85 protein-coding genes are annotated in these 97,926 nt (G+C 68.6%); 27 read left to right on the forward strand and 58 right to left on the reverse strand.

Features of this window, described 5'->3' with window-relative positions; genetic code table 11:
- The 19 genes from NM961_RS19665 to NM961_RS19755 all read right to left on the reverse strand — a co-directional run.
- On the reverse strand, positions 1-607 hold a 607-nt coding region (locus NM961_RS19665), incomplete at its 3' end, for a type II secretion system protein, XpsN-like (RefSeq protein ID WP_255916125.1).
- Positions 604-1,221: a type II secretion system protein GspM gene (gene gspM / locus NM961_RS19670; RefSeq protein ID WP_255916126.1), complete on the reverse strand. Its 618-nt coding sequence runs from the start codon at positions 1,219-1,221 to the stop codon at positions 604-606. The genes NM961_RS19665 and gspM, both read right to left, overlap by 4 nt.
- Positions 1,196-2,401, reverse strand: coding sequence for a PilN domain-containing protein (locus NM961_RS19675; RefSeq protein ID WP_255916127.1), 1,206 nt, complete (start codon positions 2,399-2,401; stop codon positions 1,196-1,198). The genes gspM and NM961_RS19675 overlap by 26 nt, the downstream gene beginning before the upstream one ends.
- Entirely contained in the window at positions 2,401-3,294 is an 894-nt protein-coding gene (locus tag NM961_RS19680) for a type II secretion system minor pseudopilin (protein WP_255916128.1), read from the reverse strand. The genes NM961_RS19675 and NM961_RS19680 overlap by 1 nt, the downstream gene beginning before the upstream one ends.
- The gene (locus tag NM961_RS19685; protein ID WP_255916129.1) at positions 3,291-4,001 is read right to left on the reverse strand and encodes a prepilin-type N-terminal cleavage/methylation domain-containing protein; all 711 of its coding nucleotides are present in this window, start codon (positions 3,999-4,001) and stop codon (positions 3,291-3,293) included. Before NM961_RS19685 ends, NM961_RS19680 begins: the two co-directional genes overlap by 4 nt.
- Positions 3,998-4,516 carry a type IV pilus modification PilV family protein gene (locus NM961_RS19690; protein ID WP_255916130.1) on the reverse strand — a complete coding sequence of 173 codons (519 nt, stop codon included), beginning with the start codon at positions 4,514-4,516 and terminating at the stop codon, positions 3,998-4,000. Before NM961_RS19690 ends, NM961_RS19685 begins: the two co-directional genes overlap by 4 nt.
- Positions 4,513-5,052, reverse strand: a complete 540-nt coding sequence (locus tag NM961_RS19695; protein WP_369334901.1) for a GspH/FimT family pseudopilin — start codon at positions 5,050-5,052, stop codon at positions 4,513-4,515. The genes NM961_RS19690 and NM961_RS19695 overlap by 4 nt, the downstream gene beginning before the upstream one ends.
- A 6-nt stretch (positions 5,053-5,058) precedes the next feature.
- Positions 5,059-5,493 carry a type II secretion system major pseudopilin GspG gene (gene gspG / locus NM961_RS19700; RefSeq protein WP_255916132.1) on the reverse strand — a complete coding sequence of 145 codons (435 nt, stop codon included), beginning with the start codon at positions 5,491-5,493 and terminating at the stop codon, positions 5,059-5,061.
- A 14-nt stretch (positions 5,494-5,507) separates the two neighbouring features.
- Complete coding sequence (locus tag NM961_RS19705; RefSeq protein ID WP_255916133.1) at positions 5,508-6,725, reverse strand: type II secretion system F family protein; 1,218 nt, start codon at positions 6,723-6,725, stop codon at positions 5,508-5,510.
- 63 nt (positions 6,726-6,788) lie between these two features.
- On the reverse strand, positions 6,789-8,525 hold the full coding sequence (gene gspE, locus NM961_RS19710; RefSeq protein WP_255916134.1) for a type II secretion system ATPase GspE: 1,737 nt from the start codon (positions 8,523-8,525) through the stop codon (positions 6,789-6,791).
- A 10-nt stretch (positions 8,526-8,535) separates the two neighbouring features.
- On the reverse strand, positions 8,536-9,189 hold the full coding sequence (locus tag NM961_RS19715) for an exosortase H-associated membrane protein (RefSeq protein ID WP_255916135.1): 654 nt from the start codon (positions 9,187-9,189) through the stop codon (positions 8,536-8,538).
- The gene (gene purL, locus NM961_RS19720; RefSeq protein ID WP_255916136.1) at positions 9,186-13,067 is read right to left on the reverse strand and encodes a phosphoribosylformylglycinamidine synthase; all 3,882 of its coding nucleotides are present in this window, start codon (positions 13,065-13,067) and stop codon (positions 9,186-9,188) included. Before purL ends, NM961_RS19715 begins: the two co-directional genes overlap by 4 nt.
- Before the next feature lie 152 nt (positions 13,068-13,219).
- Positions 13,220-13,954, reverse strand: a complete 735-nt coding sequence (locus NM961_RS19725; RefSeq protein WP_255916137.1) for a DsbC family protein — start codon at positions 13,952-13,954, stop codon at positions 13,220-13,222.
- A gap of 202 nt (positions 13,955-14,156) precedes the next feature.
- Positions 14,157-15,173: an NADPH-dependent aldehyde reductase Ahr gene (gene ahr, locus NM961_RS19730; protein WP_255916138.1), complete on the reverse strand. Its 1,017-nt coding sequence runs from the start codon at positions 15,171-15,173 to the stop codon at positions 14,157-14,159.
- 84 nt (positions 15,174-15,257) lie between these two features.
- Entirely contained in the window at positions 15,258-15,920 is a 663-nt protein-coding gene (locus tag NM961_RS19735; RefSeq protein ID WP_255916139.1) for an SPOR domain-containing protein, read from the reverse strand.
- 9 nt (positions 15,921-15,929) lie between these two features.
- Complete coding sequence (locus tag NM961_RS19740; protein ID WP_255916140.1) at positions 15,930-16,697, reverse strand: type III pantothenate kinase; 768 nt, start codon at positions 16,695-16,697, stop codon at positions 15,930-15,932.
- On the reverse strand, positions 16,694-17,662 hold the full coding sequence (locus tag NM961_RS19745; RefSeq protein WP_255916141.1) for a biotin--[acetyl-CoA-carboxylase] ligase: 969 nt from the start codon (positions 17,660-17,662) through the stop codon (positions 16,694-16,696). Before NM961_RS19745 ends, NM961_RS19740 begins: the two co-directional genes overlap by 4 nt.
- Entirely contained in the window at positions 17,662-18,300 is a 639-nt protein-coding gene (plsY, locus tag NM961_RS19750; RefSeq protein WP_255916142.1) for a glycerol-3-phosphate 1-O-acyltransferase PlsY, read from the reverse strand. The genes NM961_RS19745 and plsY overlap by 1 nt, the downstream gene beginning before the upstream one ends.
- A gap of 62 nt (positions 18,301-18,362) precedes the next feature.
- Positions 18,363-19,535, reverse strand: coding sequence for a phosphoglycerate kinase (locus NM961_RS19755; protein WP_255916143.1), 1,173 nt, complete (start codon positions 19,533-19,535; stop codon positions 18,363-18,365).
- On the opposite strand from NM961_RS19755, the gene NM961_RS19760 reads away from it, so the two are divergent.
- A complete protein-coding gene (locus NM961_RS19760) occupies positions 19,534-19,878 on the forward strand; it encodes a hypothetical protein (protein WP_255916144.1) in 345 nt (114 codons plus the stop codon). The genes NM961_RS19755 and NM961_RS19760 overlap by 2 nt on opposite strands.
- 73 nt (positions 19,879-19,951) lie before the next feature.
- Positions 19,952-20,608, forward strand: coding sequence for an HAD hydrolase-like protein (locus NM961_RS19765; RefSeq protein ID WP_255916145.1), 657 nt, complete (start codon positions 19,952-19,954; stop codon positions 20,606-20,608).
- 53 nt (positions 20,609-20,661) lie between these two features.
- Here NM961_RS19765 and NM961_RS19770 read toward each other — a convergent pair whose 3' ends face one another.
- The 10 genes from NM961_RS19770 to NM961_RS19815 all read right to left on the reverse strand — a co-directional run bounded on the left by NM961_RS19770 (position 20,662) and on the right by NM961_RS19815 (position 32,672).
- Positions 20,662-21,513 carry a hypothetical protein gene (locus NM961_RS19770; RefSeq protein WP_255916146.1) on the reverse strand — a complete coding sequence of 284 codons (852 nt, stop codon included), beginning with the start codon at positions 21,511-21,513 and terminating at the stop codon, positions 20,662-20,664.
- A gap of 224 nt (positions 21,514-21,737) precedes the next feature.
- Complete coding sequence (locus NM961_RS19775; RefSeq protein WP_255916147.1) at positions 21,738-21,875, reverse strand: hypothetical protein; 138 nt, start codon at positions 21,873-21,875, stop codon at positions 21,738-21,740.
- Between the two features lie 146 nt (positions 21,876-22,021).
- Positions 22,022-23,269, reverse strand: coding sequence for a M56 family metallopeptidase (locus NM961_RS19780; protein ID WP_255916148.1), 1,248 nt, complete (start codon positions 23,267-23,269; stop codon positions 22,022-22,024).
- Positions 23,259-23,627 carry a BlaI/MecI/CopY family transcriptional regulator gene (locus NM961_RS19785; RefSeq protein ID WP_255916149.1) on the reverse strand — a complete coding sequence of 123 codons (369 nt, stop codon included), beginning with the start codon at positions 23,625-23,627 and terminating at the stop codon, positions 23,259-23,261. Before NM961_RS19785 ends, NM961_RS19780 begins: the two co-directional genes overlap by 11 nt.
- An 86-nt stretch (positions 23,628-23,713) precedes the next feature.
- Positions 23,714-24,490 (reverse strand): ferredoxin--NADP reductase, encoded by a 777-nt coding sequence (locus tag NM961_RS19790; protein WP_255916150.1) that lies wholly within the window; start codon positions 24,488-24,490, stop codon positions 23,714-23,716.
- 1 nt (position 24,491) lies between these two features.
- The gene (gene tkt / locus NM961_RS19795; protein ID WP_255916151.1) at positions 24,492-26,489 is read right to left on the reverse strand and encodes a transketolase; all 1,998 of its coding nucleotides are present in this window, start codon (positions 26,487-26,489) and stop codon (positions 24,492-24,494) included.
- Positions 26,490-26,757: 268 nt separating this feature from the next.
- Entirely contained in the window at positions 26,758-27,612 is an 855-nt protein-coding gene (locus NM961_RS19800; protein WP_255916152.1) for a hypothetical protein, read from the reverse strand.
- Between the two features lie 240 nt (positions 27,613-27,852).
- Positions 27,853-30,657, reverse strand: a complete 2,805-nt coding sequence (locus NM961_RS19805) for a serine/threonine-protein kinase (RefSeq protein WP_255916153.1) — start codon at positions 30,655-30,657, stop codon at positions 27,853-27,855.
- Positions 30,658-30,667: 10 nt separating this feature from the next.
- Positions 30,668-31,228, reverse strand: coding sequence for an ECF-type sigma factor (locus tag NM961_RS19810; RefSeq protein WP_255916154.1), 561 nt, complete (start codon positions 31,226-31,228; stop codon positions 30,668-30,670).
- Positions 31,229-31,343: 115 nt separating this feature from the next.
- The gene (locus tag NM961_RS19815) at positions 31,344-32,672 is read right to left on the reverse strand and encodes a dicarboxylate/amino acid:cation symporter (RefSeq protein ID WP_255916155.1); all 1,329 of its coding nucleotides are present in this window, start codon (positions 32,670-32,672) and stop codon (positions 31,344-31,346) included.
- Positions 32,673-33,130: 458 nt separating this feature from the next.
- Here NM961_RS19815 and NM961_RS19820 point away from each other — a divergent pair, with 458 nt between their 5' ends.
- The 10 genes from NM961_RS19820 (at position 33,131) to NM961_RS19865 (ending at position 46,757) form a co-directional block, all read left to right on the forward strand.
- Positions 33,131-34,555, forward strand: a complete 1,425-nt coding sequence (locus NM961_RS19820) for a UbiA family prenyltransferase (protein WP_255916156.1) — start codon at positions 33,131-33,133, stop codon at positions 34,553-34,555.
- Positions 34,556-35,851 carry an FAD-binding oxidoreductase gene (locus NM961_RS19825; RefSeq protein ID WP_255916157.1) on the forward strand — a complete coding sequence of 432 codons (1,296 nt, stop codon included), beginning with the start codon at positions 34,556-34,558 and terminating at the stop codon, positions 35,849-35,851. It abuts the gene before it with no gap.
- Positions 35,852-35,858: 7 nt separating this feature from the next.
- Positions 35,859-36,596, forward strand: coding sequence for an SDR family oxidoreductase (locus tag NM961_RS19830; protein ID WP_255916158.1), 738 nt, complete (start codon positions 35,859-35,861; stop codon positions 36,594-36,596).
- 2 nt (positions 36,597-36,598) lie between these two features.
- Positions 36,599-37,540 (forward strand): NAD-dependent epimerase/dehydratase family protein, encoded by a 942-nt coding sequence (locus tag NM961_RS19835; RefSeq protein ID WP_255916208.1) that lies wholly within the window; start codon positions 36,599-36,601, stop codon positions 37,538-37,540.
- A gap of 11 nt (positions 37,541-37,551) precedes the next feature.
- Entirely contained in the window at positions 37,552-38,853 is a 1,302-nt protein-coding gene (locus NM961_RS19840; protein WP_255916159.1) for an NAD(P)/FAD-dependent oxidoreductase, read from the forward strand.
- 10 nt (positions 38,854-38,863) lie between these two features.
- The gene (locus NM961_RS19845) at positions 38,864-39,535 is read left to right on the forward strand and encodes a class I SAM-dependent methyltransferase (RefSeq protein ID WP_255916160.1); all 672 of its coding nucleotides are present in this window, start codon (positions 38,864-38,866) and stop codon (positions 39,533-39,535) included.
- Positions 39,536-39,590: 55 nt separating this feature from the next.
- Positions 39,591-39,974, forward strand: coding sequence for a GtrA family protein (locus NM961_RS19850; protein WP_255916161.1), 384 nt, complete (start codon positions 39,591-39,593; stop codon positions 39,972-39,974).
- Positions 39,971-42,373, forward strand: a complete 2,403-nt coding sequence (locus NM961_RS19855) for a hypothetical protein (protein ID WP_255916162.1) — start codon at positions 39,971-39,973, stop codon at positions 42,371-42,373. Before NM961_RS19850 ends, NM961_RS19855 begins: the two co-directional genes overlap by 4 nt.
- A gap of 52 nt (positions 42,374-42,425) precedes the next feature.
- A complete protein-coding gene (locus NM961_RS19860) occupies positions 42,426-44,234 on the forward strand; it encodes a hypothetical protein (protein ID WP_255916163.1) in 1,809 nt (602 codons plus the stop codon).
- Positions 44,235-44,396: 162 nt separating this feature from the next.
- Entirely contained in the window at positions 44,397-46,757 is a 2,361-nt protein-coding gene (locus NM961_RS19865) for a hypothetical protein (RefSeq protein ID WP_255916164.1), read from the forward strand.
- Between the two features lie 153 nt (positions 46,758-46,910).
- Here NM961_RS19865 and NM961_RS24220 read toward each other — a convergent pair whose 3' ends face one another.
- The 11 genes from NM961_RS24220 to NM961_RS19920 all read right to left on the reverse strand — a co-directional run bounded on the left by NM961_RS24220 (position 46,911) and on the right by NM961_RS19920 (position 59,910).
- Positions 46,911-47,768, reverse strand: a complete 858-nt coding sequence (locus NM961_RS24220) for a methyltransferase domain-containing protein (RefSeq protein WP_255916165.1) — start codon at positions 47,766-47,768, stop codon at positions 46,911-46,913.
- Positions 47,769-47,795: 27 nt separating this feature from the next.
- Positions 47,796-48,647, reverse strand: coding sequence for a phytanoyl-CoA dioxygenase family protein (locus NM961_RS19875; protein WP_255916166.1), 852 nt, complete (start codon positions 48,645-48,647; stop codon positions 47,796-47,798).
- A gap of 170 nt (positions 48,648-48,817) precedes the next feature.
- Complete coding sequence (locus NM961_RS19880) at positions 48,818-51,001, reverse strand: glycoside hydrolase family 99-like domain-containing protein (RefSeq protein WP_255916167.1); 2,184 nt, start codon at positions 50,999-51,001, stop codon at positions 48,818-48,820.
- A 119-nt stretch (positions 51,002-51,120) separates the two neighbouring features.
- The gene (locus tag NM961_RS19885; RefSeq protein ID WP_255916168.1) at positions 51,121-52,560 is read right to left on the reverse strand and encodes a sulfotransferase family protein; all 1,440 of its coding nucleotides are present in this window, start codon (positions 52,558-52,560) and stop codon (positions 51,121-51,123) included.
- Complete coding sequence (locus NM961_RS19890; RefSeq protein WP_255916169.1) at positions 52,553-53,908, reverse strand: ABC transporter ATP-binding protein; 1,356 nt, start codon at positions 53,906-53,908, stop codon at positions 52,553-52,555. Before NM961_RS19890 ends, NM961_RS19885 begins: the two co-directional genes overlap by 8 nt.
- The gene (locus tag NM961_RS19895; protein WP_255916170.1) at positions 53,898-54,725 is read right to left on the reverse strand and encodes an ABC transporter permease; all 828 of its coding nucleotides are present in this window, start codon (positions 54,723-54,725) and stop codon (positions 53,898-53,900) included. The genes NM961_RS19890 and NM961_RS19895 overlap by 11 nt, the downstream gene beginning before the upstream one ends.
- A gap of 30 nt (positions 54,726-54,755) precedes the next feature.
- Positions 54,756-55,922, reverse strand: coding sequence for a cystathionine gamma-synthase (locus tag NM961_RS19900; RefSeq protein ID WP_255916171.1), 1,167 nt, complete (start codon positions 55,920-55,922; stop codon positions 54,756-54,758).
- Positions 55,923-55,968: 46 nt separating this feature from the next.
- Complete coding sequence (locus NM961_RS19905) at positions 55,969-57,339, reverse strand: pyridoxal-phosphate dependent enzyme (RefSeq protein WP_255916172.1); 1,371 nt, start codon at positions 57,337-57,339, stop codon at positions 55,969-55,971.
- Between the two features lie 311 nt (positions 57,340-57,650).
- Positions 57,651-57,875, reverse strand: coding sequence for an HP1242/YdcH family protein (locus NM961_RS19910; protein ID WP_255916173.1), 225 nt, complete (start codon positions 57,873-57,875; stop codon positions 57,651-57,653).
- A gap of 350 nt (positions 57,876-58,225) precedes the next feature.
- Positions 58,226-59,578: an OmpA family protein gene (locus tag NM961_RS19915; protein ID WP_255916174.1), complete on the reverse strand. Its 1,353-nt coding sequence runs from the start codon at positions 59,576-59,578 to the stop codon at positions 58,226-58,228.
- Positions 59,575-59,910, reverse strand: coding sequence for a DUF4398 domain-containing protein (locus NM961_RS19920; protein WP_255916175.1), 336 nt, complete (start codon positions 59,908-59,910; stop codon positions 59,575-59,577). Before NM961_RS19920 ends, NM961_RS19915 begins: the two co-directional genes overlap by 4 nt.
- Positions 59,911-60,095: 185 nt before the next feature.
- Between NM961_RS19920 and NM961_RS19925 the strand changes: the two genes are divergently transcribed.
- Positions 60,096-61,208 (forward strand): PilT/PilU family type 4a pilus ATPase, encoded by a 1,113-nt coding sequence (locus NM961_RS19925; RefSeq protein ID WP_255916176.1) that lies wholly within the window; start codon positions 60,096-60,098, stop codon positions 61,206-61,208.
- Between the two features lie 550 nt (positions 61,209-61,758).
- Here NM961_RS19925 and NM961_RS19930 read toward each other — a convergent pair.
- The 6 genes from NM961_RS19930 to hppD all read right to left on the reverse strand — a co-directional run bounded on the left by NM961_RS19930 (position 61,759) and on the right by hppD (position 67,989).
- Positions 61,759-63,066, reverse strand: coding sequence for a TolB-like translocation protein (locus tag NM961_RS19930; protein ID WP_255916177.1), 1,308 nt, complete (start codon positions 63,064-63,066; stop codon positions 61,759-61,761).
- Between the two features lie 164 nt (positions 63,067-63,230).
- Complete coding sequence (gene maiA, locus NM961_RS19935) at positions 63,231-63,899, reverse strand: maleylacetoacetate isomerase (RefSeq protein WP_255916178.1); 669 nt, start codon at positions 63,897-63,899, stop codon at positions 63,231-63,233.
- A gap of 110 nt (positions 63,900-64,009) precedes the next feature.
- Complete coding sequence (locus NM961_RS19940) at positions 64,010-65,014, reverse strand: fumarylacetoacetate hydrolase family protein (RefSeq protein ID WP_255916179.1); 1,005 nt, start codon at positions 65,012-65,014, stop codon at positions 64,010-64,012.
- Positions 65,011-65,532 (reverse strand): hypothetical protein, encoded by a 522-nt coding sequence (locus NM961_RS19945; RefSeq protein WP_255916180.1) that lies wholly within the window; start codon positions 65,530-65,532, stop codon positions 65,011-65,013. Before NM961_RS19945 ends, NM961_RS19940 begins: the two co-directional genes overlap by 4 nt.
- The gene (gene hmgA, locus NM961_RS19950) at positions 65,529-66,818 is read right to left on the reverse strand and encodes a homogentisate 1,2-dioxygenase (RefSeq protein ID WP_255916181.1); all 1,290 of its coding nucleotides are present in this window, start codon (positions 66,816-66,818) and stop codon (positions 65,529-65,531) included. Before hmgA ends, NM961_RS19945 begins: the two co-directional genes overlap by 4 nt.
- Positions 66,819-66,903: 85 nt before the next feature.
- Positions 66,904-67,989, reverse strand: a complete 1,086-nt coding sequence (gene hppD / locus NM961_RS19955; RefSeq protein WP_255916182.1) for a 4-hydroxyphenylpyruvate dioxygenase — start codon at positions 67,987-67,989, stop codon at positions 66,904-66,906.
- A 233-nt stretch (positions 67,990-68,222) separates the two neighbouring features.
- Here hppD and NM961_RS19960 point away from each other — a divergent pair, with 233 nt between their 5' ends.
- From NM961_RS19960 to NM961_RS19975, 4 genes are all read left to right on the forward strand, one after another.
- Positions 68,223-68,684 (forward strand): MarR family winged helix-turn-helix transcriptional regulator, encoded by a 462-nt coding sequence (locus tag NM961_RS19960; RefSeq protein ID WP_255916183.1) that lies wholly within the window; start codon positions 68,223-68,225, stop codon positions 68,682-68,684.
- A gap of 193 nt (positions 68,685-68,877) precedes the next feature.
- Entirely contained in the window at positions 68,878-70,230 is a 1,353-nt protein-coding gene (locus NM961_RS19965; RefSeq protein ID WP_255916184.1) for an NTP/NDP exchange transporter, read from the forward strand.
- A complete protein-coding gene (locus tag NM961_RS19970) occupies positions 70,227-71,360 on the forward strand; it encodes an NAD-dependent epimerase/dehydratase family protein (RefSeq protein WP_255916185.1) in 1,134 nt (377 codons plus the stop codon). The genes NM961_RS19965 and NM961_RS19970 overlap by 4 nt, the downstream gene beginning before the upstream one ends.
- Positions 71,361-71,520: 160 nt before the next feature.
- Complete coding sequence (locus NM961_RS19975; RefSeq protein WP_255916186.1) at positions 71,521-72,936, forward strand: M20/M25/M40 family metallo-hydrolase; 1,416 nt, start codon at positions 71,521-71,523, stop codon at positions 72,934-72,936.
- A 166-nt stretch (positions 72,937-73,102) separates the two neighbouring features.
- Here the strand turns inward: NM961_RS19975 and NM961_RS19980 are convergent, their stop codons facing one another.
- From NM961_RS19980 to NM961_RS19995, 4 genes are all read right to left on the reverse strand, one after another.
- Positions 73,103-74,053, reverse strand: a complete 951-nt coding sequence (locus NM961_RS19980) for an aldo/keto reductase (protein WP_255916187.1) — start codon at positions 74,051-74,053, stop codon at positions 73,103-73,105.
- A gap of 74 nt (positions 74,054-74,127) precedes the next feature.
- The gene (locus NM961_RS19985) at positions 74,128-75,087 is read right to left on the reverse strand and encodes a serine/threonine dehydratase (protein WP_255916188.1); all 960 of its coding nucleotides are present in this window, start codon (positions 75,085-75,087) and stop codon (positions 74,128-74,130) included.
- A 387-nt stretch (positions 75,088-75,474) separates the two neighbouring features.
- On the reverse strand, positions 75,475-75,903 hold the full coding sequence (gene lysM / locus NM961_RS19990) for a peptidoglycan-binding protein LysM (protein WP_255916189.1): 429 nt from the start codon (positions 75,901-75,903) through the stop codon (positions 75,475-75,477).
- Positions 75,904-75,925: 22 nt separating this feature from the next.
- Positions 75,926-76,660 (reverse strand): DUF937 domain-containing protein, encoded by a 735-nt coding sequence (locus NM961_RS19995; RefSeq protein WP_255916190.1) that lies wholly within the window; start codon positions 76,658-76,660, stop codon positions 75,926-75,928.
- A gap of 158 nt (positions 76,661-76,818) precedes the next feature.
- Here NM961_RS19995 and NM961_RS20000 point away from each other — a divergent pair, with 158 nt between their 5' ends.
- On the forward strand, positions 76,819-77,166 hold the full coding sequence (locus NM961_RS20000) for an Hpt domain-containing protein (protein WP_255916191.1): 348 nt from the start codon (positions 76,819-76,821) through the stop codon (positions 77,164-77,166).
- Positions 77,167-77,259: 93 nt separating this feature from the next.
- Complete coding sequence (gene rocF, locus NM961_RS20005; protein WP_255916192.1) at positions 77,260-78,180, forward strand: arginase; 921 nt, start codon at positions 77,260-77,262, stop codon at positions 78,178-78,180.
- 75 nt (positions 78,181-78,255) lie between these two features.
- On the opposite strand, the gene NM961_RS20010 is transcribed toward rocF, so the two are convergent.
- The gene (locus NM961_RS20010; RefSeq protein WP_255916193.1) at positions 78,256-79,062 is read right to left on the reverse strand and encodes a hypothetical protein; all 807 of its coding nucleotides are present in this window, start codon (positions 79,060-79,062) and stop codon (positions 78,256-78,258) included.
- 127 nt (positions 79,063-79,189) lie between these two features.
- Positions 79,190-79,519, reverse strand: a complete 330-nt coding sequence (locus NM961_RS20015; protein WP_255916194.1) for a YegP family protein — start codon at positions 79,517-79,519, stop codon at positions 79,190-79,192.
- A gap of 167 nt (positions 79,520-79,686) precedes the next feature.
- On the opposite strand from NM961_RS20015, the gene NM961_RS20020 reads away from it, so the two are divergent.
- The gene (locus tag NM961_RS20020; RefSeq protein ID WP_255916195.1) at positions 79,687-80,997 is read left to right on the forward strand and encodes a tryptophan--tRNA ligase; all 1,311 of its coding nucleotides are present in this window, start codon (positions 79,687-79,689) and stop codon (positions 80,995-80,997) included.
- 193 nt (positions 80,998-81,190) lie between these two features.
- Here the strand turns inward: NM961_RS20020 and NM961_RS20025 are convergent, their stop codons facing one another.
- From NM961_RS20025 to pdhA, 6 genes are all read right to left on the reverse strand, one after another.
- Positions 81,191-81,574 carry a VOC family protein gene (locus NM961_RS20025; RefSeq protein ID WP_255916196.1) on the reverse strand — a complete coding sequence of 128 codons (384 nt, stop codon included), beginning with the start codon at positions 81,572-81,574 and terminating at the stop codon, positions 81,191-81,193.
- Positions 81,575-82,169: 595 nt separating this feature from the next.
- Positions 82,170-84,674, reverse strand: a complete 2,505-nt coding sequence (locus NM961_RS20030; RefSeq protein WP_255916197.1) for a TolB family protein — start codon at positions 84,672-84,674, stop codon at positions 82,170-82,172.
- 237 nt (positions 84,675-84,911) lie between these two features.
- Entirely contained in the window at positions 84,912-86,327 is a 1,416-nt protein-coding gene (locus tag NM961_RS20035) for a dihydrolipoamide acetyltransferase family protein (RefSeq protein ID WP_255916198.1), read from the reverse strand.
- Positions 86,324-86,677: an SH3 domain-containing protein gene (locus tag NM961_RS20040; protein ID WP_255916199.1), complete on the reverse strand. Its 354-nt coding sequence runs from the start codon at positions 86,675-86,677 to the stop codon at positions 86,324-86,326. The genes NM961_RS20035 and NM961_RS20040 overlap by 4 nt, the downstream gene beginning before the upstream one ends.
- A gap of 3 nt (positions 86,678-86,680) precedes the next feature.
- Positions 86,681-87,661 carry an alpha-ketoacid dehydrogenase subunit beta gene (locus NM961_RS20045; RefSeq protein ID WP_255916200.1) on the reverse strand — a complete coding sequence of 327 codons (981 nt, stop codon included), beginning with the start codon at positions 87,659-87,661 and terminating at the stop codon, positions 86,681-86,683.
- A gap of 99 nt (positions 87,662-87,760) precedes the next feature.
- A complete protein-coding gene (gene pdhA / locus NM961_RS20050) occupies positions 87,761-88,834 on the reverse strand; it encodes a pyruvate dehydrogenase (acetyl-transferring) E1 component subunit alpha (RefSeq protein ID WP_255916201.1) in 1,074 nt (357 codons plus the stop codon).
- 275 nt (positions 88,835-89,109) lie between these two features.
- On the opposite strand from pdhA, the gene kynA reads away from it, so the two are divergent.
- The 7 genes from kynA to NM961_RS20085 all read left to right on the forward strand — a co-directional run.
- A complete protein-coding gene (kynA, locus tag NM961_RS20055; protein ID WP_255916209.1) occupies positions 89,110-89,961 on the forward strand; it encodes a tryptophan 2,3-dioxygenase in 852 nt (283 codons plus the stop codon).
- Positions 89,962-90,118: 157 nt separating this feature from the next.
- Positions 90,119-91,666 (forward strand): peptide MFS transporter, encoded by a 1,548-nt coding sequence (locus tag NM961_RS20060; RefSeq protein WP_255916202.1) that lies wholly within the window; start codon positions 90,119-90,121, stop codon positions 91,664-91,666.
- An 80-nt stretch (positions 91,667-91,746) separates the two neighbouring features.
- Positions 91,747-93,222, forward strand: coding sequence for a peptide MFS transporter (locus tag NM961_RS20065; protein ID WP_255916203.1), 1,476 nt, complete (start codon positions 91,747-91,749; stop codon positions 93,220-93,222).
- Between the two features lie 163 nt (positions 93,223-93,385).
- Positions 93,386-94,714: a Xaa-Pro dipeptidase gene (pepQ, locus tag NM961_RS20070; protein WP_255916204.1), complete on the forward strand. Its 1,329-nt coding sequence runs from the start codon at positions 93,386-93,388 to the stop codon at positions 94,712-94,714.
- 65 nt (positions 94,715-94,779) lie between these two features.
- A complete protein-coding gene (locus NM961_RS20075) occupies positions 94,780-95,469 on the forward strand; it encodes a hypothetical protein (protein WP_255916205.1) in 690 nt (229 codons plus the stop codon).
- A 13-nt stretch (positions 95,470-95,482) separates the two neighbouring features.
- Positions 95,483-96,049: an ECF-type sigma factor gene (locus NM961_RS20080; RefSeq protein ID WP_255916206.1), complete on the forward strand. Its 567-nt coding sequence runs from the start codon at positions 95,483-95,485 to the stop codon at positions 96,047-96,049.
- A partial coding sequence (locus tag NM961_RS20085; protein WP_255916207.1) for a serine/threonine-protein kinase occupies positions 96,046-97,926 on the forward strand: 1,881 nt, incomplete at its 3' end. The genes NM961_RS20080 and NM961_RS20085, both read left to right, overlap by 4 nt.

Here is a 97,926-nt window from a genome sequence, read left to right on the forward strand (position 1 = left end):
CCGGCGCGCCGGGCGCAGGCGCCACGGCCGGCGGCGGCACAGGCGGCGCACCCGGCTGCGGCGGCGGCGGCGGCGCCGCCCGCGCACTGGGCGGAACTGTGAGTCCCGGCGCGACCTCAAGTTCCACCTCGGAACTCTCGTCCTGCGGATTCTTGAACACCACGCTGCGGGCGCGGATCTCGCTGAGGGTCCAGATCTGCTGGTCGCCCGACAGCGGCATGCCCACGCGCAGGGACAGCGCCTCGTTCTTGGCGTTGTCGCGCACCATGGCCAGCTTCAGGTCCGGCGTCATCACGATCCCGGTCAGGGTGATGTTGAGCGGCACCTGGGGCACGACCACGGCAGGCTGCTCTTCGACGATCGGCGTGGGCTTGCGGTCCTCGTTGAAGATCGGCCGCTGGCGCACTTCGGCGAAATCCGATTCCGGCGCCATGGCGACCGCGTCGGCGTCGATGCGGCCAACGCCGGTGACCGGCGGCGCCTCGGCGTCGGGCAGCCAGCCATAGCCACGCCCGGCGCCCATCCAGGCCAGCACGCCGGCCAGGGCCATGACGCCGCAGACGCCGGCCAGGCCCAGGGTAATCAGTTGCGCGCTGCGTGCGTTCATGTCTTCTCCGCCCCGCGCTTGCGCAGATAGCCCGACAGGTTGAAGCGGATATCCAGCGCACTCTGCTGCGGCTGCTTCTGGCCCGGCGCGACGTAGCCGTAGTTCTGCTTGTAGATCATGAGCTGGTCGACGAAGAGGTAGGGCTTGCCGGTTTCCAGCTTGTAGAGAATCGACGACAGCGGCTCCAGGTCGCAGCGCATGCGCACCTGGATGGTGACCTTTTCGTACAGCTCCGGCTTGCCGCCATTGAGCTGCTGGTGGGTCAGCACCTGGCAACGGGTGGATTCGGCCGGCGTGTGCTCGGATACGGCCTGCTTCATGCGCTGGATCAGGTCCGCCGCCGCGGTGGCGGCCTCGGTCTGGCTCAGGAAGGCCTGGTTGCTCTGTTCAAAGTCGCGCACCTCGGCCAGGCGCTTTTCCAGCTCCGGCTTCTGCAGGCTGGTCTCGCGGAAGCGCTGCTGCTGCTCGCGCAGGTCGCTCATCTGCGAGGCGATTTCCAGGTGCGGCGCGACGAACCACCAGTGCACGCCGAGCAGGTAGACCAGCAGCAGCACGATGAGCGTCAGCACGACCGCCAGCAGGCGGCCATTATTCTTTTCCGGCATCAGGCGCATTCGCGGCCCCCTCCTTCTTCTCGGCCGCCGGCGCCGCCTTGGGCGGAGCCGTGTTGCGCGGCTTGAGCTGGGCCACCAGGTTGAAGCGGTCCTTCTTCACGCGCGGATCCGGCTGTACCACGCCCTGGAAGGCGGGGTCGGCCAGCACCTCGGATTTCTGCAGGTCGGCGATCAGCGCCTCGGACTTGTCGCTCAGCCCCTGCAGCTCGACGCGGCCGTCCTCGGTGACGTTGAGGCGTTCCAGGTAGGTGCTGTCGGGCAGGCGCTCGGTCAGGTCCTTGAGCAGCAGCACCGTGGGCACGGCGGCACGCTTCTTCTGGGTCAGGAAGTTGGCCGAGTCGATGGTGTCTTCCAGCGTCTTGCGCAGCGCGGCGACCTGCTTGGCCTCCTGCTGCACGGCCTCGACGTCCTTGGTCATGTTGTCCAGCGCGACCTGGCGGTTGTCCACCGTGCGCGCGGCCACGCCCAGGCCCAGCATCACCGCCAGCGCGGCCAGGCCCAGGTTGATCCACAGGCGCTGATTGCTGCGCCGGGCGCGGCGCTCGGCTGGCAGCAGGTTGACGCCGCAGCGCTGGCCCTGGGCCACGTCCAGCCAGCAGTCCACGCCGTCCAGGGGAATGCCGAGCTGGCTGACCGGGGCCAGCTCCTCGTCGAAGGCGGTCCGCGGGATCACCACCAGTTCCACGTTGAGCTGGCGCCCGCTGGCGTCGCGGCCGCGCACCACGCAGTCGAAATAGACCTGGTCGGCCTTGAACGGCGTCTGCCGGTCCATTTCGAAGGTGAGCACCTGGCGCAGGTTCTCCTCGGCCGCGGCCGGCAGGTTCAGGTTGCGCCGCAGCACCCGCGCGGCCGGCACGCAGAAAAACTGGCGCAGCTGGGGTTCGTCGATGCGCGCGCGCTGGCGCTGGAAATCGCCGCGCTGCACGTCCACGTCCTGGCTCAGATCGATCTGGGCGAAATCGGCCGCGCCGGCGGCGGTCTCGCGGCGCAGCACCAGCTGGCCGTCGGCCACGTGCAGCAGCAGCGCTTCGCGCCCTTCCGCCAGGGCGGCCCGCCAGGAGGCGGGCAGGAACGACAACAGCTCGCCGCCCCACCACGCGAAGAAGCGCGGCAGCGGTGTCTTGGCATAGCGCGCCCGCAAGCGGACGAGCTGAGGTTCGAGCACGTCTAGGATGGCCATTACTGATCTTCGCCGTCGCGCCAGCGCAGGACCACGAACGGCCTGCCGCCCACGCCTTGTCCGCCCAGCCGGATGGTGGCATCCAGACGGGTGCTGGAGCCGTTGGGGAGCGTGGCGCGGGACTCGATACTATACGTCAGCCCCCCACCCTCCGCCACGACGGGGGTTCCGTCGGGCAGCAGCAGGCCGGACGGCGGGCTGCCCGGCGGCAAGGCCTGGCGCTGGGTCAGGATCATCTGGGCTTGTTCCTCGGTCATTCCCGGCAGCGCCCGCAGCACTTCGATGGGGGCGTAGCCGGCACTGGGCTGATTGCGGCCGGAATACAGCGTGATGGCCTTCTCTATGCTGCGGTAGATGTCGTAGTCCATCCCCAGCACCTGCTGGATTTCTGACACCGTTTCAAACGGCGCGTTCCGCGGCCCGTACTTCAGGTCCGCCTGCTTGTATTCGGATTCCTCGGCGCCGTGCACGCCGGCCAGATCGTCCGGATCGCGCCAGTCGACGATGGCGTCGGCCAGCTCCTCTGCACGCAGTTCCTCCAGGCCGGTGGACTGGAACAGGGCCTTGAGCATCACCGCATCGGCGACGTTGATGTCGATTTTGCCGCTGTCGTCGGTCATGCGCAGTTCGATGTGGGCATCGTCGAAATCGAACTCGTAGGGCCGGCCGTCGGCCACCCAGCGCGTCAGTGGATCGGGATTGCGCAATTCGTAGACGGCGCGGTGTATGCCCGATTCGGCGGCATAGCGCGCGGCAGTCGCGTCGAACAGATGGCGCGCCTGCAGGTTCTCGGTGCGGGCAATCACGGCGTAGCTGCCGAGCAGAATGCTCATCAGCGCGATCACCCACAGCACCAGGATGAACGCGACGCCGCGGGAAGCGCGCCGCCTCACTCGGTCGACTCCCCGGGCTGGGGATTGCGCACGTTGCCCGAACCGGACTCCCGGCGCTGGAACAGGCGTATGCCGCCGCTGGTGTCGAGGATCAGCGGGATTTCCATGACCGGCCAGACCAGGCCCGACTCGGCCGTCATCTCCAGGTCTATGCGCATCATCACCGGCAGGCTGGACGGGTTCTCCCACTCGTCCTTCCAGTCTTCCAGCTCGTTCTGGTCGTCGAACTTGCGGTATTCGAAGCGGCCCGAGCGGATGCCGTCGAGCAGTAGCACTGCCTCGTTATCGCCCTCGTCCTGCTTGAGCTTGTCCAGGTCGAAGCCGTTGAGCATGTGGTGGGTGAACAGCAGTTGCAGGCCGCGCGGACCGCGGGCGAGTTCCAGGGTCTGCACGTAGGGGCCGCCGCGGCTGAGATGGCCGGGCATGGGGGCGACGAAGCGCACGAAGTCCTTCTCGCCCTGGAACACGAAGTTGGTGCCGCTGCCGCGCTCCTGGCCGAAGGCCAGCGGCAGGGTGCGGCCGACTTCGCGGCGGATGAACTCCTGCGCGACGCGCAGGCGGTTGGTGCGCTCTATGTTCTGTTCGCCCGCATGCATGGCACGGGTGGCCGCGGTGATCGCGCCCATCGCGCCAGTGAGCAGCAAGGCGAGCAAGGTGATCGCCAGCAGCACCTCGAGCAGGCTGAAACCGGCCGCGGCGCGCTTCATTGCTTGCTTTCCCGGTTGCCGCGGTTCCTGTCGCGCGAGGACGAGCCCGAGGACGGATCGACACCGGGATCGCCGCTGCCGCCGCCGGTGACGCCGGCATCGGCATTGGCCGAACGCAGGGTGACGAAGTGCGCGCTGCGCGGATTGCGCCGTTCGCCCCAGAGCACTTCGAGGTCGACGCGGAACATGTCTATGCCCTGGAAGCTTTCCACATTGGACGCAGCGGTCGTATCCGGCGGCTCGTACTTGCTGATCTCCAGCTCCCAGCGGAAGGCGTCGTCGAAGCGGCCGCTCTTGCGGCCGGGCTCCAGCTTCTCGCCGATGCCGACCACGTCCAGCCGGGTCTGCGCCCACAGCGCCGCCTGGGTGTAGTCGGCGGCCAGGCGGGTGTTGCGGATGGATGCGGTCAATATGCCCATGAGCACGCCGAAACCCAGCGCGAACACCACGAAGGCGGCGACCATCTCGATCAGGCTGAAGCCGCGCTGGCGCGCGGGAAACACCGGCGTCCTCATTCGCGCAGTTCCTCCAGGTCGACTTCGCCGGTGAGCCAGCCCACATTGACGCGCCATTCGCGCGTGCCGGCGATGATGGAAATATGGCCGCCGGTGGAACTGCCGTCGGGATAGAAGCGGATGCGTCCGGCCTTCTCGTGGATCAGCTCGTTCTGCGCGGTCAGCAGCTTCACCTCGATCTTGTCGGGAAACTTGACCGCGGCCTTGCCGGGCGCCTGGTAGCTCATGTCTTCCAGGTCCACGTCCAGGGTCTTCTGCTCGCCCTTGACGATGGCCTGGCCGCGCGTATAGCGCAGCGCGGCGACCAGATCGCGGCTGGCGGCCTGGATCCGCGCGCCGCCAAGCGAATTGCTGACCGACACCGACGCTACCGTGATCGCAATGGCGATCAGCACGATCACCGCGATCAGCTCCAGCATGCTGAAGCCGCGCTGGCGCGCATTGGACCGGAAACGCGGCGCGCCGCGCCGCCGCGCCTCAGCGCGCGCGGTGCTCTCGGCGCTGCCGATACGCTGGGCGCGGTTCCCGGTCCACATCGGCCATTACTGCCAGTTGCCGAAGTCGCCGTTGTATTCCTCGCCGCCCGGCTTGCCGTCCTTGCCGTAGAAGATCAGGTCGAAGTCGCCGTGCTCGCCGGGCTTCTTGTAGCCGAAGGCGTTGCCGAACGGGCTCTTCAGATCCGATTCCTTGGCATAGCCGGATTTCCAGTTCGGCGCGTTGGCCGGCTTGGTGACCAGGTCCTCGAGCTTGTCCGGCGGGCCGCCGTTGTCCAGCGCGTAGGATTCAATGCTCATGGCGAGCTTGGCCACCTGCGCCTTGCCCGAATTCCACTTGCCCTTGTCGACGTTCTTGCCGACCTGGTTGACCACGATGCCGGCGACAATGCCGATCAGCACGATCACCGCCAGCATTTCCAGCAGGCTGAAGCCCTGCTGGCCGCCGCGCACGCCGCGATAACTTGAAAAACTATACTTCATTGCATTCTCCCGATTTATTGAACCGAACCGGCCAGGTTCATGATCGGCAGGATGATCGCCATCATGATCAGCGCCACCAGCACCGTCATCACGATCGTCACCACCGGGACCAGCGCGGCCAGAAGCCGGTCCAGTGTGTTCTTCACTTCCAGGTCGAAGGTGTCGGCAGTCTTGAGCAGCATGCCGTCCAGCTCGCCGGATTCCTCGCCTACCGCGATCATCTGCAGAGCCAGCTTGGGGAAGCGCTTGCTCTGCGCCAGGGCGAAGCCCAGGCCGTTGCCGCGCTTGACCTCCTCGGTCGCCGCGCCCACCGCCTCCGACAGGGCGGCGTTGCTCATCACGTTGCGCGCGATGGTCATTGCACCCAGCAAGGGAACGCCGTTCTTGAGCAAAGTTCCCAAGGTGCGGCTCAGACGCGCGGTCTCCAGCTTCAGCACCACGTCGCCGGCAACCTTGAGCGAGAGCAGGCGCGAATCCAGCGCAAGGCGCGTATCCGGCTGGGCGTACTGGCGCCGCAGCCAGGCGAAGCCGAACACGCCGCCGACCAGCAGCAGCCACCAGAAATTCTGCAGCACCGTGCCCACGCCGAACACAATGCGCGTGATCAGCGGCATTTCCACGCCCATGTCGTTGAACATGGGCACGAACTGCGGCACCACGTAGATCAGCAGGATCATCAGCGACGCGAACACCATGCCGATCAGGAAGGCCGGGTAGATCATCGCGTTGATGACGTTGCCGCGCAGTTCGCGCGTGCGTTCCAGGTAGTCGGCCAGGCGGCGCAGGGTCTCGTCCAGCGAACCGCCGGCCTCGCCCGCGCGCACCATGTTCACGTACAGGCGCGAGAACACGCCGTGCTCGGCCTCCAGCGCATCCGACAGCGGCGCGCCGCCGCGCACGGTGTCGCGCACACGTTCGAGCATGCGCCGCGCCTTCTCGTCGCTGGGCAGGTCCAGCACGATCTGCAGGGCGCGGTCCAGCGGCTGGCCGGCGCCGAGCATGGTCGCCAGCTGCTGGGTGAACTGCACCACCTGAGCAGCGCCGAAGGTGTTGCGCCGGGTCAGCAGGCTGAGCAGGCTGCCGCCCTCGGCCGCATCGGCCGCGCGCGCATCCAGCGGAATATTGCCCGCGTCCTGCAGCTTGGCGATGACCTCGTCGGTGGACGCGGCCTCCATCTGGCCTTCGAGCGTCTCGCCGGCAGGGGTTACGGCTTTGTAGCGGAACAAAGGCATGGGGAGTGGGCGCGCTGGTTCTTACGGCAGAGAAAGGGGAGACGGCTCGGTGCGGGACATCCCCTAGCCTTCCTGGGTCACGCGCAGCACTTCTTCGATCGTGGTGACGCCGGCCAGCGACTTGACCAGGCCGTCCTCGTACATGGTGCGCATGCCTTCGCTGCGCGACTGCTGTTCGAGTTCGCCCATGCCGGCGTGCTGCATCACCAGGCGCCGCAGCGGATCGGACATGACCATGAATTCCATGATCGTGGTGCGGCCGTAGTAGCCGCTGGGATAGTTCGGGCTGGGCATGGGCTTGTACAGCTGCAGCGGTCCCGGGCCGCCGAGCTTGTCGAGATTGAACTCGCGCACCACCTCGGGCAGCGGCGTGTAGGCCTCGGCATGGGCCTTGTCCAGGCGGCGCACCAGGCGCTGGGCCAGGATGCCGTTGACGGTGGAGGTGAGCAGATAGTCTTCCACGCCCATGTCCAGCAGGCGGGTGATGCCGCCGGCGGCGTTGTTGGTATGCAGCGTGGACAGCACCAGATGTCCGGTCAGCGCCGACTGGATCGCAATGCGGCAGGTCTCCAGGTCGCGCATTTCCCCGATCATGATGATGTCCGGGTCCTGACGCACGATGGAGCGCAGCGCGTGACTGAAGTCCAGGCCGATCTGCGGCTTGGCCTGGATCTGGTTGATGCCTTCGATCTGGTATTCGACCGGGTCTTCGACCGTGATGATCTTGACGTCGGGCTGGTTGAGCTTGGCCAGCGCGGTGTACAGCGTGGTGGTCTTGCCCGAACCGGTGGGGCCGGTCACCAGCATGATGCCGTGCGGCAGTTCCAGCACCTTCATGAACTGCGGCAGGAATTCGTCGGTGAAGCCCAGGGTGTGGAAATCGAACACCACGCTTTCGCGGTCAAGAATACGCATGACCACCGACTCGCCCCAGGACGTGGGCACGGTCGATACACGCAGGTCCAGCTCCTTGCCCTGCACGCGCAGCATGATGCGGCCGTCCTGCGGCAGGCGGCGCTCGGCGATATTGAGCTTGGCCATGATCTTCACGCGCGAGATCACCGCCGCCGTGGATGCCGCCGGCGGCGACTCTACTTCGTGCAGCACGCCGTCGATGCGGTAGCGCACCTTGAGGCGGCTCTCGAACGGTTCGATATGGATGTCCGAGGCGCGCTGCTCGACCGCGCGCTGTACGATCAGGTTGACCAGGCGGATCACCGGCGCCTCGGAGGCGAGGTCGCGCAGGTGTTCGATGTCGTCCTCGCCGCGGGTGGCCTCGTCGGAAAGGGTTTCCACGATGGTGCCCATGGCCGAGCGGCCCTGGCCGTAGTAGCGCTCGATCAGATCGTCGATCTCCGAGCGCAGGCCGACGAGCAGCGATACTTTCTTGGCCGTGGCCAGTTCCACCGCCTGGGCCGGATAGGCCTCGGCCGGATCGGCCACGAGCAGGCCGACCTCGGTCTCGCTCTCGCTCACCGGCACCACGTGGTGCTGCTTGAGGAAGCGCACCGACAGGGCCACGTTCGGCGGCGGCGACTCGGGGAAATCCTTGGCCGCCAGCAGCGGCAGGCGCAGCATCTCGGCCATGGACTCGGCCATGTCGCGTTCGGACACCAGGCCCAGCCGGGTCAGCAGGTCGACCAGGGAATCGTTGTCGGATTCCTCGTGCACCCGGCGCGCCCGCGCGAGGTCCGCCTCCTTGAGGCGGCCCTTCTTGACCAGGAACGAGCTGATGCTTTCGTCCAGGTTCGCGGTGACGGCTTCGAGGCCGGGCTCGACTTCCTGCAATTGCGCGGACATGACTTCTTTCCTAGGAGGCGGCGCTTCGACCGGTGCTACCGCCGCCGGGTTCCCCGAACTTGCGCCCGGTCAGGGATTCGATGAAGCGGCGGTTGAGCGCCAGCCACAGGGCAGCCGGAACCACGGTCGGCAGGATCAGATAGCCGAACTGGTAGCAAAGGGCAATCACGTTCAGGTTGAGGCCGGCGGCCTGGATGGCGGCGGCGCCTTCCGGGCCCGAATTCAGCGCCAGGATCTTGAGCGCGTCGGTGGCCAGGCCGAAGGCCTGGGCCAGCCAGATCGCCAGGCAGCCCAGCATCAGCTGGCCCCAGCGGCGTTCCTCGTCCTGCGGCGTGGCCAGGCACAGGCCGAAGAACAGCGGCAGCGAATAGCCGTAGAGCAGCGGGCGTATGGTCGGTTCCAGGAAGCCGGTGGCGATGCGGCCGTCCGGTGCGGTCTGGGTCACCGTGACGCTGGTCAGCACATCCATCACCGGCATGCCGGAATTGTCGAAGCCCTGCTTCACACTGGTGATCAGGTCCGGCCACAGGCCGCGCAGGGCCTCGCCGGCCAGCCACACCGGCAGCTTGACCGTCAGCCCGGACACCCACCACCACAGCAGAAAGCACAGCGGCAGCCAGGCCAGGGCCGCGAGCAGGAAACGCTTGAGCGGACTGAGCTTCATCCCACCCAGGCACGCGCGTTGCGGAACATGCGCATCCAGGGCGAATCTTCGCCCCAGCCATCCGGCCGCCAGCTCATCTGCACGCTGCGGTGCACGCGCTCGGGGTGCGGCATCATGATGGTGACGCGGCCCTCCGCCGCGGTCAGGCCGGTCAGGCCGCCGACCGATCCGTTGGAATTCAGCGGATAGGCCTCGGTCGCCTTGCCGCGGTTGTCGACGAAGCGCAGGCAGGGCTGGACCCGGTTGTAGTCGCTGCCCTGGGCGAATTCCGCATGGCCTTCGCCGTGCGCCACCACCACCGGGATGCGCGAGCCGGCCATGCCGCGCAGCAGGATGGACGGCGATTCCAGCACTTCCAGAGTGACGAAGCGCGCTTCGTACTGCTCGGAGCTGTTGCGGCGGAAGCGCGGCCAGTAGTCGGCGCCGGGGATGATGTCCTTGAGGTTGGCCAGCATCTGGCAGCCGTTGCACACGCCCAGGGCGAAGCGCCGCGGATCGGCGAAGAAAGCGGCAAACTGCTCGCGCAGCGCATTGTTGAACAGAATGGACGTGGCCCAGCCGCGACCGGCGCCGAGCACGTCGCCGTAGGAGAAGCCGCCGCAGGCCGCCAGGCCCTGGAACTCGGCCAGGCTGCGCCGGCCGCTCTGCAGATCGGACATGTGCACGTCGACCGCGTCGAAGCCGGCGCGGGTGAAGGCCGCGGCCATCTCGATCTGGCCGTTGACGCCCTGGTCGCGCAGCACCGCCACGCGCGGGCGCACGCCGCTGGCGATGTAGGGCGCGGCCACGTCCTCGGCCGGGTCGAAGGTGAGCTTGGGGCTGATGCCCGGATCGTCGCCGTCGCAGCGCCAGTCCAGCTCGGCATCGGCCAGCAGCGGGTTGTCGCGCAGGCGCTGCATGGCGTGGCTGGTCTGCGACCAGGTGCGCAGCAGGTCGCTGCAGTCCCAGCGGCCCAGGGTGTCGTCGCCCAGGCGCAGCGAGATCTGCTGCTTTTCCTTGGGCCGGCCGACCATGTGCGCGAGGCTGGCGATGCCGTGCTGCTCCAGCAGGGCCTTGAACGCCGGTACGTCGTCGCGGCGCAGCTGCACCACGGCGCCGAGTTCCTCGCTGAACAGCGCGCGCAAGGTGTTCTCGGCCCAGCCGTCCAGGCCTATGGACAGGCCACAGCGGCCGGCGAAGGCCATCTCGATGAGGGTTACCAGCACGCCGCCGTCGGCGCGGTCGTGGTAAGCCAGCAACAGGCCCTGGGCATTGGCCTGCTGGATACAGTCGAAGAAGCCCTTGAAGCTGGCCGCGTCGTCCAGGTCCGGCGGCACGCCGCCGGTGCGGTTGAACACCTGCATCAGGGCCGAGCCGCCGAGACGGTTGCGGCCGGCGCCCAGGTCGATCAGCCACAGCTCGGTCTCGCCCTTGTCCAGGCGCAGCTGCGGCGTCAGCGCGCGGCGCACGTCGCCGACCCGGGCGAAGGCGCTGACGATCAGCGAAACCGGGGCGATGGTCTTCTGTTCGCGCTCGCCGTCGTGCCAGACGGTCTGCATGGACAGGGAATCCTTGCCCACCGGGATGGAGATGCCCAGGGCCGGGCACAGCTCCATGCCCACGGCCTGGACCGCGTCGAACAGGGCCGCGTCCTGGTGCGGGAAGCTGGCCGCGGCCATCCAGTTGGCGGACAGGCGCACCTCGCCCAGGTCCGCCACCGGCGCGGCGGCCAGGTTGGTCAGCGCCTCGCCCACCGCCATGCGCGCCGCATCGGCGCTGGACAGCGCCGCCAGCGGCGTGCGCTCGCCCATGGCCATGGCTTCGCCGGCATAGCCCTGGAAATCGGCCAGGGTCACGGCGCAGTCGGCCACCGGCACCTGCCAGGGGCCGACCATCTGGTCGCGCGCGCACAGCCCGCCGACGCTGCGGTCGCCGATGGTGATGAGGAAGGATTTGGAGCCCACCGCCGGGAACTGCAGCACGCGCTGCAGCGCCTCGGCCAGATTGATGCCGAGGCAGTCGGCGACCAGGTCCACGCGCGGCGCCTTGCGCTTGGCATCGCGGTGCATCTTGGGCGCCTTGCCGAACAGCACGTCCATGGGCAGGTCGATGGCCGCCGCGGCATCGGCGCCGGTGTCGGCCGCGCCAATGCCGTAGCCCACGGTCAGGCGCTGCTCGGCCGTGGCCGTGCCGACTACCGCATAGGGGCAGCGCTCGCGCGCGCAGATGGCCTCGAAGCGGTCCAGGTCGGCCGGCTGCACACCGAGCACGTAGCGTTCCTGCGATTCGTTGCACCACAGCTGCATCGGCGACAGCGCGGGATCGGCACTGGGCACCCTGGCCAGGTCGATGCGGCCGCCGACGCGGGAATCGTGCAGCAGCTCGGGGATGGCGTTGGACAGGCCGCCGGCACCGACGTCATGCACGCTGACGATGGGATTGCCCTCGCCCAGGCTCCAGCAGTGGTCGATCACTTCCTGGCAGCGGCGCTCCATTTCCGGGTTGTCGCGCTGCACCGAGGCGAAATCCAGTTCCGCCGAACTGGTGCCGGAAGCGACCGACGAGGCCGCACCGCCGCCCAGGCCGATCAGCATGGCCGGACCGCCGAGCACGATGACCGCATCGCCCGGCTGCAGGCTGCGCTTTTCCACGTGCTGCGAGCGCAGGTTGGCCAGGCCGCCGGCGATCATGATGGGCTTGTCATAGCCGCGGCGCAGGCCGGGCAGGCCGGTTTCCTGCTCGTAGCTGCGGAAATAGCCGCCCAGGGCCGGGCGGCCGAATTCGTTGTTGAACGAGGCCGCGCCGATGGGGCCGTCGCGCATGATCTCGAACGCCGACGCCATGCGCGGCGGCAGTGGGCGCTCGGTCTCCCACGGCCGCGCCAGGCCGGGAATGCGCAGATGCGACACGGAGAAGCCGGTCAGGCCGGCCTTGGGCTTGCCGCCGCGGCCGGTGGCGCCTTCGTCGCGGATCTCGCCGCCCGAGCCGGTGGAGGCGCCCGGGAACGGCGCGATCGCGGTCGGATGGTTGTGGGTTTCCACCTTGATGGCGTAGTCGATGCGCTCGACATGGGCGCGGTAGACGCCGTCGGCGTCGGCGAAGAAACGCGCGCCTTCGCTGCCGGTGATGACCGCCGCATTGTCGGAATAGGCCGACAAGGTATGCGCCGGCGACTGCTGGTGGGTGTTCTTGATCATGGCGAACAGGGAGCGTTCCTGCTCCTTGCCGTCCACGGTCCAGCTGGCGTTGAAGATCTTGTGCCGGCAATGCTCGGAATTGGCCTGCGCGAACATCATCAGCTCGGCGTCGCTGGGGTTGCGCCCCATCTCGCCGTAGCGCGCCGCCAGGTAGTCGATCTCGTCGGCGGCCAGGGCCAGGCCCAGGCGCTGGTTGGCCTGGCGCAGGGCCTCGGCCGGGTCTGCGCCCAGCTCGATCAGGCCCAGCGCGCCGGGGCTGCCGCTGCCGAACAGTTGGGCGGCGTCGGCGAGGTTCCAGACCACGCTCTGGGTCATGGGATCGTGCAGCACCTTGAGCAGCGGTTCCCAGGCCGGCGAACCGGCGCCGGGCGGGCCGGCCAGGTCGAAGGCGATGCCGCGCTCCACCCGCTCCACGTCGAAGCCGCAGCCGCGCAGGATGTCGGTGGCCTTGCTCGACCAGGGCGAGATCGTCCCCAGCCGCGGCACCACCCAGAACAGCGCGCCCAGCGCCGGCGCGGTGCCGGCTTCGAGCACCTGGGCGAGGCGCTGGTGTCCGGCCTCGTCCAGCGGCGCGGCGGCCTGGAGCAGGTAGACATAGCGCGCAACCGTGACGCGGGCACCTGGGAAGATCTCCGCCAGCTGGCGGTTGAGGCGTTCCAGGCGGAAGGCAGACAGGGCGTTTTGCCCGTCGAGCGCGATCATGTAAGGCCGTTCCGGAGCGGGGTTCGCAGAAGGGCGCGCATGATAACCGCTGGCGTCCGGCAATCGCCATCGCCGGCCATGCCGGCCGCAGACGGCAAAACGGCGGCCCCGTCGCCTGGGCCGCCGTTGATCTTTTCAGGCAAGTGCCGGATTTACTTGGCGGAAACCTTGGTCGACGCCAGGCTGTCCAGACGCTGGCGCATGGCTTCCGGAGCCAGGTAGCCGCCGATCTGGGTGCCGTCCGGCGCGATCACGGTCGGCGTGCCGTTGATGCCGACGCGGCGGCCCAGCTCGAATTCCTCGGCGATGGGGTTCTCGCAGGTCGCGCTCTTGGGATCGGTGCCGGCCTTGGCTTCGGTGAAGGCCTTGTTGCGGTCGGTCGCACACCACACCGAGACGGCCTTGTCGAACGAGGGCGTACCCGGGCCCGAACGCGGGAACCACAGGTATTCCACCGCAATGCCCTGCTCGTTGTACTTGGCGATGTCCTGGTGCAGCTTGCGGCAGTAGCCGCAGTCGATGTCGGTGAACACGGTCACCGTGTACTTCGGATCCTTGGGCGCGAACACCAGGCGCTTGGACTTGGGCACCTGGTCGACCAGTTCCTTGCGGATGCCGCCGAGGCGCGCTTCGGTCAGGTCCTTCTTGGTGCTCATGTCGAACAGGCTGCCCTGCAGCAGGTACTTGCCGTCGGCGCTGACATAGACCACCTGGCCGCCGGTGACGACTTCATAGAAGCCCGGCAGGCTGGACTTGGTGACCGAATCGATCTTGGCCTGGGGCACCAGCGAGAGGATGGCGTCGGTGACGACCTTGGTCTCGTCGGCAGCCGTGGCGGTGAAGGTCGCCGCCGCGAGGGCGAGGGCCAGAGTGAGCTTCTTCAACATCGCGAACATCCTCGGGTGAAAGGCGGTGGCCAAGTCCTGACAGCGGCCGGCGGCGAAAGTTCAGCCGCCGGACAGGTTGCGCAGGGGCGCGCAAGAGTGCCAAGCGTTCGGCCGCGCCGCAAGGGCGCGAACCGCGACCTGGGTCGCGCTACGGTACGGCCGGAACCGTCCGTTAGTGCACGGATTTTGGCGCCGCAACGGCTCAGGCGCCGGCCTTGAGCACCACCCGGTAGCGCGCCTTGCCGGCACGCAGATGTTCCAGCGCCTCGTTCACCCGGCTCAGGGGGAATTCCTCGACCTGGGGTGCGATGGCGTGGCGGGCGCAGAAATCCAGCATGGCCGCGGTGGTCGCCGGGCTGCCCAGGGGCGAGCCGCCGACGGTCTTCTGCCCGCCGATCAGGCTGAACGCGGCCAGCGGAATCGGCTCCAGCACGCCGCCGACGAAATGCAGCCGGCCCTTGGGCGCCAGCGCGGCGAGGAACAGGTTCCATTCCAACGTCACGTTGGCCGTGACCAGGATGAAATCGAACTGCCCGGCCAGCTGCTTCAGCGCCGCGCGGTCGCGGCTGGACACCACCCGGTGCGCGCCCAGGCCCAGGGCCTCTTCGCGCTTGGATTCGCTGGAGGTGAACGCGGTGACCTCGCAGCCCCAGTGGCGCAGGAAGGCCAGGGCCATATGGCCTAGTCCGCCGATACCGACCACGCCGACCCGGTCCACCGGCCGCACGCCGGCGATGACGATGGGGTTGAACACGGTGATGCCGCCGCAGAACAGCGGGCCGGAAGAGGCCGCATCCAGCAGCGGCGGCAGCGGAATGGCCCAGGCCCAGTGCGCGCGCACGCGCTCGGCGAAACCGCCGTGGCGGCCGATCAGGGTTTCCTCGCCGTTGGCGCAGAGGTGATGATCGCCACCCATGCACGAACCGCAGTGCAGGCAGCTGGCCGAGAACCAGCCCAGCCCCACCCGCTGCCCCACTTCCCTGCCCTTCACCGCCGCGCCCAGGGCGACGATGCGACCCACCACTTCGTGCCCCGGCACCAGCGGATAGCGCGTGCGGCCCCAGTCGTTGTCGATCATGGAGAGATCGGAATGGCAGATGCCGCAGTATTCCACCGCGATCTCGACCTCATCCGCGCCCAGCGGCCCGGCCTCGTACTCGAACGGTTCCAGCGCGGCTTTGGGCGCGTGGGCGGCCCAGGCTTTTACGGTAGTGCTCATGGCTTTTCTCCGCTGCGAAACACGAGTCTGCCGAACCACCACAGACGCCATTCATCCCGAACCCAGAATCCCCAGTCCCGCCCCTCAGAAACACGCCACCGGCTGCTCCTTCAGGTCGATCAGATCCGGCAGCTGCTCGCGCCAGTTCACCGGCCGCTGCGGATCCTCGGCGAAATCGACCCAGTACACCGGCAGGTCCTCGGTACGCTGCAGCATCTGCGGCGCGAAGCCCAGGCCGGCGATCTCGGTGCGGCGGCGCTCGGCGTTGGCCTGTTCGCGGAACAGGCCCAGCGAGATGGTGTTCTGCTGGTCGCCGGCGGTGACTACGTAATAGTCGCGCACGCCGCGGGCGGACAGCTGCCGCGCCACGCCCAGGGCCTGCTCGCGCGAGGCCATGGCCGGAATGAATACCCAATAGCCCCGCGGCTGGGTGGTGCGCGCCTCGCGGTACTGGATGCGGCGCACGCGGGTGGTGAGCTTGTTCATGGCCGCACGCATGTCGGCCTGGGTGGCGAACGGGCCTATGCTGCGGCACTGCTCGGGCACGTTGCTTTCCGCCGGCGCCTCGGCCAGCTCGGCGCTGGCGGCTTCGCCCGGGCGCTCGCGTTCGGCCAGCAGTTCCAGCCGGGCGATGCCCGGGTCGGTCGCCGCCAGTTCGGTCTCGACGCTGCGGGGCGCGAAATACAGCCAGCTCGCGACACCGACATTCATCGCCAGCAGCAGCATGAACAATACGCGCAGGAACATCCGTAGGCGTCAGGCGTGGCGGGAGTCGGGGGATTCTACCGGTTCGCCGCCGGCCAGACAGGCCAGGCCGCGCAGTACCAGGTCGGGCTCCAGCCGCACCGGACACGGCAGCAGCGGCGCCAGTTCGGCCGCCGCGCCGCCGGCCAATACCAGCCCGACTGCGCCGTCCAGGCGCGCGCGCACCTGTGCGTGGAAGCGTTCGACCAGGGCCGCAGCGGCGAGCCAGCAACCGGAACGCACGGCATCCTCGGTGTCGTCGGCCAGCTCGACGATGCGCGCAGCGTCCGAGGCGCTGACCCGCGCCGTGGCGCCGAGCAGGGCCTGCTGCATCAGCGCCGGGCTGGGTGCGATCAGGCCGCCCAGATGGCGCCCGTCGGCGGCCAGTGCGTCCAGCACCAGCGCCGTGCCCACGCTGGCCAGCACCACCGCGCCGCGCCGCTGCGCATGCAGCGCAATCAGCGCGACAAAGCGGTCGACGCCGAGCTTTTCCGGCCGCGCATAGGCCACGCGCACACCGCAGGCTGCGGCCTTGGTGGCGATGAATTCGGGCTGCACGCCGAAACGCGCACGCACGGCCTGGACCAGTTCGGCCTCCAGGCGCGGCCTGCCCACCGAGGAAACCAGCACGCGCTGCACCGGCGGCGCCTCGACCCAGGCCTGCTCCAGCTCGCGCAGCAGCGGACGCGAATGATCCACGGGAACGCCGGGATGCAGGGCGGCGCCCTGCTGCAGCGCCCATTTCAGCCGCGTATTGCCCAGATCCACCAGCAGGTTCATGCCTTGCGCACCGTCACTTCCGCGCTGTCGAAGCTGCGGATGGTAGCGCCCTCGCGCAGCAGCAGGGCGCCGCGCGCATCGACCCCTGCCCCTGTGCCCTGGCACTGGCCGCGCCCGTCGCTGAGGGTAAGCGCGGCATCGCGCAGCAGATCGCGCTGCTCGAAGTCGGCGCGCAGCGCGGCAAAGCCTTCGCGCTCGAACAGGTCCAGCACGGCGACCAGTTCGTCCAGCAGCGCCGCGACCACCGCATTGCGCGGCGGCAGCGCGGCGCAGACCGAGGCCAGGTCGGCCACCGGCTGGTCTATCTCCGCGCGCACCGCGTCGGGCAGGTACAGATTCACGCCTATGCCGATCACCGCATGGCAGGGACCGAGGAATTCGCCGCCCAGCTCGACCAGGATGCCGGCCAGCTTGCCCGTGGGCGCAAGCACGTCGTTCGGCCATTTCAGGCCGAGACCCCGGGCGCCGCAGCGCTCCAGTGCGCGCGCCACGCCCACGCCCACGGCCAGGCTCAGCCCGGCCAGGCTGCCCATGCCCTGGGCGAAGCGCCTGAGCAGGGACAAATACACATTGCACAAAGGCGGCGAACGCCACACCCGGCCGCGGCGGCCGCGGCCGGCGCTCTGCTGCTCGGCCAGGCAGACGGCGAGATCGCCGCGCGCGGCCGCGCTGCGCAGCAGTTCGCTGCTGGTGGAATCAATCTCCCAATGCACGTCGATCCCGCCCAGGCGCTCGCGCAGCGGCGGCGCGAGGGCCGCACGTATGGCCGCCGCGTCGAGCAATTGCAGCGGCTGGGCCAAGCGGTAGCCGCGGCCGGCGACGGCTTCGATGGGCAGGCCGGCGGCGCGCAGTTCGTCCAGGCGCTTCCACACGGCCGCGCGGGTGACGCCGAAGCGCTGCGCCAGCTCGCTGCCCGAGCAGACCGCGCCTTCGGCCAGCGCGGCGACCAGGTCGCGGGCCTGCATCAGCGCCGGCCGAAGGCGCGGGCGAGCACGCGCGCGCGCTCGAAGCGGTGCTCGGTGCCGCGGCACAGCCGCCACAGATTGCCGCTGTGGGTGAGCACCAGCAGCACGGTGCAGGCCAATGCATAAGTGCGCAGATCCGTGATGCCGGGCGCGATCCAGGCCACGACCGGCGCCAGCGACAGCGCCGCAACCACGGTGGCCAGGCCGACATAGCCGGTCCAGCCCAGCACGCCCAGCCACAGCAGCAGTACCGGCGGCAGGCCCAGCGGGCACAGCACCAGGAAGGTGCCGACCACCGTGGCCGCGCCCTTGCCGCCGCGGAAGCCGTAGTACAGCGGCAGCACATGGCCTATCGCCGCGGCGAAACCGCAGGCCAGGGCTTCGACGTAGCGGCCGGGCGAGGATTCCAGCGTCGGGACCAGCAGCGCCAGCCACACCGCCAGCGCGCCCTTGCTCACATCGATCAGCACCACGCCCAGGGCGAAACGCCAGCCGCGCGTGCGCAGCGCATTGGTGCCGCCGGCGTTGCCGCTGCCGGCTTCGCGGATATCGAAACCGGCCCGGCGGCCCAGCAGCAGGCTGCCGGAGACCGATCCCAGCAGATACGCCACCACCACCTTGAGGATCAAGACCAGCATCGGAGCCCGCGTCCCGTTCGAGGAAACGCCAGCCTACGCCGGCGTTCCCGCACTGTCTGCGCTCAGGCGCGCGCTTTCAGCGCCGCGACCGCCGGCAGTTCCTTGCCTTCGAGGAATTCCAGGAAGGCGCCGCCGCCGGTGGAGATATAGCTGATGCGGTCTTCCACGCCGTACTTTTCCACCGCGGCCAGGGTGTCGCCGCCGCCGGCGATGGAGAACGCCGACGAATCGGCGATGGCCTGAGCCAGCACCTGGGTGCCGCGGCCGAAGGCGTCGAACTCGAACACGCCGACCGGGCCGTTCCACACCACGCTGCCGGCCTTGGCGATCAGCGCCGCGTAGGCCGCGGCGGTCTGCGGGCCTATGTCGAGGATCATGTCCTCGGCCGTCACCGCATCCACCGGCTTGACCGTCGCCGGAGCGTCCGCGGCGAAGGCCGGGGCGACCACGACATCGCTGGGAATCGGCACTTCCGCGCCGCGCGCCTTGGCCGCGGCGATGATCTGGCGCGCGGTGTCGAGCAGGTCGTTCTCCACCAGCGACTTGCCCACGGCATGGCCGGCCGCGGCGATGAAGGTGTTGGCGATGCCGCCGCCGACGATGAGCTGGTCCACCTTGCCGGTGAGGGTCTGCAGCAGCTCCAGCTTGGTCGAGACCTTGGAGCCGGCGACGATGGCCAGCAGCGGCCGCTGCGGGTTTTCCAGCGCCTTGGCCAGCGCGTCCAGCTCGGCCATCAGCAGCGGGCCGCCGCAGGCGACCTTGGCCGCGCGGATCACGCCGTGAGTCGAGGCCTGGGCGCGGTGGGCGGTGCCGAAGGCGTCCATCACGAACACGTCGCAGAGCGCCGCGTATTTGGCGCTGAGTTCGGCCGAATCCTTGCCCTCGCCCACGTTCATGCGGCAGTTCTCCAGCAGCACGACTTCGCCCGCGCCCACGTCGACGCCGCCGAGGTAGTCGCGCAGCAGCTTCACCTCGGTACCCAGGGCCTGGCTCAGCCAGGCGGCGACCGGGGCCAGCGAATCGGCCTGGCTGAACTGGCCTTCGGTCGGCCGGCCCAGATGCGACATCACCATCACCGCCGCACCGGCCTCGCGCGCCAGGCGGATGGTCGGCAGCGCAGCGTCCAGGCGCTGGGTCGCCGTGATGCGGCCGTCCTTGATCGGCACGTTGAGGTCTTCGCGGATCAGCACGCGCTTGCCGCGCAGGTCGAGGTCGGTCATGCGGAGGATGGACATGGGCTTCCTTGAGGCTGGAGGGGAATACGCGGGCCGCAGCCGCGGCAACCGGCCCGGCGCGCGCCGATGGCGCCGCGGACCGGCGCGGCGCACCGGAAAAACCATGAATTACAGCGGCGCGGGGCGCGCTTTGCAAATTGCCGCCGGCCACCCGGACGCAAACGCCGGCGGGAACGGGCCGCCGGCCGCGGCGCCGCCGCCGGCGCAAGGTCTGCAGGAGGTGCGGCCGCCGCCTTCGGGGGCGGCGATGCCATCCGGCCACGGCCGGGGCCGTGCTACGGCCGCGCTGCGCGCCGCGGGCGCGGCGGATGCACGCCTGCGCGGCAGTTTCCAGCCGCCATAAGTCTAAGCCGCCGCCGCTTGAAAGCCCGGCCGGGCGCCACTATGCGCACTGCTTTCCGCTGCCCGGCCCGCTCATGCAACTCGTACTGTTCGACCTCGATGGCACGCTGATCCACTCCGAAGCCGGCATCGTCGGTTCACTGCGCCACGCTCTGGCCAGCCTCGGCCACGAGGCGCCGCCGCTGGAAGAACTGCGCCGCTGGATAGGCCCGCCGCTGCGGCAGAGCTTCCCGCAGGTGATCGGCGACGACCCGGGACGGGTCGAGCAGGCCGTGGCCCATTACCGCGAGCGCTTCGACAGCGTGGGCTGGCGCGAGCACGAGGTCTATGCCGGCATACCCGAGCTGATCGAAACCCTGGCCGCGCAGGGACGCCAGCTCGCCATCGTCACCACCAAGCTGCGCGAGCAGGCCCTGCGCATCGTCGAGCACCTGCCCTTCGGCCGGCATTTCCACGCCGTCTACGCGCCGACCGGCGAAGGCCGCCATTCGGAGAAGGCCGAAATGATCGCGCGCGCCCTGGCCGATTTCCGCCGTCCCGCCGACAGCGCCGCGATGATCGGCGACCGGCATTTCGACATCGAAGGCGCCCGCGCCAACGGCGTGCGGGCCCTGGGCGTGGCCTGGGGCTTCGGCGGCCGCGAGGAACTCGCCGCGGCCGGCGCCGATGCCATTGCGGAACAGCCCGGCGAGCTACTGGGCCTGGTCACGCGCAAGGCCCGGGCAGCCTGATTCCCGCCCGGTCCGGCGGCGCGGTTGCGCACCGCCGGACCGGCGCAAGCGCGTTACAGCGAAACCGCGTCCTGGCGGTATTCGAAATAGAACCACCAGCCGCTTTCGCCGTTGCGCGTGTCCACGCCGCCGGCCACGTCGGCCTTGCAGCTGCCGGCACCGCCGGGCAGCAGCGAGGCCAGGCTGCGGCTGCTGCCGTTGATGTCGACCATGATGGTCGCCGCATCGCTGGCGCGCAGGAAACCGCGCATCAGGCCGCCGCCGGTGGAACCCGTGGCCGCCGGCAGCGGCGCGGCGAAGGCCGTGCCCAGCAGCGGAATATCGACCGCGCCTGCGTCCAGCACGATATCGGCCGCGCTGCTGACGTAGCAGATGCCGCCGGGCTGGGGCACCGGCGCCCCCGAACCCCAGCTGCTGGTGGTGCCGGCCAGCGGTTCCAGGCAATGCTGGGCCGGCGTGGCGCTGAGATCGAACACCGCGTGCCGCCGCACTGACGCCGCCGGGCCGGTGTCGGGGCTGCAGATCCGCGGCGTCGCCACGGTGCAGCTGCCGCTGGTGCTGGTGGTCACGCCCGGCCGGGCGCCGTTGTCCAGCGGCCGGAACAGCAGCAGCGGACTGGTATCGAGCAGGCCGTCGGCATTGCTGTCGGCGGCCAGGTTCGCCGCGATCTGCGCATTCAGGCCCAGGCTGGGCACATCGGTCGCATCGGTGCACAGCGTGCTGCCGGCCACCTGCACCGGTACAAATACGTGCGGATCGCGCAGTTGCAGCTGGCCGAGGCGGTAGATGCTGCTCGCGGGCGACTCGAAGCCATCGCCGAAATCGAACAGCAGCGGCACTTCGGCCGCCTGGGCGGCACCGGCAAGGGCGCAGGAAGCAAACAGGAACGCGACACGCAGGGACATGGCAGCGGCCTCGGCTGGAAAAGGTGCGTAACTGTAACCAAGCCGCGCGCCGCTGGCGCGGCCGGCTGCGCCGCCCCTGCGGACGATGCACCGGACCGCGCCGGGGAAAGCGCCAGCGTTTCCCGCACCGCGGCGTGCATGCCTCGCACAGCGCAGGACGCCGTGCCGTCGGTTTGCCCGTTTGCGGCAATCGCAACCCTGCGGAAATTGCCGCGAAAACCGCATCACTCCCGCTGGAAACCGTAGCGGAAGATCAGATCGTCGCCGGTGGAAACCGAGACTTCCTGCGGCCCTATGTCGATGGGCCCCGGCGAGTTCGGAAATGCGGCCAGGTCTATCAGGCGGAAGTTGCCCCCCAACATCGGTGCCCGGCGCGCCGCTTCCGTCGGAGGAAGTCGGGTATTCGGTCAGGCAGCGGTCGACCACGGGGCTGAAGCGGCTGCCGTTGCTGGCGAACACCCGGCAGTCATCGCCACGCTGGCGGAATAGCGGATCGCCGGTGCTGGTGCTACGGCGCCGCCGTTCTGCCCAACGGCGGGCCGTCACTGCGCCGCACCAGCAGTTCCAGCTCGATCGCCTCGGCGGGATTCGCACTGTCGAAGCGCAGGCTGCCGGCCTCGCCGTCGCGCAGCCAGATTTCCGGGTGGGCGACGGCGCGGCCGTCGCGCTGCAGCGTCGCGACCAGGCGTATTGTGTCGGCCGATACCGGCGTGGCCACGAATTCAGCCTGCCAGCGCGGTACGCCGGTGTCGCTGGCTACGGCGAAACGCTCGCCGAAGCGGTTGACCAGGCGCACCGGCCGCGCGTCCTTGCCCGGCGCGCGCAGCACGATCTGCGCGTCGACGAAGCCGGCCGCCGCCGGCGGCTGCGCGGCCCAGACCACGGCGGCCGTCAGCAATGCCAGCAGTGCCGCACCCGCCGCGCCAAGACGGCGGCGATATTTTCCAATTGACTGATTATTCAACATATGGATTCTCTGCTTGAGCGGATGGACTGAACGCCAACCGCAGCCCAGCGCGCCTTGCCCTTGCCTGGGCGCCGCTTCGCCGAGCTGGGCTTTCAGCATCGCGCCGGCATAGCACCGCCGCGCTTGCGGAAATCGGGCCGCGACTGCAGCGTCGCAGGCCAGTTCCTGGTCCTGGCGCAGGCGGGTCGCGGCGAAATGCAGCAAAGGGTTGAACCAGAACAGGCCGCGCAGCAGCAGCGCCGCCGCATTCGCGAACAGGTCGCCGCGGCGCAGATGCACGATTTCGTGGGCCAGGATCAGGCGCCGCTCGCGTGCCTCGTAGCGCCGGCGGAAATCCGCCGGCAACACCACGCGGGGCCGCAGCAGGCCGAGCAGGCAGGGGCCGCCTTCGCCGCGCAGCACCGGCCCGCGCCACGGGCGCAGACGCAGTCCGCGGCGGAAACGCCGCTGGTGCAGCGCGGACAGCAGCAGAAAGCCCAGCGCACCGGCCAGCCAGAGCGCGCCCAGCGGCGACGCCGGCAATAGCGCCACCGCGCGGCCCGAAGCCGCGAGCAGATCGCCGGCGCCGGCAACACCCGGCACTACGGCGACGGACAACGGCCGCGACAGCCGCATCAGCGGCAGCAGCGCCGCGAGCAGCGCCGCCGGCACCGTCCACCAGGCGCGGTAGGCCGCCAGGGCACCGCCGGCGCGACGCAGCGGCCTGCGCAGCAGCAGCACGGCCAATGCCGCCACGCTGACGGCGAGATTGGCGCCGCTCAGCGCCTGCAGCCAGGCACTATTCGTCATCGGGCAGCTCGGCGATCAGGCGCTTGAGTTCGGCGATATCGGCGGCGCCAAGTTTCTGCCGGGCGGAAAAATGCGCGACCAGCGGCGCGAGGCGGCCGTCGAACAGGCGATCCAGCAGGTCCTTGCTCTGCGCGTGCACATAGGCTTCGCGCTGCAACAGCGGGCTGTAGAGATAGCGCCGGCCTTCCTTGACCGCGGCGATTGCGCCCTTGTTGAGCAGGCGGTTGAGCAAGGTCTTGACCGTGGCTTCCTGCCACTGCCGCGCCGCGCCGAGCGCGGCGGCGATTTCCTCGGCGGTCAACGGGTGCCGCTCCCACAGCACTTGCATGACGGCACTTTCGGCTTCGCTGATGGGCATAGGGATTACATGCGTAAACGATAATTCATTTACGCATGTAATCGATGGCAGCGCAAGAGGCCGCGGCAGTCAGGCCGCGGCCGGGCTCATTTCTCCACGAACGCCCGCTCGATCACGTAATCCCCCGGCGTGCCTATGCGCGGCGACACCACGAAGCCGCGGCTGTCGAGCAGTTGCGACAGCGAGGCCAGCATGGCCGGGCTGCCGCAGATCATGGCGCGGTCGTGGGCAGGATCGAGCGGCGGCAGGCCGATGTCAGCGCAGAGCTTGCCGCTGGCCAGCAGTTCGTCCAGGCGGCCCTGGTGGTGGAAGGGCTCGCGCGTGACGGTGGGGTAGTAGATCAGCTTGTCGCGCACCAGTTCGCCCAGGTACTCGTGCTGCGGCAACTCGTGTTCGAGGTAGTCGCGGTAGGCCAGGTCGTTGACGTGGCGCACGCCGTGCGTCAGCACGACCTTGTCGAAGCGCTCGTAGGTTTCCGGATCGCGCACCAGGGACAGGAACGGGGCCAGCCCCGTTCCCGTGGACAGCAGGTACAGATGCTTCGCCGGCTTGAGATCGTGCAGCAGCAGGGTGCCGGTGGGCTTCCTGCTGATGAGGATCTCGTCGCCCTCCTTCAGGTGCTGCAGGCGCGAGGTGAGCGGACCGTTGGGCACCTTGATGCTGAAGAACTCCAGGTGTTCCTCGTAGTTGGCGCTGGCCACGCTGTAGGCGCGCACCAGCGGCCGGCCTTCGTTCATCAGGCCGATCATCAGGAACTGGCCGTTCTCGAAGCGCAGGCCGGCGTCGCGGGTGCAGGTGAAGCTGAAAAGGTGCTCGTTCCAGTGCCGTACCGCCAGCACGTGTTCCGTTTCAAATGCCGCCATTTCAGATCCGCGCCTTCACCGCATCGACGATGCGCTCCACGCTGAAACCGAAATGCGCGAACAGCTTGTCCGCCGGCGCCGAGGCGCCGAAGCTGGCAATGCCGATCACTTCGCCGTCCAGGCCGACATACTTGCGCCAGAAATCCGGATGCGCGGCTTCCACCGCCACGCGCGCGCGACACCAGGACGGCAGCACGGATTCGCGGTATTCCGGCGGCTGCGCATCGAACTGCTCGGTGCAGGGCATGGACACGACACGCACGCGCACGCCCTGCTGTTCCAGGGTGCGCATGGCGTCCATGGCCAGGCCGACTTCGGAGCCGGTGGCGATCAGGATGGCCTGGAACTTGGCGTCGTTGGGATCGCTGAGCACATAGCCGCCGCGCGCGATGTCGCCGACCTGCTCGGCCGTGCGCAGCTGGTGCTGCAGGTTCTGGCGCGAGAACACCAGGCAGGACGGGCCTTCGCGGCGTTCGATCGCCGATTTCCAGCTCACCGCCGATTCCACCGCGTCGCAGGGACGCCAGACGCGGTTGTTGGGGATGTAGCGCAGGCTGGCGAGGTGCTCGATGGGCTGGTGGGTGGGGCCGTCCTCGCCCAGGCCGATGGAATCGTGGGTGTAGACGTGGATGGCGTGGGCCGGGATCAGCGCCGACATGCGCACGGCGTTGCGCGCGTAGTCGGAGAACACCAGGAAGGTCGCGTCGTAGGGAATGAAGCCGCCGTGCAGGGCCATGCCGTTGGCGATCGCGGTCATGCCGAACTCGCGCACGCCGAAATACACGTAATTGGCATTGGCGTCGCCGGAATTGACATCCTTGGAACCTTTCCACAAGGTCAAATTGGAATGGGCCAGGTCGGCCGAGCCGCCGATCAGCTCCGGCAGCTTGGGACCGAAGGCTTCCAGCGCCATCTGCGAGGCCTTGCGCGAGGCGACCACCGGCCCCTCGGCCTGCAGCCTGGCGATGTAGGCGTCGGCGTGGGCGCTCCAGTCGGCCGGCAGTTCGTTGTTGAGACGGCGCTCGAATTCGGCGGCCAGGTCCGGATGCACGTTGCGGTAGCGCTCGAACAGCGCGTTCCAGCGCGTCTCGCGCTCGGCGCCGCGGGCTTCGGCATTCCAGGCGTGGTAGATGGTGTCGGGGATGACGAAGGGCTCGTGGTTCCAGCCCAGCTTCTCGCGCGTCAGCGCGATCTCGTCCTTGCCCAGCGGCGCGCCGTGCGCGCCTTCGGTGTTCTGCTTGTTGGGCGCGCCGTAGCCGATGACGGTCTTGCAGCAGATCAGGGTCGGCTTGTCGGCATCGACGCCGGCGGAGACGATGGCGGCCTTGATCGCCTCGGGATTGTGGCCGTCGACGTCGCGGATCACTTCCCAGCCGTAGGCCTCGAAGCGCGCGGCGGTGTCGTCGGTGAACCAGCCGCCGACCTTGCCGTCGATGGAGATGTTGTTGTCGTCGTACAGCGCGATCAGCTTGCCCAGCTTGAAGGTGCCGGCCAGCGAGCAGGCTTCGTGCGAGATGCCTTCCATCAGGCAGCCGTCGCCGAGGAAGACGTAGGTGTAGTGGTCGACCACGGCGTAGTCGGGCCGGTTGAAGCGCGCCGCGAGCACCTTCTCCGCCAGCGCCATGCCGACGGCGTTGGCCAGGCCCTGGCCAAGCGGGCCGGTAGTGGTTTCCACGCCTGGGGTCTCGTGCCGCTCGGGGTGGCCGGCGGTGCGCGAATGCAGCTGGCGGAAGCGCTTGAGTTCACTGATCGGCAGGTCATAGCCGGTCAGGTGCAGCAGCGAGTACAGCAGCATGGAACCGTGGCCGTTGGACAGCACGAAGCGGTCGCGGTTGAACCACTGCGGGTTCTTGGGGTTGTGGCTGAGGAAGTCGTTCCACAGCACTTCGGCGATGTCGGCCATGCCCATGGGCATGCCCGGATGACCGGACTTGGCAGCTTCGACCGCATCCATGGACAGCGCACGGATGGCGTTGGCGAGTTCTTTACGGCTAGACATGGGCAGACCCGGCGGAGATGAAGACGCTGGCGGCAGCCTGGAACCGGCCCGGGCGGGCCTGGGCTGCCGCAAAGGGCCGCTATTGTCGCCCAAGCGCCGCGGAAAGTCGCCCGTTGCGGGCGCGCCGGCGCGGGCAGATTGCCGCAGGGTGCGCGGCGCTTATGCCCTGGACAGGGCCGCGCGGCTGTGGCCGCGGCGTGTGGAGGCCAGGCCGCCCGCGTCAGCGGCCTGCGTCGAGGCAGCGGCGACTTCACCGCCGCCGCGGCGGCTAGAACTCCGCGCGCCGGGCCTTGCCCCCGATCACGCTGAGCCGCGGCGCCTGGCGCTGCGGCGGCCGCGCCGGCGCGACCCGGGCCAGCAGATCGGCGATGCCGCAGGCCGGCAGGGCGCTGAACACGCGCGCCAGCGGGCGCAGGTCGGCCAGCAGGAAGACGCTGATATAGGGCGTCTGCAACAGGCGGCGCGCGCCGAAGCCCAGCGACAGCGATTCCAGCGCACTGCCGCGCGGCACCCACCACAGCGCCCGGCTCACGCCCTGGCCCTGAGCCAGGTCCAGCAAGGGCTTGAGCAGCTGCTTGAGCGGGGTGAAACCGCGGCGGTAGCGCGAGGCCAGGCCTATGCCGCCGACGGCGAGCACCGCCGCGTCGCCGACATGGGCATTGGCGCGGCGTTCCAGCACGCGCCAGTCCTCGCTGCCCAGATGGGCCAGCGCCGGCACCTGGCGGAAATGCTGCAAGGTCTCGTCCAGCGCGCCCAGCCGGCCCCAGGCGTAGCCGCCGACGCCGCCCTCGGGCGTGGCCAGCAGCGCGGCGGTGCAATGTCCGCAGAGTTCGCGCGCCAGCCGGCGCGCGAAGGCCGCCGGGGTGTCCGGATCCGGCAGCTGCACCGGGCGCATGAGATCGTGGTGCAGCCGGCAGAATTCGTCGACATAGCCCAGCCGGTCCAGCGTATGGACGCTGTCGTACAGGGCCACGCCGTGGCTGGGTTCCTGGGCACGCGCCTTGCGCAGGCGCCAGGCCTGCCAACGCCAGAACCCGCGTACCCGCCAGCCGGGAAAGGTGAGCGCGGCATGTGCCGCCGCGGAAGGAACTGCACCGGCAAGATCGACCGGATGGGCTGCCATGACAGGTCTCCCCTGAAGAGACGTCAGCAACACGTTTGCCTGCGGAAAGCCACTATCCCGCTGTTGCCGCGGGCCGGCAAGTAAACAAAAGGTACGTGGCCGTACCGGCACGGCGCCGCGCTTCCGGCCGCCGCGGCGGGCACGCCGCGGCGACGGGCCGGCCCGCATCGGCAGCGGAACATCGGCGCACCGCCGCCGCCCTGCACTTCGCCGCAAGAAGCTGAAATTCCGATAGTTTCTTCAGCGCGCCGCGGTGACCGGCTGCAACTGGCGGCTCAGATCGCGCAGCCGTGCGCGCGGCACCGAGGCTTCGGCGAAGACCTGCTCCACCGCGGCGCGGTGGGCCGCGAACAGGCCGCGCGCCTCGTCCGCCTGGCCTTCGGCGGCCAGCACCCAGGCCAGTTCCAGCGCCGCGGCCGCGGTCAGCGGGTGCTGTTTGCCGAAGCCTTCGCCCAGCAGCGCGAACGCCTTGCGCAGCGGCGCGACCGCATCGGCCGGGCGCTGCCGCGCCAGCGCTTGGTTGGCACGCTCCTGAGCGCGCTGCACCAGCACGATGCGGTCGGTCTTCACTGTCGAGGCTTCCAGCGCGTCCAGCGCCGCGCCGGCTTCGTCCAGGCGGCCTTCGTGGCGCAGCAGCTCGGCCATCAGCAGCTGCGAGCGGCCGGTGTCGGCGTGGTTCGCATCCAGGCGCTTGATGCGCTCGGCCAGCGCGTGCTCGGCCAGCGGGCGCGCCTCGGCGGTACGCCGGGTGCGCATGAGCAGCCGGGCCAGATTGTGTTCGGCGCGCAGCACCAGGAAATCGTCCGCCGACAGCACGGCGCGGCGGCGCTGCAGGGATTCGCGGAACAGCGGTTCGGACGCGGCGTAGTCGCCGGTCTCGAACAGGGCCACGGCGAGATTGTTCAGCGGCTGCAGGTACAGCGCCGGCAGGCTTTGCGCATTGGCCGCGTGCAGGCGCATGGATTCGCGGTAGTTGCTGACCGCGTCGGCATAGCGCCCCACGTCCTGCATCAGCGAGCCCAGCTCGTTGTAGGACTTGGCCACGTTGCTGCTGTCGGCGCCCTCGCTCCTGGCCTGCAGTTCTATGCTGCGGCGGAACAGGGCCAGGCCTTCCTCGACCTGGCCTTTCTCCACCAGCGCCTCGGCATAGGTGCGCATGGTCAGCTGCACGGTGGGATGGTCGTCGTTGCCGTAGAACGCGCGCTTGCCGTCCAGGGTCTGGCGGTACAGCGCCAGGGCCTGGTCCAGCTTGCCCTGCTTGCGGAACACATCGGCCAGATTGTTCATGGACGAGAAGCGGTTCTCGGTGTCCAGGCGCTTGCGCACTTCCACCGCCTGTTCCAGATAGCGCTGGGCCTCGTCCAGCTGGCGGCTGTTGGCGCTCAGCACCACGCCCATGGTGTTCCAGGCATCGGCCAGGTCCAGCTCGTTGCGCGGCACGGCGGCCTCGCGCAGGGCCAGTGCGGCGTAGGCGCTGCGCTCGGCCTCGCGGTCCATGCCGTTGTTGGATTCCATCACCGCCAGATCGCCCAGCCCCTCGGCGCGGGCGGCGTCGTGCTCGCTGCCGGCGCGCTCCCACTGCGCCACGCCGGCGCGGTAGAGGTCGATGGAACGGCGCGGCTGGCCCAGCCGCTCCCAGGCCTGCGCCAGCACGTAGAGCAGGCGCGCCTTCACGCCGGGGCGGTCGGCGAGGCTGCCGTCCAGGCGCCGGGTGCTTTCCTCCAGCATCTCGCGCGCGCTGATGTCGCGCCGGCTGGGATTTTTCTCCGGATTGGCAAATTCAAAAATGGAAATAAGGAACTCGCTGACCTGGCGCGCGGTGTCGGCCTGCATGCGCGCCTCGCGCTCGGCGGCCAGGGCGCGGTCGCGCTCGTTGACCAGGCGCCAGCTGAACGCCAGGCCCATGACGACGATGGCGGCGGCCGCGGCGAACAGCGGCCAGCGCCGCCGCACCAGCCGGCCCAGGCGGTAGCGCAGCGTGGGGGCGCGCGCGTCGACGGGCTTGAGATCCAGATGGCGTTCGATGTCCGCCGCCAGTGCATCGGCCGAGGCGTAGCGCAGGCCGGGATGGGCCGCGGTGGCGCGCAGGATGATGGCATCGATGTCGCCGCGCAGTTCCTTGCGCCACTGGCAGTCCTCGCCGGCCAGTTCGCTGGGCCGGCGCAGCGCGCGCGACAGCTGGGTCACGGTGCGGTCGTCGGCGTCCAGGCGCGCCTTGCGCCCGCTGACCAGCTCGAACAGGATCAGACCCAGCGAATACACGTCGCTGGCGACGCTGACCGGCACGCCGGCCAGCTGTTCCGGGCTGGCATAGCCCGGTGTGTAGTAGGCGCCGCTGATGCGCTCGCGCGAACGGTCCAGCGCGCGGGCGATGCCGAAATCCAGCAGTACCGGCGAGCCATCCGGCCGCACCAGCACATTGGAGGGTTTCAGGTCGCAGTGCACGATCAGGCGCTGGTGGGCGAAGGCCACCGCGCGGCACACATTGCGGAACAGGCGCAGGCGCGCCTTCAGCCGCAGCCCCTGCTCCTGGCACCAGCGGTCGATGGCCACACCCTCGACATATTCCATGACCAGGTAGGGCTGGCCGCCGGGCGTGGCGCCGCCGTCGAGCAGGCGGGCGATATGCGGATGCTGCAGGCCGGCCAGGATCTGCCGCTCGGCCGCGAGCAGGGCCAGCGCATCCTCGGTGGGGATGCCGCGCAGCAGCTTGACCGCGGCCTGCTGCTCGAAATGGCCGTCGGCGCGCTCGGCGCGGTAGACCGCGCCCATGCCGCCGCTGGCCAGCTTCTGCACCAGGCGCCAGGCGCCGACGCGGTCGCCCACGTCCAGCTCGGTCTCCGGCATCTGCGCCAGTATCGCCGCCACCGGCGCGACCACACGCTGCAGGCCGCGGGTCTCCGCCGCGACCAGGGCCTCGACCTCGGCCGCCACGTCGGTATCGGCGCCGCTGGCTTCCAGGTGCAGGCGGCGCTGCTCCGGCGGCAGGTCGCAGACTTCCTCGAACAGCCGGCGCAGCTGGGCGAAGCGCGAGCCGGTCGGCATAGGCGCGCGCTCAGCTGAGGACGCGGTTGAGCCAGGCCCGCGCGAAGCGCAGGTCGCGGTCCACGGTGGGCACGGAAATGCCGACCACGGCGGCGATCTCCTCGCGCTCCATGCCGGCGAAATAACTCATCTCGACGATGCGGGCCACGCGCTGGTCCTCGTCGTGCAGCCGGCTCAGGGCCTGGTCCAGCGCGATCAGGTCCAGCTCTATGCGCTGGCCTTCGGAAGCCTCGGCATGGCTCAGGGTGACCACGACGATGTCGCCGCCGCGCTTGGCCGAGAGGCGCGAGCGCGCCTGGTCGACCAGCACCGAGCGCATGTGCATCGCGGCCAGGGCGAGGAAATGGGCGCGGTTCTGCCAGTCCGTGTCGGCGCCGAGCAGGCGTACCAGGGCCTCGTGCACCAGGGCGGTGGGTTCCAGCGTCTGCTGCGCACCCTCGCGGCGCAGACGTACCGCGGCCATCTCGCGCAGGGTGTCGTACAGGCGCGGCATCAGACGTTCCAGGGCCTGACGGTCCCCGCCTCTCCAGGCAAGCAGCAGTTCGGTTACGTCGCCGACTTCGGTGGACATGGGTGGGCCGGAAACTGGATCAGCCCGATTGTGCCGTAATGTCACGGTCACTGTCGCCGGGGTCACATGAGTCCGCCATAAGCTGAAGCCCGGCGGGGCGACGGGACCGTGGCGTTCAGGCCCCGCCGGCCTGCTCGCCGGCCGGCGTCTCGTGCGCCTCGCCGCGGGACACGACCACCGCCGCGGCCAGGTCGCCGGTGACGTTGAGCGTGGTGCGCGACATGTCCAGCAGGTGGTTGACGCCCAGGATCAGGCCTATGCCCTCCGGCGGCACGCCGACCATGGCCAGGATCATCATGATCACCGGGATGGAGCCGGCCGGCACGCCGGCCGTGCCCACGCCGCCGAGCACGCAGACGCCGAGCACCATCAGCTGCTGGGCGATGCTCAGCTCCACGCCGAAGAACTGGGCCAGGAACAGCACGGTCACGCCCTCGAACAGGGCTGTGCCGTTCTGGTTGGCGGTGGCACCGACGGTCAGCACGAAGCGCGAAATGCGCGGCGGCAGGCGCAGGTTTTCCTCGGCCACCTTGAGCGAGGTCGGCAGGGTGGCCGAGGACGAGGCGGTCGAGAACGCCGTCAGCATCGCTTCCTCGATGCTGCGGAAGAAGCGCAACGGGCTCATGCCGCCGAAGAACTTGACCACCGCCGAATACACCACGAACTGGTGCAGGGCCAGCGCCAGCAGCACCACGCCCACGTACTTGCCCAGCAGGAACAGCACCTGCCAGCCCAGCTTGGCGGTCAGGGTGAACAGCAGGCAGGCCACGGCGTAGGGCGCCAGGCGTATGACCCGGTCGATCAGGGTCATGGACAGGTCGTAGATGCCCTGGATGAATTCCTTGACCCGGCCCACCGCCGGCGTCGGCGTCAGCACCATGGCGATGCCGAACATCAGGGCGAAGAACATGATGCCGATCATGTCCCCGCCCGAGGCGGCGCGGACGATGTTGTCCGGCACGATCTGCACCAGCATCTCTATGCCCGAGGGCGGCGCGGCCTGGGCGGTGATGCTCTTGGCCTTGGCCGCGCTTTCCTCCAGCAGGGCCGCGCGCGCGGTCTCGCTGATACCGTTACCGGGCTGGAACAGGTTGACCAGCACCAGACCTATGACTACGGCGATGGCCGAGACGAAGACGGTGTACAGCAACGTCTTCCAGCCGACCCGGCCCAGCGAGCGCAGGTCGCCCATTTCCGCCACGCCCAGCACCAGGGCGGAGAACAGCAGCGGGATCACCAGCATCAGCAGCAGGCGCAGGAAGATCTGTCCTACCGGCTGGGTGACGTAGGTGACGACGCCGTTGAGCCAGGCGCTGTCGCTGCCGGCGTAGCGGTAGCACAGCACGCCGGCAAGCACGCCGACGACGAAGCCGATCAGGATGCGCGTATGCAGGGCGAGGCCGCGCGCGGACGGCGCGCCGGCGGTTTCGGAAGCAGGGCTCATGCGCGATCCGGGACGAATGACGAAGCCGCGACCCTACCGGAGAACCGTCGCCGCCGGCAATTCGCACCGCGAAAAATGGCGAGCCCGATGCGACAGGGGGGACGCATCGGGCTCGCACGGTCATCCTGACCAGAGCACCCTGCCCTTCCTGACGCTCCCTAGAAACCGCAGCGCGGCGGCGCGCGGCACCGCCAGGCGCCCGCGCAAAAAGGCGGCGCCGAGGCTAAACTCCCCGGCCGGCGGCGTCTGTCCACCGGTTCGCAATTCGGCCGGCGCAGCGCAGATTTCCGCAATTCCGGCCAACCTGGCCGACAGACGGCACAGAGCCCCCGGCCGGGGCCGGTTCCCGCGCCCGGCGGATGACAGCCTGAGCAAACGGCACAGTGTAAGCTAGGCTACTTTGCGCCCCCTCCAGGCCGCCTGCGTCCGCGCGGCGGCGCCCCTGTCGAGTTCCCTGGATGTCCGCTCAACCGATTCCGCTCTGCGTCGATCTCGATGGCACGCTCATCCGCTCGGACCTGCTGTTCGAGTCCGCGCTGAGCCTGCTGCGGCGCAATCCTTTGTATATTTTTTACTTCGTCCTGTGGCTGCTGCGCGGCCGCGCCCACCTCAAGCGCGAGATCGCCGCGCGCGCCGACGTCGATGCCAGCACCCTTCCCTACGACGAGCGCGTGCTGGCCTGGCTGCGCGAGCAGGGCGAGGCGCAGCGCCCGCGCGTGCTGTGCACCGCCTCCGATGCGCGCCTGGCCGGCGATGTCGCCGCCCACCTGGGCCTGTTCGATGACGTGCTCGCCAGCGACGGCGCACGCAACCTGGCCGGGCGCAACAAGGGCGAAACCCTGCGCGAACGCTACGGCGAGCGCGGCTTCGACTACGCCGGCAACGAATACCGCGACCTGCACATCTGGAAACATGCACGCCGGGCCATCGTGGTCAATGCGCACAACGGGCTGGCCAAGGCCGCCGCCGGCTGCTGCGAGGTCGAGCGCGTGTTCGAGCCGGCCCGCGGCGGCCTGCGCACCTGGCTCAAGGCGCTGCGCCTGCACCAGTGGCTGAAGAACCTGCTGGTATTCCTGCCGCTGTTCGCCGCGCACCGCGTGCTGGAAGCCGGCACGACGCTGAACTGCCTGCTGGCCTTCGTCGCCTTCGGCCTGTGCGCCTCGGGCGTGTACGTGCTCAACGACCTGTTCGACCTGGACTCGGACCGGCGCCATCCGCGCAAGCGCCTGCGCCCGTTCGCCGCCGGCACCCTGCCGCTGCTGCACGGCCTCGTCGCCGCGCCGCTGCTGACCCTGGCCGGCCTGGCGCTGGCCGTATACGTGTCGGCGGCCTTCGCCGGCGTGCTGCTGATTTACTACGCGCTCACCCTGGCCTATTCGCTGCGCCTCAAGCGCATCGTCATGCTGGACGTGATCGTGCTGGCGGCGCTGTATACCGTGCGCATCATCGGCGGCGCCGTGGTCATCGGCGGCGGCCTCTCGTTCTGGCTGCTGGCTTTCTCCATGTTCCTGTTCCTCAGCCTGGCCATGCTCAAGCGCTATACCGAGCTGCTGGCCGCGCGCGACAGCGGCAAGATGAGCGCCAGCGGCCGCGGCTATTCGGTGGAAGACATCGCCCTGATCCAGTCCCTGGGCGGCGCCAGCGGCTACATGAGCGTGCTGGTGCTGGCGCTGTACATCAACAGCACCGCCAGCGAAGTGCTGTATGCGCGTCCGCAAGTACTGTGGCTGCTCTGTCCGCTGTTGCTGTACTGGATCAGCCGGGTCTGGCTGATCGCGCACCGCGGCGGCATGCATGACGATCCGGTGGTGTTCGCCATCGTCGACCGGGTCAGCCGCGTGGTCATCGCGCTGTGCGCCCTGGTCGTGGCCGGAGCGGTCTGAATGAGCGGCACCTCCTGGGGACGCTATCCGCGGCCGGCGCAGCAGCACCTGCTGATGCTGCGCGACCGCGCCGCGCCGCTGCCGCCATTCAGCGGCTCCGCCCTGCCCCACGGCAACGGCCGCAGCTACGGCGATTCCTGCCTCAACGACGGCGGCACCCTGCTGTGCACGCGCGGGCTGGACCGCTTCATCGCCTTCGACCCGGCCAGCGGCGTGCTGCGCTGCGAGGCCGGCGTGCTGCTCGCGGACATACTCGATCTGGCCGTCGGCCAGGGCTGGTTCCTGCCGGTCACGCCGGGCACCAAGTACGTCACCGTCGGCGGCGCCATCGCCAACGATGTGCACGGCAAGAACCATCACGTCGCCGGCTGCTTCAGCGAACACGTCAACGGCTTCGAGCTGCTGCGCAGCGACGGCAGCCGGCGCTGGTGCAGCAAGACGGAAAACGCCGACTGGTTCGCCGCCACCGTGGCCGGCCTGGGCCTGACCGGCGTCATCACCTGGGCCGAACTGCGCCTGCAGCGCGTGCGCGGGCCGTGGCTGGGCTGCGAGACGCACCGCTTCGACAACCTGGACGAATTCTTCGCCCTGTCGGCTGCGTCCGAACGCGACTACGAATACACCGTCGCCTGGATCGACTGCGCCGCCCGCGGCGCGGCCCTGGGCCGCGGCCATTTCATCCGCGCCAACCACGCCGCCGCCAGCGACGGGCCGCGGCCGGGCAGACGCCGCCTGGGCGTGCCGTTGACGCCGCCGCTGTCGCTCATCAACGGCCTGAGCCTGCGCGCCTTCAACACGCTGTATTTCCATCGCCAGCGCGGCCGTGTCAGTCACGCCCTGAGCCATTACGAGCCGTATTTCTATCCGCTGGACGCGATCGCCGACTGGAACCGCATCTACGGCCCGCGCGGCTTCCTGCAGTACCAGTGCGTGCTGCCGCCGGCCCAGGCCCAGGCCGGCCTGGAAGAACTGCTGCGCCGCATCGCGGCCAGCGGCAGCGGTTCCTTCCTGGCCGTACTCAAGGTGTTCGGAACCCGCCCGTCGGCTGGTATCCTCTCGTTCCCGCGGCCCGGCGCCACCCTGGCGCTGGACTTCCCCAACAACGGCCAGGCCACCTTCGCCCTGCTCGATGCACTGGACGAGGTGGTCGCCGGCGCGGGCGGCGCGGTGTACCCGGCCAAGGACGCGCGCCTGGCCGGCGAGCGCTTCCGCCAGTATTTCCCGGCCTGGAACACGCTGGAGCCCTATCTGGACCCGAGGTTTTCCTCGGGCTTCTGGCGCCGTGTAACGGAGTAAGACGACGATGCGCAGGATCCTCATCATCGGCGCGACCTCGGCCATCGCCGAAGCGACCGCCCGCGAATTCGCCGCCCGCGGCGACGCACTGTGCCTGGTCGGCCGCGACGCCGGCCGCCTGGCCGCCATCGCCCAGGACCTGGGCGTGCGCGGCGCCGTGCGCACCGCCACCGCCACGCTGGACGTGACCGATTTCGCCGCCCATGCCGGCGTGATCGACCTGGCCGAACGCGAACTGGGTGGCCTGGACACGCTGCTGGTCGCCCACGGCACCCTGACCGACCAGGCCGAGGCGGAAGCCTCGGTTGACACCCTGCGGCGCGAATTCGACATCAACGCGATCAGCGTGATGGCCCTGCTCACCCCGGTCGCGAACCGCTTCGCCAAACAGGGCTTCGGCAGCATCGCGGTGATCTCCTCCGTCGCCGGCGACCGCGGCCGCATGTCCAACTACGTCTACGGCTCGGCCAAGGCCGCCGTCAGCGCGTTTCTTTCCGGCCTGCGCCAGCGCCTGCAGAAATCCGGCGTCAACGTGCTCACCATCAAGCCCGGCTTCGTCGATACGCCCATGACGAAGGATTTTCCCAAAGGCGCACTCTGGGCCAAACCGGAAGATGTGGCCAAAGGCATCGTCAAGGCCATCGACAAGGGCCGCAGCGTGGTCTACCTGCCCTGGTTCTGGTCGCTGATCATGCTGGTGATCCGCAACGTGCCGGAGTTCGTGTTCAAGCGGGTGAAACTGTGAGCCTGGACAAGAATGCCAAGCTGGTCCTCACCGGCGCCGCCGGTCTGGTCGGGCAGAACCTGATCGTCGAACTCAAGGCGCAGGGCTATACCAACCTCGTCGCCATCGACAAGCACGCGCACAACCTCGCCATTCTGCGCGAGCTGCATCCGGACGTGGAAGCCATACACGCCGACCTGGCCGAACCCGGCGCCTGGAGCGGCAGCTTCGCCGGCGCCGCCTGCGTGATCCAGCTGCATGCGCAGATCACCGGCAAGTTCCCGGCCGAATTCGTGCGCAACAACGAACAGGCCACGGTGCACGTGCTGGATGCGTGCAAGGCGCACGCCGTGCCCTATCTCGTACATATCAGTTCCTCGGTGGTGAATTCGGTCGCCAACGACGACTACACCAACACCAAGAAGGCGCAGGAAAAGCTGGTCGTGGAAAGCGGCCTGGCCCACTGCGTGCTGCGTCCCACGCTGATGTTCGGCTGGTTCGATCCCAAGCACCTTGGCTGGCTGTCGCGCTTCATGGCCAAGGTGCCGGTGTTCCCGATTCCCGGCCACGGCCGCTACATGCGCCAGCCGCTGTACGAGCGCGATTTCTGCCGCTGCATCGTCAAGTGCATCGAAACCCGGCCCGCCGGCGCGATCTACGACGTGTGCGGCGATACGCGCATCGACTATGTCGACATCATCCACACGATCAAGCGTGCGAAGCAATTGCGCACGCCCATCGTCCATATCCCGTTCTGGCTGTTCAAGCTGCTGCTGAAGATCTACGCGCTGTTCAGCGACAAGCCGCCGTTCACTGCCTCCCAGCTGGATGCGCTGACCGCCGGCGACGAATTCAGCGGCGTGGACACCAGAGCCACCTTCGGCGTCGAACAGACGCCGTTCGCCGAAGCCGTGCGCGAAAGCTACTGCGACCCGCGCTACAGCGGCATCGTGCTGGAACGCTGAAAGGAACTCACATGCAGCAAGCAGGAAAAAAGCGCTTCGCCATCGTCGGCGCCGGTCCCATGGGGCTGATGGCGGCCATGGAGATCCTCAAGGCCGGCCATGAGGTCGATGTGTACGAGCGCGACGACCGCATCGGCGGCATGTCGGCCGCGTTCGATTTCGACGGCCTGCAGATCGAGCGCTACTACCACTTCGTGTGCAAGACCGACGATCCGCTGTTCGAGCTGATGGCGGAACTGGGCATCAGCGACACGCTGAAGTGGACCGACACGAAGATGGGCTTCTACTGCCAGGGCAAGCTGTACAAGTGGGGCACGCCCTGGGCGCTGCTGAGCTTCGACAAGCTGGGCTGGGTGGACAAGTTCCGCTACGCCCTGCACGTGATGCGCACCAAGAGCATCAAGGACTGGCGCGCGCTGGATAAGGTCGGCGTGACCGACTGGCTCAAGCGCAACCTCGGCGAGCGCGCCTACGACGTGCTGTGGGAGCGCTTGTTCCACCTGAAGTTCTACGAGTACAAGGACAAGCTTTCCGCCGCCTGGCTGGGCACGCGCATCAAGCGCGTGGCGCTGTCGCGCAAGAACCTGCTGCAGGAATCGCTGGGCTATATCGAAGGCGGCTCGGAAACCCTGCTGCAGAAGATGCAGGAATTCATCCTCGCCCGCGGCGGCCGCATCCACCTGAGCGCCGGCATAGACCGCGTCAACGCGCCCGCCGGCAAGGTCGAAAGCATCACCGTCAAGGGCGAGACCATCCCGGTCGACGGCGTGGTCAGCACCGCGCCCATCCAGTACGTGCCGCGTCTGGCGCCGGACCTGCCGGCCGATTTCCGCGCCCGCATCCAGGCACTGGAGAACATCCCGGTGGTCTGCGTCATCCTCAAGCTGAAGCAGCCGCTCAGCGAGAATTTCTGGATGAACATTTGCGACGCCGGCATCGACATCCCCGGCGTCATCGAATACTCCAACCTCAATCCCGGCGCCGGGCCGGCCATCGTCTACGCGCCGTTCTACATGCCCAAGACGCACCCCAAGTTCGGCCGCGACAATGCCGAGTTCATCGAAGAAGTGCTGGGCTATCTGCCCAGGCTCAATCCGGCTTTCCGCCGCGACTGGGTGCTGGCCAGCCACTGCCATCGCTACGAATTTGCCCAGGCGGTCTGCCCGCCGGGCTATTTCGACCTGCTGCCGCCCATGCAGACGCCGATCGCCGGCCTGTGTATGGCCGACACGGCGTATTACTACCCGGAAGACCGTTCCATCTGCGAAAGCGTCAAGGTTGCCAGGGCCCTTGCGCGGACCGCCCTATCATGAAGGTGCCGCCATGTCCGAATCCAAAGTCGAACTGGATAAACTCTACAGCCAGCGATTTCCCGAGAAAGAACGCGCGCAGAAGCACGCTATCTGGAAAGTACTGTGCGGCGAATTCTTCAGCCGCCATGTCAAACCCACCGACACGGTAGTGGACATCGGCGCCGGGTACTGCGAGTTCATCAACAACATCCCGGCCGGCCGCAAGATCGCGGTGGACCTCAATCCGGACGTGCACCGCTTCGCCGCACCCGACGTGCGCGTGATCAACGAATCCTGCACCGCGATCCGCGAACTCGCCGGCGACAGCGTCGACGTGGTGTTCATGAGCAACTTCCTCGAACACCTGCCGAACAAGGAACTGGTGCTGGATACCTTCCGTGAATGCCGGCGCATCCTGCGTCCCGGCGGCCGCGTGCTGGTGCTGCAGCCCAACATCCGCTATCTGCCCGGCGAATACTGGGACTATTTCGACCACCACACGCCGCTGACCGAGCGCAGCCTGGTCGAGGGCCTGCAACTGGCCGGGCTGGAACCGACCACCGTCATCGCGCGCTTCCTGCCCTATACCACCAAGAGCCGGCTGCCGCAGGCACCGTGGCTGGTGCAGCTGTACCTCAAGCTGCCGCTGGCCTGGCACATCCTGGGCAAGCAGGCATTCGTCGTGGCGCAGAAGAACTCCTGACGGCCCGCACACCTCCATGTCCGCAACGAGAGCGCAAGGCATGATTTCCGCCCAGATGCTGCGATTCGTACTGGCCAGCGGCGTCGCCGCCCTGGTCAATTTTGGTTCGCGCATCCTGCTCAGCCATTTCCTGCCTTATCCGCTGGCGATTGCGCTGGCCTTCTGCGCCGGGCTGTGCACCGCGTTCACGCTGAACCGGCTGTTCGTGTTCGCGCAGCCGACGATTCCGCTGCGCGAGCAGATGCTCTGGTTCGTCGTCGTCAACATCTTCGCCCTGGCGCAGACCATGGCGGTCAGCCTGCTGCTGGAATACTGGCTGTTTCCCGCCATCGGCATGGAATGGCACAGTAAGGAAGTCGCCCACGCCGCAGGCATCGCCGTGCCGGTCATCAGCAGCTATTTCGGACACAAACGCTTTTCCTTCAGGTCGACCCCATGAATAGCTCTCAATGGACTTCGCCGCCGCCGCGCGCGCAGGCGGAAAGCCGCTGGTTCGGCTGGCTGGTAGGCGTGCTCGTATTCGCCGGCACGCTGCGGCTGGGCATAGGCACGGCCACCGGCGACGTGGACCTGTCCTGGTCGGCGGTGATCGCCTGGGCCCATGTGAACGGCGCCCAGTGGGGCAAGGACATCATCTTCACCTACGGTCCGCTGGGCTGGCTGAATCCCTACGCGACCTACAACCAGACGCTGTTTGCCACGTTCTTCCTCTGCCAGGTCCTGCTCAGCCTGGGCGTGGCCAGCACCTACGGCATGGCGGCCAATCTCGTCCGCCCCGCCTACCGCCTGCCGTTGCTGCTGACCCTGGCGGTGCTGTGGCCGTGGCTGCACTCGGACATCCTGTTTTTCGGCACCCTGGCCGCGGGCATGGCCGCGCTGGAACGCTGCAGCCGCAGCCCCGGCCGCTGGGGCGGCCTGCTCGGGCTGGGCATCCTGAGCCTGCTGATCGCCGCGCTGGGCCTGCTCAAGTTCAGTTTCTTCATCATCGCGGCCGGGCTCTGGCTGGCCGGAACCCTGCTGCTGTCCGGACGCCGGCTGGACAAGGCGTTGCTGTGGTTTGCCGCGTTTCCCGCCGCCACGCTGGCGCTGTGGGTCGCCGACGGCCAGGAGCTGGGCAATCTGGCGGTCTATTTCCGCACCGCGCTGGACACGGCCTCGGCCTACGCGCGCGGCATGGGCAACAGCGGCCGCACCCTGGATCTGCTGACCGGTGCCGCCGCCGCCGCGCTGGTCGCCGCCCTGCTGCTGGCCTGGGTCCGCAGCCAGCGCGGCGCCTACCTGCGCGCGCTGGTCGTGGCCGGCTACCTCGGCGCCACGCTCTTCCTGGTCTGGCGCGCCGCCTATACGCGCGCCGACATGGCGCACGTGTGCTTCTTCCTGCCGCTGTGCGCCCAGGTGCTCGTAGTCCTGCTGGGCTTCGCCGGCGACGGCAGCGCCGCCGTGCGCCGCAGCGTGCTGGCGGCCCTGATGCTGCTCCTGATCGCCTGGGTGCCGCTGTCGTATCCCGCTGCCAATGTCGCGCTGTATGTCGACAAGGCGCACTACAGTGCGCAGATCCTGCGCCGGCTGGTGATCCCGTCGGAGCTGCTGGCGTACTACGAAGCCGACCGCGCCAGGATCCGCCAGGCGCTGGACCTGCCGCAGCTGCGCAGCCTGATTGGCCGCGAGCGTGTGGACCTGCTCACCCAGGCCCAGGGTGTAGTCCTCATCAACGAGTTCAATTTTGCGCCGCGCCCCATTTTCCAGAGCTATTCGGCGCTGTCGCCGGCCCTGCTGCGCATCAACGAGGCGCACTTCCTCGGCGCGCAGGCACCGCGCTTCGTGCTGCTGAAGCTGGAACCGGCCGACCTGCGCTATCCCACCAGCGAGGACGCGCCGGCGCTGTATGCGCTGCTGCGCAATTACCAGCCGGCCGCCATGGAGAAGGGCTATCTGCTGCTGCAGCGCCGCGACGGCGCCGACGCGGCGCCGATGCCCGCCGCCGCGGCCAGCACCATCGACGCCGCCGTCGGCGAATGGGTGGATGTGCCGGCGCACGCCTCGGCCCTGCTGATGCATGCCGACCTGGTGCAGAACGGCTACGGCAAGGTGTTCTCGTTCCTGCTGCGCGAACCGGCCACCCTGCTGGAGACACAGCTCAGCAACGGCGAGACCCGGCAATACCGGCTGCTGCGCGACACCGCGCGCACCGGGCTGCTGCTTTCGCCCTTCATCGAGAGCGAACGCAGCTATCTGGGCTGGTACTACGGCGACGAACTGCCGCAGGTGAAGCGCCTGCGCATCATTGCCCCGGTGCCGTGGCAGCAGTCGCTGCTGCAGCCGTCGTTCCGGCTGGGCTTCACGGCGGTGGAACTGCCGCGGGCCGAAGCCGGCCGGCTGCCGCAGGAACTGGTGCCGGAGCTGTGGCCGGGCTTCAACATTCCGCCCACCGCCCGCAGCGGCATGATCAGCGGCGTCATCGAGGAAGGCGCGCCGGCGCTGTTCATGCACGCCACCGCCTCGCTGGAATTCAAGCCGCCGGCCGGGCGCCACAAGCTGGAACTGAACTTCGGCCTGCGCAAGGGCACGCTGGAAGCCAGCGAATGCGCCAAGAGCGATGGCATACGCCTGCAGGTCGATCTGGTCCAGGGCACGCAGGTCACGACCATCCTGCAGCGCGACGTCGATCCGGCGGCCCGGCCGACCGACCGCGGCCTGCAGTCCGCCGCAGCGGAACTGCAGACCGCGCCGGGCGACACGCTGCGCGTCAGCGTGCTGCCCGGCCCGGCCGGCGACAACGCCGCCTGCGACTGGGGCTATGTGCGCGACCTGCATCTGACGGCGCTGCCGGCGCCGTGAGCGCCGCGGCGGCCAGTCCCTGATCGCGACCAGCCCGCTCACAGGCAAGCGCATGTCCGTCCCGACCCTTCCAGTGCCGGCACTGCGCCGCAGCGTGGCGCCGGCGCTCTTCTGGCTGTGGGCATTCGCCGCCCATGCGCTGACCATCCTGCTGTTTTCCCACCCGCTGCCCATCGCCGACCAGTGGGATACGGAAGGTATGCTGCTGTTCGTCCCCTGGGTCGAAGGCAATCTTCCGCTGGAGCTGCTGTTCGGGCCGCACAACGAACACCGCGTCTTCACCAAGCGCGTGTTCGACCTGCTGGTCTTCACGCTCAACGGCCAGCAGTGGGACAACCAGGTGCTGGCGCTGGCCAATACGGCCATCTACGCCACCACGCTGACCTTGCTGTTCGGCTTCGTGCGCAGCGCCACGCAAGGACTGGCGCGCCGGGTCCTGCCCGGCCTGCTGCTACTGCTGCCGCTGCTGCCATTCAATTACGAGAACACGCTGTGGGGCTTCCAGAGCCAGTTCTATTTCTGCTTCCTGTTCAGCGTCATCGCCCTGCTGCACCTGGCGCGGCGGCCGCAGCTGCCGGCGTGGGGGCTGGTCCTGCTCGGCTGCAGTCTGGCGGCGCTGTTCAGCCTGGCCTCGGGCGTGCTGCTGGCCGCCACGCTGGCGTTGCTGGTGTTGCTGGACCGGCGCGCCGCCGTGGCGCCGCTGCGCCGCTACGGCGTGATCGCGCTGTTGCTCGCCGTGCTGGCCGCGGGCCTGCTCCTGCTGCCGCATGTGCCCACCGATGCCGTCCTCAAGGCGCAGTCCCTGGGCGAGGCCCTTTCCGCGGTCAACCGGCTCGCGTCCTGGCCGCTGCCGCTGCTGCCGCTGGCCTGGCTGCCCCTGCTGATCTGGCTGGGCCTGCAACTGAAACAGCGGCGCAGGCCGGAGACGGCGGACGTGTTCTTTTTCGGGCTGGCCGTCTGGGTGCTGGCCCAGATCGCGGCCACCGCCTACGGCCGCGGCCATACGCTCACCAGCCTGCCCTCGCGCTATCTGGATTCCCTGAGCTTCGGCGTGCTGGCCAATGCCTATTTCGCCTGCCGCCTGGCCGGCGCGGCCGCGCCGTGGCCGCGGGCGCGGCGGCTGCCGGCCGCCGCCGCGGCCGGTGCCGCGGGCCTGGCCATTGCGGCGGGGCTGGGGCTGGAAACCGTCAAGAGTGTTTATCTGATAAATCAGTTCCACGACAGCTGGCAGGCGCGCGAATGGGTGACGGCCGCACTGGTCCGCGGCGAGGCCCAGGCCGGCGACAATCCCATGCTGCCGTATCCGCACATTGAAAACATGCCGCGCTTTTTCAGCCAGCCGAGCATGCGCCGCCTGCTCGGCATCCAGGACGGCCGCTACCAGCCGCTGTGCGCACGGCCGGACCTGGCGCGGCTTTCCCGCGCGGTGTGCGCGCTGCAGTCGCTGCTGCCGGCATCGCCGCTGCCGCAGTTTGAAGCGCAGCCGCCGGGCGTCGCCGGCAATTCCTCCGATTGCTCGCTGGATCTGCTTGCCGGCCTGGCCCAGGACGACAGCCTGGTGCGCGGCGCGCCCCTGCGTTTTGCCGGCTGGGTCGGGCCTACCGCACGATCCGCCTTGCCGCCGCTGGCCGATGCGGCGGTGGTGCTGGTCGGCAACGGCGCCGTGTACGCCGCGCCTTCCCGGCTGGTCCATCCGCGCCTGGATGTCGCCCGCCATTTCCGGCCTCGGCCGGGGTATTTCTGGACCGGCTTCAGCCTCATCGCAGGTACGCAGAACGTACAGCCCGGCGATTACGCCGTATGGCTGCGCGCCGGCCCCGGCACGCTGTGCCGCACCGGCAACCTGATCCGGGTTTCGTGAACTGGCGCCGCTTCCGGCGCATACCGGGCCGGCCCGCATCTTGCTTTCATCCATCTGCGGCCGGATAGTGGCCGCGGCGGTGCAGCGGCGAATCCGCACGCCGCCGGACATACCGACCATCGCCGCACGCGGCGATCCGGTCCGCTCAGAAAGGTAGCCGCCATGAAAGCCCGCATCCTCGCCCTGTTGCTGTTCGTGTTCGCCGGCCGGGAAGCGGCGGCGCAGGCGATAGTCAACGTTCCCGCCCAGGGCACCCTGCAGCAAGCCATCGCCAGCGTCGCCGACGGCGGCATCATCGAAATGGCCGCCGGCACCTATATCGCACCGGCCGGCGGCTTCCAGATCGGCGTGCCCAAGCGTTTCACCATCCGCGCCGCAACCGGCGCCAATGTCACGCTGAGCGGCAACAACAGCACCGACATCGTGCGCGTGATGCTCGGCAAGCCGATCACCTTTGAACGGCTGCGCTTCACCGCAGGGCGCTCCAACGACAACAACCAGGGCGGCGCGGTCACCCTCAGCGGAGCCACGGCCACCTTCATCGGCTGCGCCTTCGAGGTCAACAGCGCCGTGGCCAGCGACGCGGGCGGCGGCGCGATCCGCGCGGTCGATTCCGATGTCTTCATCGCCGACTCCCTGTTCAGCGGCAACAGCGCACGGCGCTACGGCGGCGCCATCGCCAGCGCCAGCGGCGGCAGCCTGGTGATCCACAACACCGGCTTCTACAACAACCGGGTCAACCTGCCCAATCACTGGCCGGATTCGCTGGGCGGCGCCATCTTCCTGCTCGACGTGAAGACGCGCGTGACCAACTCGCGCTTCGAAACCAACCAGGCCGGCTTCGCCGGCGGCGCCATCTATTCCTTCGGCAGCTGGCCGGCCGGCGCAGGCCACGGCATGGAAGTGCTGATCGCCAACTCCACCTTCAGCGGCAATATCGCGCGCTACGACCCCAGCGCCAGCAGCAATACCATCACCTGCGGCGGCGCGCTGCAGATGGAAGATTCGGTCCACGGCGTGCTGCACAACACCCGCTTCCTCAACAATCAGGCCACCCAGGGCGGCGCGATCAGCAACTACCGCGGGGCGCTGGATATCTATTCCGGCACCTTCCAGGGCAATGTCGCATCGACCAACGGCAGCGTCTACGAAGGCATAGGCGGTGCGGTGCACCTGGTTTCCGACGACCAGGTGCCGTCCGATCCGGCGAACCGCCCCAGCGCATCCCTGCTGGTGCGCGACACGCTGTTCCAGGGCCGCTCCGGCGCCGTCACCAACAACGGCCGCATCGGCGGCTGCCTGTTCTCCGCCGGCGACGGCAACCGCGCCTTCGGCACCGGCGGCATCCCGGTCATGGGCAGCATCGCCTCCAACCGCGCCACCATCGACATCGCCGACAGCGTGTTCGCCAACTGCGCCGTGCGCGAAAACGGCGGCGGCGGCATAGGCGGCGCGATCATCACGCAGATGACGGCGATGTCCATACGCGACACGCTCTTCGTCGGCAACGAGGCGCTGCAGAACGCGACCAATACCGGCACCGGCGGCGCCATGGCGCTGTTCGACCATTCCACCACCAACCTGCTGCGCACCACGATGTCCAAGTCGCGCGCCGGCTTTGTCGGCGGCGCCATCCTGCTGCAGGGCTCGCATCTGGATATCGACGACAGCGCCATCGTGGAAAGCGCGCTGCTGGGGCCGTCGATCTGGGGCGGCACGGCGATCTACACCGCGCCGGAAAACCTCGGCCCGCCGCGGCCGGGCGTGGACGCCACCGGCGTGATCCGCAATTCCATCATCAGCAACAGCAGCGGCGGCGTCACGCTGCTGGATTTCGAGCCCGGCGGCGGGCCGTTCAACCGCGTGCAGTATTCCAACAACCAGATCTTCCCCGGCGGCGCCGGCACCTATTCGGCCGCGGGCTTCCCGGCCGTGAGCAGCGTGGCGCAGATGAACAACCTGGTCACCAACGGCCAGCCCAAGGCGCCGGTGCCCAACAGCGTTCCGGCGACGGCGCCCGTGGTCGCCGCGCTGGCCAGCGTGCCCAAGTCGATCCTGTCGACGAGTGCGTTCGGCGATCCGGCGCCGCCGACCAGCGCCTACCTCGCGGCCGCCTGGAGCGGCGCCAGCGCCACCCTCGACGGCGCGCCAGTCAGCGGCAATCACACCGTGGTGGCGGCGGGCAGCGGCACGCACACCCTGCTCAGCGGCGCCTTGCAGCGCCAGGCCAGCATCGGTCTCGCCCCTGTGCCGGCCTTCGCCATGGCGATACGGCCGGCGCAGATCGGGCCCGGCGGCGGCTTCAACCTGGTCTGGCAGACGCTGGCCGGCAACTTCCTCGATGTCGCCTTCGACCAGGAAATCGCGCCGCCCGGCAGCGCCAGCGGCAACTTCTTCGTACCGTCCTGGCCGGCGACGCAGCTGGTGCGCGGCCTTGTCATCACGCGCGAAGGCGGCGCCGTGGCCAGCGATCAGGTGACCGTGGTCAACGGCCTTATCTTCAAGGACGGTTTCGAGCCCTGATTGCGCGGGCAGGGCCGCGCGATCCCGCACCGGCCCTGTTCGAATGCACGCCGGCAGGCCCGATCGGGCCGCCGCGTTTTCCGCGGCGCGTCCAGACGCCGGCGCGCGGGAGCAGCCGGCATCCGCCAGCCGTTGCAGCGGCGCCGCGCCGCGTCAGCGCACCGCGCGTATGACCAGCGGGTGCATCAGCCCGTAGTCGAAACTCGGGTGATTGTTGGCCGAATAGCCGAGGAACAGGTCGTAGTACAGGCCGACTTCGGCCTGGCGGAAGCCCGCGGCACGCAGATCGCCGAGCAGGTTCCAGCCAAAGTGGTAGTAGGTCAGTATGCCTTCCGGGCGTATGCCGTCGCCGTGGTATTCGGGCTTGCCGAAGAACTCGGTGCTGCCGTCGGGCAGCGGCCGGGCGAGTTCCGCCTCGGCCAGGCGCGACATGAAGAACGGCATGGTGAATATCGCCAGGCCGCCGGGTACCAGCACGCGCGCAGTCTCGCGCAGCGCGGTACGGTAGGCGTGCACGTGTTCCAGCACGTCGTTGTGCATGATGAGGTTGAGCGAGGCATCCGCGTACGACAGCGCCGAGATCGACTCCTGCCGCACCGCCATGCCGCGCCAGGGATATTCGACGCCGCTGGTATAGGCCGGATCAAGGAATTCCGACCCGATCAGGTGCGGGAAGCGTGCCTTGAGATGGTGGTATAGCGGCGTCGTCTGCTCCAGCAGCGCGAAGCCGGCCTGGGCCGCCGGGCCGGCGTTCTCGATCGCCGCGTGGTAGAGCAGGCGGCTGCGGTTGCTCAGGCCGCAACGCGGGCAGACCAGGCCCTCGCGCAGGTTGACGCGCGGCCCGAACGTGGCGCCGCCGGCGACCTTGAACGCGACCACGGCCTGGCAGCAGACGCAGTAGCCCGTCGAACTCTTCTGCCCGGCCAGCCATTCCTCGCCGTGCTGGCGATAGGGCTCCAGCGAGGCCACCGCCGCATCGAACGATTCCTTGCGCAAAAACCATCTGAACACGTGCCTGTCTCCGTAGCGCCGCGGCGTCTAGTTGAGGTTTTCCACGGCAACGAGGTATTCGTGGCCGAAATCCACATGACCGAATTGTGCAATCTTGCGGCCGCCGCGCTCGTAGTAATCCCAGGTGGCCTCGTCCGGCACTTCGCGCGTGGGATCGTAGAACACGTCCATGTGGTAGACCGGTGTGCCGGCCGGCGTGACGTGCATGACCAGGCTGCGGCGGCTGCGTTCCTTGTTGATGTGCACCGAGCCGCCGTGCAGCAGCTCCGGATGCCAGATGATGACGTCGCCGCGCGATACGTGCACCTGCTGCGCCGCCATGCCGCGGTCGGCGCACTGCTGCTTCACCGCCTCCTGGTAGCCGACCCAGCCGTCCGCCGACATGGCCGGAATCGACTCCAGCCCGGCGAACAGCTCCCGCGCCATGGCTTCGACATCGATGGGCGGCAGCAGGTGACTGCCCGGAACCACCATCAGCGGCCCGTTCTCGCCGTCGACATCGTCCAGCGCCAGCCATACGCCCATGTAGCGGCCGATGGGGCGTGTCGTGAAGTACGGCGTGTCGCGGTGCAGGTCCTGTTCGGAGCCGCGCTCGTAGTACAGGCTCGTATACAGCGACGTGGGCGCCGCAAAAAAGCGGTCGCTGATCTCGAACGGCGCCGCCAGCTCAGCGAAGGTGTCGGCCAGGCTGGGCACCGCCAGATGCAGGTTGGAGACGCGGTACAGGTAGCCGTGGTCGGCCGCGTTCTTCGCAATCAGCTCCGCGTTGCGCTGCTTGAAGGCGTTGATGTCCTGCAGCAGCTGCTCGCAGCGCTCGCGCGCAATCGCATTGCGCACCACGACGAAACCGTCGCGCATCAGATCGTCGTAAAGACTCATACCCTGCTCCTGTTTCATTTCAGCGTGCCGCCGAGGCGGCGCTGGACCGCAACGACAGGATCCTGCCGCATGGGCGGGACCGCATCAATCCGCGGCGCGGCATCGGCATGCCCAAATCGGGCCGCTGCGGCGCGCCGCCGCTTCGCCTTGCCGCTCCGGCCGGACGGCGTTCACACGGCGGGCGAGCGGCTGGAATCGGCGTAGGCATATTCCGCCTCCTGCGCCATCGCGCTGGCGAGCGGCTCCTGCGTCGAGGCCATGTAGGCGCCCGCCGCGCGCACCGACAGCGTGAAGCAGCGCTCGATCGCATGCGCCATGGTGCCGTCGACCTGGCCCAGCTCGGGCTCGAACTCGGCCTCGTCGATATGTACGTCCAGCAGCGGGCGCAGCGCGCTGACGCGGATCCAGAACATGGAGCCCGCCGCGAACGCATCGGTGCTGGGTTCGGCGTGGGCCACGCCCATGAGGCGGCAGAGATAGTGCACGTTGCGCTGGTTGGAACCCCAGTAGAAGTTCATCGGCAGGATGTGCCCCTCGGGCGCGACCATGCCCAGCTGCGCGGTGCTGCGGAACGCCTCGTGGATGCGCCGCGCGTTGTCCACGGCGATCAGCTTGGTCAGCAGATCGCGGCGCCAGATGTCGCCGTCGGCGCGGTGCAGCGAACGCTTGGTGTGCAGCTTGACGATCAGTTCCTCGCCCGCGTCGGCCAGCTCGTTGGCCACGCGCAGGAACGGCAGCACATCGCGGCCGCGGTTCTCGAACACGCGGCATTCCGCCTCCACGCCGGCCGCCTGCAACTGGCTGCGCACTTCCGCCTCGCGCTCGGGCACGGTGGTGATGATGACGCGATGCGGCACTTCCCAGCGCGCGAGCAGCTCGAAGATTTCCTGCAGCAGCTCGGGATAGTAGGCATGGATGATGACGCAGACCTTGCGCTCGGCCGGCGCCGGCGCCGCCGCGGGCTGCGATACCTTTTCCACCGCGCGCCGGGTCGCGTCCAGCCAGGCGTAGCCCAGGCGCACGTCCGGCTCCAGGTGGGCGCCCTCGGCCCATTCGTTCCAGGCGTTGATGAAGACCAGGCGCTGGTCCTCGCGTGGGAAGCGCTTGACCGTGTCGCGCATGGCGTTGACCAGCCATTCCTCGTAGCCGCGCGGCGAGGCGTGCACGAAGATGTTGCTGACGCCGGGCTTGCGCGCCTCGTTGTCCCAGCCCGGGTTCACGCCGCGGAAGAAGACGTGGCCCGGATCGGCGTAGTTGCGGCTGCGCTCGATGAAGCAGCGCCAGTCGAACACATTGCCGGAAAAGCCCGGATTGAACTTGTACACCTTGTCGGTGAGCTGCGGCGGCGCGCTGTTGTTGGGCGGGAACTCGACCATGGCGTCGAAGCCGATCGCGGCGGGATCGAGCCGGTCGAACGCACTGGTGAGGCAGATGTAGATGTCGCCCAGGCCCAGCGCGCGGCAGCGCTCGCGCCAGCGCTGCGCCGTGGCGCGCGGATCGGGCAGCAGGCTGGGCCGGTAGACCAGCAGCAGCGGGCGCCCGTCCACGCGCACATAGCGCGGATCGCGCATGTAGCGCGCGACGTGCTCGATGAAGGCGATGTCGTCGGCCGGCGAATAGTCCTGGGCGATGAGCACGTCGTCGTCGTAGCCGTCCCAGCGCCGGGTCCAGTTCTCGTTCGCCCAGCACAGGGCGAACGGCAGGTCGCAGCGCGGATTTTCCAGGTATTGCAGGATCGGCTCTTCCATCAGCCGCTTGCCGGCGAACCAGTAGAAGTAGAAGCAGAAGCCGCCCACGCCGTGCAGCCTGGCCAGTTCCACCTGGCGCTCCTGCACGGCCGGCACGCGCAGATCGTAGTAGCCCAGCTCGCCCGGCAGGTGCGGCTGGTACTGGCCTTCCACCTGAGGCATCGCGCGGCCTACGTTGGACCATTCGGTGAAGCCCTTGCCCCACCAGGCGTCGTTCTCGGGAAACGGGTGGAACTGCGGCAGGTAGAAGGCGAGCAGTTTGCAGGCCGGCTGCACGGCGGGCGGCGCCGCATGGCGCAGCGGCACATAGCCCACTGCGCGCGTAGCGCTGTGGATACGCCGCCGCGCTGGCGCGGCGGCCGCGGCTGCGCTGCATTCGACCGCGACGGCGGCGGCCAGCGGCACGACGCCCGGCTCGGACAGCGGCGCCGCCGGCGCCGGCGGCTGGTGCGGGTCCGGCGCCAGGTTCAGTTCGACCAGCACTTGGCGCTCGGCCGTGCGCACGACATTGCGCAGCGCGGGGAAGCGGTACGCGAGCCAGTACGTGTGGCGCAACTTGGCGCGCTCGCTCAACGGCGCGTAGCGGTATATCAGCCGCATCGCCATGACGAATTTGTCCCAATACCTGCCATCAGCCATAGCGGCTCATCCCGTTGAACTTCGCACAATCCCATTGCCCGGCAGGCTGCCGGCAAGCCCCGACTCCCGCGCCCCCCAAGCGCGTGTCACTTCCCCGATAACAAGCGCCGCAGACGGCGCCCGAGGCGCCGATCTTCCCGCTGCTGCTCGCGCAGTTCCATCGCTTCCAGCCGCTGCACCGCCGTGGCGAGAAGCGTACCCAGTTGTTCCTGCCGCGCCGCCGCCAGTTCCGCGGCGCCGTCCAGCTGCTGTTTCAAGGCCGCCAGGCCGCGTTCCTGGCTTGCGGCGGACCCGGCATTTTCCTGCTGCAGCGCGGCCAGGCGCGCTTCCAGCGCCTGCTCCCGCGCAGCCTGCCCGGCGAGCTGCTGCAATCCGTTTTCCAGCGCCGCGGAAACCTGCCCCAGGTCCTGGCGCAGGCTGCCCAGCGATTCATGCACCGCCGTGACAGCCGTGGCGATCTGGCCGGAGAGCCCGGCCGCCGATTCCGTCCCGACCTGCACCACCGTCGCGGCCACGTCCGCCGCGGCCTGGCCCAGCCGTCCCACGCCGTCCTGCAGGCCGGTGATCATGCGGAACTGCAGATGCGTCAGCGGCGTCATCGACAGCGTGTCGCCGCCGCCCGCCGCGGACAAGGGCTTCGCCTCGCGCCGCTCCATTGCAGCGCGTATGGCGAGCATGTCCTGCAGCTCGTTCACGTAGGGCACGAAATCCTGCTGGTACATGCGCCAGACCCGGAGCAGTTCCTCCGCGCCGGCCCAGAAGGCCGCGGAATCGCCGCTTTCGCAGGCAAGGCGGTAGACGCGGCCGTTCAGCGAACCGGACAGGGCCGGGCTCTGGCCCGCCGCGTGATGATGCCGCGCCGACGGCGACAGGAAGCGTTCGACCTCGGCCTCCACCGCTTCGCTCAGCGGCAGCGCGATATCCAGTTCCCGCGCGATGCGCCCGACGCAGCCGCGCCAGTCGTCCATCAATGCCTGGTAGGTGACCACGCTGCGCGGCAGGCCGGCCGAGGCCAGCGCGGCCTCGAAGAAATGCAGCAGCAGCAAGGTGCCGGATTCGGCCGCCGAAATGCCGTCGCGGCGGGCCAGCGAGGCGGTCACTTCCTCCGGGTGGCGCAGCATGAAAACCAGCTTCACCTGCACGCCGGCGGCTTTCAGCTCCTCCAGCCACAGCGGCAGCAGACGGCACAGGCGCGGATCCTTCAGCGCCCACAGCGGGCTGCCACTGAACTCGTCGCGCACCAGCGCGCCGATGCGCGGACGCAGCGATGCGGTCCCCGGCGCATGCAGCCAGCCCTGCGGCAGGCTGCGCGTGTCCCACCAGCTGCGGCCCAGGTGATGCAGCAGGCGCTCGTCGACGTCGACTGCGTCCAGGTGCTCCCAGAAACCATGCTGGTTGTTGTCCGCCGCCGGCGGCATCAGGCGCGTGCCCAGGTCCACGCCGCACAGATTCAGCACGCGGGTCAGCGCCGACGTGCCGCTGCGGTGCATGCCGAGAATGAGCAGGACGGTGGATTGCTCAGCCACTGGCAGACTCCGCTTGATCGAGCATCTTCACTTCCGCACTCACTTGCAGATTGACCAGTCCCGTCGCCAGCCGGTCCAGCTCGGGCATGACCCGGAACATGATCGCGTCGATGCGCCGGTCCAGGTATTGCTCGCCTTCGCCGTCCAGGCCCAGCACGCCGGCGTTGGCGAAATAGGTGCCGGGCGCGAGCAGGCAGCGGAAGCTGAAGCGCACGGCGATGCTGCTGCCGGAGTCGACCACTTCCAGGCCTTCGCCGGCCTGGGCGCTGACGCCGCCGGCCAGGTCCAGCCCGGTGGTGGTACGGAACAGCATGCCGCAGCGCACGCCGACGGCGGCGCGCTCGAAATGCACGCGATAGGTGTAGGTGTACTCGCTGCCGGAACGCAGCACGTTGACGCGCTGGCCGCCGCGGGCCTGGATATGCGGATCCTCGATGCGCGCGCCCAGCGAGGGATAGGCCAGCGTGCTCTGCGACACCAGGCCGGGATCGAAATACGAGCCGTCGTCGGCCTCGTCGTCGTCGACGCGCTGGCCGCCGCTCTCCAGCGACTGGCTCACGGCCACATCGCCACGGATGCGCGCACGCACTTCTTCGAGCTTGGCCGCCGGGGCGTACAGCAGCTTGTGATAGCGCGAGACGACATGGCGCGGCGTGCCCTGGGCGAGCAGTTCGCCGCGGTCCAGCAGCACCGCGCGGTTGCACAGCTCGATCACCATGCCGGCCGCGTGCGACACGAACAGGATGGTCGCGCCGTCGTTGCGCAGGCGCTCGATGCGCGCATGGCATTTGCGCTGGAAGGCTTCGTCGCCCACCGCCAGGGCCTCGTCGACGACCAGGATATCCGGCGTCACATTGATCGCGACGGCGAAAGCCAGGCGCACGAACATGCCGCTGGAATAGCTCTTGACCGGCTGGTCCATGAACTCGCCGATGTCGGCGAAGGCGGCGATATCGTCGAAACGCTGCTCGATCTCGCGGCGTTCCAGGCCGAGCACGGTCGCATTGAGGAATACGTTCTCGCGCCCGCTGAATTCGGGATTGAAGCCCGCGCCCAGCTCCAGCAGCGCGGCGATGCGGCCGCGCACCTCGACCGTGCCGGCGCTGGGCGTCAGCGTGCCGCAGATGATCTGCAGCAGGGTCGACTTGCCCGAGCCGTTGCGGCCGACGATGCCCACGGTCTCGCCGCGGTGCACCTCGAAGCCGATGTCGCGCAGGGCGTGGAACTCGCGGTACCAGCTGCGCGAGGCGCCCGGGAACAGCTGCTGCAGCAGGCGGTGATGCGGCTTTTCGTAGACGGCGAAAGCCTTGCTCACGCCATCCACGCGGATGGCCAGTTCAGAGGACATCGGCAAACCCCGGCCGGGTCGCGCGGAACCAGGCGTAGCTGAGATAGCAGAACAGCAGCGCGCCCAGGGTGTACAGGCCCAGGCCCTGCCAGTCCGGCAGTTGGCCCCACAGCGCGATCTTGCGCGCCTCGTCGATGATGAAGGTCAGCGGATTGAGGCGGAACACCAGCTGGTAGCCCGGTGCCAGCATCTCCACCGGCACCATGGCCGAGGACAGGAACAGCAGCGCGGTGGACAGCACGCCGGTGATCTGCGAGATGTCGCGCAGGTAGACGCCGAGCGAGGCGAACAGCCAGCCCACGCCGGCGCCAACCAGCCCCAGCGGCGCCAGCACCAGCGGGAACAGCAGCACCGTCCACGGCGGCGCGCCGAAGCGCAGGGTGAACAGCACCAGCAGCACCAGCACGTTCATCAGCGCGTGGAAAAAGGCCGAAAGCAGCATCGGCCAGGGCAGTATCTCCAGCGGAAACACCACGCGCTTGACGTAGGACGAATTGCCCAGCACCAGCTGCGGCGCGCGGCTCAGGCATTCGGCGAACAGGCCGTGCACGATCAGGGCGACGAACAGGATCAGGGTGAAGTCCGGCCCGCCCTCGACCTGCTGCGGCCAGCGGCTTTTCAGGATGCTGCCGAAGGCGACGGTGTAGACCAGCAGCATCAGGAACGGACTAAGCACCGACCAGAGCAGGCCGAAGCTGGCGCCGCGGTAGCGGCCCTGCACATCGCGCTTGGTCAGTTCCCAGGTCAGCAGACGGTGGCGGCCGAAAGCGGAAAAGGGTTCGGCCAGGAAGCCGGCTGGGCTTGGACGTGTACTCATCGGCCTGCCACCGCTGCCCTGCCGCGCCGGTCAGGCGGCGGCAAGCGCGGCATCGAGTTCGGCCTTGAGATCGGCGACGTCCTCCACGCCTACGGAGAGGCGCACGAGGTTGTCGTGGATGCCCAGGCGCGCGCGGTTTTCCGCCGGCACCGAGGCGTGCGTCATCACCGCCGGGTGATTGACCAGGCTTTCCACGCCGCCCAGCGATTCGGCCACGGCGAACAGGCGGCACTGTTCCATCATGCGCCGCGCACCGTCGAAGCCGCCCTTGACGTAGATGCTGAGCATGCCGCCGAATCCGCTCATCTGGCGCCTGGCCAGATCGTGCTGCGGATGCGACTTCAGCCCCGGATAAATTACCTTTTCCACTTTGGGATGCGTTTCCAGCCAGCCGGCCAGCTCCGCCGCGGCCTCGCAGTGCGCGCGCATGCGCAGGTGCAGGGTCTTCAGGCCGCGCAGGGCGAGGAAGGAATCGAACGGGCCCTGCACGCCGCCGACGGCGTTCTGCAGGAAGGTCATCTTCTCGGCCAGCTCGGCGTCGTCGCCGACCACGACCATGCCGCCGACGATGTCGGAGTGGCCATTGAGGTACTTGGTGGCCGAATGCATGACCAGGTGCGCGCCCAGCTCCAGCGGCCGCTGCAGCATGGGCGTGGCGAAGGTGTTGTCCACGCCGACCAGGATGCCGCGCTTGCGCGCGAATTCGGCGATGCGGGCGATATCGACGATCTTGAGCAGCGGATTGGTCGGCGTCTCTATCCAGATCAGCTTCGTGTTGGGCCGCACGGCGGCTTCCAGCGCGGCCTGGTCGTTGAGATCGACCCAGCTGAAATCCAGTCCGGCGGAGCGGCGGCGCACGCGCTCGAACAGGCGGTAGGTGCCGCCGTAGACATCGTCCATGGCGATGACATGACTGCCGCTGTCGAGCACGTCGAGAATCGTCGACGTGGCCGCGAGGCCGGAGGCGAAGGCATAGCCGTTGCGGCCGCCTTCCAGATCGGCGACGCAGCGCTCGTAGGCGAAGCGGGTCGGGTTGTGCGAGCGCGAATACTCGAAGCCCTGGTGCACGCCCGGGCTGGACTGGGCGTAGGTCGAGGTCGCGTAGATCGGCGTCATCACGGCGCCGGTGGTGGGATCGGGCGACTGGCCGGCGTGGATGGCGCGCGTGCCCAGGCCGTGCTTGGCATTGGTACTCATGGTGTCTCGCAGGATCCGCCGCAGCGGAAGAAGTGTCGGGGTGATTTCACTGCACGCGGCGGCGCAGGTAGTTGAGCAGGTCTATGCGTGTAATGAGGCCCAGGAATCGCTCGCCGCTCATCACGATGGCCACATGGCCGCGGTCGAACACCGGCAGCAGGGATTCGATCGGCGCGCCGACATCGAGCACGTCCAGCTTGGATACCATCGCGGTGGACACCGGATCGCGGAAGCGCGCCTCGTCCAGGTGTACGTGCATGAGCACGTCGGACTCGTCGACGATGCCGACGATCTTCTCGCCGTCCATCACCGGCAGCTGCGAGATCTCGTACAGCTTCATGCGCTGGTAGGCCATCATCAGCGGATCGCCGGGGCCGATCACGACGGTGTCGTGGGCCGCGTACGGACGCATGATCAGGTCGCGCAGGTCGCCGTGGGAATCGCGCTCCAGGAAGCCGTTGTCCAGCATCCAGTAATCGTTGTACATCTTCGACAGGTACTTGTTGCCGGTATCGCAGACGAATACCACGACGCGCTTGGGCGTGGTCTGCTCGCGGCAGTAGCGCAGCGCCGCGGCCAGCAGCGTGCCGCTGGAGGAGCCGCCGAGTATGCCTTCCTTTTCCAGCAGCTCGCGCCCGGTCAGGAAGCTTTCCTTGTCGCTGATGGCGTAGGCCTTCTTCACCCGGCTGAAGTCGCTGATCGGCGGCAGGAAATCCTCGCCTATGCCTTCGACCATCCACGAGGCGCTCTTGGTCGAGAGCGTGCCTTCGTTGATGTACTGGGTGAGGATGGAGCCGACCGGGTCGGCCAGGATGAATTCGACGTTCGGTGCCTTCTCGGCGAAGCAGCGCGACAGGCCGGTCATGGTCCCCGAGGAACCGCAGCCGAACACGATGGCGTCGATCCTGCCGTCCATCTGGGCGAGGATTTCCGGGCCGGTGCCGGTCTCGTGGGCGAGCGGATTGTCGGGATTGCCGAACTGGTTGATGAAGTACGCGCCCGGGGTTTCCCGCGCCAGGCGCTCGGCCAGATCCTGGTAATACTGCGGATGGCCCTTGGCCACGTCGGAGCGGGTCAGCACGACTTCCGCGCCCATGGCCTTGAGGTTGAAGATCTTCTCGCGGCTCATCTTGTCCGGCACGACGAGGATGAGCTTGTAGCCCTTCTGCTGCGCGACCAGGGCCAGGCCTATGCCGGTATTGCCGGCAGTGCCTTCGACCAGGGTATCGCCGGGCTTGATGTGGCCGGCGCGTTCGGCGGCCTCGATCATGCTCAGGCCGATGCGGTCCTTGATGGAGCCGCCCGGGTTCATGCTTTCCAGCTTGAGGAACAGCTCGCAGCAACCGGTGTCGAGGCGTTGCGCTTTCACCATCGGGGTCTGCCCGATCAGCTCCAGCACGCTTTGGTGGATGGTCATGAGGCTCCCGCGGCCGCCCGTATCTGCCGGGCGCGTCTTGGTTTCAGGGCCCGGCATGATAACCGACGGCCCGCGCCGCCGCGACGCGAAGTGCCCGCGCCGGCCGCGGAAGTTGCTGGATTTGCGCGATGGAGCACGGGCTTGCGCAGGACTTGCACAGGCCTGGCGGCGCTGCGGACAGGAGGCTCAGACGCCGGCGAGCGCGGCCGCGGCAGGCGGCATTGACGGCGAGGTTCGATGGGGCATTGCCGCGTCCGGCGCCAGAGGCCGGCCGGACGCGGCGGAATCGGGGAGGTCCGGTGGGCGGACGCTCAGTGGGCGCCTTCGCGGTGTTCCCACAACTGGACCAGGCGGTCCTTGGCGCGGAGCTTTTCTTTCTTCAGGGAATGCAGGGTGGTGTCGTCCATGGGCAGCACTCCGAGATCGGCGTCGCGCAATTTGCTGTCCAGTTCCTGGTGGCGCTGGTACAGGCTGCGGAATTCGGTGCTCGCCTTGAGCAATGCGTCGATCTCGGATTTCTGGTGATTCTCGAACATCAGCCGTTCTCCTCTCGTTGCGTAAGGCGCACGCAAACGCCGCCGGCACCCAGAGGGCGCCCGCGGCGCAGGCTGTGCGTGAAACTGAAGTGAAGCGGGTCAGGCACCATCGCGCATCCCGGCCCGCCACGCGGCGGTGGCGGCGGAGTTTCCTCGGACTTCGGCGATGCGCTGGTCTGCATGGATTCGGCAGCCGTGCCGCGTAGACCGGTCGGCTGCGGAATCACCCTACTCCTTTGCCCGGGCCCGCGCAAACAGCACACGGGCCGTGTTCACACTCAGTAACTTGAGTGAAGAAGTTCAGTCGGCGCGGCGGTCAAACCGACGTGTGTTCGGGGATCCAAGCCGCCTCATCCGGCCGCAGGCCGCAACACCACCACGACGCGCCGGTTGCGCGCGCGGCCATCCGCGTCGTCGTTGGACGCGACCGGCCGCGCCGAGCCCTCGCCCGACACCTCGATGCGCTGCGCGGCGACGCCGGCGGCGATCAGCGCATCGCGCACGGCTTCGGCGCGGCGCAGCGACAGCGCGCGGTTCGCATCCGGACTGCCGGTGGCATCGGTATGGCCTTCGATGCGGATGGCCCGCTCCGGCTGGCTGTTGACGAAGGCGGCCACGCGGGCGATGCCCACGCCCGCCTCGGCCACGAGCTGGGCCGTACCCGGTTCGAAGACGAGATCTTCCAGCGTGAGCTGCTCGCCCTCGGCGCCGGTCTCCGGCACCAGCTGGGCCAGACGGCGGGCCAGCGGGATTTCGCCGGCTTCCGGCGCGGGCATCACGGCGGCGCCGGGTTGCAGAGGATCCGGCGCGGGAGCCGGCGGCGCGGCGGCGGCAGCCTGGTCCGGCGGCGCCGCGGCGAAGGCCCGATCCGACGCCGCCGCAGCCGGCTCAAATGCCGTCTGCGCCGCCGGCGCGCCAGCCGCGGATCTGGCCGGCAGCACGGGATCGGGCGTTGCGGAAGCCGCGCGCGCAGCGGCGGAGCCGGACGCCGCAACGGCTGCGGGCGCCGCAGACGGCGGAACCGCGACGGGCGGCGGCACGGCGCCGGAAGCGGCAGATGCCGAAACCGCTGGCGCGGCCGGCACCGGAGCGGCGGCGCCGGGCGCGGGGGCCGCCGCAGGCAGAGACTCCGGCCTGGCGCCCGCCATTGCATCAGCCGGCGCCGGCCTGGCCGCTGCCGCACCCGACGATGCCGCTCCCGCTACCCCGATAGCCGCATCCGGGCGCGCCGCCGCGGCCGAAGCAGCACCCGCAGGCGAAGCCGCATGCCCTTGCTCCAGCCCGCGCTGCGCCACTTCCTGCTGCACCAGTTCGCGCTGGCGCTGGCGTTCCAGTTCCTCGCGCATGGCGGCGTTCTCGCGCCGGCTCGCGGCCAGTTGCAGGCTGGCGTGTTCGCGCTCCAGCTCGGCCAGGCGCGCGCTTTCCTGCTCGGTCTGCGCGGCGATGTAGGCGATGTCCACGCGCCGCTCCGCCAGATAGGCCAGATGGGCGTGCTCGGCCGCGTTGACGCTGCTCGCATCCAGCCGGCGCACGGCGGCTTCGGCCAGGGCGCGCTCGGCCAGGGCCAGGCGTGCAAATTCCGGATCGGTGGAAAGCGCCTGCAGGCTCGCGTGCAGGCGATCGAACTCCAGATCGCGCCGCGGCGTGGAGCCGCAGGCGGCGAGCAGGCCGCACAGCAGGACGACGGCCACGCCGAACTTCATGGCCGCTCCGCCGCGGCGCCGTTCCCGCGCAGGCGCGCGTTGGCGGCTTCCTGCACCTGCACCGCCTCGCGCGTGCGGCCCAGGCGCGACTTGGCCACGGCCAGGTCGCTGTTCACCTTGGACTGCTCCAGCAGCAGGCGCGCCTGGCGCAGATCGCCCTGGGCCTGGGCCTGGCGCGCCTGGTCCAGCTGTTCGCCGGCGTAACGCAGCTCCAGCGGCGCATACGTCGAGGCGCCTTCGGCGGCGGCCAGCGCGACCGCGTCCGCGGCCCCTTGCAGCTCCGGCAGCGGCGCCCGCTCGCGGGCTGCGGCCGGGCTCAGGAATGCGAGCAAAAGCGGCGCCAATACATGGATTTTTCTCCGCGTTGGTGTCATAACTTCGGCCGCAATCAGGGGGGAATGACGTCGCTATTCTGTGGACCCGGCACGATCGTTGCAACGCGACGTCGCCCAGTCCCGCGACGGGATTCCAGCATAAACGACGGCGACAGCCGTCCCGTATCTCGCGAGGCGAGCTAATGGATATCGGCTACTTCCTCAAGCTAATGACCGAGAAAGGCGCGTCGGACATGTTCCTGACGACGGGCGCCCCGGTGAACATCAAGGTCGAGGGCAAGCTGTATCCGCTGGGCAATACCGGCCTGCCCGGCGGCATGGTCAAGAAAATCGCCTATTCGCTGATGGACGAAGGCCAGGTGCCGCAGTTCGAGCGCGACCTGGAACTCAACATGGCCATCGCGGTGAAGGACGCCGGCCGCTTCCGCATCAACGTGTTCAAGCAGCGCGGCGAAGTCGGCATGGTGATCCGTGCGATCAAGAGCGAGATCCCCACCGTGGATACGCTCAAGCTGCCGCAGATCTTCAAGGACATCATCATGGAGCCGCGCGGCCTGATCCTGGTCGTCGGCGCCACCGGCTCGGGCAAGTCGACCACGCTCGCGGCGATGATCGACCACCGCAACTCCAGCCAGTCCGGCCACATCCTCACCATCGAGGATCCGATCGAATACCTGCACCGGCACAAGAAGTCGATCGTGAACCAGCGCGAAGTCGGCCTGGACACGCACAGCTACCACGAGGCGCTGAAGAACGCGATGCGCGAAGCGCCGGACGTCATCATGATCGGCGAGATCCGCGACGTGGAGACCATGGAGGCCGCCATCGCGTTCTCCGAAACCGGCCATATCTGCCTGGCCACGCTGCATTCCAACAACGCCGACCAGACCATCGAGCGCATCCTCAATTTCTTCCCCGAGGCGTCGCACAAGAACATCCTGATGAACCTGGCCCTGAACCTCAAGGCCGTCATCTCCCAGCGTCTGGTCATCGGCAAGGACGGCCGCCGCCTGCCGGCGGTGGAAATCCTGATCAACACCCCGCACATCCGCGACCTGATGCGCCGCGGCCAGGTGCACGAGATCAAGGAAGCCATGGACCGCTCGCTGCAGGAAGGCATGCAGACCTTCGACCGCGCCCTGTACACGCTGTACAAGGAAGGCCGCATCGAGCTGGAGGAAGCCCTGGCCAAGGCGGACTCGCGCGATGGCCTGGCCCTGAAGATCCGCCTGGCCGAAGGCGGCGGCGACAACATTGCGGCGGAGCATGATCCGTTCAATCTGTCGGCGTTCTGAGGAACGCTTGCGTACGAACAAAAACGGCGCCGCAGGGCGCCGTTTTTGTTTTGGGGCTGGAGCTGGGCTGGGTTGAGATGGACTGGCCTGGGCTGGTCTAGCCTGGCCTGGGCTGGGGTGAGATCAGCTGAGACGGATGGGCCGAAAGGAGTCCGGACTTGCGCCAAATACGAGTTCCAGACGCCGGATCAACGCAGAAAGTCTTCTCTCCCAAGCTTGCTTGGGGGAGAGGGTTGGGTGAGAGGGCGACGCTTCAGATTGCCTTCGAGCCGGGATTTTCGCCATCGCCTTTTATTGAAAATCCTGGCGAAAATCCAAACGTAGCGACCAGATCGAGCGTCTCCCCCTCACCCCGGCCCTCTCCCCCAAGCAAGCTTGGGGGAGAGGGAATTTCCCCGCCGTGTCGCTACAGCCGGCTATCCAGACCCGTATCTCAGAACCTCGAAACTTCAACCTCGAACCTCAATCCCAATCTCAATTCCAAATCTCAACCTCCAGCGCGAACCTCGAATTTCGAACCACGAATTTCGAATCCCGCCTCCACCCCACCTCACTCAAACCCATCCGCAAACAACGCCATCTCCGTCCACAGCGGATTCTCCGCATAGAACACATCCCAGGTGCCGTTGGTGTCGTTGGGCACCTGGATCGCCGAGTACGAATACCAGACCACGCCGGTGCCATCCGCGCTGAGGCGCGGCATGTAGACGTTACCGCTTTCACCGCCCACGCTGACCAGGGCGATCAGACCGCGCAGCAAATCGACCACGTAGACGCCCGGCTCGCTGCCGGGGTACTGCACATCGCCCGAGGCGAACACCAGATAGCGTCCGCTGTAGTCGAAATCCGGATCGATGTTGGTGCTTTCCCGCGCGAGATTGCCCGAGGGAATGCTGAGCGCGATGGTGGCGTCGCTGGAAGGGATGCGCAGGTACATGGTGGTCTCGGCGAATTCGCCCCAGTCCGGCAGCGACGGGGCCTTGCTCGCGAACGCGAGCAGGCTGCCATTGGCATTGAGCGCCCCGTCGTACTCGCTGAAACCATTGGCCTGCGTACCGGATGGGCCGACGTTGACGCGGGTGATGGGCACGCTGCCGTCGAAAGCGGCCAGGAAGACGTCGACGATGCCGTTGCTGTCGCCGGCGACGAGATTGCTCGCGGACGAGGCAAAGATGACGCGACTGCCGTCGGCGGAAATACGCGCATCGCTGCTGGAGAGATTGGCGTCGCCGCCGCCGGGCGCAAGGCTGATGCGGCGCGATGTAGTGGACGCGAGATCGCGCACGAAGATATCGGAATAACCGTTGTTGTCGCCGGCAGCGAGCAAATCGCGCGAAGTGAAGGCGACACGGCGGCCGGCCAGGTCGATGGTTGGATCGTCGCAGCCGAAAGTGCCTGCGCCGCCGTCGGGCTTGAGATCGAGGATCTGCAGGCTGCCGTTGCTGCGGTCGTACAGGTAGCAATTGCGCCAGCCTGAATTCGGCAGCAGCGAACCGTAGGAAGAGAACACGATGCGCATACCGTCGCCGGAAATCGACGGTGCGAAGCTGATGCCGTTGCTCTGGCTGCCGTCGGACTTGTTGCTGATGCGCACCGTGGTGCCCAGCACGCGGTCGCGCAGGAACACGTCCGGTGCGCCGTTGGTATCGCCGGGGACGAGATTGCTCGCATCGCTGACGAAGGCGACGTAGCGGCCATCGGCGGAGATCGCCGGATAGCGGCTCTGGCTGCCGCCCTGGGCGCTGTTGCTGGAAACACTGATGCGCTCGACGGCAAGCGCGGGCGCGGCAAAGAAGCCGCCCAGCAGCAGGATCGCGGCAAGACGCAGGACGGAAGATGGAAAGGCGGGATACGGCATGACGGCTCCGGAACAGGGGTTCTCGGAATCCGGATACGCAGTGCCGCGGTGCAAACCTCAAACACGGCGGCGCGCGCCGTCCCCGGCCGGCCGGATCAGCGCGCGACAGACGGGTCTACTGCGGCCAGATCACAAGCACGCGGCACGCCGACTTTTCTTGCCGCTCAGGCCGGCGGCGCATCCGGCTGGTTTTCCGGCCGCGCCCGGTCGAACGCGGGCAGGCGGCGGCATTCCTCGTCGATGCGGACTATGGTCGGGTATGGGTTCAGGTCCAGCCCCCAGCGCCGCGCGTTGTATACCTGTGGAACAAGACAGACATCCGCCAGGCTGGGATCGTCGCCCTCGCAGAACTGGCCGGTGGACGGATTTTCCGCCAGCAGCGACTCGAACGCGCGGAAGCCCTCGGCGATCCAGTGGCGCGACCAGCGCTCGCGCTCTACCTCGGGCGCGTTGAACTCGCGCTCCAGGTACTGCAGCACGCGCAGGTTGTTGATCGGGTGGATGTCGCAGGCGACCAGCTGGGCCAGGGCGCGGACCCGGGCGCGGTCGCGCGCGGTCGGCGGCAGCAGCTTGAGTTCGCCGTCGTAGGATTCGTCCAGGTATTCGATGATGGCCATGGACTGGCGGATCACGCGGCCGCCGTCGAGCAGCGTCGGCACCAGTTCCTGCGGATTCACCTGGTGGTATTCCGGCGCATGCTGCTGGCCGCCGCCGGCGGTGAGGTGCACCGGCAGGATCTCGTAGGGCAGCCCTTTCAGATTGAGCGCGATGCGTACCCGGTACGCCGCGCTGGAGCGCCAGTAGCTGTACAGCCGCAAGCCGTCTGCCGACATCGCCCACCTCCGTGAGACGCCGTCCGGCCTTGCGCCGGCACGGCGATGAATCTACTCCCTTGCCTGCGCGCCGCCAATGCCGCCGGCGCGGGCCGGCGGCGGACTGCGCATCAGGCCGGCGCCTGCATGGTCTGCTCGATGGCGCCGAAGATGCTGTTGCCGGCGCGGTCGAACATCTCGATGCGGATGCGGTCGCCGAACTGCATGAAGGGCGTAGACGGCTTGCCGTCGCGCAGGGTCTCCACCACGCGCTGCTCGGCCAGGCAGGAAGCGCCGGTGCTGGTGTCCTGGTTGGCGATGGTGCCGGAGCCGACGATGGTACCGGCGCTGAGCGGCCGGGTCTTGGCGGCATGGGCGATCAGCTGGGCGAAATTGAACTGCATGTCCACCCCGGCTTCCGGCGCGCCGAACCACTTGCCGTTGAGGTGGGTGGTCAGGGCCAGGTGCAGCTTGCTGTCCTGCCAGGCATCGCCCAGTTCGTCCGGCGTGACGAATACCGGCGACAGGGCCGAGCGCGGCTTGGACTGCAGGAAGCCGAAGCCCTTGGCCAGTTCGTCCGGGATCAGGTTGCGCAGGCTGACGTCGTTGACCAGGCCGATCAGCTGGATATGGTCGGCCGCCGCAGCCGGCGTGACCGCCATGGGCACGTCATCGGTGATGACGACGATCTCGGCTTCCAGATCGATGCCGTAGGTCTCGCTGGGCACCACGACCGGATCGCGCGGGCCGTAGAAGCCGGCGCTGGTGGCCTGGTACATCAGCGGATCGACGTAGAACGAGGCCGGCACTTCGGCGTTGCGCGCCTTGCGCACGCGCTCCACGTGCGGCAGGTAGGCGCTGCCGTCGACGAATTCGTAGGCGCGCGGCAGCGGCGCGGCGAGGCGGCTGACGTCCAGCGCGAAGGCGCCCGGCAGCTTGCCCGCGTCACCCGCGGCGACCGCCGCGTTGAGCTGTTCCGACAGCGCGTTCAGGCGCGGCGCCAGCGTGCTCCAGTCCTCCAGCGCGCGCTGCAGCGTCGGCGCTATGCCATCGGCCCGCAGCGCATGGCTCAGATCCCGGCTGACCACGATCAGCGTGCCGTCGCGGCCGCCTTCCTTGAGACTTGCGAGTTTCATTGCTGCTTCACTCCGAAATAAGGTTTGTCGCAAAGGGCCAGCTGCCGGGCCGGATCAGCCTGTGGCGGCGAAAGTACGTCGCATTCGGCCCGGTGCAATGAATAGCCGCAGGCGGAAGGCAGCCAGCCGCCGCAGGGGCTGCTGTCGTAACCGTACAGCACGAAGCGGCCGTCGCGGCGTTGAATCGCCGCCCAACCCGCCATGGAATCATCACCGGCGCCAAGCTGCACCAGCGCGGCGACGCGTCCCTGCTGGCGCGCCTGCGCCATGCACGCCAGCGGATTGGCCGCGCTGTTGCAATCGTCATAGCCAGCCGGCGCGTCCGCGCGCAGAGCGGCGTACACAGGCCAGCAGGATTCGGGATCTCCCGCTCGCTGCAACATCGGATCAGCGCTGATTTCCTGCCAGGCCAGCGCACTGAAGTCGAGGTTGTGCAGCAGGCTCGGCGACCGCTGAGGCAGTGTCTGGCAGCCCGACACCAGCACCGCCGCGGCTGACAGGAAGAGGCGGACGTTCACGGCCGCGCCGGTTCGAAATTCTTGCGCAGCCCTTGCCAGCATTCGTGATAGTCCTGCTGCAGCAGCGGCGATTCCAGCGCCTGCGCGGCGGGACGGATCACGGCGCGGGCCTCGAACATGAAGGCCATGGTGTCGACGATGTGATCGGGCTTGCGCACATCGGCAGCGCTGGCCTTGTCGAAGCTGACCGCGTCCGGGCCGTGGCCGCTCATGCAGTTGTGCAGGCTGGCGCCGCCCGGGGCGAAGCCGCCGGCCTTGGCGTCGTAGACGCCGTGGATCAGGCCCATGAATTCGCTGGCGATGTTGCGGTGGAACCAGGGCGGGCGGAAGGTATCCTCGGCCACCAGCCAGCGCGGCGGAAAAATCACAAAATCCATATTGCCGACGCCGGGCGAATCGCTGGGCGAGGTCAGCACCAGGAAGATCGACGGATCCGGATGGTCGTAGCTGATCGAGCCTATGGTGTTGAAGCGGCGCAGATCGTACTTGTACGGCACGTGGTTGCCGTGCCAGGCGACCACGTCCAGCGGCGAATGGCCGATGGCTGCGCGCCACAGGTTGCCCTGGAATTTCGCGATCAGCTCGAAATCGCCTTCGAGGTCCTCGTAGCTCGCCGCCGGCGCGAGGAAATCGCGCGGATTGGCCAGGCCGTTGGAACCGATGGGGCCGAGATCCGGTATGCGCAGGTGCGCGCCGAAGTTCTCGCACACGTAGCCGCGCGCGGCGCCGTCGGGCAGCGCGACGCGGAAGCGGATGCCGCGCGGAATCAGCGCGATTTCCTGCGGTTCCAGCTCCAGCACGCCCAGCTCGGTGGCCAGGTGCAGGCGGCCCTGCTGCGGCACGATCAGCAGTTCGCTGTCGGCGGAATAGAAATAGCGCCCCTGCATGTCGCGGTTGGCCGCGTACAGGTGGATGGCGATGCCGCTCAGGGCCGCGGCCGAGCCGTTGCCGGCGTAGGTGACCAGGCCGTCGATGAAATCGGTCGCCGCCTCGGGCAGCGGCAGCGGATCCCAGCGCAGCTGGTTGGGCGTGGGCGGCGCTTCCTCGAAGCGGTTGTGGAACAGGCCGCCGGCATACGGCACGAACGGCCGGTGCAGGGCGGCGGGACGGATGCGGTACAGCCAGCTGCGCCGGTTCGCATGCCGCGGCGCGGTGAAGGCGGTGCCGGAGATCTGCTCGGCGTAAAGGCCGTAAGGCACGCGCTGGGGCGAGTTGCGCCCCTGCGGCAAGGCGCCGGGCAGGGCTTCGCTGGCGTGTTCGTTGCCGAAACCGGATAGATAGTTCAAGGCCGTGTCTTCCTGGGAAGGACGCGGCGGCCGCGCCGGCGCGGCCGCCGATGACGCCGCCGGCGCAAGGCCGGCGGACCGCCGATTACAGCACGCCGCGGCGCATCTGGTCGCGTTCTATGGACTCGAACAGGGCCTGGAAATTGCCTTCGCCGAAGCCTTCGTTGCCCTTGCGCTGGATGATCTCGAAAAAGATCGGGCCGATCGCGTTCTGGGTGAAGATCTGCAGCAGCTTGCGCTGCTTGGTTTCCATGTCGGCGTCGATGAGGATCTTGTTCTTCGCCAGGCGCGGCACGTCTTCGCCATGGTTGGGCACGCGCTGGTCGATCACCTCGAAATAGGTGTCGGGCGTATCCAGGAATTCGACCCCGGCGGCGCGCATGGCTTCCACCGTCTCGTAGATGTTGTCGGTGAAGCAGGCGATGTGCTGGATGCCTTCGCCGTGGTACTGATCCAGGTATTCGTTGATCTGGCTCTTGGGATCGGAGGACTCGTTCAGCGGGATGCGCACCACGCCGTCGGGCGCGGTCATGGCCTTGGACACCAGGCCGGTCTTGCTGCCCTTGATGTCGAAGTAGCGGATCTCGCGGAAGTTGAACAGGCGTTCGTAGTAGTCCGACCACTTCTGCATGTTGCCGAAGTAGAGGTTGTGGGTCAGGTGGTCGATGAAGGTCAGGCCGAAACCCGGCGGGTTCTGTTCGGCGCCGGCGATGGGCTCGAATTCGCCGTAGACATCGCCCTTATCGCCATAGCGGTCGACCAGGTACAGCATGCAGTCGCCGATGCCCTTGATCACCGGCGTATCGACGGCGCGGGTATCGGCCTTGTGATCGACGTAGGCACCGCCGTTGGCGACGGCCTGCGCGGCCACCCAGTCGGCCGGCTTCTGCACGCGGATGGCGAAGCCGCAGGCGCAGGGGCCGTGGGCGGCGGCGAAGTCGGCGGCGAAGGAGTCCTTGTCCTCGTTGACCAGGAAGTTCACTCCGCCCTGGCGGTACAGGGTGATGGCGCGGCGGCGGTGGCGCGCCACGGCGGTGAAGCCCATGCGCTTGAACAGGTCGTGCAGCAGGGCGCCGTCGGCGGCGGCGAATTCGACGAACTCGAAACCGTCGATGCCCATGGGGTTTTCAAACTGGGTCGGCTGCATGCCGAGATTGGGCTGCGCACTCATGGCTGGAAAACCTCCGGAACAAGTCGGAACAGGGCTTTGAATGGAGCCCCCTTGACTCAAGGGGACGGCCAACAGCTTGCACGGCAAGCGATTGGCGGGGCTTGGAGATAAGCCGTCGGGCACAAGAGCGGTACAGTGGACGCTTGCTCAGGCCTTACCTAAACGACGGCTTGCACCAAGTGTGGGCGCCGTTATAGTTTCATCTGAAACCATTTGCAAGGGATACCGCACCAATGACCGGGCAGACACTGCTGGAACTGGAGAATTTCCTGCCCTACCGCCTGTCGGTGCTGTCCAACACGGTCAGCCTGGCGATTGCGCGGGAATATGAGGACCGCTTCCAGCTGTCGATCACCGAATGGCGCGTGGTTGCCGTGCTCGGCCGTTACGACGGGCTTTCCGCACGCGAGGTGGCCGAGCGCACCGCCATGGACAAGGTCGCGGTCAGCCGCGCCGTGGCCGCGCTGATGAAGGACGGCCGTGTGCGCCGCGCCACCGCGGCGCATGACAAGCGCCAGTCCGTGCTCAGCCTCACCGCCAAGGGCCGCAAGGTGCATGCCGAGGTCGCGCCGCTGGCACTGCAGCACGAGCAGCGCCTGCTGGCCCACCTGGATGCGGAGGAGCAGTCCTGGCTCGCCCGCATCCTGGAAAAGCTGCTGCAGGCCGAACAGGAACTGGCCCGCCGCGGCGCCTGAGGCGGCCGCGGCATTTGTTGCGGCGCACATCGAATCCGCCGGCGCCGCAACATCGCCCCTGACTTCCCGCGCAGGCCGGCAGGACCGCCCTGCCCCTGTAATCCGGCACAGGACAGCGCTGTCCGCGCTGCAGGATCCTGTTTGCCATGTCATCGTCCAACCGTAGCCATTTCCACTCTGCCGGAACTTCCCCGTGAGCGCGGCCGGAACCGATCCGCGCCAGGAAGACGGCCTGCTGCATACCCTGTTCAGCGTACGGCGCGACGAACGCAAGCCGCTGGCGCTGGCCTTCCTGTACTTTTTCTGCGTGCTGGCCAGCTACTACGTGCTGCGCCCCATCCGCGACGAGATGGGCGTGGCCGGCGGCGTGAACAAGCTGCCCTGGCTGTTCCTGGGCACGCTTACCGTCACCATCGTCATCAGTCCGCTGTTCTCGCGCCTGGTCGCGCGCCTGCCGCGGCGGCGCTTCGTGGCCTGGGCCTACCGCAGCCTGGTGCTGTGTCTGGTCGGCTTCGGCCTGCTGCTGAGCTTCGCCCCGGCCGCGGCGCAGGTCTGGGTCGGCCGCGCGTTTTTTGTCTGGATCAGCGTATTCAACATCTTCGCCGTATCGCTGTTCTGGGCGGTGATGTCGGATCTGTTCCAGACGCGCCAGGCGCGCCGCCTGTACGGCGTGATCGGCGCCGGCGGCACGCTCGGCGGCATCTGCGGCGGCCTGATCACGGGCTGGCTGGTGCACAGCGTGGGCAACGTCGTGCTGCTGGCCATCTCGGCCCTGCTGCTGGAAGCCGGTCTGCGCACGATGTACGCGCTCAGCGACAGCCTCGCCGCCGGCGGCCAGCCGCAGCAGCGCCAGCTGGAGCAGGAAGTCATCGGCGGCAGCATCTGGGCCGGCCTGAGCGGGGTGGTGCGTTCGCCCTACCTGGCCGCAATCGCGCTGTTCATGCTGCTGTTCACGGTGGGCTCGACCTTCCTGTATTTCCTGCAGGCCGAGATCGTCGCGCGCGAAATCGCCGACCGCGCCGCACGCACGGCGTATTTCGCCCAGGTCGATGTCTGGGTCAACGGCCTGACCCTGGTGGTGCAGCTGACCCTGACCGGCCGCCTGATCCAGCGCATTGGCGTAGGCACGGTGCTGGCGCTGCTGCCGCTGCTGTCCATCATCGGCTTCCTCGCCCTGGCCGCTGCGCCGCTGCTGTCGGTGGTGATCCTGTTCCAGGTGCTGCGCCGCACCGGCAATTTCGCCCTGACCGGCGCGGCGCGGGAAATCCTCTACGTGCCGCTGGCGCGCGAGGAAAAGTACAAGGCCAAGAATTTCATCGACACGTTTGTCTTCCGCCTCGGCGACCAGCTCGGCGCCTGGACTCATGTCGGGCTCAGCGTGCTGGGCCTGGGCCTGTCCGGCATCGCGCTGGCCGCCGTCCCCCTGTCCGCCGCGTGGCTCGGCGTGGCGCTGTGGCTGGGCCGGCGCCATGCGCGTCTGGCCCCGTCCGCACCGCTGCTGCCGGCCGCCGGCACGTTGCTACTGACCCGAGGAATGCGTGCATGATCGACCGTCGCCAATGGTTGCAACTCGTCGGCGCCAGCGCCGCCGCCCTGGCCCTGCCCGGGCTAGTCTCCGCCGCCGTGCCGGCGCCGGCAAAACCGCTGCGCATCCTGATCCTGGGCGGCACCGGCTTCACCGGTCCGCACCAGGTGCGCTACGCGCTGGCGCGCGGCCACAAGATCACCTTGTTCAATCGTGGAAAAAAGCCGAAGAAGGAATGGCCGGGCGACGTCGAGGAACTGCACGGCGACCGCAACACCGGCGACCTGGCCGCGCTCAAGGACGGCGAATGGGATGTCTGCATCGACAATCCGACCACGCTCCCCTTCTGGGTGCGCGATGCGGGCCAGATGCTCAAGGGCCGGGTCGGCCACTACATCTTCATCTCCACCATCTCGGCCTATGCCGCCAACGACACACCCGGCGCCGACGAATCCGCGCCCACCGCGGTCTACGGCGGCAAGGATGCGATGGCCGAGACCCTGGACACGCTCAAGGCCGACATGAGCCTGTACGGCCCGCTCAAGGCGCGCTCGGAACAGGAGGCGCAGCACTGGTTCAAGGACATCACCACGGTGATACGCCCCGGCCTGATCGTCGGCCCCGGCGACGAGACCGACCGCTTCAGCTACTGGCCGCTGCGCCTGCATCGCGGCGGCGAGATCCTGGCGCCGGGCAAGGGCGATGATCCGGTGCAGTTCATCGACGCGCGCGACCTGGCTGAATGGACCATACGCATGGCCGAGCAGCGCGTATTCGGCAACTTCAACGCCACCGGCCCGGCCCGGCGCCTGGACATGCGCGGCATGCTGCAGGGCATAGCCAAGGCCATCGGCGCCAAGCCCGAACTCACCTGGGTGCCGGCGGATTTCCTCGCAGCGCAGAAGGTCTCGCCCTGGGGCGACATGCCGGTGTGGATACCGGCCTCGGGCGATTCCACCGGCTTTGCCCAGCGCAGCATAGACCGCGCCCTGAAACAGGGCTTGAGCTTCCGCCCGCTGGCCGCGACCGCGGCCGACACGCTGGCCTGGTTCCAGGCGCAGCCGGCCGAACGCCAGGCCAAGCTGCGCGCCGGCATCAGCGCGGAGCGGGAGAAGGAAGTCCTGGATTTGTGGAAAAAGCAGAAAGCCTGAGCCACAACGACTGCGCGGCGGCCTGACCGCAACCGCCTCCGGCCCGCGCCGGGGGCGGTGCCGGGATCAGGCCCCGGGCCGCGTCACCCATGTCTTGTGGCCCGTTGCGCCGCCGCGGCCGCCGGCTACGCTCGGGATTCGTTCCCGAGCAGGACCCGTCATGCGCCGCTATCTCGCCGCTGTCTCGTTCATCCTCACCGCCGGCCTGGCCCAGGCCGCGCCGCCGGTCAAGCCCGTCAGCGCCGACGAACAGGCCTTCCGCGCGCTGTACAAGCAGTTGGTCGAGATCAACACCACGCTGTCGGTGGGCAGCTGCACCGCCGCGGCCGAAGCCATGGCCGCGCGCCTGGCCGCGGCCGGCCTGCCCAAGGCCGACATGCAGATCCTGGCGCCCCCGGACCGGCCCAAGGACGGCGCCCTGATCGCGCTGTACCCGGGCACGGATGCCAAGGCCGAGCCGATACTGCTGCTGGCGCACCTGGACGTGGTCGAGGCGCGGCGCGAAGACTGGCAGCGCGATCCCTTCACCCTGGTCGAGGAAGACGGCTTTTTCTACGCGCGCGGCTCCAGCGACGACAAGGCCATGGCCGCGGTGTTCACCGACAGCCTGATCCGCTACAAACAGGAAGGCTTCAAGCCGCGCCGCGGCATCAAGCTCGCGCTGACCTGCGGCGAGGAAACCTCGGAAACGTTCAACAGCGTGGAATGGCTGCTGCGCACCAGACCCGAGACGCTGAAAGCAGCCTTCGTCATCAATGAAGGCGCCGGCGGCGAGCTGAATGCGAAAGGCGAGCCGGTCGCGCTGCAGGTGCAGGCCGGGGAGAAGGTCTACCAGGATTTCCTGCTGGAGATCACCAATCCCGGCGGCCACAGCTCGCGCCCGGTGCGCGAGAACGCGGTGGTGCAGCTCAGCGGCGCGCTGGAGCGCATCGGCGCCTACCAGTTCCCGATCCGCCTGAACCCGGTCACGCGCGCCTATTTCAGCAAGCAGGCGGAACTGGTCGCGCCGGATGTCGCGGCCGACATGCAGGCCGTGCTGCGCGATCCGCCCGATGCCCAGGCCGCGCAGCGCCTGTGGACGCGCAATCCGGCCTGGAACGGCACCTTGCGCACGACGTGTACGCCGACCATGGTCGAAGGCGGCCACGCGCCCAACGCCCTGCCCCAGCGCGCCCGCGCCAATGTGAACTGCCGCATCCTGCCGGGCGAACCCATCGCCTCCGTGCAGGAACAGCTGGTCAAGCTGATCGCCGACGACAAGATCGCGATTTCGCTGGTCGGCGGCGAAGGCCTGGCTTCGTCGCCGCCGCAGCTGTCGCGGGAAATCCTCGATCCGGTGCGCAAGGTCGCGGAAAAAGTCTGGCCGGGCGTCGCCGTGGTGCCGACCCAGAGCACCGGCGCCACCGACGGCCGCTTCCTCAATGCCGCCGGCATTCCGACCTACGGCATCTCCGGCATGTTCCACGATGCCGAAGGCAGCCGCGCGCACGGCCTGAACGAGCGCATACGGGTCAAGTCGTTGCTGGACGGGCGGCGCTTCCTGCATGAGCTGGTGAAGCGGTACGCCGAGCAGTGACGCCTGGTTGCGATGGCGCGCCCGCCAACGGGCGCGCTGTCCACGGTGCCGGGTTCGCGGCAGCGGCGCAGCGGCATCCGCGAGATCGACGCGGGTATCGCATCACGCCTCGACCATGCCTGCCGGACCATCGGCAGGCCGGAACATCACACCTTCGCGCAGGCCGCTACAGCGCGTCGTAGTACGCCGCCATGCGCGCGCACTGCGCCGCATCCGGCAGCGGGCCCTGGCCGGCGGCGAGGTTGTCGGCCAGGTATTTTGGGTTGCGCGTGCCGGGAATCGCGCAGGTTACCGCGGGCTGGCCCAGGATGAATTTCAGCGCGAACTGGGCCCAGCTGGTGCAGCCGATCTCGCCGGCCCAGTCCGGCAGCGGCTTGCCGCGGCTGCGGCGGAATATCTCGCCTTCGGCGAAGGGCCGGTTGATCAGCACCGCGACGCCGGCGGCCGCGGCAGCCGGCAGCAGGCGCGCGGCGGCTTCGCGCTCGGCCAGCGAATAATTGATCTGTATAAAATCCAGCACGCCGCCGGCGAGCAGGCTTTCCAGCTGTGCATGCGCGGCGGCGGTGTAGTGCGTCGCGCCGATGTAGCGCACGCGGCCTTCGCGCTTGAGCGCCTGCAGGGTTTCCAGATGCGCGGCATAGTCGAGCAGGTTGTGCACCTGGACCAGGTCTATCGTCGTGCGACCGAGCAGGCGGAAGGAATTTTCGATCTGGGCGCGGCCCTCGGCCTTGCCGCGCGTCCACACCTTGGTGGCGACGAACGCGGCGGCTGCGGCATCGGCTTCGCCCAGCAGCCGGCCCAGCACGGCTTCGGCGCGGCCGTACATGGGCGAGGTGTCGATCACGCTCTGCGGCTGCTGCAGCAGCAGTTTCAGCGTGGCCAGCGCATCGGCGTGCGCGGCCGCATCGGCGGCGATATCGAAGGCCTGCCAAGTGCCCAGGCCTATCACCGGCAGCAGGTGGCCGTCGCGGGGAATCGGCCGCCGCAGCCGCGTGGCGTTCTGCCCAAGTACCGGCGACAGCGGCGCCATCAGCAGGCCACTGCCCAGAACGCTGAGGAAATCGCGGCGTGACAGGTTGAGCATGGGAACCTCGCCGGCGCGGCGGACATTGCCCATGCTAGCGCCGCGCGCGCGGCGGCAAGCTCGCTGCGGCGCGCGGAGTCCACTTTCCGGCGCATTGCCCGCGGTGCTCAGCAGCCGGCGACGGTGCCGGGATCGGTATTCGCGCCGCAGACCACGATGCCGACGCGCTCGCCCGGCCGCGGCCGGTACGCACCGCTGAGCAGCGCGGCCAGCGCCGTGGCGCCGCCGGGTTCGGCGACGATGCGCAGCTGCGACCAGAGCAGCTGCTGCGCGGCGATGATGTCCTCGTCCTCGACCAGCACGCTGGCATGCAGCGACTCGCGCGCCAGCGCGAAAGCGATTTCACCGGCCTGGCGCGCGCCCAGCGAATCGGCGGCGATGCCGCCGACCTCGCCCGCAACCGGCGCTCCGGCCGCCAGCGCCGCATGCAGCGCGCAACTGCGCCGCGGCTCCACGGCGACCACCTGCACGCGGCGGCCGAACCAGGCCAGCGCGCCGCCGACCAGGCCGCCGCCGCCGACCGCGATCAGCACACTGTCCAGGCCGCCGGACTGGGCCTCGAATTCCCGCGCCAGCGTGCCCTGGCCGGCGACCACGGCGAATTCGTCATACGCATGCACGCCCAGCGCGCCGTTCTCGCGCCGGCGCCGCTCGCAGGCCTGCAGCGCCTCGGCGAAATCGCGGCCGCCGATGCGCAGCGTGGCGCCGTAGTCGCGCAGGCGCGCCAGCTTGGCCGGCGCGGCGATCTCGGGCACGAAGATTTCCGCCGCCACGCCCAAGGTGCGCGCGACATGCGCGACCGCCACACCGTGATTGCCGCCGGAAGCGGCGATCAGCCCCGCCGCCGGCAGCTGCGCCTCGGCCAGCACGCGGTTGAACGCGCCGCGCGGCTTGAACGAGCCGGTGTGCTGCAGGCATTCCAGCTTGAGGACGACATCCGCCGCGCCGCCCAGGCCGCCGCCCGGCCGCAGCAGCGGGGTTTCGCGCACATGAGCGGCGATGCGGGCAGCGGCTTGCTCGATATCGGCGCTACGCGGCAGTTCGGTGCGGGCGGAAGTCTCGGTCACGGCGGTCTCGCTGCGGCAACGGACGCCGCTCCGGCGCCGGGAACGGGCGCTGGGCCCGCGGCGCCATTGTCCACAGTGCGGCAGCCGCGGCGCCTGTGCCGTTCGCTGGCGCGGCCCAGCAATGCCCGGGCGGCCGGCGCGGCTTGCGCACGCGCGGGCAGTCTTCGCCGCGCGCTCACTGTTCGCCGAAGCTGGCGCGACCAGCGGCGCGGCCAGTGCTGCCGCATCAGTTGCCGCGGACGCGCGGCATCCAGGCCGGTGCAATAAGAATCCGCATCAGTGCGGAAAGAAAAAACCCGGCCTCGCCGAGCGAGGCCGGGTCATTCGACGGACTGCGGAACCGGAACTACAGATCCCGCATCCCGGATCTCACGCCGCCGGCCTTCCTCACGGAATACGCAGCACCTGGCCCGGATAGATCTTGTCCGGATGCTTGAGCTGCGGCTTGTTGGCTTCGAAGATCTTCTCGTACTCGTTGGCGTTGCCGTAGAACTGCTTGGCGATCTTGCCGAGCGTGTCGCCGGACTTGACCGTGTACATGCGCGATTCGGAGCCCGGCTCCTTCACCGTGACATTGTCCTCGATCTTCTCCACGCCCTTGATGTTGCCGGCGGCGAGGATCAGGCGCTCCTTGTCGGCCTGGGTGGCGGCGTCGCCGGTGATCTTCACCGTTCCGTCGACCCACTGCACGTCGACGTCCTTGACGCCGATCTCTTTTTCGATGTGTTCCTTGATCTGCTCCGGCGCCTTGGCCGGATTGGCCACCGCATCGAGCACCTTGGCGCCTGCATCTTTGATGAAATCAAACAATCCCATGCTCATCTCCTCGTGGTGGTGATCAACGCCGGCCGGCAAGCAGACCGCCGCCGACACTCAGCAAATCCGACAAATCCACATCGCCGTCGCCATCGCGGTCCAGCACAGCGCCGAGCAGGCCGCCGCCGATGCCGCCGGCCTCGCGCGTGCGCTGGCTTTCCTGGCCCAGCATGTCGCTGAGGCCGCCGGGGCCCAGGTTGCGATTCTGGTTCATGCGCGCCAGCACTGCCATGACGATGGGCGCCAGCATGGCCATGAGCTGGCCGGCGTTGACGCCGCCCAGGCCCGTGGTCTGGCCCAGGCCCTGTTCGGCTTGGCCCTGCTTGTTGCCGAAGATGTGGCCGAGGATGGCGCCGCCTATGCCGCCCAGGCCCGCATCCATGCCGCCCGGGGCCTGCGCCGGGGCCTGCGCCGCCGCGCCGCCGCCCAGGCCGCCCAGCACCGCTTCGGCCAGCGAGCCGAGGCCGCCCAGGCCGCCGCCGCCGCCGAAACCGCCCGCGCCGCCCGGTGCGCCGCCGCCGAGCAGGCCGCCCAGCAAGTCGCCGAGATCCACGCCGGCGTGGTCGCCCAGGGCCGTGTGCAGGGCCTGCGCGCCGTCGGGCGTGGATGCGTTCTTGGCCATGGCGCCGACCATCAGCGGCAAGGTCTGTGCGATCGCCGCCTGCGCCTGGTCCTGGCTGAGGCCGAAGCGCTGCGCCACGGCGCCGATTTCGCCGTCGCCCAGCTGCGCCATCACCGCATCAACTACTCCGCTCATGACTGCATCCTCGATTTCGGGGAACACACACTACCACCGCGCACGCGCTCCGCATCAAACAAAGAAAAAATGTAACGTTCGCAGGCACCGGGCGTTTAGCTGGTATGGTTGGCCGCGAAAAGCTGGACGCCCACATTCGTCACGCCGCGGTAGGCCCAATGGACAAGCTGGAGGAGCTGCGCCTGCGCTATCTGCATTCCCTGGCGCAGAAGGGACGCGATCTGCAGGCGCAGTGGCAGCGCCTGCAGGCGGAAAACCAGGACCGCCGCCCGCTGCTGGCGGAACTGCACCAGCAGGTGCACCGGCTCAGCGGCTCGGCGCCGGCCTATGGCTTCGACGACATAGGCGCGCTGGCCCGGCCAGTGGATCTGCGCATTGCGGAATGGCTGCGCGGCGAACACGCCGGACGCGAAAATCCCGATCAGCTGGTGCAGAGCCTGGCCGCACCGGTGGCGGCGCTGGTCCAGTCCCTGTTCGACGCCGCCCCGGCCGAACCCGGCCACTGAGCCTGCCCGCGGCGCCGCGTGTGGCGGCCGGCGCGGGGCGGGCGCTATGCTCGCGGTTTTCCCGGCGCCGCCGCAGGGCGCAGCGAGGCCAGCATGACCCACTATCCCCCTGTTTCCCTGATCGGCGTACCCACCGATATCGGCGCCGGCCACCGTGGCGCATCCATGGGGCCCGAGGCCCTGCGCGTGGCGGGCATCAGCCGTGCGCTGGAGGAACGCGGCCTCACGGTCGTGGACCGCGGCAACCTGGTCGGTCCCATGAATCCCTGGCTGCCGCCGGCCGAGGGCTATCGGCACTTGGCCGAAGTCGTGGCCTGGAACCGCAGCGTGCTCGACGCCTGCTACGCCGAGCTGGCCCTGGGCCAGCTGCCCATCATGCTCGGCGGCGACCACTGCCTGGCGATGGGCTCGATCACTGCCGCAGCACGCTGGTGCCGGGAAAAATCCAGAAAGCTGCGTGTGCTGTGGCTGGACGCCCACGCCGATTTCAACACCAGCGTGATTACGCCCTCGGGCAATATCCACGGCATGCCGGTGGCCTGCCTCTGCGGCCTGGGCCCGCGCGAACTGACTGAGCTGGGCGGCAGCGCGCCGGCGCTCAAGCCCGAGGAAATCCGCCAGATCGGCATACGCTCGGTCGATCCGGGCGAGAAGAAGCTGGTCCGCGATGTGGGCCTGGATATCTACGACATGCGCTACATCGACGAGATCGGCGTCAAGCGCGCGATGGAGGAAGCGTTGGAAGGCGTGGACGCGGATACGCATCTGCATGTGAGCTTCGACGTGGATTTCCTCGATCCGTCCATCGCCCCCGGCGTGGGCACGCGCGTACGCGGCGGCCCGAATTACCGCGAGGCGCAGCTGGTGATGGAGATGATCGCGGACACCGGCCGGGTCGGCTCGGTCGACATCGTCGAACTCAATCCGGCCTTCGACAAGCGCAACATGACGGCCAAGCTGGCGGTGGATCTGATGGAAAGCCTGTTCGGCAAGTCGACGTTGATGAGGGAATAGGGGCCGGGATTCGGAAAACGACGGCGGGGCTGCTTCGGGCAGCCCCGCTTTTTTGGGTGATGATCCGGATGAGACTCAGCGGCGCGGCGGATCCGGTACGAAGTCGTCCTGGAAGGGCTGCGGACGGTTGGGACGCGGCGGCGGCGAGTGGCGCGGCACTATGCCGCGGGCGCGCAGGTTGGCGTAGGAGTCGTAGCGCAGCGCGATCACTTCATACGGCCGGTCGCTGTCGCGCCGGAAATCGGTATAGGTCGCGCTGCTGGTCTCGCGTTCGCCGTGGCCGGTACCCAGGGATTCCTGCTTCTGCCGCGGTGCGGCTTCGGAACGCGCCATCGTATCGGCAGCGCCGGCACCGCTCGCGGCCGGCGCCGGCGGTGCACGCTTGGCTTCGCCTTCGGTATACGGCTCGGCGGCGATGCGGTCGCGGTACTGCGGCCGCGCACGCTCGCGGAACACCGCCACGCCGATCACGCCGACATTGGCCGGGCGGCCGGTGCGCGCGGCATAGGAATCGCTCAGCGTGGTGAACTCGAACGCGGCGATCTCGTTCATGTTCTTGCGCCAGCCGGCCACTTCGGTGCTCTGGTAGGGATCAAGCACATAGCCAGTCTGGGAGGTCGCCGCCGTCTCGCCGCTGATGGCGTTGACGCCGTCGACCGAAAGTACCGCCAGCACGCGCTCGCCCGTGGTATTGATCAGGCGCACCGCGTAGCGATGGCCGGGCGCGCCGGCGACGTACTGCTCGGAACGGTGCGGATAGACGCGGAGCGTGGAGCCGGATTCGCGGTCGACGATCTGAACATCGACCAGGCGGCCGGCCTGGGCCGTGCCGGCGGCGAAGATCAGCGAGCCCAGCGCAAGACACCAGTGACGCACAAGCATGGCGGTTCTCCAGGTTGGTTGCGGCCGGTCAAACGGCACCCCGCCGGCGGCGGGGTTAGCGCGTGCGATGCCGGCACCGGAGCGCCGCGGCGGCGTTCCGGTGCGGGTCAGCCTGGACTGCGGCGGCTTATTCCTCGACCAGGGTCGCGCCCGGCGCGTTGGCCGAGACCGAGGCAATACCGGCGTCGCGCGCCTTCTCGCTATCGTACATCTCGCTGTTGCCGATGACCTGGCCGTTGCCGGCCTTGAGACTGAAGTAGAACTTGCCGTTGGCGGCGGTCTTCTTCTCGAAGCGGTCCGCGTTGGGCGCGTTGGTCTTGACCGATTCCACGCCGTTGAGCGCGCCGCTCTTGTCGACATAGCCCTGGCTGGCCAGGATGATCTCGCCGTTGCCGGCCTTGAGGTTGAAGTACAGCTTGCCGCTCTTGCCGTTGAAGATCGTGAACTTGCCTGCCATGGGAAGCTCCTTGCTCGCGGTGGGTAACCCCTGTGGGCGCAAAGTATCCCGCCACACGGCCGCGCCCGCCAGATCCTGACTGTTACAAGTTCCCGCCGCATCCGTTCTTTCGCCCCGGCGCCGGGCTTGGCTTACACTGCCCGGCCCGTTTGCAGCCCTCTGGCACCATGAGCAAGACCCGCGTCCTCACCGGCATCACCACCACCGGAACCCCGCACCTGGGCAACTATGTCGGCGCGATCCGCCCGGCCATCGCCGCCAGCCGCGGTGAAAATGTGGAATCGTATTATTTCATGGCGGACTACCACGCCCTGATAAAGTGCGACGACCCGGCCCGCATCGCCCGCTCGCGCCTGGAGATCGCCGCGACCTGGCTGGCCTGCGGCCTGGATCCGGACAAGGTGTACTTCTACCGCCAGTCGGACATTCCCGAAATCCCCGAGCTGACCTGGCTGCTGACCTGCGTCACCGCCAAGGGCCTGATGAACCGCGCCCACGCCTACAAGGCCGCAGTCGACGCCAACAGCGCCGCCGGCGAGGATGCCGACGCCGGCATCACCATGGGCCTGTACAGCTATCCCATCCTGATGGCGGCCGACATCCTGATCTTCAACGCCCACCGCGTGCCGGTAGGCCGCGACCAGATCCAGCATATCGAGATGGCGCGCGACATAGCGGCACGCTTCAACCACCTGTTCGGCGCCGGCCGCGACTACTTCGTGCTGCCGGAAGTGGTGATCGAGGAAAGCGTCGCCACCCTGCCCGGCCTGGACGGCCGCAAGATGTCCAAGAGCTACGACAACACCGTGCCGCTGTTCGAGGGCGGCGCGAAGAAGCTCAAGGAAACCATCGCGCGCATCGTCACGGATTCGCGCCTGCCCGGCGAGGCCAAGGATCCGGACAGCAGCGCGCTGATGCCGATTTACCGCGCCTTCGCCGACGAAGCCGAGAGCGCCGATTTCCGCGCCGCCCTGGCCGGCGGCCTGGGCTGGGGCGAAGCCAAGCAGCGTCTGTTCGAGCGTCTGGAACGCGATATCGCACCGATGCGCGCGCGCTACGAGGAACTGATCGCACAGCCGGCGCGGATCGAGGAAATCCTGCAGGCCGGCGCGGCGCGCGCGCGCCAGCTGTCGGTGCCATTCCTGGCCCAGCTGCGCGAGGCCGTCGGCCTGCGCCGCTTCCAGGCCGGGTCCGCCGGCAAGAGTGCACGCACGGCGGCGGTCGCGGCCCGGCTGCCGCAGTTCAAGCAATACCGCGAAAACGACGGCCGCTTCTATTTCAAGCTGCTCGACGCCGAAGGCCGCCTGCTGCTGCAGAGCGAAGGCCTGGACTCGCCCAAGCAGGCCGGCCAATGCATCGCCGCGCTCAAGGCCGCCGGCGCGCTGGCGGCGGCCACGGTGGGCTACAGCCTGGGCGAAGGCGTCGCCGCGGGCGACGTGGATACCGCGCTGGCCGAACTGGCCGCTGCAGCGGAGTAGGCGCGTCTTTCGCCGCCACTGCCGCGGCAGGTCCGCTGCGATGTGCGCTGCATAAGCCACCGCGGCGGAACCGCTAGCGTCAGCCGCACAGGCCGCCGCAGGCCGGCACGATCCCGCCGCCCAGGCCGTCACACGCCCGCATGATTGTCCCGCGGCATGCCGCCGCACACCGGCGGCCTGTCGCAACGCAGGCTCAATCCCAGCGATTCAGATGCGGCCCGAATGCTTCGCGCTGGCGCCGCACCACGCAGAAGCGATGACCACTGGGCGCTTCCATCACCCACCAGCGGCCATGGCGGAACGCGATCTTCTTCGCGCCCAGCGCTTCCAGCCGTTCGGCCTCGGCCTGCACATCATCGGTTTCGATATCCAGATGTACGCGGCTTTCATGTTCCACGCGCTGCAGCAGGATGATGGGCTCGTCCTCGGCCGTCTCCAGTTCGGCGTAGCGGCCATCGCCGTCGGAATCCGGGTTGCCCACCGGCTTGCCCAGGGCGCGGCTCCAGAACGCGGTGGATTCGGCCAGGTCGTCGACCTTGCAGTCCAGTACCAAAGTACACAAACGGCTGTGATGCATGAGTGCGCTCCCGCAGTGGGCCGGTTTTCCAGCTTAGCGCAGTAGCGGGCGGAATCCGCCCGCATTCGTCCAGCGCACCGTGCGCGGCGTTTGCGCGAAACCGCGGCGCCGCCCCGCGGCACCGCAACGGTCGAGGCCGCAATGCAGCGGCATTGCTCAGGCTCCCGGCTTCGTTGCGACAGCGGTTGCAGTCGCCCGCTGCCGCATCAGCAGCGATGGACCTGGGCATTGCCCTGGGCCGCGGACGGCAGCCGGTGCGACCGCACTGCGTGGGCGCGCGTGCCAGCGCTACTGCTGCCGCAGCGGCTGGCAGCAGCGCGAGACCTGCCGCGCCGGTCCTGATACGGGCAAACGCGAAACTGATCCATTGGTTCCCCGGCGATTCCAGGGCACAGGATCATCCCGTGCGGTACAGCTTCAGCCGCAAATACCCACTTGCGCGCCGCGGCGAATGGCACCGGCACGCGCCGGGGCCCCGCGGCGATGTCCGGCGCCGTCCCGCCGGACCTTTCCTGAAAATTACGTTTCAATTTCATTCGCCGGGCCATGACCGGCCGCCTTGCGGCAGCGGCGTGGCCGCGCCGGCGCCGCCCGTTTACGGCCGCGACGCAGGCGTAGCCGGAACCGGACTGTCGCCGAACAGATCAGTGGCCAGGAATACGTCGGCGAAGCCGCCGTTGCCATCGCCGGGCACCAGGTTGGCGGCATGCGAGTCGAACAGCACGCACTCGCCGCCCGGGCACAGGCGCAGCCGTTCCGAATCGGCAAAGCTGTCTGCCCTGGTTACGCGCTGCGCCTGCTGGCTGGCGACGTCGTAGGCGAAGATGTTCTGGCGATACCGGAACGGACCGGAGTCGTCCCGCACAGTGAACGCGGCGCGGCGGCCGTCGGCGGAGAGGTCGGCCCACCCGCCGGCCGGATGCTGGCTGCTGTCGCTGATGCAGCGGCTCTGACCGCTGGCCATGTCGCGCAGCTGGAAGCCGCTATAGCCGTTGCAGAGGAACTCCGGCGCTGCCATCAGCAACAGGCTGCCGTCCTGCGACACGCCGTACAGCCTGGCGCCGGAAGGCAGCTGGGCGCCCGCGTTGTCCAGGCTGATGCGCTGCAGACTGGCGCTGGCGCGATTGAAGGCGAAAATGTCGTCCACATAGTTGGTGTCGCCGGCAACCAGGTTATTGGAGCAGTCGCTGAAATACACCGTGCGCGCATCCCCGCTGAGGCGCGCCGCGGACACGCGGCAGTCCGCCACGCCGCCCTGCAGCGCACGATTGACCAGTACCGGCACGCCGCTGTCCACATCGCGCACGAACAGGCCGCCCGCCGCCGGCAAGGTGCCGCCGCCCAGGTTGGCCGCACTGGACAGGAACAGCACCGTGGCACCGTCCGCCGAAGCATCCAGCAGGCTGCAGTCCGCTGCGCAGGGCGCGCCGGCCGCGTCGCGGCTGGCCAGCTGCAGCTGGCGGCTGGCAAGGTGGTAGCGATAGACCTGCACCTTGCCGTTGGCCGCGGGCAGCAGATCGCCGCAGCTCTGGAACAGCACGGTCTGGCCGTCCGGCGTGATCTGCGGCGCCGCGCTGGCGCAGTACGCCTCGTTGCCGGCGCTGTCGAGACTCAGGCGCGTCGTCGTCGCGGTCAGCCGGTCGCGCAGGAACACGTCGGCGACGCCATTGTAGTCGCCGACGACCAGGTTGCTGGCTTCGGAGCTGAACACCACGTAGCGGCCGTCGGCGCTGGCGGCGCCGGCGCGGCTGTGGTTGTTCGCCGCCGCGACCGGCGTGCGGCTGTACGGACGGCTCACCCGCTCGACGCCGTCCCGGCCCACGTTGCTGTAGAAGATGTCGCTGAGGCCGTTGTGGTCATCGCGCGTGATGCCCTGGTCGTAGCTCTGGCAATAGAGGCTGCGCCTGTTGCCGGCGAGCGTGCAGCCCGCCACCTGGTCGGCCGGATCGAATGCGCCGGGACGCAGCTTGATCACGCTGACCTCGCCGCTGCCGATATCGCGCAGGTAGTTGCGCAGCTTGCCCGGGCCGACGCCGGCGACCAGTCCCCCAGCCGCCGAATCCAGCAGCAGCATGTCGCCGTCGCCGGACAGCCCAAGCACACGCGCGCCGCCCGGCAGCAGCGGGGAGATCGGGCTGCGCGTCACACGCTCGGTGGTGCGCAGCATGCGGTCGTAGCGGTAGCCGTCTACGGCCAAATTGGTGTCGGCGGGGTCCAGCGCGGATGCGCTGTTGAACACCACGTAGCGGCCGTCGCTGGAAAACGCCCGGCCTGCCGGCAGTTCGTGCCCGCCGGTGATGACCGCGCCGGCATAAGAGCGATTGACCGCCTCCAGGGTATCAAGCTCCATGTCGCGCAACAGCAGATTGCCCGGCCAGGGCGATTCTTCCAGCATGCCGAAGGCTTCGCTGGTGAACAGGACGTAGCGGCCGTCGTCGGACAGCTGCGCCCAGTAATTGAAGCCCACGGCGGACTCGCCGCGCTCAGTCAGCGAAACCAGTTCCGTCTTGCCGCTGGCCCGCTCGACGCGATAGACGTCGGTATAACGGTTGGTATCGGCGGGAACCAGCGCATCGTCCGTGGAAAACACGATAAAGCGGCCGTCGGCGCTGATCTGCGCACCGTCGGCGCCGCCGGGAGTGCGCGCCACCACGGTCGTAGTGCCGGCCTGGCGGTCGCGCAGATAGACATGGGGCGCGCCGCTGTCCACGCCGGGCACGAGATTGGTCGCGTAGGACTGGAACACCACGTAGCGCCCGTCGTCGGACAGACCGGCGCCCACCAGCCCACCTTCGGCATTGGCCTGTTCGCCCGAGCTGCTTACATTCACGCGCTCGTTGCTGCCGCTCAGGTGGTCGTGGATGAACAGGTCGTTGAGGCCGTTGCTGTCGCCGGCAACCAGATTGCTGGCCGCGGAAAAGAACAGCGTGTAGCGGCCGTCGTGGGTGACGGCGAAAGCGCTGGCGCTGCCTCCGTCCGCATCGATCGGCGCCGCAATGGCGGTGCGGTTGACCACTTCCAGCGTGGCCGCCTGCGCCGCCGGCAAGGCCAGCTGCAGGCAGATGGCGCTCGCCAGTATTCCCGATTTCAGATTTCGCATGTCGCATTCTTCTTGTAGCCCTGGTCATCCAGGGACGCGAAGAATGCGCAGCGGCAATGTGGCGGGCGTCAACAGGATGTTATACAGGTATGCGAATGCGCGTCCGCTACAATTCCCGGCGAGATCGGCAACAACGCGCGTGACGAAAGATTGCCGCTCCTGTTGAAAAACCGTGACAGTCTTTGCCGCGGGATTCCGTGCAGGCGGCGCCGCGCGAGCGCGCGGCGCCGCCTGCGCTCAGCTGGCCAGGGCCAGGTCGTCCAGCAGGGCCTTGAGGAAGCGCGCGGCCTCGCCGCCGGTGGCGGCGCGGTGATCGAAGGTCAGCGACAGCGGCATCAGGCGGTGCGTCTCCACGCCGCCCATCACCGGCACCAGCTCGTGGCGCAGCTTGCCCGCGGCGACGATGGCGACGCAGGGCGGCACCACCACCGGCGTGGCGTAGCGGCCGGCGAACACGCCGAAGTTGGAAAGGGAAATCGTATACCCTTTCAGTTCTTCCGCCGGAATGCTGCGGTTGCGCACCGCGTCGCGCAGGCGGTTGATGGCCTGGCGCAGGCCGGCCGCATCCAGCACGTCGGCATTGCGCAGGGCCGGCACGAACAGGCCGTCCTCGGTGTCCACGGCGATGCCCACGTCCACATGCGGATGCAGGGTACGGCTGAGATTGTCGCCGTCGAACCAGGCATTCAGCGCCGGCACCGCCTTGCACGCGCGCACCAGGGCGCGGATCAGGCGCACGGTGATGTCGTTGCCCGGCAGCCAGGCATGCAGGTCGGCGTCGTCGCAGAGCGTGGTCGGCACCACCTTGGCATGGGCCTCGGCCATGACTCGCGCCATGTTGCGGCGCACGCCCTTGAGCTGTTCGGGTTGGCCCAACGCCGGCGGCGCACTCGGCGGCGCGGTGCGCATGGGCTGGCCGGAGGCGGATACCGCCGTGCGCTGCGGCGCCGCGACGGGCGCCGGCGCTGCGGCCAGCGGCGCCGGCTGGGCCGCCGCGGGCGCGGCGGCGGCGGCCGGACGCGCCGTGCCCCTGGCCGCTGCATCCTTCACGTCGTTCATGGTGACCACGCCGCCGGCACCGCTGGGCGCGACGCGGGAAAGATCCACGCCGAGCTTCTTCGCCAGCGCGCGCACTGCCGGCATGGCCTTGACGCCGCCGACCGACACGGCCTGCTCGGCCACGACGCGGTCGCTGGCTTCCATCGCGCCGACCACGGTACCGGCGTCCTCGCGCGGCTTGGGCTGGTTGGTCCTGATCTCGCCGCCCTCGTCGGAGGCGATCACTTTCTGCGCAGTACCGGCCGGCGTAGGCTCGCCCGCGCCCTTGGGCAGGGCCGGCTCCGGCGCGCGCGCGGCATGGCCGTGGTGATGGCCGGTGTCCTGCGCCTCGGCGCGCTGCGGCAGGCTGGGATCCAGTTCAATATCGACCAGGGCCGCGCCGGTGATGATCACGTCGCCGTTGGCGCCGTAGAGCTTCACCACCTTGCCCGAGAACGGCGACGGCACTTCCACCACGGCCTTGGCGGTTTCCATCGACACCAGCGGCGCGTCCAGGCGCACCACCTCGCCTTCCTTCACCGCCCATTCCACGATCGTCGCGTCGGGCAGACCTTCGCCGAGATCGGGCAGGAAAAATGTCTTGATGCTGCTCATGCGTCGCCTCGTTCCTGTTCGATAGACAGATCGCGCGCCGGCAGCCAGCCCTGCTCGCCGCGCTCGTTCTCAACCCACCACCAGCCGCCGGCCTGCTCGATCAGGCGCACCGTCTCGCCGGCGGCCGCATCGAGTTCCTGCGCGCTGTAGTCGCGCACGGCGATGACGCTGCCGCGGTCGCCTTCCAGATAGTCCTGATGCACCCAGCCGCTGCGGCCGGCCGCGTCGGTGGCCCAGAGGTATTGCGGCCACTCCGTATCGCGCTGCGCCGCCTGCACCGTTTCGCCGCGGGCGAAGCGCACCGGGTCGTGATACTGCGTGCGGTAGTCGCGAAGCAGCCGCGCGTACATGGCTCAGCCCGCGGCCAGGGTGCGCTTGGCCGCCGCGACGATGCGTTCCACGCTGGGCAGGTATTTCATCTCCAGGCGGAACAGCGGGATATGCGTGTCGTAGCCGGTGACGCGCTCCACCGGCGCGACCAGGTCGTACATGGCGTGCTCGGCCAGGCGCGCGGCAACCTCGGCGCCGAAGCCCGCGGTGCGCGGCGCCTCGTGCACGATCACGCAGCGGCCGGTCTTCTTCACCGATTCGTGGATGGTGTCGAAATCCAGCGGCTTGAGCGTGGCCACGTCGATGACTTCGGCGCTGATACCTTCCTTCGCCAGCGCATCGGCGGCTTCCAGCGTCTCCTTGACCTGGGCGCCCCAGGTGACCAGGGTCACGTCGGAACCGTCGCGCAGCACGAAGCACACGTCCAGCGGCAGCGCCTCGCCGTCGTCGGCGACTTCTTCCTTGTACTGGCGGTAGATGCGCTTGGGCTCGAAGAAGATGACCGGATCCGGGTCGCGGATCGCCGCCAGCAGCATGCCGTAGGCGCGCGACGGCGAGGACGGCATGACCACGCGCAGCCCCGGCACATTGGTAAAGATGGATTCATTCGCTTCCGAATGATGTTCCGGCGCGCGGATGCCGCCGCCCCAGGGCACGCGCAGCACCAGCGGACAGGTCAGGCGGCCGCGCGTGCGCGTGCGGAAGCGCGCCGCGTGGCAAATGATGTGATCGACCATTGGATAGACGAAGCCATCGAACTGGGCCTCGGCGATGGGCTTCATACCCTGCGCCGCCATGCCCACGGCGATGCCGGCGATGGTGGTCTCGTCCAGCGGCGTATCCAGCACGCGCACCGGCCCGAACTTCTCGCTCAGCCCCGCGGTGGCGCGGAACACGCCGCCGTTGACGCCGACGTCCTCGCCGAGCACGACGACGGAGGGATCCCTGGCCATTTCATGGGCCATGGCCATGGTCAGGGCTTCGATCAGGGTGATTTGCGCCATACGAAACTCCAGAATTGGTTTCTTCCACTTTGCGACAGCGCAGAAGCGTTCTTCCCCTCTCCCCCGCGCAAGCGCGGGGGAGAAGGCTTCAAGCACTTTTCAGCGTTTTTCCAGCGCGAGCACCTGCGCCCTCTGTTCCTGCAGATCCACCGGCAGCTCCGCATAGACGAAATCGAACATCGCCTCCACCGGCTGCACCTTGGTTTCGAGGTAGGCGTTCACCTCGATATCGACGATGCGCTCGCACTCGGCCTTCCAGGCTTCCTCGTGCTTGTCGCTCCAGGCCTTCTGCGCCAGCAGGTAGTTGCGCAGGCGCTTGAGCGGCTCGCGTTCCCAGGCAGCCTTCACTTCGCCGTCGGGGCGATAGCGGCGCGCGTCGTCGGCGGTGGTGTGGTCGGAAAGACGATAGGTGACGGCCTCGATCACCATGCCGCCGTGGCCGTGGCGGGCGCGTTTGATGGCGTAGTCCATCGCGGTGCGCATGGCGATGAGATCGTTGCCATCCACCTGCAGGCATTCCAGGCCGGCGGCGATGCCCTTCTGCGCCAGGGTCTTGGCGCCGGTCTGGGCGCTGCGCGGCACCGAGATCGCCCACTGGTTGTTCACGATCACGCTGACATAGGGCAAGGTCTGCGCGCCAGCCATGTTGATGGCGGAATAGAAATCGGCCTTGGACGAGCCGCCGTCGCCGACCACGCTGACCGCTACGCGCGGCTCCTTGCGGATCTTGAACGCCATGGCCGCGCCGGCAGCGTGCAGGCATTGCGTGGCGATGGGCACGCACCAGGGAAAATCGTGCGCGGGGCCGGAGAAATCATTGCCGCGCTCGTCGCCGCCCCAGTACATCAGCACTTCGCGCGGCTTCACCCCGCGCACGAACTGGGCGCCGTACTCGCGGTACATGGGCGCGAACACATCATCGATGTGCATGGCCGAGCCTATGGCCACGTGGGCCGCCTCGTGGCCCAGGCAGGAAGCGTAGGTGCCCAGCTTGCCAGTGCGCTGCAGGGCGACGGCCTTGCTGTCGAACACGCGCACGAAGCTCATGGTCTTGTACAGCTCGACCAGCTGCTTGGGATCGCGGGCAAACTCGGGCAGGTCGTTGCGGACCAGCTTGCCTTCCGGGTCGAGGTATTGCAGGTATTCGATTTCAAAACTGGCGGCGATGGACATGAAGCCTCCGCAGAGTGGCGCAAACGGGTGCAGACGGCGGGACGCCCGGCCATGGCGACGGCTGCCGGGCGCCGGTGACCGGGGCGTGCGCAGATCCAGTGCTGCGGCGGACCGCCCGGTCGAAAGGCCGCCTTGATAGCAAGGCCATGGCGGCGAGGCAAGATCGGGCGCAGCAATTCGCCGCCGCCTTTTCCCGCGTGCCGGCTTGGCATGATAGCCGGCGCCGTGGTTACGATGACGTATGCTTGTCCGGATTACTTTTGGACCGACCGCCCGTGACCGACACCAACAAGCGCGAACTCGAAGCCGGCATCACCACGGATCTCAAGGACCGGATCAGCTACGGCGGCTACCTGCAGCTGGATACGCTGCTCGCGGCCCAGCTGCCGCTGTCGCAGCCGCAGCACCACGACGAGCTGCTGTTCATCATCCAGCACCAGACCTCGGAATTGTGGATGAAGCTCATCATCCACGAACTGCGCGCGGCCATCGCGCACCTGGCCGTGGACGACATCGACCCGTGCCTGAAGATCCTCGCCCGGGTCAAGCAGATCCAGCGCCAGCTGTTCGAGCAATGGGCCGTGCTGGAAACGCTGACGCCGTCGGAATACCTGGAATTCCGCCATGTGCTGGGCCCTGCGTCCGGCTTCCAGTCGCATCAGTACCGCACCATCGAATTCCTGCTCGGCAACAAGAACGCCGACATGATCGCCGTGTTCGCGCACGCGCCGGCGCTGCAGGAACAACTGCGCGAAGTGCTGCACGCGCCCAGCCTGTACGACGAATTCCTGCGCCATCTGGCGCGCCAGGGCCATGCGGTGCCGGCGGCGGCGGTACAGCGCGACTGGTCCCAGCCCTACGAGCGCCATGCGGAACTGATCGGGGTGTTCCGCCGCATCTACGAGAATACGGACCAGTACTGGTCGGCCTACCACCTCTGCGAGCAGTTCGTCGATCTGGAAGAAAGCTTCCAGCTCTGGCGTTTCCGCCATATGAAGACGGTGGAACGCATCATCGGCTTCCGCCGCGGCACCGGCGGATCTTCCGGCGTGGCCTTCCTCAAACGCGCGTTGGAGCTGACGTTTTTCCCGGAGCTGTTCGAGGTGCGCAGCGTGATTGGCACCTGAAACCCACGCCCAGGCGGCCCCTGGGGAAAAATGATGCAGCGCAGCACCGCCCGGGTTTGACTTGGGCGGGTCGCAGCGGGTAAAGCTTGGCGTTCGGCCCGCCGCCCAGGCGGAGCTTCCTACCCGTTTCCATTCCAACCAGCAGGGGATTTGCCGCATGAGCGGTACTGCCAATACGACCGCGTCCAGCGCGCTGCCCGAATTTCCACAAAAGATGGGCCATCCACGTCCGTTGTGGATGCTGTTCATGACCGAGTTCTGGGAACGCTTTGCGTTCTACGGCATCCGCTGGGCCCTGGTGCTGTATATCGTGGCCCAGTTCCACGGCGGCGACGCCGCCGGCGAGGCCGCGGCCAACCGCACCTACGGCGCCTACCTCGCCCTGGTCTACGCCGCCGCAATCTTCGGCGGCTACGTCGCCGACCGCATCCTGGGCTATCAGCGATCCATCCTGCTCGGCGCGGCGATCATGGCCTCCGGTCTGTTCATGATCGCACTGCCCAACGAAGAGATCTTCAAGCTCGGCCTGGCCACGATCATCGTCGGCAACGGCCTGTTCAAGCCGAACATTTCCACCATGGTCGGCAAGCTCTACGCCACCGGCGACGAACGCCGCGATTCGGGCTTCACCATCTTCTACATGGGCATCAATCTGGGCGCCATGGTCGCGCCGCTGTTCACCCAGTGGCTGGCCAAGAAGATCTTCGGCAGTGAAACCCTGCCGGACTACAAGATGGTCTTCATCGCCGCCGGCGTGGGCATGCTGATCAGCCTGGTGTGGTTCTGGTTCGGCCGCCGCCAGTTGCAGGGCATAGGCCGTCCGCCGGAAAACAGCGCGGACCGCAGCAAGGTGCTGTATGTGTTCGGCGGCGCCCTGGCGGCGATCCCCGTGATGTATTTCCTGCTCGCCATGGGCGCGCTGGCGCTGCAGATCGTGCTGTTCATCATGTTCTTCGGCCTGTGCGCGCTGATCATCGTCGAAGGCTTCCGCGAAGGCCCGGTGCAGCGTGACCGCGCGTTCGCCATGCTGATCATCTTCCTGTTCAACATCCTGTTCTGGATGTTCTTCGAGCAGGCCGGCAGCTCCTTCACCTTCCTGGCCGACAAGATCGTCGACCGCAACATCTTCAACGGCGGCACCGGCGGCGTGGCCGACCTGGTCTATGCTCTCAGCGGCGAACGCGTGTTCCCGACTTCCTGGTTCCAGTCGATCAACTCCATCGCCATCATCACCCTGGCACCCCTGATCGCCTGGATCTGGGTTGCCATGCGCGGCGCCAATCCCTCCATTCCGCGCAAGTTCGGCCTGGGCCTGATCTTCAACGGCCTGGCCTTCCTGCTGCTGATGTATGCCTTGTCCAAGCTGATCAGCCCGGCCGGCCTGATCCCGTTCTGGACCCTGTTCGCGGTCTACTGGATCCAGTCCATCGGCGAGCTGTGCCTGTCGCCGATCGGCCTGTCCATGGTGACCAAGCTGGCGCCGCTGCGCCTGGTCGGCTTCGGCATGGGCGGCTGGTTCCTCTCCACCGGCATCGGCAACAACCTGTCAGGCATCTTCGCCGGCGCCGTCAGCGGCGAGGGCGGCATGACCGTGGCATCGGCCCTGTCGGGCTACCAGTTCGGCTTCTGGGCGCTGGTGCTCCCGGGCGCGCTGCTGTTCCTGATCGCGCCGCTGATCAGCAAGCTCATGCACGGCGTGAAGTAGCGCCCGCGCTTTTTTAAAATTGCACAATCCACCACGGCCCGGTCATCCCGGGCCGTGGCGTTTGCGAGGAACCGAAAACCATGACTGCCACGGATACCACCCGCGACGCCTTCCAGCCGCCGCCGCCCGGCGAATTCCTGGGCCATCCGCGCCCGTTGTGGATGCTGTTCGGGGCCGAGTTCTGGGAACGGTTTGCCTACTACGGCATGCGCGCCTTCCTGGTGACCTATGTCGCCGTCGCATTCTTCAACCACCTGCCGGCCGGCCAGGACCGCGCCGCCGCCAGCCTGACCTTCGGCGCCTATACCGCGCTGATCTATGCGACCGGCCTGTTCGGCGGCTTCGTGGCGGACCGCTATCTGGGCTTCCGTCCTTCCATCATGCTCGGCGGCCTGTTCATGGCGCTGGGCCTGTTCCTGCTGCTGTCGCAGGAACTGCACTGGTTCCTGCTCGGCCTGGCCACCACCATCGTCGGCAACGGCCTGTTCAAGCCGAATATCTCCGCCATGGTCGGCAAGATCTACGCGCCCGGCGACGTGCGGCGCGACTCGGGCTTCACCATCTTCTACATGGGCATCAATGCCGGCGGCGCGCTGGCGCCGTTCATCTGCGGCGCCGTCATCGGCAGGCTGTACGGCCAGCGCTGGGGCTTCTTCGCCGCGGGCGTGGGCATGATCTTCGGGCTGATGATGTTCCACTGGCTGCGCGGCTGGCTGGGCCACATCGGCGCGGCGCCGGTGCGCACACAGCGGCTCAGGCGCGCGGTCATCGTCACCCTGGGCTGCATCGCCTGCATTCCGGTCGCGTACTTCCTGCTGAGCAAGCCGGATGTCGTGGGCTATGTGCTGATGCTGATGTTCTTCGCGCTGACCGTCTATTTCCTCGGCAGCAGCCTGCGCAGCGGCGACCGCATCCAGTTCCACCGCTACTGCGCGATGCTGCTGCTGTTCCTGGCCAAGATCCTGTTCTGGGGCATGTTCGAGCAGGCCGGTTCCAGCCTGAACTTCTTCGCCAAGGACCACGTCGATTCGCCCTTCGACTACACCCTGTTCCAGTCCTTCAACCCGGCCATCATCATCATCACGGCGCCGATGTTCGCCTGGCTGTGGCCGTATCTGGAGAAGAGCAACCTGAATCCGTCGGTGCCGGGCAAGTTCGCCATCGCGCTGATCCTGGTCGCGCTGGGCTTCACCGTGCTGGTGCTCAGCATCACGTATCTGGCCAACGACAGCGGCCGCATTCCGTGGCTGATGCTGGCGCTGGTGTATCTGCTCAACACCATGGGCGAGCTGTGCCTGTCGCCGATCGGACTGTCCATGGTGTCCAAGCTGGCCGCGCCCAAGGAAACGGGCATGGCCATGGGCGCCTGGTTCCTCTGCTCGGCAATGGGCAACTGGGTGGCCGGCAAGACGGCTTCTATCGCGGTGGCGGCCAATACCGGTATCGAGGGGTATCTGGGTACTTACACCTTCATCATCTACGCGGGGCTGGCCATGGGTGTCGCGTATCTGGTGTTTGCCCGGGGCATCAACCGGCTGATGCATGGGGTGAAGTGAGGCGCTGATTCACCGCCGCGCAACCGGCCGGTCCGGGAACGCGGGTGCGGCATGCGCCGCGGAGCCGGGAACGGCCCGCCCGCTGCCCCGCCACTGCGCCGGCCCCGATTCGCGGGCCGGCCTCGGCCTCGGGCAGAATGGGCGCATCGTCACGGAGCCTGCCATGCCTACTGCCCTGCTCAGCCAGCTCTATCCGCAGCATCTCGCCACTTTGCAGCATCAGGCCGGCATCGCGCTGGAGCGCGGCGGCTATGACCATCTGCTGATCGCCGCGGGCCAGCTGCATTACCAGTTTCTCGACGACCTGCCCTACCCCTTCCAGGTCAATCCGCATTTCAAGCACTGGCTGCCGGTGACGCGGGCACCGGGATCGTGGCTGGTCATCACGCCGGGGCAGCGGCCGCGGCTGATCTATCTGCAGCCCTACGACTACTGGCATGTGGTGCCGGAGGCGCCGGCGGGCTACTGGGTGGAGCATTTCGACATCGTCATCGTGCGCGAGGCGCGCGAGGCGGCCGGGCATCTGCCGCCGGACAGCAAGCGCTGCGCCATCATCGGCGAAGCCAGCGCAGGGATAGACACGCATGTGCCGAACAATCCCGAGGCAGTGCTGAACTACCTGCATTTCCAGCGCGCCTGGAAGACCGAATACGAGCTGGCCATGATGCGCGTGGCCTCGCACCTGGGCGCGCGCGCGCACCGGGCGGCCGAGGCGGCGTTCCGCGCGGGCGCGTCGGAATACGGCATACAGATGGCGTATCTGGCCGCGGCGCGGGAGACCGAGAACGAACTGCCCTACAGCAACATCGTCTGCCTCAACGAGCATGGCGCGGTGCTGCACTACACCAACCTGGAACGCAATCCGCCGCTGCAGTCGCATTCGCTGCTGATCGATGCCGGCGCCAGCTTCCACGGCTATGCGGCCGACATCACGCGCACCTATGCGGGTGCGCAGGCGGCCGAATTCCAGCAGCTGGTCGATGCGGTCGACGCGGCCCAGCGCGGCTTCTGCGCGCGGGTGCGTCCGGGCCAGAGCTATCCGGAGCTGCACGTGCACGCCCACCATGTGCTGGCCGGCATCCTGCGCGAACACGGCTTCATCCGCATGAGCGCCGAAAGCGCGGTCGAATCCGGTGTTTCCAGCGTGTTCTTCCCGCACGGCCTGGGGCATTACATCGGCCTGCAGGTGCACGATATCGGCGGATTCCAGCAGTCCGACGCCGGCGGCACCCTGCCCCGGCCCGCCGGCCATCCCTATCTGCGCCTCACCCGCACCATCGAGGCCAACCAGGTGATGACCATAGAACCCGGCCTGTATTTCATCGACCTGCTGCTGGCCGAACTGCGCAACCGGCCCGAGGCGGGCGATGTGAACTGGGACAAGGTGGATGCGTTCCGCCGCTACGGCGGCATCCGCATCGAGGACGACGTGGCCTGCACCGCGGACGCCCCCGAGAACCTCACCCGCGACGCCTTTGCCGCGCTGAACTGAGCCGCGGCTGATCATGGCGGCCGCGCTTTTACGGAATGCATCGCGATCCCCGGCAGGAAACCCGCATGAGAGAGAAAGTCCGCAGCTTCGACCGCAGCAGCGCCGTGAACCGGCAGCGCCGCGCGCTGGAGAAGCTGGCTTCGCCGCGCCTGTCCATGGGCCTGATCGCGGCGCTGACCGCCGCATCCGGCCTGTTCGCCTCCTGGCTGCTGCTCCAATGCGGCCTGCTGGCCATGTGGCTGCGCTATCCCGCCGCGGTGGTGCTGTCCTACGGCGCATTCCTGTTCCTGCTGTGGTGCTGGCTGCAGATGCAGAAACAGCAGGACCCCGACGCCGGCGAGCTGGCCGACATCGGCTATGACCTGGGCGACACGGTATCCCGTTCCGGCGGCAGCAGTCCCAACCTGGCCAACGACAGCAGCGGCATAGACCTGCCCGACATCGGCGACGGCGAGGGCGCGCTGATCGGCATTGTCATCGTGGGGCTGCTCGCGCTGGGGGCGGCCCTGCTCGCGGCGTTCTCCATCATCAGTCTTGCGCCGGTGCTGCTGGCGGAACTGCTGGTCGATGTGGCCCTGGCCGCCGGCCTCTACCGCCACGTGCGCAAGCTGGACCGCGACAGCCACTGGCTGGGCACCGCATTGCGGCATACCGCCTGGCGCTTCGGCGCGGTCGCGCTGGTCGCCGCGCTGGCCGGGCTGCTGCTGGCCTGGCTTGCTCCCGGCGCGGTCTCGCTGGGCGACCTGCTGCACTGAAGCCGGCCGCATCATGGACGAGCAGCCGCCCATCACCGACCTGCTGCTGCGCTGGCGCAGCGGCCAGAGCGAGGCCGCCGGCGCGCTGATGCGCGCGGTCTATCCGCTGCTGCGCGAACTGGCCCAGGCGCGCCTGCGCCGGCAGGTGCAGAGCATCACCCTGCAGGCCACAGAACTGGCCAACGAAGCCTATGCGCGCCTGCACGACGTGCGCGAAACCGACTGGCAGAGCCGGGCGCATTTCTTCGCCTTTTCCGCACGCATCATCCGCGGCCTCGCGGTGGACCACGTGCGCGCACGCGAGGCGGAAAAGCGCGGCGGCGACAGCGTGCTGCTGCCGCTGGAAGACGCCGAGCACGAAGCCTTCGCCGGCGGCGGCCTGGATGTGCTGGCCGTGGACCAGGCGCTGGACGAGCTGGAAAAGGAAGATCCGGTGCTGGCGCGCATCGTCGAGCTGAAATTCTTCTCCGGCCTCAGCACCGACGAGATCGCCGAAGCCTGCGTCATTTCCCGCGCCAGCGTGGTGCGGCGCTGGCGCTATGCGCGCGCCTGGCTGGCGGCGCGGATCAAGCCTGCATGAGCACGCCGTCGGCGGCCCTGCTGCAGGAATGGTTTGAACGCCTGGCAGACCTTCCGGCGCCGGAGCGCAGCGAGCAGCTCGCCGTGCTCGCTGCCGCCGATGCGCAGCTGGCGCAGCAGCTCGAAGAACTGCTCGCCGCCGACAGCGCCCTCGCCGACACGCCGACCGAGCCGCTGCTGCCGGAACTGGCCCTGCTGCGCCGCGCCACCACGTTTTCCTGGGAAGGGCGCAAGGTCGGCGAATACCGCGTGCTGGATGCGCTGGGCAGCGGCGGCATGGGCACGGTATACAAGGCGCAAAGTATCGAAAACGGCGGCCTTGTCGCGATCAAGTTCCTGCGCGAGGACCGCGACGACGACGCGCTGCGCCGGCGCTTCGCGCTGGAACGCCAGGTGCTGGAAACCCTGCGCCATCCCGGCATCGCCCGCCTGCTTGGCGGCGGCGAATACGCCGACGGCACGCCGTATGTGGTGATGGAGCTGGTCGAAGGCGACAACCTGCTCGCCTACGCGGAAAAGCAGCGCCTGGACCTGGGCCAGCGCGTGGAACTGCTGCTCAAGGTCTGCGCCGCGGTCACCCACGCCCATTCGCGCCAGGTGATCCACCGCGACATCAAGAACAGCAACATCCTGGTCACTGCCCAGGGCCAGCCCAAGCTGCTGGACTTCGGCATAGCCAAGCCGCTGCAGGCTCAGTTCGGCCTGCAGCATCTGGAACTCACGGCAACGGCGCAGCGCTTCTTCTCCGCCTCCAGCGCCGCGCCGGAACAGCTGACCGGCGCGCCGACCGGCGCCGCCTGCGACGTCTACGCGCTGGGTGCACTGCTTTACGAGCTGCTTTGCGGCGAAAGCCCGCTGCCGCTGCAGGGGCTGAGCGCAGGGCAGATCGAGACGGCCATACTCAGGACCGTGCCGCAGCCGCCGTCGGCGCGGGTCGCGGCGCTGGCGCCGGGGCTGGCCAATGCGCGCGCGCGCCAGCGCGGGCTGGCCGACCGCGCGGCGCTGATCGACGCCCTGCGCGGCGAACTGGACCGCATCGCCACCACCGCGCTGCGGAAGCAGCCCGCCCAGCGCCAGGCTTCGGTCGCGGCCCTGGCCAAGGAACTGCGCGCGGTACGCGACGGCCGCGCCCATCTGCCGGCCTGGCGCGCCGCGCTGGAGCGCCTGCGGCCGCACCGCACCCCGTTGCTGGCCGCGGGCGCGGCCGTCGCCGTGGTGGCGGCGCTGGCGCTGTGGAACGCCCTGCGGCCGGCGCTCCCGCCGGCGGCCGATACAGCGGCCACGGCCGAACCGGCCGTCGAAGCCGCGGCCGTCGCCGCGGCCGAGACACCGCCGCTGCAGCGGGCCGAAATCCAGCTCGCCCTGGCCCAGACCGAGCTGGAACGCGGCGGCGCCGCGGCCGCACTGAACCACCTGCAGCAGTCCGAAGCGCTGCTGGGCGACGACGAAGCCAGCCGCGACCTGCACATGCGCCTGCTGTTGCTGCGCGCGGCCGCAGCCACCCAGGACGCCGATTTCCCGGCCGCGGCCGCGGCACTGGCCGCCGCCGACCAGCTGGCACCATCGCCGGCCGAGCGAAGCCGCATCGCCGCGCGCCGCGCCCAGCTGCTGCTGGCGCGCGGCCGCGATGACGAAGCCGCCGAGCTGCTGCGCGAAAACGCCGCCGAAACCCTGCCGCGCCTGGCCGGCGACGATGCACTGGCCGCGCAGATCCGCAGCCAGCTCGCCGGGCTGGAATCCGCCCCGGAAGGCGCGGCCGACGGCGCCGGGCGCGCCGGCCGCCTGGAAGCCCTGGCCGCCAGCCTGCAGCGCGCCTACGGCGGCGGCGGCGGCGCGCTCGCGGCATCGTCCGCGCGTGCGGTGCCGCCGGCCGCGGCG

This window comes from Tahibacter harae (assembly GCF_024437735.1).
Classification (GTDB): domain Bacteria; phylum Pseudomonadota; class Gammaproteobacteria; order Xanthomonadales; family Rhodanobacteraceae; genus Tahibacter; species Tahibacter harae.

Coding starts and splice junctions, on each gene's coding strand:
- gspM (WP_255916126.1), bottom strand. CDS start 1,221: ATGCGCCTGATGCCGGAAAAGAATAATGGCCGCCTGCTGGCGGTCGTG.
- NM961_RS19675 (WP_255916127.1), bottom strand. CDS start 2,401: ATGGCCATCCTAGACGTGCTCGAACCTCAGCTCGTCCGCTTGCGGGCG.
- NM961_RS19685 (WP_255916129.1), bottom strand. CDS start 4,001: ATGAAGCGCGCCGCGGCCGGTTTCAGCCTGCTCGAGGTGCTGCTGGCG.
- NM961_RS19690 (WP_255916130.1), bottom strand. CDS start 4,516: ATGAGGACGCCGGTGTTTCCCGCGCGCCAGCGCGGCTTCAGCCTGATC.
- NM961_RS19695 (WP_369334901.1), bottom strand. CDS start 5,052: ATGTGGACCGGGAACCGCGCCCAGCGTATCGGCAGCGCCGAGAGCACC.
- gspG (WP_255916132.1), bottom strand. CDS start 5,493: ATGAAGTATAGTTTTTCAAGTTATCGCGGCGTGCGCGGCGGCCAGCAG.
- NM961_RS19705 (WP_255916133.1), bottom strand. CDS start 6,725: ATGCCTTTGTTCCGCTACAAAGCCGTAACCCCTGCCGGCGAGACGCTC.
- gspE (WP_255916134.1), bottom strand. CDS start 8,525: ATGTCCGCGCAATTGCAGGAAGTCGAGCCCGGCCTCGAAGCCGTCACC.
- NM961_RS19715 (WP_255916135.1), bottom strand. CDS start 9,189: ATGAAGCTCAGTCCGCTCAAGCGTTTCCTGCTCGCGGCCCTGGCCTGG.
- purL (WP_255916136.1), bottom strand. CDS start 13,067: ATGATCGCGCTCGACGGGCAAAACGCCCTGTCTGCCTTCCGCCTGGAA.
- NM961_RS19725 (WP_255916137.1), bottom strand. CDS start 13,954: ATGTTGAAGAAGCTCACTCTGGCCCTCGCCCTCGCGGCGGCGACCTTC.
- ahr (WP_255916138.1), bottom strand. CDS start 15,173: ATGAGCACTACCGTAAAAGCCTGGGCCGCCCACGCGCCCAAAGCCGCG.
- NM961_RS19735 (WP_255916139.1), bottom strand. CDS start 15,920: ATGTTCCTGCGCGTATTGTTCATGCTGCTGCTGGCGATGAATGTCGGT.
- NM961_RS19740 (WP_255916140.1), bottom strand. CDS start 16,697: ATGAACCTGCTGGTGGATCTGGGCAATACGCGGCTGAAATGGGCGCTG.
- NM961_RS19745 (WP_255916141.1), bottom strand. CDS start 17,662: ATGCAGGCCCGCGACCTGGTCGCCGCGCTGGCCGAAGGCGCGGTCTGC.
- plsY (WP_255916142.1), bottom strand. CDS start 18,300: ATGCTGGTCTTGATCCTCAAGGTGGTGGTGGCGTATCTGCTGGGATCG.
- NM961_RS19760 (WP_255916144.1), top strand. CDS start 19,534: ATGGGCTTCCTTGAGGCTGGAGGGGAATACGCGGGCCGCAGCCGCGGC.
- NM961_RS19755 (WP_255916143.1), bottom strand. CDS start 19,535: ATGTCCATCCTCCGCATGACCGACCTCGACCTGCGCGGCAAGCGCGTG.
- NM961_RS19765 (WP_255916145.1), top strand. CDS start 19,952: ATGCAACTCGTACTGTTCGACCTCGATGGCACGCTGATCCACTCCGAA.
- NM961_RS19770 (WP_255916146.1), bottom strand. CDS start 21,513: ATGTCCCTGCGTGTCGCGTTCCTGTTTGCTTCCTGCGCCCTTGCCGGT.
- NM961_RS19775 (WP_255916147.1), bottom strand. CDS start 21,875: ATGTTGGGGGGCAACTTCCGCCTGATAGACCTGGCCGCATTTCCGAAC.
- NM961_RS19780 (WP_255916148.1), bottom strand. CDS start 23,269: ATGACGAATAGTGCCTGGCTGCAGGCGCTGAGCGGCGCCAATCTCGCC.
- NM961_RS19785 (WP_255916149.1), bottom strand. CDS start 23,627: ATGCCCATCAGCGAAGCCGAAAGTGCCGTCATGCAAGTGCTGTGGGAG.
- NM961_RS19790 (WP_255916150.1), bottom strand. CDS start 24,490: ATGGCGGCATTTGAAACGGAACACGTGCTGGCGGTACGGCACTGGAAC.
- tkt (WP_255916151.1), bottom strand. CDS start 26,489: ATGTCTAGCCGTAAAGAACTCGCCAACGCCATCCGTGCGCTGTCCATG.
- NM961_RS19800 (WP_255916152.1), bottom strand. CDS start 27,612: ATGGCAGCCCATCCGGTCGATCTTGCCGGTGCAGTTCCTTCCGCGGCG.
- NM961_RS19805 (WP_255916153.1), bottom strand. CDS start 30,657: ATGCCGACCGGCTCGCGCTTCGCCCAGCTGCGCCGGCTGTTCGAGGAA.
- NM961_RS19810 (WP_255916154.1), bottom strand. CDS start 31,228: ATGTCCACCGAAGTCGGCGACGTAACCGAACTGCTGCTTGCCTGGAGA.
- NM961_RS19815 (WP_255916155.1), bottom strand. CDS start 32,672: ATGAGCCCTGCTTCCGAAACCGCCGGCGCGCCGTCCGCGCGCGGCCTC.
- NM961_RS19820 (WP_255916156.1), top strand. CDS start 33,131: ATGTCCGCTCAACCGATTCCGCTCTGCGTCGATCTCGATGGCACGCTC.
- NM961_RS19825 (WP_255916157.1), top strand. CDS start 34,556: ATGAGCGGCACCTCCTGGGGACGCTATCCGCGGCCGGCGCAGCAGCAC.
- NM961_RS19830 (WP_255916158.1), top strand. CDS start 35,859: ATGCGCAGGATCCTCATCATCGGCGCGACCTCGGCCATCGCCGAAGCG.
- NM961_RS19840 (WP_255916159.1), top strand. CDS start 37,552: ATGCAGCAAGCAGGAAAAAAGCGCTTCGCCATCGTCGGCGCCGGTCCC.
- NM961_RS19845 (WP_255916160.1), top strand. CDS start 38,864: ATGTCCGAATCCAAAGTCGAACTGGATAAACTCTACAGCCAGCGATTT.
- NM961_RS19850 (WP_255916161.1), top strand. CDS start 39,591: ATGCTGCGATTCGTACTGGCCAGCGGCGTCGCCGCCCTGGTCAATTTT.
- NM961_RS19855 (WP_255916162.1), top strand. CDS start 39,971: ATGAATAGCTCTCAATGGACTTCGCCGCCGCCGCGCGCGCAGGCGGAA.
- NM961_RS19860 (WP_255916163.1), top strand. CDS start 42,426: ATGTCCGTCCCGACCCTTCCAGTGCCGGCACTGCGCCGCAGCGTGGCG.
- NM961_RS19865 (WP_255916164.1), top strand. CDS start 44,397: ATGAAAGCCCGCATCCTCGCCCTGTTGCTGTTCGTGTTCGCCGGCCGG.
- NM961_RS19875 (WP_255916166.1), bottom strand. CDS start 48,647: ATGAGTCTTTACGACGATCTGATGCGCGACGGTTTCGTCGTGGTGCGC.
- NM961_RS19880 (WP_255916167.1), bottom strand. CDS start 51,001: ATGGCGATGCGGCTGATATACCGCTACGCGCCGTTGAGCGAGCGCGCC.
- NM961_RS19890 (WP_255916169.1), bottom strand. CDS start 53,908: ATGTCCTCTGAACTGGCCATCCGCGTGGATGGCGTGAGCAAGGCTTTC.
- NM961_RS19895 (WP_255916170.1), bottom strand. CDS start 54,725: ATGAGTACACGTCCAAGCCCAGCCGGCTTCCTGGCCGAACCCTTTTCC.
- NM961_RS19900 (WP_255916171.1), bottom strand. CDS start 55,922: ATGAGTACCAATGCCAAGCACGGCCTGGGCACGCGCGCCATCCACGCC.
- NM961_RS19905 (WP_255916172.1), bottom strand. CDS start 57,339: ATGACCATCCACCAAAGCGTGCTGGAGCTGATCGGGCAGACCCCGATG.
- NM961_RS19910 (WP_255916173.1), bottom strand. CDS start 57,875: ATGTTCGAGAATCACCAGAAATCCGAGATCGACGCATTGCTCAAGGCG.
- NM961_RS19915 (WP_255916174.1), bottom strand. CDS start 59,578: ATGAAGTTCGGCGTGGCCGTCGTCCTGCTGTGCGGCCTGCTCGCCGCC.
- NM961_RS19925 (WP_255916176.1), top strand. CDS start 60,096: ATGGATATCGGCTACTTCCTCAAGCTAATGACCGAGAAAGGCGCGTCG.
- NM961_RS19930 (WP_255916177.1), bottom strand. CDS start 63,066: ATGCCGTATCCCGCCTTTCCATCTTCCGTCCTGCGTCTTGCCGCGATC.
- maiA (WP_255916178.1), bottom strand. CDS start 63,899: ATGTCGGCAGACGGCTTGCGGCTGTACAGCTACTGGCGCTCCAGCGCG.
- NM961_RS19940 (WP_255916179.1), bottom strand. CDS start 65,014: ATGAAACTCGCAAGTCTCAAGGAAGGCGGCCGCGACGGCACGCTGATC.
- hppD (WP_255916182.1), bottom strand. CDS start 67,989: ATGAGTGCGCAGCCCAATCTCGGCATGCAGCCGACCCAGTTTGAAAAC.
- NM961_RS19960 (WP_255916183.1), top strand. CDS start 68,223: ATGACCGGGCAGACACTGCTGGAACTGGAGAATTTCCTGCCCTACCGC.
- NM961_RS19970 (WP_255916185.1), top strand. CDS start 70,227: ATGATCGACCGTCGCCAATGGTTGCAACTCGTCGGCGCCAGCGCCGCC.
- NM961_RS19975 (WP_255916186.1), top strand. CDS start 71,521: ATGCGCCGCTATCTCGCCGCTGTCTCGTTCATCCTCACCGCCGGCCTG.
- NM961_RS19980 (WP_255916187.1), bottom strand. CDS start 74,053: ATGGGCAATGTCCGCCGCGCCGGCGAGGTTCCCATGCTCAACCTGTCA.
- lysM (WP_255916189.1), bottom strand. CDS start 75,903: ATGGGATTGTTTGATTTCATCAAAGATGCAGGCGCCAAGGTGCTCGAT.
- NM961_RS19995 (WP_255916190.1), bottom strand. CDS start 76,660: ATGAGCGGAGTAGTTGATGCGGTGATGGCGCAGCTGGGCGACGGCGAA.
- NM961_RS20000 (WP_255916191.1), top strand. CDS start 76,819: ATGGACAAGCTGGAGGAGCTGCGCCTGCGCTATCTGCATTCCCTGGCG.
- rocF (WP_255916192.1), top strand. CDS start 77,260: ATGACCCACTATCCCCCTGTTTCCCTGATCGGCGTACCCACCGATATC.
- NM961_RS20010 (WP_255916193.1), bottom strand. CDS start 79,062: ATGCTTGTGCGTCACTGGTGTCTTGCGCTGGGCTCGCTGATCTTCGCC.
- NM961_RS20015 (WP_255916194.1), bottom strand. CDS start 79,519: ATGGCAGGCAAGTTCACGATCTTCAACGGCAAGAGCGGCAAGCTGTAC.
- NM961_RS20020 (WP_255916195.1), top strand. CDS start 79,687: ATGAGCAAGACCCGCGTCCTCACCGGCATCACCACCACCGGAACCCCG.
- NM961_RS20025 (WP_255916196.1), bottom strand. CDS start 81,574: ATGCATCACAGCCGTTTGTGTACTTTGGTACTGGACTGCAAGGTCGAC.
- NM961_RS20030 (WP_255916197.1), bottom strand. CDS start 84,674: ATGCGAAATCTGAAATCGGGAATACTGGCGAGCGCCATCTGCCTGCAG.
- NM961_RS20035 (WP_255916198.1), bottom strand. CDS start 86,327: ATGAGCAGCATCAAGACATTTTTCCTGCCCGATCTCGGCGAAGGTCTG.
- NM961_RS20040 (WP_255916199.1), bottom strand. CDS start 86,677: ATGTACGCGCGGCTGCTTCGCGACTACCGCACGCAGTATCACGACCCG.
- NM961_RS20045 (WP_255916200.1), bottom strand. CDS start 87,661: ATGGCGCAAATCACCCTGATCGAAGCCCTGACCATGGCCATGGCCCAT.
- pdhA (WP_255916201.1), bottom strand. CDS start 88,834: ATGTCCATCGCCGCCAGTTTTGAAATCGAATACCTGCAATACCTCGAC.
- NM961_RS20060 (WP_255916202.1), top strand. CDS start 90,119: ATGAGCGGTACTGCCAATACGACCGCGTCCAGCGCGCTGCCCGAATTT.
- NM961_RS20065 (WP_255916203.1), top strand. CDS start 91,747: ATGACTGCCACGGATACCACCCGCGACGCCTTCCAGCCGCCGCCGCCC.
- pepQ (WP_255916204.1), top strand. CDS start 93,386: ATGCCTACTGCCCTGCTCAGCCAGCTCTATCCGCAGCATCTCGCCACT.
- NM961_RS20075 (WP_255916205.1), top strand. CDS start 94,780: ATGAGAGAGAAAGTCCGCAGCTTCGACCGCAGCAGCGCCGTGAACCGG.
- NM961_RS20080 (WP_255916206.1), top strand. CDS start 95,483: ATGGACGAGCAGCCGCCCATCACCGACCTGCTGCTGCGCTGGCGCAGC.